Origin of the sequence: Nakamurella aerolata (genome assembly GCF_013002705.1) — a bacterium.
GTDB lineage: Bacteria > Actinomycetota > Actinomycetes > Mycobacteriales > Nakamurellaceae > Nakamurella > Nakamurella aerolata.
In genome coordinates this window covers 171,544-286,886 of sequence record NZ_JABEND010000002.1, presented here as the reverse complement: position 1 = coordinate 286,886, position 115,343 = coordinate 171,544, and the positions used below count along the sequence as shown (strand labels likewise).

The 115,343-nt window shown below is 69.0% G+C and carries 89 protein-coding genes, 5 tRNA genes, 2 pseudogenes and 2 riboswitches (2 of these 98 only partly in view); of the genes and pseudogenes, 40 read left to right on the top strand and 56 right to left on the bottom strand.

The window, feature by feature from the left end; all coding sequences use genetic code 11:
• Window positions 1-859, bottom strand: a pseudogene (locus HKD39_RS04515) (ATP-dependent Clp protease ATP-binding subunit) (its annotated part extends 1,619 nt beyond the left edge of the window); the annotation flags it as partial.
• A 377-nt stretch (window positions 860-1,236) separates the two neighbouring features.
• Window positions 1,237-1,578 carry an Lsr2 dimerization domain-containing protein gene (locus HKD39_RS04510; RefSeq protein ID WP_171198636.1) on the bottom strand — a complete coding sequence of 114 codons (342 nt, stop codon included), beginning with the start codon at window positions 1,576-1,578 and terminating at the stop codon, window positions 1,237-1,239.
• Between the two features lie 93 nt (window positions 1,579-1,671).
• Between HKD39_RS04510 and HKD39_RS19955 the strand changes: the two genes are divergently transcribed.
• Window positions 1,672-1,794 (top strand): hypothetical protein, encoded by a 123-nt coding sequence (locus HKD39_RS19955; RefSeq protein WP_281361783.1) that lies wholly within the window; start codon window positions 1,672-1,674, stop codon window positions 1,792-1,794.
• A 22-nt stretch (window positions 1,795-1,816) separates the two neighbouring features.
• On the opposite strand, the gene HKD39_RS20290 is transcribed toward HKD39_RS19955, so the two are convergent.
• Window positions 1,817-5,812, bottom strand: a complete 3,996-nt coding sequence (locus HKD39_RS20290; protein WP_343074592.1) for a C40 family peptidase — start codon at window positions 5,810-5,812, stop codon at window positions 1,817-1,819.
• A gap of 272 nt (window positions 5,813-6,084) precedes the next feature.
• Between HKD39_RS20290 and HKD39_RS04490 the strand changes: the two genes are divergently transcribed.
• Both HKD39_RS04490 and HKD39_RS04485 read left to right on the top strand, forming a co-directional pair.
• Window positions 6,085-7,011, top strand: coding sequence for a class I SAM-dependent methyltransferase (locus HKD39_RS04490; protein ID WP_171198633.1), 927 nt, complete (start codon window positions 6,085-6,087; stop codon window positions 7,009-7,011).
• The gene (locus HKD39_RS04485) at window positions 7,008-7,919 is read left to right on the top strand and encodes a 3-methyladenine DNA glycosylase (protein ID WP_212753955.1); all 912 of its coding nucleotides are present in this window, start codon (window positions 7,008-7,010) and stop codon (window positions 7,917-7,919) included. Before HKD39_RS04490 ends, HKD39_RS04485 begins: the two co-directional genes overlap by 4 nt.
• A gap of 61 nt (window positions 7,920-7,980) precedes the next feature.
• Here HKD39_RS04485 and HKD39_RS04480 read toward each other — a convergent pair whose 3' ends face one another.
• The 11 genes from HKD39_RS04480 to dacB all read right to left on the bottom strand — a co-directional run bounded on the left by HKD39_RS04480 (window position 7,981) and on the right by dacB (window position 20,913).
• On the bottom strand, window positions 7,981-9,789 hold the full coding sequence (locus HKD39_RS04480; protein ID WP_171198632.1) for a DUF6779 domain-containing protein: 1,809 nt from the start codon (window positions 9,787-9,789) through the stop codon (window positions 7,981-7,983).
• A gap of 36 nt (window positions 9,790-9,825) precedes the next feature.
• Window positions 9,826-10,371 carry a DUF3180 domain-containing protein gene (locus tag HKD39_RS04475; protein WP_212753953.1) on the bottom strand — a complete coding sequence of 182 codons (546 nt, stop codon included), beginning with the start codon at window positions 10,369-10,371 and terminating at the stop codon, window positions 9,826-9,828.
• A complete protein-coding gene (gene folK, locus HKD39_RS04470; protein ID WP_171198631.1) occupies window positions 10,368-11,057 on the bottom strand; it encodes a 2-amino-4-hydroxy-6-hydroxymethyldihydropteridine diphosphokinase in 690 nt (229 codons plus the stop codon). The genes HKD39_RS04475 and folK overlap by 4 nt, the downstream gene beginning before the upstream one ends.
• A complete protein-coding gene (gene folB, locus HKD39_RS04465) occupies window positions 11,050-11,565 on the bottom strand; it encodes a dihydroneopterin aldolase (protein WP_171198630.1) in 516 nt (171 codons plus the stop codon). The genes folK and folB overlap by 8 nt, the downstream gene beginning before the upstream one ends.
• Window positions 11,558-12,523, bottom strand: coding sequence for a dihydropteroate synthase (folP, locus tag HKD39_RS04460; protein WP_246232043.1), 966 nt, complete (start codon window positions 12,521-12,523; stop codon window positions 11,558-11,560). The genes folB and folP overlap by 8 nt, the downstream gene beginning before the upstream one ends.
• Entirely contained in the window at window positions 12,520-13,116 is a 597-nt protein-coding gene (folE, locus tag HKD39_RS04455; RefSeq protein WP_343074591.1) for a GTP cyclohydrolase I FolE, read from the bottom strand. Before folE ends, folP begins: the two co-directional genes overlap by 4 nt.
• Before the next feature lie 176 nt (window positions 13,117-13,292).
• Complete coding sequence (ftsH, locus tag HKD39_RS04450; protein ID WP_281361782.1) at window positions 13,293-16,031, bottom strand: ATP-dependent zinc metalloprotease FtsH; 2,739 nt, start codon at window positions 16,029-16,031, stop codon at window positions 13,293-13,295.
• A gap of 391 nt (window positions 16,032-16,422) precedes the next feature.
• On the bottom strand, window positions 16,423-17,013 hold the full coding sequence (gene hpt / locus HKD39_RS04445; RefSeq protein WP_171198951.1) for a hypoxanthine phosphoribosyltransferase: 591 nt from the start codon (window positions 17,011-17,013) through the stop codon (window positions 16,423-16,425).
• Window positions 17,014-17,172: 159 nt separating this feature from the next.
• Window positions 17,173-18,384: a tRNA lysidine(34) synthetase TilS gene (gene tilS / locus HKD39_RS04440; protein ID WP_171198628.1), complete on the bottom strand. Its 1,212-nt coding sequence runs from the start codon at window positions 18,382-18,384 to the stop codon at window positions 17,173-17,175.
• Window positions 18,385-18,404: 20 nt separating this feature from the next.
• Complete coding sequence (locus HKD39_RS04435) at window positions 18,405-19,502, bottom strand: zinc-dependent metalloprotease (protein ID WP_343074590.1); 1,098 nt, start codon at window positions 19,500-19,502, stop codon at window positions 18,405-18,407.
• Complete coding sequence (gene dacB / locus HKD39_RS04430; RefSeq protein WP_171198627.1) at window positions 19,495-20,913, bottom strand: D-alanyl-D-alanine carboxypeptidase/D-alanyl-D-alanine endopeptidase; 1,419 nt, start codon at window positions 20,911-20,913, stop codon at window positions 19,495-19,497. Before dacB ends, HKD39_RS04435 begins: the two co-directional genes overlap by 8 nt.
• Window positions 20,914-21,300: 387 nt before the next feature.
• Between dacB and HKD39_RS04425 the strand changes: the two genes are divergently transcribed.
• Window positions 21,301-21,837 (top strand): inorganic diphosphatase, encoded by a 537-nt coding sequence (locus tag HKD39_RS04425; protein WP_171198626.1) that lies wholly within the window; start codon window positions 21,301-21,303, stop codon window positions 21,835-21,837.
• 165 nt (window positions 21,838-22,002) lie between these two features.
• Here the strand turns inward: HKD39_RS04425 and HKD39_RS04420 are convergent, their stop codons facing one another.
• From HKD39_RS04420 to HKD39_RS04405, 4 genes are all read right to left on the bottom strand, one after another.
• Window positions 22,003-22,320: a DUF2516 family protein gene (locus tag HKD39_RS04420; protein ID WP_212753951.1), complete on the bottom strand. Its 318-nt coding sequence runs from the start codon at window positions 22,318-22,320 to the stop codon at window positions 22,003-22,005.
• A 55-nt stretch (window positions 22,321-22,375) separates the two neighbouring features.
• Window positions 22,376-23,296 carry a hypothetical protein gene (locus HKD39_RS04415; protein ID WP_171198625.1) on the bottom strand — a complete coding sequence of 307 codons (921 nt, stop codon included), beginning with the start codon at window positions 23,294-23,296 and terminating at the stop codon, window positions 22,376-22,378.
• Window positions 23,297-23,391: 95 nt separating this feature from the next.
• Window positions 23,392-23,910: a helix-turn-helix domain-containing protein gene (locus tag HKD39_RS19950; protein ID WP_171198624.1), complete on the bottom strand. Its 519-nt coding sequence runs from the start codon at window positions 23,908-23,910 to the stop codon at window positions 23,392-23,394.
• Window positions 23,911-24,174: 264 nt separating this feature from the next.
• Window positions 24,175-25,461, bottom strand: a complete 1,287-nt coding sequence (locus tag HKD39_RS04405; protein ID WP_246232042.1) for a DUF445 domain-containing protein — start codon at window positions 25,459-25,461, stop codon at window positions 24,175-24,177.
• Between the two features lie 82 nt (window positions 25,462-25,543).
• Between HKD39_RS04405 and HKD39_RS04400 the strand changes: the two genes are divergently transcribed.
• A complete protein-coding gene (locus tag HKD39_RS04400; RefSeq protein ID WP_171198622.1) occupies window positions 25,544-26,743 on the top strand; it encodes a pyridoxal phosphate-dependent aminotransferase in 1,200 nt (399 codons plus the stop codon).
• 45 nt (window positions 26,744-26,788) lie between these two features.
• Here the strand turns inward: HKD39_RS04400 and HKD39_RS04395 are convergent, their stop codons facing one another.
• The gene (locus tag HKD39_RS04395) at window positions 26,789-27,379 is read right to left on the bottom strand and encodes a dihydrofolate reductase family protein (protein ID WP_171198621.1); all 591 of its coding nucleotides are present in this window, start codon (window positions 27,377-27,379) and stop codon (window positions 26,789-26,791) included.
• A 142-nt stretch (window positions 27,380-27,521) separates the two neighbouring features.
• Here HKD39_RS04395 and HKD39_RS04390 point away from each other — a divergent pair, with 142 nt between their 5' ends.
• The 4 genes from HKD39_RS04390 to HKD39_RS04375 all read left to right on the top strand — a co-directional run bounded on the left by HKD39_RS04390 (window position 27,522) and on the right by HKD39_RS04375 (window position 33,327).
• The gene (locus HKD39_RS04390; RefSeq protein WP_171198620.1) at window positions 27,522-28,874 is read left to right on the top strand and encodes a dipeptidase; all 1,353 of its coding nucleotides are present in this window, start codon (window positions 27,522-27,524) and stop codon (window positions 28,872-28,874) included.
• A gap of 185 nt (window positions 28,875-29,059) precedes the next feature.
• Window positions 29,060-30,616: a neutral zinc metallopeptidase gene (locus tag HKD39_RS04385; RefSeq protein ID WP_171198619.1), complete on the top strand. Its 1,557-nt coding sequence runs from the start codon at window positions 29,060-29,062 to the stop codon at window positions 30,614-30,616.
• Window position 30,617: 1 nt separating this feature from the next.
• The gene (locus HKD39_RS20285) at window positions 30,618-32,084 is read left to right on the top strand and encodes a tetratricopeptide repeat protein (protein ID WP_171198618.1); all 1,467 of its coding nucleotides are present in this window, start codon (window positions 30,618-30,620) and stop codon (window positions 32,082-32,084) included.
• A gap of 13 nt (window positions 32,085-32,097) precedes the next feature.
• On the top strand, window positions 32,098-33,327 hold the full coding sequence (locus HKD39_RS04375) for a tetratricopeptide repeat protein (protein WP_171198617.1): 1,230 nt from the start codon (window positions 32,098-32,100) through the stop codon (window positions 33,325-33,327).
• Window positions 33,328-33,343: 16 nt separating this feature from the next.
• Here the strand turns inward: HKD39_RS04375 and HKD39_RS04370 are convergent, their stop codons facing one another.
• Window positions 33,344-34,567 (bottom strand): MFS transporter, encoded by a 1,224-nt coding sequence (locus HKD39_RS04370; RefSeq protein WP_212753949.1) that lies wholly within the window; start codon window positions 34,565-34,567, stop codon window positions 33,344-33,346.
• A 322-nt stretch (window positions 34,568-34,889) separates the two neighbouring features.
• Between HKD39_RS04370 and HKD39_RS19935 the strand changes: the two genes are divergently transcribed.
• Window positions 34,890-35,024 carry a hypothetical protein gene (locus HKD39_RS19935; protein ID WP_281361781.1) on the top strand — a complete coding sequence of 45 codons (135 nt, stop codon included), beginning with the start codon at window positions 34,890-34,892 and terminating at the stop codon, window positions 35,022-35,024.
• A 55-nt stretch (window positions 35,025-35,079) separates the two neighbouring features.
• On the opposite strand, the gene HKD39_RS04365 is transcribed toward HKD39_RS19935, so the two are convergent.
• The 6 genes from HKD39_RS04365 to HKD39_RS04340 form a co-directional block, all read right to left on the bottom strand.
• Window positions 35,080-36,900 (bottom strand): amidohydrolase, encoded by a 1,821-nt coding sequence (locus tag HKD39_RS04365; protein WP_171198615.1) that lies wholly within the window; start codon window positions 36,898-36,900, stop codon window positions 35,080-35,082.
• Window positions 36,897-37,871 carry a DNA-formamidopyrimidine glycosylase family protein gene (locus HKD39_RS04360; protein WP_171198614.1) on the bottom strand — a complete coding sequence of 325 codons (975 nt, stop codon included), beginning with the start codon at window positions 37,869-37,871 and terminating at the stop codon, window positions 36,897-36,899. The genes HKD39_RS04365 and HKD39_RS04360 overlap by 4 nt, the downstream gene beginning before the upstream one ends.
• The gene (locus HKD39_RS04355) at window positions 37,872-42,926 is read right to left on the bottom strand and encodes an ATP-dependent helicase (protein WP_343074589.1); all 5,055 of its coding nucleotides are present in this window, start codon (window positions 42,924-42,926) and stop codon (window positions 37,872-37,874) included.
• A gap of 85 nt (window positions 42,927-43,011) precedes the next feature.
• On the bottom strand, window positions 43,012-47,430 hold the full coding sequence (locus HKD39_RS04350; RefSeq protein ID WP_171198613.1) for an alpha-L-fucosidase: 4,419 nt from the start codon (window positions 47,428-47,430) through the stop codon (window positions 43,012-43,014).
• A gap of 184 nt (window positions 47,431-47,614) precedes the next feature.
• Complete coding sequence (gene rfbB, locus HKD39_RS04345; protein ID WP_171198612.1) at window positions 47,615-48,610, bottom strand: dTDP-glucose 4,6-dehydratase; 996 nt, start codon at window positions 48,608-48,610, stop codon at window positions 47,615-47,617.
• Between the two features lie 68 nt (window positions 48,611-48,678).
• Window positions 48,679-49,458, bottom strand: coding sequence for a GntR family transcriptional regulator (locus HKD39_RS04340; protein WP_171198611.1), 780 nt, complete (start codon window positions 49,456-49,458; stop codon window positions 48,679-48,681).
• Window positions 49,459-49,596: 138 nt separating this feature from the next.
• On the opposite strand from HKD39_RS04340, the gene HKD39_RS18630 reads away from it, so the two are divergent.
• The 3 genes from HKD39_RS18630 to HKD39_RS04325 all read left to right on the top strand — a co-directional run bounded on the left by HKD39_RS18630 (window position 49,597) and on the right by HKD39_RS04325 (window position 54,863).
• Window positions 49,597-50,454, top strand: coding sequence for a TetR/AcrR family transcriptional regulator (locus HKD39_RS18630; RefSeq protein WP_212753945.1), 858 nt, complete (start codon window positions 49,597-49,599; stop codon window positions 50,452-50,454).
• 321 nt (window positions 50,455-50,775) lie between these two features.
• On the top strand, window positions 50,776-52,509 hold the full coding sequence (locus HKD39_RS04330) for an ABC transporter ATP-binding protein (protein WP_171198610.1): 1,734 nt from the start codon (window positions 50,776-50,778) through the stop codon (window positions 52,507-52,509).
• Entirely contained in the window at window positions 52,506-54,863 is a 2,358-nt protein-coding gene (locus HKD39_RS04325) for an ABC transporter ATP-binding protein (RefSeq protein ID WP_171198609.1), read from the top strand. Before HKD39_RS04330 ends, HKD39_RS04325 begins: the two co-directional genes overlap by 4 nt.
• Window positions 54,864-55,015: 152 nt before the next feature.
• On the opposite strand, the gene HKD39_RS20280 is transcribed toward HKD39_RS04325, so the two are convergent.
• From HKD39_RS20280 to HKD39_RS04310, 3 genes are all read right to left on the bottom strand, one after another.
• Window positions 55,016-57,262, bottom strand: a complete 2,247-nt coding sequence (locus tag HKD39_RS20280) for an HNH endonuclease (RefSeq protein ID WP_171198608.1) — start codon at window positions 57,260-57,262, stop codon at window positions 55,016-55,018.
• Between the two features lie 1,132 nt (window positions 57,263-58,394).
• A complete protein-coding gene (locus HKD39_RS04315) occupies window positions 58,395-59,057 on the bottom strand; it encodes a DUF421 domain-containing protein (protein WP_212753943.1) in 663 nt (220 codons plus the stop codon).
• Window positions 59,058-59,200: 143 nt separating this feature from the next.
• Window positions 59,201-60,322: a 3-hydroxyisobutyryl-CoA hydrolase gene (locus HKD39_RS04310; RefSeq protein WP_171198607.1), complete on the bottom strand. Its 1,122-nt coding sequence runs from the start codon at window positions 60,320-60,322 to the stop codon at window positions 59,201-59,203.
• 188 nt (window positions 60,323-60,510) lie between these two features.
• Here HKD39_RS04310 and HKD39_RS04305 point away from each other — a divergent pair, with 188 nt between their 5' ends.
• Window positions 60,511-62,535, top strand: coding sequence for a C40 family peptidase (locus HKD39_RS04305; RefSeq protein WP_171198606.1), 2,025 nt, complete (start codon window positions 60,511-60,513; stop codon window positions 62,533-62,535).
• Between the two features lie 26 nt (window positions 62,536-62,561).
• On the opposite strand, the gene HKD39_RS18625 is transcribed toward HKD39_RS04305, so the two are convergent.
• Window positions 62,562-63,578, bottom strand: coding sequence for a L,D-transpeptidase family protein (locus HKD39_RS18625; RefSeq protein ID WP_212753941.1), 1,017 nt, complete (start codon window positions 63,576-63,578; stop codon window positions 62,562-62,564).
• Between the two features lie 278 nt (window positions 63,579-63,856).
• Between HKD39_RS18625 and HKD39_RS04295 the strand changes: the two genes are divergently transcribed.
• From HKD39_RS04295 to HKD39_RS04270, 6 genes are all read left to right on the top strand, one after another.
• Window positions 63,857-64,447, top strand: coding sequence for a MarR family winged helix-turn-helix transcriptional regulator (locus HKD39_RS04295; protein WP_212753939.1), 591 nt, complete (start codon window positions 63,857-63,859; stop codon window positions 64,445-64,447).
• Window positions 64,448-64,463: 16 nt separating this feature from the next.
• Complete coding sequence (locus HKD39_RS04290; protein ID WP_212753937.1) at window positions 64,464-66,425, top strand: MDR family MFS transporter; 1,962 nt, start codon at window positions 64,464-64,466, stop codon at window positions 66,423-66,425.
• A 117-nt stretch (window positions 66,426-66,542) separates the two neighbouring features.
• Window positions 66,543-66,615, top strand: a tRNA-Glu gene (locus tag HKD39_RS04285).
• Window positions 66,616-66,663: 48 nt separating this feature from the next.
• A tRNA-Asp gene (locus HKD39_RS04280) sits at window positions 66,664-66,737 on the top strand.
• A gap of 49 nt (window positions 66,738-66,786) precedes the next feature.
• Window positions 66,787-66,863: transfer RNA gene (locus HKD39_RS04275), tRNA-Phe, on the top strand.
• A 67-nt stretch (window positions 66,864-66,930) separates the two neighbouring features.
• Window positions 66,931-67,003, top strand: a tRNA-Lys gene (locus tag HKD39_RS04270).
• An 80-nt stretch (window positions 67,004-67,083) separates the two neighbouring features.
• Here the strand turns inward: HKD39_RS04270 and HKD39_RS04265 are convergent.
• Window positions 67,084-67,560, bottom strand: coding sequence for an NUDIX domain-containing protein (locus tag HKD39_RS04265; protein WP_171198605.1), 477 nt, complete (start codon window positions 67,558-67,560; stop codon window positions 67,084-67,086).
• A gap of 247 nt (window positions 67,561-67,807) precedes the next feature.
• Here HKD39_RS04265 and HKD39_RS04260 point away from each other — a divergent pair, with 247 nt between their 5' ends.
• The gene (locus HKD39_RS04260) at window positions 67,808-68,308 is read left to right on the top strand and encodes a MarR family winged helix-turn-helix transcriptional regulator (RefSeq protein WP_343074587.1); all 501 of its coding nucleotides are present in this window, start codon (window positions 67,808-67,810) and stop codon (window positions 68,306-68,308) included.
• 85 nt (window positions 68,309-68,393) lie between these two features.
• Here HKD39_RS04260 and HKD39_RS04255 read toward each other — a convergent pair whose 3' ends face one another.
• Together HKD39_RS04255 and HKD39_RS04250 are read right to left on the bottom strand one after the other, a co-directional pair.
• Entirely contained in the window at window positions 68,394-69,410 is a 1,017-nt protein-coding gene (locus HKD39_RS04255) for a glutathione S-transferase family protein (RefSeq protein WP_171198604.1), read from the bottom strand.
• A gap of 42 nt (window positions 69,411-69,452) precedes the next feature.
• Window positions 69,453-70,718, bottom strand: coding sequence for a reverse transcriptase domain-containing protein (locus HKD39_RS04250; RefSeq protein ID WP_171198603.1), 1,266 nt, complete (start codon window positions 70,716-70,718; stop codon window positions 69,453-69,455).
• A 278-nt stretch (window positions 70,719-70,996) separates the two neighbouring features.
• Window positions 70,997-71,091: riboswitch (TPP riboswitch) on the top strand.
• Between HKD39_RS04250 and thiM the strand changes: the two genes are divergently transcribed.
• The 3 genes from thiM (at window position 71,081) to thiD (ending at window position 73,514) form a co-directional block, all read left to right on the top strand.
• Window positions 71,081-71,980 (top strand): hydroxyethylthiazole kinase, encoded by a 900-nt coding sequence (thiM, locus tag HKD39_RS04245; RefSeq protein WP_171198602.1) that lies wholly within the window; start codon window positions 71,081-71,083, stop codon window positions 71,978-71,980. It overlaps the preceding riboswitch by 11 nt.
• Window positions 71,977-72,636, top strand: a complete 660-nt coding sequence (thiE, locus tag HKD39_RS04240; RefSeq protein ID WP_343074586.1) for a thiamine phosphate synthase — start codon at window positions 71,977-71,979, stop codon at window positions 72,634-72,636. The genes thiM and thiE overlap by 4 nt, the downstream gene beginning before the upstream one ends.
• Entirely contained in the window at window positions 72,633-73,514 is an 882-nt protein-coding gene (thiD, locus tag HKD39_RS04235; protein WP_171198601.1) for a bifunctional hydroxymethylpyrimidine kinase/phosphomethylpyrimidine kinase, read from the top strand. Before thiE ends, thiD begins: the two co-directional genes overlap by 4 nt.
• Here the strand turns inward: thiD and tenA are convergent.
• The 7 genes from tenA to HKD39_RS04200 form a co-directional block, all read right to left on the bottom strand.
• Window positions 73,507-74,211, bottom strand: coding sequence for a thiaminase II (tenA, locus tag HKD39_RS04230; RefSeq protein WP_212753935.1), 705 nt, complete (start codon window positions 74,209-74,211; stop codon window positions 73,507-73,509). The genes thiD and tenA overlap by 8 nt on opposite strands.
• 30 nt (window positions 74,212-74,241) lie before the next feature.
• A riboswitch (TPP riboswitch) is annotated at window positions 74,242-74,345 on the bottom strand.
• Between the two features lie 55 nt (window positions 74,346-74,400).
• A complete protein-coding gene (locus HKD39_RS04225; protein WP_171198599.1) occupies window positions 74,401-75,477 on the bottom strand; it encodes an alpha/beta hydrolase in 1,077 nt (358 codons plus the stop codon).
• Window positions 75,474-76,559, bottom strand: coding sequence for an NlpC/P60 family protein (locus HKD39_RS04220; RefSeq protein ID WP_171198598.1), 1,086 nt, complete (start codon window positions 76,557-76,559; stop codon window positions 75,474-75,476). Before HKD39_RS04220 ends, HKD39_RS04225 begins: the two co-directional genes overlap by 4 nt.
• The gene (locus HKD39_RS04215) at window positions 76,560-77,648 is read right to left on the bottom strand and encodes an LGFP repeat-containing protein (protein WP_171198597.1); all 1,089 of its coding nucleotides are present in this window, start codon (window positions 77,646-77,648) and stop codon (window positions 76,560-76,562) included.
• A gap of 527 nt (window positions 77,649-78,175) precedes the next feature.
• Window positions 78,176-78,541, bottom strand: coding sequence for an HIT family protein (locus HKD39_RS04210; RefSeq protein ID WP_171198596.1), 366 nt, complete (start codon window positions 78,539-78,541; stop codon window positions 78,176-78,178).
• A gap of 95 nt (window positions 78,542-78,636) precedes the next feature.
• Complete coding sequence (locus HKD39_RS04205) at window positions 78,637-79,359, bottom strand: hypothetical protein (protein WP_171198595.1); 723 nt, start codon at window positions 79,357-79,359, stop codon at window positions 78,637-78,639.
• The gene (locus HKD39_RS04200; protein ID WP_171198594.1) at window positions 79,356-79,682 is read right to left on the bottom strand and encodes a PadR family transcriptional regulator; all 327 of its coding nucleotides are present in this window, start codon (window positions 79,680-79,682) and stop codon (window positions 79,356-79,358) included. Before HKD39_RS04200 ends, HKD39_RS04205 begins: the two co-directional genes overlap by 4 nt.
• Window positions 79,683-79,805: 123 nt before the next feature.
• Between HKD39_RS04200 and HKD39_RS04195 the strand changes: the two genes are divergently transcribed.
• From HKD39_RS04195 to HKD39_RS04180, 4 genes are all read left to right on the top strand, one after another.
• Window positions 79,806-80,252, top strand: coding sequence for a hypothetical protein (locus HKD39_RS04195; RefSeq protein ID WP_171198593.1), 447 nt, complete (start codon window positions 79,806-79,808; stop codon window positions 80,250-80,252).
• On the top strand, window positions 80,249-81,802 hold the full coding sequence (locus HKD39_RS04190) for a multicopper oxidase family protein (RefSeq protein WP_171198592.1): 1,554 nt from the start codon (window positions 80,249-80,251) through the stop codon (window positions 81,800-81,802). Before HKD39_RS04195 ends, HKD39_RS04190 begins: the two co-directional genes overlap by 4 nt.
• Before the next feature lie 100 nt (window positions 81,803-81,902).
• Window positions 81,903-82,583 carry a DUF433 domain-containing protein gene (locus HKD39_RS04185; RefSeq protein WP_171198591.1) on the top strand — a complete coding sequence of 227 codons (681 nt, stop codon included), beginning with the start codon at window positions 81,903-81,905 and terminating at the stop codon, window positions 82,581-82,583.
• Window positions 82,584-82,603: 20 nt separating this feature from the next.
• Window positions 82,604-83,023 (top strand): PIN-like domain-containing protein, encoded by a 420-nt coding sequence (locus HKD39_RS04180; protein ID WP_171198590.1) that lies wholly within the window; start codon window positions 82,604-82,606, stop codon window positions 83,021-83,023.
• A gap of 339 nt (window positions 83,024-83,362) precedes the next feature.
• Here the strand turns inward: HKD39_RS04180 and HKD39_RS04175 are convergent, their stop codons facing one another.
• Window positions 83,363-83,611: a hypothetical protein gene (locus tag HKD39_RS04175; RefSeq protein WP_171198589.1), complete on the bottom strand. Its 249-nt coding sequence runs from the start codon at window positions 83,609-83,611 to the stop codon at window positions 83,363-83,365.
• Between the two features lie 514 nt (window positions 83,612-84,125).
• On the bottom strand, window positions 84,126-84,683 hold the full coding sequence (locus HKD39_RS04170; RefSeq protein ID WP_171198588.1) for a hypothetical protein: 558 nt from the start codon (window positions 84,681-84,683) through the stop codon (window positions 84,126-84,128).
• Between the two features lie 523 nt (window positions 84,684-85,206).
• Here HKD39_RS04170 and HKD39_RS04165 point away from each other — a divergent pair.
• Entirely contained in the window at window positions 85,207-85,434 is a 228-nt protein-coding gene (locus HKD39_RS04165) for a type II toxin-antitoxin system HicB family antitoxin (RefSeq protein WP_171198587.1), read from the top strand.
• 587 nt (window positions 85,435-86,021) lie between these two features.
• Here the strand turns inward: HKD39_RS04165 and HKD39_RS04160 are convergent.
• The 5 genes from HKD39_RS04160 to HKD39_RS04140 all read right to left on the bottom strand — a co-directional run bounded on the left by HKD39_RS04160 (window position 86,022) and on the right by HKD39_RS04140 (window position 90,884).
• Window positions 86,022-86,690: a hypothetical protein gene (locus HKD39_RS04160; protein WP_171198586.1), complete on the bottom strand. Its 669-nt coding sequence runs from the start codon at window positions 86,688-86,690 to the stop codon at window positions 86,022-86,024.
• Between the two features lie 515 nt (window positions 86,691-87,205).
• Window positions 87,206-88,216: a DUF6414 family protein gene (locus HKD39_RS04155; RefSeq protein ID WP_171198585.1), complete on the bottom strand. Its 1,011-nt coding sequence runs from the start codon at window positions 88,214-88,216 to the stop codon at window positions 87,206-87,208.
• 32 nt (window positions 88,217-88,248) lie between these two features.
• Entirely contained in the window at window positions 88,249-89,109 is an 861-nt protein-coding gene (locus HKD39_RS04150; RefSeq protein ID WP_171198584.1) for a hypothetical protein, read from the bottom strand.
• A gap of 33 nt (window positions 89,110-89,142) precedes the next feature.
• The gene (locus HKD39_RS04145; RefSeq protein ID WP_171198583.1) at window positions 89,143-89,691 is read right to left on the bottom strand and encodes a flavoprotein; all 549 of its coding nucleotides are present in this window, start codon (window positions 89,689-89,691) and stop codon (window positions 89,143-89,145) included.
• Window positions 89,691-90,884, bottom strand: coding sequence for a helix-turn-helix domain-containing protein (locus tag HKD39_RS04140; protein ID WP_212753930.1), 1,194 nt, complete (start codon window positions 90,882-90,884; stop codon window positions 89,691-89,693). Before HKD39_RS04140 ends, HKD39_RS04145 begins: the two co-directional genes overlap by 1 nt.
• A 154-nt stretch (window positions 90,885-91,038) precedes the next feature.
• Between HKD39_RS04140 and HKD39_RS04135 the strand changes: the two genes are divergently transcribed.
• From HKD39_RS04135 to HKD39_RS04110, 6 genes are all read left to right on the top strand, one after another.
• Window positions 91,039-91,374 (top strand): hypothetical protein, encoded by a 336-nt coding sequence (locus tag HKD39_RS04135; protein ID WP_171198581.1) that lies wholly within the window; start codon window positions 91,039-91,041, stop codon window positions 91,372-91,374.
• The gene (locus HKD39_RS04130; protein ID WP_171198580.1) at window positions 91,371-92,738 is read left to right on the top strand and encodes an FtsK/SpoIIIE domain-containing protein; all 1,368 of its coding nucleotides are present in this window, start codon (window positions 91,371-91,373) and stop codon (window positions 92,736-92,738) included. The genes HKD39_RS04135 and HKD39_RS04130 overlap by 4 nt, the downstream gene beginning before the upstream one ends.
• Complete coding sequence (locus tag HKD39_RS04125; RefSeq protein ID WP_343074585.1) at window positions 92,735-94,225, top strand: replication initiator; 1,491 nt, start codon at window positions 92,735-92,737, stop codon at window positions 94,223-94,225. The genes HKD39_RS04130 and HKD39_RS04125 overlap by 4 nt, the downstream gene beginning before the upstream one ends.
• 63 nt (window positions 94,226-94,288) lie before the next feature.
• The gene (locus tag HKD39_RS04120) at window positions 94,289-94,480 is read left to right on the top strand and encodes a helix-turn-helix domain-containing protein (RefSeq protein WP_171198578.1); all 192 of its coding nucleotides are present in this window, start codon (window positions 94,289-94,291) and stop codon (window positions 94,478-94,480) included.
• Window positions 94,468-95,628 (top strand): tyrosine-type recombinase/integrase, encoded by a 1,161-nt coding sequence (locus HKD39_RS04115; protein ID WP_171198577.1) that lies wholly within the window; start codon window positions 94,468-94,470, stop codon window positions 95,626-95,628. Before HKD39_RS04120 ends, HKD39_RS04115 begins: the two co-directional genes overlap by 13 nt.
• A gap of 53 nt (window positions 95,629-95,681) precedes the next feature.
• Window positions 95,682-96,053 (top strand): hypothetical protein, encoded by a 372-nt coding sequence (locus tag HKD39_RS04110; RefSeq protein ID WP_171198576.1) that lies wholly within the window; start codon window positions 95,682-95,684, stop codon window positions 96,051-96,053.
• Between the two features lie 104 nt (window positions 96,054-96,157).
• Here HKD39_RS04110 and HKD39_RS04105 read toward each other — a convergent pair.
• From HKD39_RS04105 to HKD39_RS04085, 5 genes are all read right to left on the bottom strand, one after another.
• Window positions 96,158-96,233: transfer RNA gene (locus tag HKD39_RS04105), tRNA-Thr, on the bottom strand.
• A gap of 204 nt (window positions 96,234-96,437) precedes the next feature.
• Window positions 96,438-97,889 (bottom strand): L,D-transpeptidase, encoded by a 1,452-nt coding sequence (locus tag HKD39_RS04100; RefSeq protein WP_171198575.1) that lies wholly within the window; start codon window positions 97,887-97,889, stop codon window positions 96,438-96,440.
• Window positions 97,890-98,117: 228 nt separating this feature from the next.
• Complete coding sequence (locus HKD39_RS04095; protein WP_171198574.1) at window positions 98,118-98,942, bottom strand: PSP1 domain-containing protein; 825 nt, start codon at window positions 98,940-98,942, stop codon at window positions 98,118-98,120.
• Between the two features lie 22 nt (window positions 98,943-98,964).
• Entirely contained in the window at window positions 98,965-100,518 is a 1,554-nt protein-coding gene (locus HKD39_RS04090) for a CehA/McbA family metallohydrolase (RefSeq protein WP_171198942.1), read from the bottom strand.
• A gap of 125 nt (window positions 100,519-100,643) precedes the next feature.
• A complete protein-coding gene (locus tag HKD39_RS04085) occupies window positions 100,644-101,867 on the bottom strand; it encodes a DNA polymerase III subunit delta' (protein ID WP_171198573.1) in 1,224 nt (407 codons plus the stop codon).
• 305 nt (window positions 101,868-102,172) lie between these two features.
• On the opposite strand from HKD39_RS04085, the gene HKD39_RS04080 reads away from it, so the two are divergent.
• Complete coding sequence (locus HKD39_RS04080; RefSeq protein WP_171198572.1) at window positions 102,173-103,807, top strand: polysaccharide deacetylase family protein; 1,635 nt, start codon at window positions 102,173-102,175, stop codon at window positions 103,805-103,807.
• A gap of 9 nt (window positions 103,808-103,816) precedes the next feature.
• Here HKD39_RS04080 and dgoD read toward each other — a convergent pair whose 3' ends face one another.
• Together dgoD and phoA are read right to left on the bottom strand one after the other, a co-directional pair.
• Window positions 103,817-104,962 (bottom strand): galactonate dehydratase, encoded by a 1,146-nt coding sequence (gene dgoD, locus HKD39_RS04075; RefSeq protein ID WP_171198571.1) that lies wholly within the window; start codon window positions 104,960-104,962, stop codon window positions 103,817-103,819.
• Between the two features lie 492 nt (window positions 104,963-105,454).
• Window positions 105,455-106,873, bottom strand: a pseudogene (gene phoA / locus HKD39_RS04070) (alkaline phosphatase); the annotation flags it as partial.
• A gap of 252 nt (window positions 106,874-107,125) precedes the next feature.
• Here phoA and HKD39_RS04065 point away from each other — a divergent pair.
• On the top strand, window positions 107,126-110,977 hold the full coding sequence (locus tag HKD39_RS04065; protein WP_171198569.1) for an ABC transporter ATP-binding protein: 3,852 nt from the start codon (window positions 107,126-107,128) through the stop codon (window positions 110,975-110,977).
• Window positions 110,978-111,028: 51 nt separating this feature from the next.
• On the opposite strand, the gene HKD39_RS19930 is transcribed toward HKD39_RS04065, so the two are convergent.
• The gene (locus tag HKD39_RS19930; RefSeq protein ID WP_171198568.1) at window positions 111,029-111,355 is read right to left on the bottom strand and encodes a helix-turn-helix domain-containing protein; all 327 of its coding nucleotides are present in this window, start codon (window positions 111,353-111,355) and stop codon (window positions 111,029-111,031) included.
• An 89-nt stretch (window positions 111,356-111,444) separates the two neighbouring features.
• On the opposite strand from HKD39_RS19930, the gene HKD39_RS04055 reads away from it, so the two are divergent.
• From HKD39_RS04055 to HKD39_RS04045, 3 genes are all read left to right on the top strand, one after another.
• Window positions 111,445-111,663 carry a type II toxin-antitoxin system CcdA family antitoxin gene (locus HKD39_RS04055; RefSeq protein WP_171198567.1) on the top strand — a complete coding sequence of 73 codons (219 nt, stop codon included), beginning with the start codon at window positions 111,445-111,447 and terminating at the stop codon, window positions 111,661-111,663.
• Window positions 111,660-112,049, top strand: coding sequence for a PIN domain-containing protein (locus HKD39_RS04050; protein WP_171198566.1), 390 nt, complete (start codon window positions 111,660-111,662; stop codon window positions 112,047-112,049). The genes HKD39_RS04055 and HKD39_RS04050 overlap by 4 nt, the downstream gene beginning before the upstream one ends.
• 156 nt (window positions 112,050-112,205) lie before the next feature.
• A complete protein-coding gene (locus HKD39_RS04045; protein WP_171198565.1) occupies window positions 112,206-113,189 on the top strand; it encodes a quinone oxidoreductase family protein in 984 nt (327 codons plus the stop codon).
• A 1-nt stretch (window position 113,190) separates the two neighbouring features.
• Here the strand turns inward: HKD39_RS04045 and HKD39_RS04040 are convergent, their stop codons facing one another.
• Window positions 113,191-115,343: the 3' portion of an MFS transporter gene (locus HKD39_RS04040; RefSeq protein ID WP_171198564.1), read on the bottom strand. It continues 52 nt past the right edge of the window; only the last 2,153 of its 2,205 coding nucleotides appear in the window; the start codon falls outside the window, past its right edge — the gene reads right to left on this strand; the stop codon is at window positions 113,191-113,193.

Genomic DNA, 115,343 nt, shown 5'->3' with positions numbered 1-115,343 from the left:
GGATCTCGTCGATGAACATGATGATGTCGCCGCGGGTGCGGATCTCCTTGAGCACCTTCTTCAGCCGCTCTTCGAAGTCGCCGCGGTAGCGGGAGCCGGCCACCAGCGAGCCGAGATCCAGCGTGTAGAGGTGCTTGTCCTTCAGCGTGGTCGGCACGTCGCCGCGGACGATGGCCTGTGCCAGCCCCTCGACGACGGCGGTTTTGCCGACCCCGGGCTCGCCGATCAGCACCGGGTTGTTCTTGGTACGACGGGACAGCACCTGCATGACCCGCTCGATCTCGGACTCGCGGTTGATGACCGGGTCGAGCTTGCCCTCGCGGGCGGACTGGGTCAGGTTGCGCCCGAACTGGTCGAGCACCAGCGACGTTGACGGGCTGCCCTCGCTGCGGCCCCCCTCGGCGGCAGCGGACTCCTTGCCCTGGAAACCGGACAGCAGCTGCAGCACCTGCTGGCGCACCCGCGACAGGTCGGCACCCAGCTTGACCAGCACCTGGGCGGCGACGCCCTCGCCCTCGCGGATCAGGCCGAGCAGGATGTGCTCGGTGCCGATGTAGTTGTGGCCGAGCTGCAGCGCCTCGCGCAGGCTCAGCTCCAGCACCTTCTTGGCCCGCGGGGTGAACGGGATGTGCCCGCTGGGGGCCTGGGCGCCCTGGCCGATGATCTCCTCGACCTGTTGACGGACACCCTCGAGCGCGATGCCAAGACTCTCCAGAGCCTTGGCGGCGACGCCCTCGCCCTCGTGGATCAGCCCGAGCAGGATGTGCTCGGTGCCGATGTAGTTGTGGTTGAGCATCCGGGCCTCTTCTTGGGCCAGGACGACAACCCGGCGGGCCCGGTCGGTGAACCGTTCAAACATCTAACGCTCCTTCTCGCTGATGCCCCACTGTAGTGCGGCACTGCGGCGCAATTTCGCTGCTGGGCCCGGCGCCAACTCACGTTTGTCCGTTTGCGACGGCATTGCCGTCATCGAACGGCACAACTGTTGCCGTGCTGTTACCGGTTGCGTGCTGATCGGTGCAGGTCCGTCCAGTGGTGACGTTCATGCTCAACGCTGCCGGTGCCGGTCTCGTTCCACCAGGGCAGCGGCCTACGCCGAGGGCGAACAGTGCACAAGACCGTGACAAACAGAACCGTGCACAAACGGAACCGTGCACAAACAACGGCCCGCCGGGCCGAGCGGATGCTCGGGCGGCGGGCCGTTGTGTCGGGTGCTGTGCACCCTGCTCAGTGCACTCAGTGGGCTGCCTCGAAGGCTTCGACGATGTTCGCCGCGATGCGTCCACGGTCGGACACCTCGTAGCCCTGGCGGCGGGCCCAGTCGCGAATCGCCTGCAGCTGTTCGCGGCTGTTGCGGGTGGCGGCGGCCTTGGCGCCGCGGCGGCGGACACCGGTGTTGGCGCGGGAGACGTGCCGGCCGTGTGCCACGTAGTTGGCAACGGCGTCGCGGAGCTTCTTGGCGTTCTTGTCGTTCAGGTCGATCTCGTACGCAGCACCGTCGATGGCGAACTCGACGGTTTCCGCGGCTTCCGAGCCGTCGATGTCGTCGATCAGCGTGACAGTGGTCTGGGTGGCCACCGGTTTCCTCCATAGTGGGTCGTTGACAGGGGCCGAACGTCGGCGAGCATTCCGAATGTGCGGAATTGCCTGGCCGCTACTCTAGAACATTCTTTGGCCGGCATCGACGACCGCCACCCGAATGCGGATATTCAGGTGGTGATTGCTGTCTATTTGGGTGCTGAGTCGCGCTATTGGGGTGCCGAGCCGGGCGAGCGGGCCGATCGGCCCGATTAGCCCGGGCTCGGGCTTCGCAGCGTCATCGCCAGTAGCGGTGCACCACCGGGTCGATGTTGCCGGTGTGTACGGAACGAATCTGCACTTGTTTGCCGACTCCTGGCGCTTCCAACAGGTATGGATTCCCGTCGATCCAGCCGAGGAAGATCGCGACGTGACCGGGGTAGCCGATCATGTCGCCTGGCTGCGCCTGGCTCCATGGGATCGACTGGCCGCCGGCCCGCTGGCTCGACGAATCGGTGCCGGTGACGAATCCGGCCTGCCGCAAGACATATCCGGTGAGGCCGGAGCAGTCGAAGCCGACAATGCCTTTGCACGAGTTCTTGTCGCCGCCGGCGCGTTCACAGCCTTGGTCGGGGCCGCCGCCGTTGGTGCCGCCGCCCCAGACATAGGGCAGGCCGACCGCGGCGAAGCCGGCGGCAAGGCCCTTGGCGACGTTGGCGTTGGGGGCGACGATCTGCTTGCCGGCGACGGCCGGATCCACTGCCGCGCCAACGGGAATGCTGACGCTGGTGCCGGTGACAGCGGTGGTCGGCGCGATGCTGGCGCCGGTACCGCCGAAGTACTTGCCGAACAGCACGAAGAAGTTCCGGTTGCCGTACGCCGAACACCGGTCGCCCTCACCCGGGTACGCCGCCAGTGCCGCGGCATTCGGTTGGTACGGCGTGTAGTTGTACAGCGACGCGGTGGCCTGATTCCGAATGAACACCGGGGCAGCACCGCAGCCGGACTCGGCGACGTTCCACATGATCTGCTCGACCCGGCCGGCCTGATAGTTGTACTTGCCGGGGTCAAGGCGATACCGCGACCACTGCGACGCCATGCCGTACAGCTGGTTCACAAATCCCGCATACTGCGGATCACAATTGGCCGTCCCGCCGGGGCCGGTATCGGGGCAGTGCCAGCCCCAGGCGGCCGCCCAGGAGGCCTGGGTGGCGTCCGACCTGGTCAACAGGCCGGATTCTTTCTGCAGGGTGGTGAGCATGACCTGCGGGTTGATGCCGCAGGCGGCAGAAATGCGCGCCAATGCCTCGCTCGCGGCGAGTCGCCCACCCGGGACCGCCGTGCAATACCGCGTCGCCGAATACGCCGGCACATCGACGACGAGATTGCGCAGGCACCACGCCCCGGTGCAGGCCGCGCCCACCTGGTCGGCGAAGGCCTGCACCTGTCCGCCGTTCATCGCCGTGGTGTTGTAGAACACCTCGTCGGAAATGATGTAGCCGGGGTCGAACGAACTCGACGACCCGCCGACGGGCAGGCAGTTCTGGGCCTGGCCGGCCGGTGCCGGGGTGGGTGCCGGTACAACTGTCGGGTCTTTGGCGACCGGGTCGGAACCGTTCGAGTCGATGGTCGGGTTCTCGTCGAAGTTGGGCTGCTGCTCGCTCGGGTCGGGCTGCGCCGGGTCACGCTCGCTGTCCCGCTGAGCCCTGTCCCGTTGAGCCCTGTCCTGCTGATCCCGGTCCTGCTGGTCCCGGGCGGCCGGCTGGTCGCTCGGGACGGCGGCTGTGGTCGGGGCAACGGTGCTGGCGTTGGTGACCGGCCCGACGTTGGTCGCCGCCGGTTTGCTGGTGGGCGCTTGTGTGCTGGTCGGCGCTGCACTGGTGGGTGCTGCCGTGCCGGCCGGCGTCGGCCTGGTGGTCGGCGCGATGTTCGTCGCCTTGGTGGTGGGTGCCGGCGCAACCGTCGGAGTCGCCGTGGTGGCCGGCGCCGACGGTGAAGCCTTCGTGGTCGGCGCAGCCGTCGGGGTCGCCTTGGTCGTCGGCGCAGCCGTTGAAGACTTGGTAGTGGCCGTCGGCGCAGCCGTTGAAGACTTGGTGGTCGCCGTCGGGGTGGCCTTGGTGGTCGGCGCCGGTGTCGTGGTCGCGGTCTCGGTGGGGGTGGCGGCGCTGGACGTCGTCGCCGAACCGCTGCTGGACGCCGTGGTACTGGAAGCCGTGGTGCTGGAAGCTGCTGGACTGCTGGACGCTGCAGTACTCGAAGCCGCGGTGCTGGATGCTGCCGTACTGGAGGCGGCCGTTGAGCCGCTCGACGATGCCGCCGAGGTGGCCGTCCCTGATCCGGTGGCCGAGCTGGTCGCAGCCGGCGAGTCGGACGAAGACTCGGACGTCGATCCGGAGGTCGACCCAGAAGACGACCCGGAAGACGACGCAGACGACGACCCGGAGGCGGTCTCCCCCGTCGATTCGGCCGTCGACTCAACTGTCGATTCAGCCGGGGCAGAGCCGCTGGTGCTGGCGGCGCTGCTGCTGGACGTTCCGGTGCCATCGGAGGTCCCAGTGGCATCGGACGTTCCGGTGGCATCGGAACCGGTTGTCCCGGTGGCCGTCGCGTCGGTGACGGGGACCGTAGTGGTGTAGGTGGTCGGCGTCCCGCTGATGGTCGTGGTCACCGTGGTGACGGTGGTGTCGGTCGAGCTCGGCGTGGCCGCGTCGCCGGTCCCGGCCTCGGCGCGGGCGGGTTCCAGCGCGGGGGTCGCGTCACGGAACTTCAACGGTCCCATGGCAACCGGCCGGGGAACCACCGGCGCCTGCGACACCGGCGTGCCGACCACGGCGCCGACGAAGGTCCGCAGCGCCGGGCTGAACAACACCGGGAACGCGGCCAGCGCCTGCTGCTGATCGGCCACCCGGGCCGGGCTGACGCCGGACAGCTGCCGCGCGAGATCGGACAGCTCACCGGCGGCGACCGCGGCGCCGATCTTGGCCGAAGCCGGCGCGGCTGCCGCCCGCTGGGCCGAATCCTGTTGTGCCGGAAGCGCTTTCGCGGCGGCCGACTGGTTCTTCGGGGCCGGCTGAGCGGACTTCGCGGCGGCGGCCTTGCCCTTGGCAGCCTTGGCGGCTGTGTCTTTGGCCGCTTTGGCGGCTGTGTCTTTGGCCGCTTTGTCTTTGGCCGCTTTGTCTTTGGCGGCTCTGTCTTTGGCGGCTTTGGCGGCCTTGTCCGCGCGCTCCTTGGCGGCCTTCGCCACCTTGGCCGCACGTTCCTTGGCCAGCCGCTGCTGCTCGGCGGTGTAGTCGTTGGCGGCGCGCACCAGCTGGTCGGTCAACGACGAGAGCCGCTCCGCCGCGCTCGCCGCTGCGGCGCTGGCGGGTGCGGCACCGGCGGGTGCGGCACCGGCGGCGGGGGCCCCGGCCACTGCCCCGGCTGCTGGTGCCCCGGCAACCGGCGCGGGCGCCTGGGCTGCGGCGCCGACTCCGGGCGCCGCCGGCTGAACTGCCGGTGCTGGTGCCGGCGATGCGGAGCCGACTGCGCTTCCCGGCGCTGCGCCGCCGGAAGGAACGGGAGCAGGCCCGGCGGGAGCGGTGCCGGCCGGAGCCGACGCCCCGGACGCCGCTGCACCGGCAGACCCCGCGGTCGCCGACGCGGTCTGGCTGTTCACCCGCTGGCTCAGCTCGGTGGCGAACGCCGAGAGTTTGGTGACGCCGGCCCGTTGCGGGGCGCCCAACACCAGCGCCGCGATATCGGCATCGCTGCGCTTGTCGGTCTGGTAGCCGGGAACCTGCACGGTGAGGTCGCCGAAGAAGCGCAGCGCCGCCGCGGCCGGATCGCTGGCGTCGGCGAGCGCCGGACGGGCGGCCGCTTGGGCGGCCGGCAGCGCCTGCTGTCCGAACAACCCAACGGCCTCGCCGTTGCGGTACTTCGCGTTCAGCTTGCTCACGTTCATCGCGGCGGCGACGGCGATGCGGGTCGCGCGGTCGGTCAGCCCGCGGCCGGCGGCGACGTCGGCGATGGTTTGGGCGGCAGCGATCTGGGTGGCCGTCAACCTGGTCCCGGCGAAGACGAACGGATCCTGCGCCGCGAACGCCGACCCCGGCGTCCAGCAGGTGGTGCCGGGAGCGTTGGGCACCACCGCCGGCGGCGCCACCGGAATCGGGCTGGTGGCGGCCTGCGCCGATCCAGGGATCAGGCCGACCACCAATGCCGTGGTCGCGGCCGCGCACGCCAGATACCTGGGCACCCGGCGGCCGAGTCGGCGTTGAGCGGTGCCGGCGGCACCGGCCGACCTTCCCCCGAGCACGCCAGTAGAGGACTTTGAACTCGGTCGAATCGACCCGGAAAAACGCATCGAACGCAACTCGCCTATCCGCTCGCGGACCCGAACCCACCCCGGGCATCGTGTGCTGCTGTTATTCAACCGCAATCGAGCGTGCGAGGGCAGGCCGAAACGATCATGTTCACTCGGACGTGGCCTGCCGGACACGCAGCGCCGACGCCGCGAGCGGGAGTCACTGTCCGCAGTCGCGGCCGGCCGGTCGGCGCAGCGGCACCGAACAGGGGGAACATGGCGGTATGGCTGCATCGTCGCGCGCGCTGTCGTTCGGGCAGCGCGCCGCCACCTACGCCCAGTTCCGTCCCGGCTATCCGGACGCGGCCGTGCAGGCCGGCCTGTCCGCGGTCGACGCGACCTCGGCCGTCGGCGTTGGGCCCGACCAGGACGGGCCCGACCCGAACGCTGGGGCCGACCCGAACGCTGGGCTCGGCCAGGACGCCGGGCGACACCCCTGGCGCGTCGTCGACCTGGCCGCCGGCACCGGGAAGCTGACCCGGTCGCTGGTCGGCCACGGCGCCGGCGTGATCGGGGTGGAGCCCGACCCGCAGATGCTCGCCGAGTTGCGGCGGACGCTGCCCGGCGTGGACGCCAGGATCGGCACCGCCGAGCACATCCCGGTGGATCCGGTCGCCGACGGACCGGTGCGGCTGGTCGCCGTCGGGCAGGCCATGCATTGGTTCGACATGGACACCGCCCTGCCCGAGATCGCCAGGGTGCTGGCGCCGGGCGGGGTGTTGGCCGGATTCTGGAACCGCAACGACTCCGCCGACGAGTTCACCTCCGGCTACCAGCGCCTGCTGGACCGCTGGGTGCGGCCACCCGGCGGCAGCACGGCCAGCGGTAGCGCCGACGACGGTGCGCCGTTCCGTGGCCGCACCGAGTTCACCGACCCGCGGCTGGTGCGCACCCACTGGAGCCAGCGCCTGTCCAGAGCCGACCTGCACGGCCTGGTGGACACGCTGTCGTACGTGATCGCCGCCGCGCCGGAGCAGGTACGCGGCCTGCACGCCGGCCTTGACGACCTGGCCGGCACCCAGCCCGACCCTGATGCACTGACCCTTGCGCAGATCTGTGACACCTGGATCGCCCGCCGCCGATCCGCTGAGGAACCTGCGACTGAGGAACCTGCGACCCCGACCGCAGACGCGCAGGCACCCGGCTCATGACCAACGGCAGCACCCGATCACCGGCCGGCAACGCGCGCGAACGGATCCGCTGGGGCGCCGACGAGTGGCGGCCGCGGCAGCAGCAGCACCAGCGTCGGGTGGACGAGTTGACCGCCGGGCGCCGGGTCCGCGCCGCCGCCGGACGCCGACACCCGGTGGACGACTTCCTGTTCACCTATTACTCGCTGCGGCCCGGTCAGCTGCGGCGCTGGTACCCAGGCGCCCACGTCGAACTGGAGGACGCCGACGAACGGCTCGACTGGGGTCTGCACCAGCGCGGTCCCGGAGGCGGGGTGCGGGTCGACCTGCCCGCCTTCGTCGCCGCCCGCGGCGAACAGGTCGAGTTCATCGGGCGACTGCTCACCGCGACGGCAAAGCGGCCGGCACAACTCGGCTGCCTCGGCCTGCACGAGTGGGCCATGGTGTATGGACAGGGCCGGGATCTGCTGCGGCACAACGGTTACCCGCTGCGCCTGGGCAGCGACGGCACCGATGAGGTGGTGCGCGGCCACCGGATCCGGTGCTCGCACTACGACGCTTTTCGCTTCTTCACCCCGGCCGCCCGCGGGTTGAACCAGCTGCAGCCGGACCTGGAGTCGCGGGTGAGCAACGAGCAGCCAGGGTGTCTGCATGTCGGGATGGATCTCTACAAGTGGGCCTACAAGCTGATCCCGGCGGTGCCGAGCGAGCTGCTGATCGACTGCTTCGTACTGGCCAGACAGATCCGCACCGTCGACATGCGCGCCTCACCGTACGATCTGCAGGCCCTCGGCTATCGACCCATTGCGATCGAGACGCCGGCGGGAAAGGCCGAATACGTTGCCCTGCAACGGGAATTCGCGGAGCGGGCACGGCCGCTCCGGGCCGAGTTGATCGAGCTGTGCGCCGCCCTGCTGGCTGACACCTGAGAGCTGAGGCGCACGTCCTGGGGCCGCAGGATCAGCTTTGCTGCACTCCGCGTCCTTGGTCTCAGTGCTCTACCGACTCAGCGCTCTCAGTGGGCTCTGTGACCTCAGGGGCACGGCGTCGGCGACGCTGCGACGAGTTCTGAGAACCGAAGGCGGCCAACAGATCTGCCACCGACACCCGGCCGGAGTCGGCGGAGTCGTCGATCTCGTGGCCACCGTGCTCGTGGCCACCGCGTGCGTCGTCACCGCGTGCGTCAGCACCGTGTTCATCAGCACCGTGCGGGGCATCCTGCGCACCTCCCGGTGACGGGTCCGCCACCGGGCCCGGTTCGACTGCCGCCTCGGCAGCCTGCCCGGGCCGTGGCTGCGCCTCGGTCGGCTGCTGCGAGGCTGTGCCCGTCCCGGTGACCGCGGACGCCTGCGGATCGAGCGGGCCGCGCGCCGCGATGGAGAACGCCCCTATGGACCGGAACGTCGAGGGACCAGCCGATGGGGCCGGCTGGTCTTCTTGCCTGGCCGCCTCTTGCCGGCGGGCGGGTTGCTGAGCTGTCCCGGGCCGGGTTGCCGCACGCTGGGCCGAGTCCCGCGGTGTCGACTGACGGTGCGCCAGTTCGCGTTGGGCGGCTTCACGCTGCGCGTCACGGTGCATTGCTTCGCGTTCCGCCGCCTCACGCTGCGTTGCTTCGCGTTGCGCTGCTTCCCGCTGCGGTGCTTCCCGCTGGGATGCTTCGCGTTCCGCCGCTTGACGCTGTGCGGCTTCCCGTTGGGCTGCTTCCCGTTGCGCGGCTTCTCGTTGGGCGGCTTCGCGTTGCGCGGCTTCTCGTTGGGCGGCTTCGCGTTCCGCCGCTTGACGCTGTGCCGCTTCACGTTGCACCGCTTCCCGTTGCGCTGCTTCACGTTGCGCGGCTTCGGCTCTGCCGGCCAGTTCGGCGGCGGCGCGCTCAGCGTCTGCGCGTTCTGCCTGCTCCTTGGCCCGTGCTGCGCGGGTCGCCGCCACCTGGGCGGTCTGGTGGCGCAGATCGTTTCGGTGCCGACGCGCCCACGCGGCGGCCGGGGCGTCCGGCCGCGGGTCGGACCGGGCGTCCGGCACACCGGCACGGCCTTCGCTGTCGAAGCTGTCGGTCACGAAGCTGCCGTCCAGGAAGCTGTCGCTCACGAAGCCGTCGTCCGCGAAGCCGTCGTCCACCAGTTCGGCGTCGACCGCGTCGAGATCGGCGGTCACCTCGACCGCGGTGACGTCATCGTCGACACCGGCAATACCCACAGCACCGGCAGTGCCCCCAGCACCGGCAGCGCCCACACCGTCGGTGGGCGTCGGCGCGTCCACCTCGGCAGGGCCGCGTCCAGCAAGCTCCCCGCGGGCCAGGCTGGTGAGCCGGCCGCTCTGCCGGCCACCGGGGATACCGCGCAGCCTGGTGGCCTCCGCCGAGAGCGTCAGCCGCTCCACCAACACGTCGCCGTCCATCAGCTGCGACAGCGAGTCGGACAGCCGCGCCAACTGCGCCCGAACCTCGGCCAGCTCCTGCGCTTCGCGCTGCGCGACCTCGTCGCGGATCCGGTCGCTCAACGCGGTCTCGTACTCGCGGCGCGCAGACACCTCACGTTGCAAGTGCAGTTGATAGGTGCGGGTGATCTCGTCCTCCCTGGCGACCACCTGCTGCGCCTCGCGCCGGGAGCGGGCGACCGCGAACGCGGCGAACAGCGCCGCCCACAAAGCCAGCAGCACCGCGATCCGCAACCAGCGGACCTGATCGGCGAACAGCACCACCAGCACCGTTGCGGCGGCACCGAAAACAAAGCCGCCGAGCAACAGCAGCTGCAAAGACCAAGGGGTTGAGCCGCGGCGTCGCGGGGGCGCGGTCGAGCTCATGGCTGCAAACTCTACCGGGGCGCAGGTGCCCCGATCTCACGCGCGGCTCGGGCCCTGCCCCTGATCAGGAGGTGTCCGGCAAGAGCGCTCCAGCCACAGCGCGCCGGCCAACATCACCGCGGCGCCGAGCAGGCCGATGAGGGCGGTGGCGCGGTCACCGGCGGCGGCTGCGACGTCTCCGGCGCGCGGCCAGACATAGCAAAGGGTGCCTATCCACAAGCCGCCGAAGGCCGCTGCGGCCAGCGCGGAGGCCTTGGCGATGGTGACGGCTCGTGCCACCGTCAACGGATCGACCTCGTCCGGGCCGGATTGCCCTGCGACGCCGATGCGCGGTTGCTCGGATCCGCCGGGACCTGGCGCGGCGCCGCTGTTGGCGCGGATCCTGCGGTACAGCCCCCAGCCGAAGATGGCTTCGCCGATGCCGATCAGCGCGGCGGGCAGACCAGCCAGCCGCGGCAGCGCCGGCAGCCGGTTGTAGTTCCACAACAGCAGGCCGAACGCCAGGATCGCGGCGATCAACGCCACCACCGCCAGGTCGCGCCAGCGGGTGAGGCCGATCTCGGTGTCCGGCTCGCGGTTCACAGCGCACCGACCTTCCGGATGCCTTCCAGTTCGCCGGCGGCCTCGAGGCCGGCGATGAGGTCAGCGATGGGCCCCGCACCGGGCAGCTCGGCACCGGGGTCGAGTTCGGCCCACGGCACCAGCACGAACCCGCGCTCGCCGGCATGCGGGTGCGGCACCGTCAGCTCGGGCAGGTCAAGTTCCAGCTGCCCGATCGCCACCACGTCGACGTCGAGGGTGCGCGGCCCCCAGCGGACGCCGCGTTCCCGGCCGGCCGCCGTCTCCAACTGCCGGCACACCCGCAGCCAGTCCATCGGTTCGCTGACGCCGCCGGCGGCACCGTTGGCGGGAGTGCCGGCGGGAACGGCATCGGCCAGCACCACGATGTTCAGGTAGTCGTCCTGCTCGATATCGGCGCTGCCGGCCCACGGCGGGGTGGAGTACACCGACGACACCGCGCGGACCGCAGGCCCGAGCGCGGCGACCGCGTCGGCAAGGTACCGGCGGCGGTCACCGAGGTTGGAGCCCATCGACAACACCGCGGACGAAACATCAACGGCGGCAGCCGATTCGGCGCCAGCGCCAGCCGATTCGGCCCCAGCGCCAGCCGGTTCGGGGCCGCCGCCGGCCATGCTGCCGGCGTGTTCCGCCGCACCCGGGCCACCCACGGCACCCGCGGCACCGGCGTGCGGCGTCCGCTCAACCATCGCGCGCCCCTTCGTCCGAGCCGGGTTTGCCGGCCCGACGCAGTTTGGCCGGGCCGGTCTTGGTCGATCGACGGGCGGTCACCGCGACATCGGCGAAGCTGAGCGGGATCGGCGCCTCGGGCTTGTGCACGGTCACCTCTACGGCGTGCAGCTCGGGGCCGGCAGCTCGGCCGTTCACGGCGCTGCCGTTGACGCTGCCGTCGTTGACGCTGCCGTCGGCAGCACCGCCGGCGGGGCTGCGGCCGAAGCGGTCAACCACCGCGTCGGCGATCTCGGCCGCGACGGTCTCGATCAGATCGCGGGGCGGCCCGGCGACGATGTCCGCTGCCAGTTGCGCCAGCTCGGCGTAGTTGACGGTCTCGGTGAGATCGTCGGTGGCCGCGGCCCTGGCCAGGTCGGTCCACAGCACGATGTCGACCACAAACGTTTGACCGTCCCGCTTCTCATGGTCGAAGACGCCGTGGTGGCCGGTCACCGCCAGCCCGGTCAGCTGGATGCGGTCAGCCACGCGGCACCGCCAGTGCACCGAAGCGGTAGTCGCCGGTGGCCGGTTGCAGCGGCGCCGGGGCCGGTGGCCAGCCGGCCGGCGACCTGGCCGGATCGGCGGCAAGGGTCGCGGTGAGCACCGCCAACACATCGGCGGTGGACTGCGGGTCGTGCACCCGCACCCCCCAGACGCCCGCCTGCGCGGCCAGCAAAGACGTTGCGGCGGTGGCGATGTCGCGGCTGCCGACCGGGCGGGGGGCGCCGTCCGGACCGGCCAGCAGTTGGCCGAGGAAGCGTTTGCGTGAGGTGCCGAGCAGCACCGGCAGCCCGAGCTCGACCAGCTCACGCTGGCCGGCCAGCAGCTCCCAGTTGTGCTCGGCGTTCTTGGCGAAACCGATGCCGGCGTCAAGGATCAGCGCCCGCTCGTCGACGCCGGCGGCGATCGCCGCGTCCACCCTGGCGAGCAGTTCGGCGCGTACCTCGGCGAGCGTGTCGGCGTACTCGGCGCGCTGCTGCATGGCGTCGCTGTGGCCGCGCCAGTGCATCAACACCCAGGGCACACCGAGATCGGCGACGGTGGCGGCCATCTGCGCATCGGCAAGGCCGGCCGAGACGTCGTTGACGATCACCGCGCCGGCGCGTACCGCGGCGGCGGCCACGGCGGCACGGGTGGTGTCGACCGAGCACGGCACCCCGTCGGCGGCGAGCGCGGCGATCACGTCGATCACCCGGTCAAGCTCGACGTCTTGCGGCACCCGGTGCGCGCCCGGTCTGGTGGATTCCCCGCCGACGTCGACGATGTCGGCGCCGGCGGCCACCAGCGCCTGCCCGTGGGCGATGGCGGCGTCGGTGGAGTCCCACAGCCCGCCGTCGGAGAAGGAGTCGGGGGTGACGTTGAGAATGCCCATCACCCATGGTCTTTCGCCCATGGCTGGCACCAGCGGTGGCTGTCCCCCGGCCGCCCCGACGGGTGCCGTCATCGGCCGGTGATCAGGCTCATGGCCTCCGACCGGGTGGCGGCCTGCGACCGGATGATGCCGCGCACCGCGGACGTGGTGGTGGTGGCGCCTGGCTTGCGAACGCCGCGCATCGACATGCACAGGTGCTCGGCCTCGATCACCACGATGGCTCCGGCGGGGCGCAGCTTGCGGACAAGGGCGTCGGCGATCTGCGAGGTGAGCCGCTCCTGCACCTGCGGCCGGTGGGCGTAGCCGTCGACCAGCCTGGCCAGCTTGGACAGCCCGGTCACCCGGCCGTCGCGGCCGGGGATGTACCCGACGTGCGCCTTGCCGAAGAACGGCACGAGGTGGTGCTCGCACATCGAGTACAGCTCGATGTCGCGCATCAGAATCAGCTCGGCGTGCCCCTCGTCGAACTGGGTGGAGAGCACGTCGTCCGGGTCGGCGTACAGCCCGGAGAAGGCCTCGGCGTAGGCCCTCGCCACCCGCATCGGGGTCTGCCGCAGGCCCTCCCGGTCCGGGTCCTCACCGGCTGCCAGCAGCAGCTCGCGCACGGCGGCCGCGGCCCGGTCGAGATCGAACTGAGGCACCTGAGCGGTTGGGTCTGCCGTCACGGAACTATTGGACACCGCGTGCGTGGACGCCACTCGAGCCGGCCCCGCGTCAGCGGGCCCGGCATCATCTGCCACCGGGCTGCCAGACGCAGTGCTGTCAGACACGGTGCCGTCAGACACGGTGCTGTCAGACGCAGTGCTGCCTGGCACCGCGGCGCCGACCGTCGAGGCCGAGCTCACTGCCGGTCCGGGGGTGCCCACGGGTCGATGGGCGGCTGCTGCTGCCCTTGCTGGCCGGCGTCGCCGGTGCGACCGGCCGGGTCGGCGGAATCATCCGGGGACGCATCGCCGTGCTCCGGGCGGCCGTGCCGGCCGGTGACTTCCGGATCGCCGCGATACCCGGCTTGGTGCGAGAACGGGCCACCGCTGGGCGCGCCGAACGAGCGGGGCGAGCCGTCCGCGGTGTCGCTGCCGGCCTCACCGGCCGGTTGCTGGCCGTGGGGCGGCTGACCCGCGGCGGGCTGGTGACCGTTAACACCCTGCGGGAAACCGCCGGCGCCGTAACCGTTCTGCCCACCCGGCGCGGCGCCGCCGTTGGCGGCCGGTGTCGCCGGAGCGCCCCGGCCGTACGGCACCGCACCACCCGGCATCTGCCCGTGCGGCATCTGACCGTTGGCTGCCTGACCGTTGGCTGCCTGCCCGTTGGGTGCCTGCCCGTTGGGCGCCTGGCCATTCCAGGACGGCGGTCCGAGCGGCCCGGACAGCACCCCGCCGGTCCAGTTGGACGGCTGGCCGTGCTGGCCGTTCTGGCCCCCGGCCGGTCCTGGGCCGCCGTGCTGGCCCGGCCAGGTCTGCTGCCCGTTCGGCGGAGCCGGACGTTCCCAGCCGCCCGGCGACCCAGCGGCCCCCGGCGCGCCCTGAGCGCCGCCGGGCCCGGCAGCACCGGGCCCGGCCGCACCGGGTCCGGCAGCACCGGGTCCGGCAGCACCGGCGGGCACCGGTTGCTTGTCGAGCATCGGACGCTTCACCGGTTCGTCCTCCCACGGCTCGCCGCGCTCGATGGCGAGCTCCTTGGGGGTCTTGATCGGCGGGCGGTCGGACGGCAGCCGGTCGCCCCACTCGTCGAAGGCGGTGATCCGCGGCCGCTTCTCGACGCCGGCGAAGATCGCCTCGAGGTCCTTGCGCTCGAGGGTCTCCTTCTCCAGCAGCCGGGCGGCCAGGTCGTCCAGCACGTCGCGGTAGGTGTTGAGCACTTCGTAGGCCTCGGTGTGGGCGGCCTCGATCAGCGCGCGCACCGCGTGGTCGATCTCGCCGCCGACCTCGGTGGAGTAGTCGGGGTTGTGGCCGTAGGTGCGGCCGAGGAACGGCTCGTCGTCGCCGGAGCCGTACTTGACCGCGCCGAGCTTGGCGCTCATGCCGTACTCGGTGACCATCGCCCTGGCGATCTTGGTGGCCTGCGCGATGTCGGAGGAGGCGCCGGTGGTCGGTTCGGCGAACACCAGTTCCTCGGCGGCCCTGCCGCCCATCGCCATCACCAGCCGGTTGATCATCTCGCTGCGGGTCATCAGCTGCTTGTCGTCCTCGGGGACGACAAGCGCGTGCCCGCCGGTGCGGCCGCGCGGCAGGATCGTCACCTTGTAGACCGGTTCAAGACCGGGCATCGCCCAGGCGGCCAGCGCGTGCCCACCCTCGTGGTAGGCGGTGATCTTCTTCTCCGTCTCGGAGATCACCCTGCCCTTGCGCGCCGGCCCGCCGACCACCCGGTCGACGGACTCTTCCAGCGCGGCGTTGGTGATCAGGGTGCCGCCGGTGCGGGCGGTCAGCAGCGCCGCCTCGTTGATGACGTTGGCCAGGTCGGCACCGGACATGCCGACGGTGCGCTTGGCCAGCTCGGGGAAGTTGACGTCATCGGCAAACGGCTTGCCCTTGGAGTGCACCGCAAGAATGGCCTCACGGCCGCGCAGATCCGGTGCGCCGACAGGGATCTGCCGGTCGAACCGACCCGGCCGCAGCAGCGCCGGGTCGAGGATGTCCGGCCGGTTGGTGGCGGCGATCAAGATGATGCCGCCCTTGGACTCGAAGCCGTCCATCTCGACCAGCAGCTGGTTCAGCGTCTGCTCGCGCTCGTCGTGGCCGCCGCCCATGCCGGCGCCGCGGTGCCGGCCAACCGCATCGATCTCGTCGATGAAGATGATCGCCGGCGCGTTCGCCTTGGCCTGCTCGAACAGGTCGCGCACCCGGGAGGCGCCGACGCCGACGAACATCTCGACAAAGTCGGAGCCGGAGATGGTGTAGAACGGCACCCCGGCCTCGCCGGCGACGGCGCGGGCCAGCAGCGTCTTGCCGGTGCCGGGCGGGCCGTACAGCAGCACGCCCTTGGGGATCTTGGCGCCCAGTGCCTGGTAGCGCACCGGGTTGGCCAGGAAGTCGCGGATCTCGTCGAGCTCTTCGACGGCCTCGTCGGCACCGGCCACGTCGGAGAACTTGGTGGTCGGCATGTCCTTGGACAGCATCTTGGCCTTGGACTTGCCGAACGAGAGCACCTTGTTGCCGCCGCCCTGGGCGTTGTTCATCATCCACAGGAAGAACAGCAGGATCAGCGCAACCGGGATCAGGTACAGCAGGATCGAGAACAGCGCGGATTCGCTGGTGACGGTGGTGTCGTACTTGTCGGCCTTGGCCGCCTGCACCGCGCTGAAGACCTCGTCGGTGGCGCCGGCCGGGTACTGCGAGACGATCTTGGTGGCACCGTCGGCGGCGGCGTCGGGCGTCTTGAGCGTCAGCCGCAGCCGCTGCTCCTTGTCGTCGACCAGCGCCTCGCTGACGTTGTTGCTCTGCAGTTGCGCCAGCGCCTGCGAGGTGGGGACGGTGGTGTAGCCACGGGTCTCGTCGGTGAAGAAGCTGTACGCCAGATACAGCAACACTGCCACCAAGATCCACAGCAGTGGCGAACGGATCAGCTTCTTACGGTCCATGTGGCTTCCGGTCGATGTCGACCTCGACCCTTCCTGTGTCGATGCGAGTGTGACCGGCGGCCGCTGCTCGGGCGGCGCCGGGTGCTGGCGGTGCGATGGGCCTCGGTGATCCGAGCGATCGTCCTGCAGGCCGGGCCGGCATCGATCCAGCATCACCGCAAGCTCCCAGCCTACCGCGCACCAGCGCGGCGACCTGCGGAGATTGCTGTGGTGACGCTTGGCATCGGCGCCTGAGCGGTGCCTGAGCCGTTGTCGGCCACACCACCAGCGACAACGTCAGGTACAACGCCGCCGGTGGCCGGGGAAGTTCCGTTGCCGGCCCACCCCCGCTGCGCCGTGGGCGAACGCGAGGCAGGGCGGCACAAGCGGTCCAGCGCTCAGCCGCGCACGCTCAGGCGTACATGTGGGCGCCGAGCAGCCCGACGAACGGCAGGTCGCGGTACCGCTCGGCGTAGTCGAGGCCGTAGCCGACAACGAATTCTGTCGGGATGTCGAAGCCGACGTAGCGCGGCTCCAGCGGCACTTTCACCGCCTCGGGCTTGCGCAGCAGCGTCACCACGTCGATGGCCGCCGGTCCGCGCGACTGCAGGTTCTTGAGCAACCAGGACAGCGTGAGCCCCGAGTCGATGATGTCTTCGACGATCACCACCCTGCGGTCGGTGATGTCGGAGTTCAAGTCTTTCAGGATGCGCACCACCCCGGACGAGGTGGTCGCCGAGCCGTACGACGAGATCGCCATGAAGTCCATCTCGGACGGGATCGGCATCGCCCTGGCGAAATCGGTGGTGAACATGACGGCGCCCTTGAGCACGCAGACCAGCAGCGGCGGGGTGTCCAGGGTGTGGTCGGCGGCTACCGCGGCGGCCAGCTCGCGGACCTTGGCCTGCACCGTCTCCTGGTCGATCAACACCGACACCAGTTCGCCCGGGTAACCGTGCGGGGCGCCAGGGTCCTGCTCGGCAGGGGGCGGGGCCGCCTCGATGACGGTGGTCAGCCCTGGCCGGGAGGCGGCGCCCGCGGCCGGCGGTTCGGCGGCGGTGGCCGGCTGGCTGGACGAACTCTGCGAGGGTTCCGTCGCGGTCACCGCATCATCTTGGCACGCCCGGAGTACGCACAGTGGTCCCGGTTCAGTGCCGTCGGTTCAATGCCGACGGTTGGGTGCCAGCAGCACGGCCGCGCCGACGCGGGTGGCATCGACGCCACCCGGCAGTCGCACCGCCGCCGGCGGGGTGCGCGGTGGCCTCCGCACCAGTTGCTGCATGCGGAACAGGTGATCGGCGGTCAGGCCGGTCACGCCGGCGTCGGTGAGCCAGCGCCGCAGCACCCGCCGCAGGACAGCGTCGGGCAACCCGGCCAGGGCGGCAACGGCCAGCTGTGTCGGGTCCGGTTCGGCGGGCGTTCGGTGGTCGGCCGACCCGGTCGCCGCTTCGGTCCTGGCGGCGGCCAGCGCGGCCGCGGCCCAGCCGTCGAGGGCGGCGAGGTCGTCGGCCAGCAGCTCGGCGGTGCGGGCCAGCGCCGGCGTCACCCCACCGGCGAGCACGTCGTCCAGCAGCGGCAGCACCTCCCGGCGCAACCGCACCCTGGTGTACCGGGCGTCGCTGTTGTGCGGGTCGCTCCACCACGGCACAGCCATTGCCGCGCAGGCACTTTCGGTGTCGGCGCGGCGCACTTCGAGCAACGGTCGCCCCCAGCTCAGCCGCACCCCGTCCCGACCGCTCGCCGGGGCCGCAGCGTCCGGCAATAGCGCCCGCATCCCGGCGATGGACCGCGGCCCGCTGCCGCGGCCAAGGCCAAGGAGCACCGTCTCGGCCTGGTCGTCCATGGTGTGCCCGAGCAGTACCTGCACCCGCTCGGGTTCGCCGCCGGACGCGGCAAGCTCGCGCAGCGCCGCGTAGCGGGCGGTGCGGGCCGCGGCCTCCAGCCCACCGTCGGCGCCGACCGCGACCCTGCGCACCGTGACATCGGCAAAACCCCAGCGGCGCAAGGCTTCCGCGGTCGCGGCGCTCTGTGCAGCCGAACCTTCCTGCAGGCCGTGGTCGATCACCGCGGCGGCGAGCGCCGGCCCCGCTGCCGGTGTCGGCACCGCGTCCCCACCCAGTGCCGGCGCATTCCCCGGTGCCGCGTCCGTGGCCCGACCTGCCGCCCGGCCGGGGCCGCCCACCTCGGCCAGTACCGCGGCGGCCAACGCCAGCGAGTCGGCCCCACCGGACACCGCCACCAGCAGTCGGTCGGCGGGATGCGCACGCAGATGCCACCGCACCGCCCGGCGCACCGGGTGATCAGCGGGCAACGCGGCCGGCCCCGGTCCCCCACCGGCTGGCCCGGCCACCGGCGGCCGGGGCGCATCCGTCATCGGAACATCGCAGGGCAGCGTCAGCCGACCCGGCGCAGCCAGCCGGCCGGATCGGCGATCTCGGCCCTGGTCGGCAACGTCTCCGGCGAGTCCCAGACCGTGTTGAACCGTTGCATGCCAACAGCTTTCACCACGTGCGAGACGAACTTCTCGCCCTTGACGTACTGGCTCAGCTTCATGTCCATACCCAGCAGCGAACGCAACATCCGGTCGATCGGACCCGACCCCTTGCGGCGCCGCTCGGAGAAGGCCTTGCGGATGCCGGCGACGCTGGGCACCACCGCGGGACCGACGGCGTCCATCACGTAGTCGGCGTGGCCCTCCAGCAGGCTCATCAGCGCCATCATCCGGTCGAAGATCGCGCGCTGCTCCGGTGTCTGCATCGCCTCGACCCAGCTCAGCTTCCCGGTCTCGGCGGTGCTGGAATCCGCCCCGCGCCTGCCGGATCCGGCCCTGATGGCCCGCACCATCCGCCCCAGCACCTCGCGCGAGTCGACATCGGCCACCGCGCCGAACTCCGCCGTCTGCGCAACGAAGTAGTCGCGCAACCACGGCACCGCGGTGAACTGCAACCGGTGGGTGCTCTCGTGCAGACAGACCCAGCGGCGGAAGTCGACCGGGTCGAGCCGCAACTCCCGCTCCACCTTGATGATGTTGGGCGCCACCAGCAGCAGCTGCCCGTCCTGCCCGTCGGGACCGGACGTCAGCGGATCGAACTGGCCGAGCACCTTGCCGGACAGGAACCCGAGCACCACCCCCAGCTGCCGGCCGGCCATCGCCCGGCTGCGCGGGGTGGCCTTGTCCGCCAGCCGGGCCGTCAGCGGTGCGGTGAGCTTGGCCATGCCCTGGCTGGTGGCGGCGATCCAGCCGGGCCGGTCAACCACAACGGCTTCGGCGACCGGCAGGCCCTCCCCCAGCTCAGCGGTGTCGCGCACCGTCAGCTCCGATTCGCGGGAGAACCGCAGCAGCGCAGCCACGGCGTCGGCGGCCTGCTGCGGCGTCACCACAGGGCCGGTGGGCGCGAGTTTTGTCGCGGCCCGCACCGCGGCGGCGAAGTCGATGGTCGGGTCGGGGGCCGGCTGCGCACCGGCCCGCACCACGCTGCCCCGCTCAGCCACGGCAGCCACAGTTGCGCAGCACGGTCGCGAACGCGTCCTGCGCCGCCCGGGTGCCCGGGTTGCCCGGCGAGTCGGGGATCACCCCGTTGTTGAACAACGAGAACACCAGCATCCTGCCGTCCTGAGTGGGAACGTAGCCGGACAGCACATAGGTGGAGTTGATCGAGCCGGTCTTGGCCCTGACCCAGCCGGCGCCGGCCTTGGAATCCGGGGTGGTGAACCGGTTGTGCTGCTGGTCGCTGTCCAGCGTGCCGCTGACCCCGCCGACCGGGAGACCGGACAGCAGATACCGCAGGTTCTCGGTCTTGCCCTGCACCGCCAGCCGCAGCACCTGGGCCTCCAGTTCCGGCGTCACCCGGTCTTGCACCGACATGCCGGATGCATCGGCGATGGTCAGCTGCGAGGTGTCCAGCTTGAGGTCGTTCAGGGCCAGCACGGTGGCGCTGGACGCGCCGTCGAACGAGCGCGGCGCCCCGAAGTTGCCCGCCATCTCCCTGGCCAGCGACTCGGCGAGAATGTTGTCAGAGTTGGTGAGCGCCTCGGCGAGCAGTTCGGGCAGCGGCTGCGAGTACACCCTGGCCAGCAGCCTGCCGTCGGCCGGCGCCTTGGATCCGTCGTCGATCACCGGCAGGTCGGCGTTGCCCAATGCCCTGGCGAGCGCCTTGCCCGCGGTCAGCGCCGGGGTGCCGGTGCGCGGCGAGTTCTGGTTGGACGGATCCTGACGGTCGGCGTCCACCATCAGCGGTTGCATCTTGGTGATGTAGCCACCCTTGATGTCCGCCGGGTCCCAGCCCGGGGCCAGCGGCTCGCCGGTCCAGTACGAGGTGTCCAGGATGATCCGCTTCACCTGCACCCCGGACGAGCGCACCTGGGCCGCCAACTCGGCCACCGTCGGCGGATCGTTGTAGACGGTCTCGGTGCCGGTTTGCCGGGCCGACAAGGTCACGTCGCCGCCGCCGACGAAGTAGACGTCGCCGGGGGTGGTGCCCTCCACCACTGTTGTCGCCATCCGCTGGTCTGTGCTCTTGAGCGAGCTCAGCAGCGCCGTCCCCATCAGCAGCTTGATCGATGACGCCGGTAGCTGCGGCGTGGCTTGATCCTGTTGCCACAGCACCTTTCCGGTGGCGGCATCCATCACCACGCCGGCGAAGTTGCCGCCCATCGCTGGGCTCTTCAGGATCGACTGCAGGGCCTTGCTGACGCCGGCCGGGGTCGGGGCGGTCTTGCCGTTGGGGGCAGGCGCCAACGCCAGCTGCACCTTGCCCAGCTGCGGATCCGGCGCTGTCTGCCCGGTCGAGCTGGTGGCGGTGCTGCTGCCGCCTGCGGTGTTCTGACCCGAATCTGAGCGGTTGCCGAAGAAGTAGATGCCGCCGACCGCGATGGCCGCGAGCGCCACGACGCACACCGTCACGATCACGACGATGCGCCCGGTCCGGCGCGGGCGGGGTGCTCTGCGGGTACCTGGCACGGTGGGTGGTCCTCTCGGGCGGGGCAGGTTGGTGCGGGTTGGTGCGGGCGGTTCCGGCCGGTGGGGCCCTGACTGCACCCGGGCCGAACCCGAGCGCGGACGACGGGCGCTGTGTGTGACGCCTGCCTCTCCCGCCGCTCAGGATGCGATCCGGACGCTGCCAACAGACTAAAGTCTTGCCAACAGCGGCTTGGCCATATATATGGCCGCGGCAGCCGCCGCCGGCGGGTGAACGCCGACGCGGCCGGTGCCCATCGCCGCCGTCAAGCCAGCACCACCGCCCCCTGGCCCACCGATGAGTCAGGCGGCCGCACCCGGAAGGAAGGTCCCGTGGAGTTCGACGTCCTCATCGAGATCCCCAAAGGCTCGCGCAACAAGTACGAGGTCGATCACCACTCGGGTCGAATCCGGTTGGACCGCACCCTGTTCACCGCCACCCAGTACCCGGCCGACTACGGCTACATCGAGAACACTCTCGGGCAAGATGGCGACCCGCTGGACGCGCTCGTGCTGCTGGCCGAGCCCACTTTCCCCGGCTGCCTGGTGCGTTCACGGGCCATCGGCATGTTCCGGATGACGGACGAGAAGGGCCCTGACGACAAGGTGCTGTGCGTGGCCTCCAACGACCCGCGCCGGGACAACCTGCAGGACATCGGCGACCTGCCGATCTTCGAGAAGCTGGAGATCCAGCATTTCTTCGAGGTCTACAAGGATCTGGAACCTGGCAAGAGCGTCGAGGGTGCGAACTGGGTCGGCCGCGGCGACGCCGAGACCGAGATCCGGATCTCGTTCGACCGCGAGCAGAAGCGGTTGGCGCAGGTGGCCGAGGGCGTTTCGCCCGAGCAGGCCGCCGAGAACGCCAAGTAGCGAAGCGTCTTTCCGCCCCGCCACGGTCTTTACGGGTGTGGTCTTGCGGGGTGCGGTTCTTGCCGGGAGCGGTTCTTGCCGGGAGCGGTCTTGCCGGGAGCGGTTCTTGCCGAGCGCGGTCTTGCCGGGAGCGGTCGGTCCCTCGTGGGCGAACCCGGGCCCCGGTTACCAGCTGGACGAGCCGCCGGAGACTTCCCGCAACCTGGGTCGCACGTCGCACAGGTAGACGAGCACCCCGACCAGGCCGGCCAGCCAGAGCAGGCTGGGCGCCCGCAGCAGCGAGCCGGGGATCATTCCGAGCACCAGCACCACCCCTGAGATGCCGGTGATGGCCAGCCAGGTGGTCTTGGTCTGCTTGTCGGCAGCCGGATAGGCGTCGGTGCGCCGGGTGACGGCATCGGCAAAGGCGACAACGCCGACGATGCCACCGACGACGCCGATGGCGATCGTCAGGTAGTCCATGATCGGCAGCACGAAGGTCACCCGGCCAGGGTAGCAACGCTGCTGCTACACCTGGCCGGGCAAACCCAGGGTCGGTTCAGCTCTCGGTCTTCTTGCCGGTGCCGCTGCGCTTCGGCTTGGCGGTGCCCGCCGCCGGGCCCGCCGCGTCGGCGCCGCTGTTCCTGTCGGTGGTCGCGGTGCCGGCCTTGTCGGTGCCTGCGGTGCCGGCCTTGTCGGTGCCTGCGGTGCCGGCTGCGGCGCCCTCACCGTTCGGGCCGGTGTCCGGCTTCGGGGTCGGACGGCGGCGGGCCGGGCGCTTGGCGGCCGGCGTCCCCACCGGTGCCTCGCTGCGGGCACCGCGCTTGGCGGCCAGGTCGGAGACGACGGCCTCGCCGGTCTCCTCGTGGTCCATGGCGTTCTTCGGGCTGCGGCGACCGTCCACCACGGTGCCGGGCACCGGTCCGGTGTTGCGGAGCTCTTCCCAGGCCTTGCCGCCGCGCTCGGTGAGTGTCGCGTAGACCGAGGCGAGCAGCTCCCGGTAGGCGTCGGCGGACTGCCGCAACTGGTCGGGCTGCAGCTGCTCGCCGACCTCGCGGGCCTTGTCCGGCAGTTCGTCCGCCAGCCGCTGCACCTTGCCCGGCAGCGCGGTGGCGAACTGCTCGAGCTGGTCGGCCAGCGCGCGGGCCTTCTCCGGCACCTCGCGGGCGGCGTCCTGCAGCTTCTCCGGGGCGTCCTCGGCCAGGTGCTGCAGGCGCGACGGCAGGTCCTGCGCCACCGAGCGCAGCTCGTCCACCACCTCGCCGCGCTCCGGCATCTTCGGCATCTGCGGCTTGACCGGCTTGACCGGCGATTTGTCCGCCAGTGAGTTCACCAGCTCGACGAGCTGGCGCCCGGCCACATCAGCGGCGCCGATCGCGGCCAGTACCGGGCCGGGCAGGTTGGGCATCCGGTCGGCCAGCTTGGTCAGCGCGGCCTGGGCGCGCTCGGTGAAGTCTTCGGTGAAATCGCGGTCTGCCATGGGCTTCTCCTTTTACTCGGTTGCTCTGGACTGCTTGGTTGCTCGGGACTGTTCAGTTGCTCGGATCAGTTGCTCGGACTACTCGAATCTCGGGACTACTCGGTGGCAGCGGTTGATGGTGTGCTGTGGGTTTCCCCGGCAGGCGGGCCGGCGCTCGGTGCGGCCGGTTCGCTGGTGGCGACGAATGCCAGGTAGGTCTGCCGCAGCGCCGACCGTTGCTCTGACGTCAGCCGCGGGTCGGCGGCGATCGCTGCCAGCACCGACGGCCCGGCGGTACCCGGGCGCGATGCTTCGGCGGCCGCGTCGTGCGCTTCCGCGGAAGCACCAAGACCGCTCGACCCGGCGCCGGCCGTCACCTCGTCGGCGGCCTCACGATCGAGCACACCGGCCTGGGCCAGCAGCGTCTCCGCCGAGATCGACAGGCCGTGTGCGATCTGGGCCAGAATGTGCGCGCTGGGCCGGCGGACGCCGCGCTCCACCTGCGACAGATACGGGTTGCTGACGCCGGTCTTCGCGGCCAGCGCCCTGATGGAGAGATTGGCGGCCTCGCGCTGATCGCGGATGAACGACCCGAGGTCGCGCACCGGGCGCAGCATCGGATCGAGATCGACCATCGCTACTCACCCCTCGCCGCTGTGCCGGCGGCGCCGGCCGCCGACGTGCTGATTCACCACGCTAACCGTCCGTGCTTGCAGTTGCAAGCAGTGCTTGCTAGCGGGCCGCTGCGCACCAGCGGAACAATCGGTGGTTCGAAACGCGTTTGCCCAGGTCAGTTTTCGCCATGCGGCGTCGAGCAGCCGATTTTTCGCGCCAAGCCCGTCAAGCCCGTCAAGCCGCCGCGCCCGTCTAGCCCGTCAAGCCGCCCGAGGCCGTCAAGCTCAGCCCAGCACCACCTCGGCGACGGTGTAGATCGCCAGCCCGGCCAGGGCACCGACCACGGTGCCGTTGATCCGGATGAACTGCAGGTCGCGGCCGATCTGCAGCTCGATCTTGCGGCTGGTGGCCGGGCCGTCCCAGCGCGCAATGGTCTCGTCGATGATCCCGGTGATGGCCCTGGCGTGGTTGGCGGCCAGGTAGCCGGCGGCGTCGGCGACCCAGGTGTCCACCCGCTGCGCGGTCTCGCCGCCGGCGGCCAACCGCTCCCCGAAGCGGATCACCGCCTGCTGCGCCGACCGGCGCAGCGACGAGTCCGGGTTCGACAGTTCTTGCAGCAGAGCGGATTTCGCCGATTGCCACACCTCGCCGGCCAGCTCGCCAAGCTCGGTGTTGTTGAGGATGCGCATCTTGATGGCCTCGGCCCGCGCCATGGTCTTCTCGTCGTGCTGCAGGTCGTCGGCGAACTCGATCAGGAACCGGTCGATGGCCTTGCGCAGATCGTGGTCAGGGTCGTCGCGAACGGCCCTGGCGAAAGTTTCCACCTCCGAGTAGATCCGGTCGGTGACGATGTCGTCGAGAAACCGCGGGGTCCAGCTCGGCGCCCGGTCGGTGACGACCCTGGCCACCAGGTCGTAGTTGTCGCGCACCCACAGGTAGCACCGGTCGACCAAGAAGTCGACCAGCGCGTGATGCTCGCCGCGGGTGAAGATGTCGGCGGCGATCCGCCCCAGCGGCGGCCCCACCTGCAGCTCCTCCAGCTTCCGCCTTGCCATGCCGCTGAGCAGTTCCACCACTTGTTGGTCGGCCAGCACGTCGGAGAGTTTCTCGGCGGCGGCCGCGCCCTCGGCCACCAACCGCTTGGCCGATTCCGGTCGCTGCAGCCAGGCACCGACGCGTTGGGCCACCCCGAAACCGGCAATCTTCTCGCGCACCAACTGTTCCGACAGGAAGTTGGTGGCGACGAACTCCGACAGCGACGACCCGATCACGTCCTTGCGGCGCGGGATGATCGCGGTGTGCGGGATCTTCAATCCGAGCGGGTGCCGGAACAGCGCCGTCACCGCGAACCAGTCGGCGAGGCCGCCGACCATGCCGGCCTCGGCGGCCGCCCGCACATAACCGGCCCAGGCGAACCTGTCCTGCAACAGCCATGCGGCCACGAAGATCACCGCCATCACCACCAGCAGCCCGGTGGCGAACAGCTTCATCTTGATCAGGGCCTGCCGGCGCACCTGGTCCATCGGCGTCAGGTCGGTGACCGACGGCGGCGCCGCGTTGACAACGCTCATGCTGGGCATTGTGCCTGGGCGGCAGCGGTGTCCCGGCCCACCACGCGGCCGTGCACCACAAGCCGTGCACCACAATGGGCCGATGCTCAAGAGCAACCCGACGGTGAGCCGGCTGCAGCCGTTCACCTCGACCATCTTCGCCGAGATGAGCGCGCTCGCCGCCAGCACCGGTTCGATCAACCTCGGTCAGGGCTTCCCGGACACCGACGGCCCGCCCGCCATGCTCGCCGCCGCCCAGCAGGCCATTGCCGACGGCGTCAACCAGTACCCGCCCGGCCCTGGCATCGCCGAACTGCGCCAGGCGATTGCCGGCCAACGCGCCGCCGAGTACCGGCAGCCGTTCGACCCGGACTCCGAGGTGCTGGTGACGGTGGGCGCCACCGAGGCGATCGCCGCCGCCATGCTCGGCCTGGTCGAATCCGGCGACGAGGTGATCGCCCTCGAGCCGTTCTACGACTCCTACGCCGCTGTGATCGCCATGGCCGGTGCCCGGCTGGTTCCGGTCCGGTTGCGTCCGGACTCGTCCGGGCGGTTCGCCCTCGACCCTGACGAGCTGGCCGCCGCCGTCACCGACCGCACCACGGTGATCCTGCTCAACACCCCGCACAATCCCACCGGCACCGTGCTGACCGCACAGGAGCTGGAAGCCGTTGCGGCGCTGGCGATCTCCCGGGATCTGCTGGTGGTCACCGACGAGGTGTACGAGTACCTGACGTTCGACGCAGCGGCGCACCTGCCGATCGGCACCCTGCCCGGCATGGCCGAGCGCACGGTCAGCATCTCCAGCGCCGGCAAGAGCTTCAACGTCACCGGTTGGAAGATCGGCTGGGCCTGCGGGCCGGCACCGCTGATCGGCGCGGTGCGCGCGGCCAAACAGTTCCTCACCTTCGTCGGCGGCGCACCGTTCCAGCCGGCGGTGGCGCTGGCCCTGCGGGACGAGCTGGACTGGGTGCGCGGCATGGCAAAAGGCTTGCAGAGCAAGCGGGATCGGCTCTGCAGCGGCCTGCGGGACGCCGGTTTCGAGGTGACGGTGCCGCAGGGCACCTACTTCGCGGTGGCCGGTATCGATCGCCTGGCCGCTCCCGGCGAGGACGGTGCCGCGTTCTGCCGGTCGATGCCGGAGCGCTGCGGCGTTGTGGCTGTGCCGCAACAGGTCTTCTACGCCGACGCCGGCCCGGACGGCCCCGGCGCCAGGTACATCCGGTTCGCGTTCTGTAAGCGGGACCAGGTGATCGACGAGGCCACCGACCGACTGGCGAGCGCCGACCGGCGCCGGCGCTGAGCCACCCCTTGCCGGGCCTTGCCAGAAGCAGCGCTCGACTCGGCGTCAGACCCAGCGCCGGAGGTGCGGCGCGTAGGTCAACTCGACGGTCCGCCCGTCGAAGACCTGGCTGTCGACCAGGTCAAGGTCGAAATCGCCGATCTTATCCCAGATCGGCACGTTGCCGGTGGCCCCGGACAACACCGGAAACACCGTCACCTGAACCAGATCGACCTCACCGGCGGCCAACAACGCTCGGTTCACCGCCAGGCTTCCGTGCGAGCGGATCGGCGCGTCCGACTGCTGCTTCAGCTCGCGGACGACATCGACGGCATCACCGGCGACCACCCGCGCGTCCGGCCAGTCCAGCGGGCCGCGCAGCGTCGACGACACCACGGTCGCGGGCAGCCGACGCATCCGGCTCACCCATGCATCGCGCACCTCGGACGTGTCGTCGGCATCGGCAAGCATGCCGACGAATTGGCGAAAGGTGTTGGCGCCGAACACCATCCGTTGCCCGGCGCGGTAGCAGCCGGCGCGGTGGTGCAGCAGCTCGGGGCCCTGTTTGCCCCAGTAGCCGCCCCAATCGGCCGGCGGTGCGTACGAGCCGTAGCCGTCGAGGCTGGAGAAAATGTCGAAGGTGTAGCTGGCTGCCATCGGGAGCTCCTGGGGTCGGCCGGTCGCTGTGGTCATCATCAGACCGCCGCGGCGCCGCGAACTCATCGGCCGGAAGTCTGAGACCCCGGCACCGCTGACAGGCCTGCGCGACCCGGGGCGCGGGCTGGAAAGATGTCCGGCCATGACCAATCCCGCTGCGCCGAATACGCATTCACCCGCCGCTTCCGCCGCTGACGCCGACACCGCGCCGGTGGAGCCGAGCGTCGGCCCCAACGTCACCTCCGATCCCGAGCACGTGGCCGAACCCGCTGCGCCCGCTGAGGGTTTGGCCACGCCGGACGACACCCCGGCGCCGTCCGGCGAGATTGCCGAGCGGGTGGCCGAGGTGCTCGCCGGCGCACCGGTGTTCGACGGTCACAACGATCTGCCCTATGCCCTGCGCAAGCGCGGCTACGACCTGGACGCCACCGACATCGCGCTGAACCAGCCGGAGCTGCACACCGACATCGAGCGGCTGCGCGACGGCGGGGTCGGCGCCCAGTTCTGGAGCGTGTTCGTCGCCGGCGACCAGGACGGCGGCACCGCCCTGACCCAGGTGCTCGAGCAGATCGACTGCGTGCAGCGGATCATCGACAAGTACCCGGACACCTTCGCCTTCGCCCGCACCGCGGACGACGTACGCGCCGCCTGGGCGCAGGGCAAGATCGCCTCGCTGATGGGCGCAGAGGGCGGCCATTCGATCAACGAATCGCTCGGGGTGCTGCGGGTGCTGCGCCGGCTGGGGGTGGCGTACATGACGCTGACCCACAACCAGAACGTGCCGTGGGCGGACTCGGCCACCGACACACCAAAGGTGGGCGGCCTCAACGACTTCGGCCGCGAGGTGGTCGCCGAGATGAACCGCATCGGGATGCTGGTGGACATCTCGCACGTCGCCGAGACCACCATGCGCGATGCCATCGCGGCGTCGACGGCGCCGGTGATCTTCTCGCACTCGTCCTGCCGCGCCCTGTGCGACCACGTCAGGGACGCCCCGGACGACGTGCTGCGCAGCCTGGCCGACGGCGGCGGGGTCATCATGATCACCTTCGTGCCCAGCTTCGTCAGCCAGCAGACCGCCGATCACCGCGCCGCGGAACGGGAGCAACAGCAGCGTCTCGGTCTTGCCGACTGGCTGGACGACACCGCGCCGCCGCCAGACCCCGCGGCCAAGGCCGAGTTCGACGCCTGGCTGGCCGCGAACCCCGAACCGGTGGCGACGCTGGCGCAGGTGGCCGACCACGTCGAGCACGCCCGCGAGGTGGCCGGCGTCTCCAGCATCGGTCTCGGCGGCGACTACGACGGGGTGCCGAGCACCCCGCGCGGGCTCGAGGACGTCAGCAAGTACCCGGCGCTGCTCGCCGAGTTGGCCGAACGCGGCTGGTCGGACGCCGATCTGGCGGCGCTGACCAGCGGCAACATCATGCGGGTGCTGAGCGAGGCCGAGCGCATCGCCGATCCTGGCTTCGGCGGTCCGGCGCCGAGCATGGGCTGAACTCTCCAGATCGCCGCGCCGACTCAGCATCGCCGGGTAGGTTCGGCCCCGTACCCACCCAGCCGGAACCAGCCGGAACCAGCCGGAAACCCGCAAGACCCGGAGTCCGGCAACCGACCGCACCACCCGCGGGCCGCTGCGCGGCACGCCGACCACCCACCCGACGACCGGAAGACGACCCGAAGATGAGCCGCGCAGCCCGAGCCCGCCGCGCCGTCGGCGGCGCCAGCCGCAGGCCGGGCCGCACCGCACCGCACCGGCTCGGATGGCAACCGGGTGCGTCCCGCCGGCCGGTGCTGGCGCTGGTGCTGGTGGTGGCGGCGCTGGCCCTCGCCGGGTGCTCGGTCACCGTTCCCGGGCAACCGATCAGCGCGGGAGGTTTGCGTCCCGACGGCCCGAGCGGGCTGCGCACCGACGCACCCGAATCACCGTTGCGCGCCGAGGGTAAGGAACAGGGCAACCGGTTCGACGAGTTGGCGCTCGACACCATGGACGATCAGTACACCTACTACGCGCAGATCTTCGGCAAGGACTTCGGCAAGGAGTTCAGCCCGGCCAAGGGTTTGCTGTCGTACGACTCCAGGTCGGCCACCGGCTCCGCCTGCGGGCAGAAGCTGAACGGTCTGGTCAATGCCATGTACCTGCCAAGGTGCGACACCATCGGGTGGGACCGTGGGGTGCTGATGCCGAGCATGCAGGAGCAGGTCGGCGAGCTGTCGGCGCCGACCATCCTGGCGCACGAAACCGGGCACCTGGTGCAGAGCCGGCTCGGCGCCACCCGCAGTTCGGTGTTGCTGCTGGAGCAGCAGGCCGACTGCTATGCCGGCGCGTACTGGGGATGGGTGTCCAAGGGCAACTCCAAGTACTTCCAGCTCTCCGGCGATGGTGGGATGCGCCAGATCCTCGGCGCCATGCTGCAGGTCGGCGACCCGGTTGGGCTGTCGGCCTCCAACGACAAGGCGCACGGCACCGCGTTCGACCGCGCCTTCGCCGCCTCACTCGGCTTCGCCAGCGGAGCGGCCAGGTGCAACCAGATCACCCAGGCCGAGGTCGACAAACGTGTCCAGGCCTCAGGTTTCGCCTCGGACAAGCTGCCCCAGAAGTACGCGAACATGCCGATCACCCCCGAGCTGCTCGGCGAGGTGGCCGGAACCCTCGACGAGTATTTCGGCAAGACCGTTCCGGACTACCGCAAGCCGAAGCTTGAGCAGTTCCAGGGCGGCAAGCCGCCGTCCTGCCCGGACAGCAGCAACAACGACAGCCCGGTGCTGTACTGCCCGGCCACCAACACCGTCTCCTACGATCTGGCGCAGCTGCAGGAGATCGGCAAGGCACCGGAATCATGGCAGGACAACGTCGGCGACTTCTCGGCCATCATCCTGCTGGCCAGCCGCTACGGGCTCGCCGCGCAGGCCAGCGGCGGCGGCACCGCCGCCGGCGACAATGCCGGGTTGCGCGGGCTCTGCTATGCCGGTACCTGGGCCAGTTGGATGCGGCAACCGCAGGGCGAGAAGGGACTCCGCTTGTCCCCCAACGACTTGAACAAGGCCATCTACCAAGTGGTGCACTCGCCGATGGCCGCCTACGACGATTCCGGCAAGACCGGCACCTCGGTGCTGAATCAGGTGCAGGCGTTCAATATCGGTGTGCTGTACGACATCCGGCAGTGCTTCGACTACTACTCGCCAGGTGCGTCAACCCCCACCGGCCTGCCCAATCCGGCCACGACCCCGGGAGGCTGAGGTGACAAGCTCCGCGCCCCAGGACGATCCGGCGCTGGCGGCGGTGCGCCGCGCGGTCGAAACGCTGCCGGACGACCCAGCGCTGCGGCTGCATCTTGCCCAGCTGCTGCTGGCCGCCGGGCGGAACGACGAGGCGGTCACCCAGGCCGGTCAGGTGCTGGCGCAGCAGCCGGCACATCCCGGTGCCCGCGAGCTGATGATGACGGCACTGTCCGGCGCGGACCAGGCCGCGCCCCCCTCAGCTCGCCCGGCCGACGGTGCTGCCGACGCGCAGGCCGACGCCGCACCCCAGCCACCCCAGCAACCGCCGTCACCCCAGCAACCGCGAGCCGAACCGCAAGCGGGGCAAGCCGAACCGCCACTCCCACAGGCAAGGCAACCTGAGTCCGAGCCCACTGATCGGCAGCCCACCGACGGATTCGACTGGCAGGCAGCCGAATCCCAGCTCGGCGACATCGCCCGGCCGATGTTCTTGTCCAACACCGACTCCGGTACTGATTCCGCCGCCGACCATGGCCCGGCCGACACCGAGCAGGGCGGCCGGCCGGCCGGCCAGGACCGCGCCGGGCCGTCCGGTGAGCCCTCCGCCGCGTTCGTCACCGAGCGACCGACGGTGACGCTGGCCGATGTCGGCGGCATGCAGGGTGTGAAAGACCGCCTGCAGGCGGCGTTCCTGGCACCGTTGCGCAATCCGGAGTTGCAGAAGCTGTACGGCAAGAGCTTGCGCGGCGGGTTGCTGCTGTACGGCCCGCCCGGCTGCGGCAAGACCTTCCTGGCCAGGGCGCTGGCCGGTGAGCTCGGCGCCTCGTTCGTCTCCGCCGGACTCGCCGAGATCCTTGACATGTGGCTGGGTTCGTCCGAACGGAACCTGCACGAGCTGTTCGCCTCGGTGCGGCGCAACGCGCCCTGCGTGCTGTTCCTGGACGAGATAGATGCCCTCGGGCACAAGCGATCTCAGGCTGCGGCCGGTGCGATGCGGGGCACCGTCAACCAATTGCTGACCGAGCTGGACGGGGTGACCGCCGACAACGACGGGGTGTTCGTGCTGGCCGCGACCAACCAGCCGTGGGACGTCGACCCGGCGCTGCGGCGGCCCGGCCGGCTGGACCGCACCCTGCTGGTGCTGCCACCCGACGCGGCGGCGCGCGAGGCGATCTTCCGGTACCACCTCGCGCACCGGCCGGTCGAGGGCATCGACCTGTCCGCCCTGGCCGGCGCCAGCGCCGGGTTCTCCGGCGCCGATATCGCCTTCGTCTGCGAGCAGGCCACCGAGCACGCGCTGCTGGACGGCGCCCGTACCGGAACCGCCCGGCTGATCGGCATGGCCGACCTGACCGCCGCGTTGCAGCACACTCGTCCTTCCACCGGGCCGTGGCTGCAGACCGCCCGCACCGTGGTGCAGTACGGCCAGGACGACGGCACCTTCGCAGAACTCAAGCAGTACCTCAAGAACGCCAAGCGCTGGTAAGGGGCTCGCAAGGGTGTCAGAAGGACTGTGGCCCGGCTGGTTCGACCAGCACCGTGCGTCGGGGCCGAACCCGTCGGCGGGCGCTCCGGCCGACGCCGGCGAGTCGGTGATCCAGCGCGCCTCGATGCTGGACGACGCCGGCCGGCCGGCCGAGGCGATCGCGGTGCTGGCGCCCTATCTGGCCGAGCACCCCGACGACCCGCGGGCGCTGCTGGTGCTGGGCTGGGCCCAGCTGCACGCCGACGACGGCTTCGGCGCCGCCGACACCAGCCACCGGTTGTTGGCAAGGGCGCCGGACGCGCTGAACCCAATGTTGTTGGCTGCCACCGTTTTCGCGCACAACCGCGATCACCGCGCCGCCGCCGCGGTGGCCGACAGGGCCATCGCGCTGGCACCGCATGCCGCGGTGGCGTACCGGGTGCGCGCCCAGGTCGACCTGGCGACCGGCGTCACCGGACCTGCCACCCGTGCCTTCGCCGATCAGGCGGTGCGGTTGGACCCGCAGTCGTCCGCGGCGTTGCTCACCGCCGGTACGGCCGCGCTCGAGGCAAGGGACCGCGCGGCGGCCCGAAACCTGCTGGAACGGGCCGCGGCGATGGACCCCGACAATCTCGCGGTACGCAACGAGCTGGCCAGGCTGGACATGGGACGAGGTGGAAGCCTGCGCGCCGCAGGCGATTTCGCGTCCATCGTCCGGGACGACCCGACCCAGCGAGTGGCCCTGCACAACCTGCGGGTCGCCGTGTGGAAGGCCTTCGGTACCGCGCACCTGGTGCTGTGGGCGGCGATGTTTGTGGTCGGGCGGATCCACTGGCTGGCCGGCAACGACGGCGGCAGGGACGGCCGGCCCGGCTGGCTGCCCATCCTGGCCGCGGTGGCCGTGCTCGCCACCGGCGCTGCCTGGGCGATCCAGCTGCAGCGCGCCGGCAACGGGCTGACGGCCGGGCTGGCCGCGGGCCGGACGGTGCTGGCCTCGGATCGGCTGCTGCAGATCGGTTTTCCGGCGCACGTCGGGTGCCTGCTGGCGCTGCTCCTGTCCGCGCTGCTGCCCGGTAACGCCGGCCAGGTGGCGTTCTTCGTCGCGTTGGCGCTGCTGGTACTCGCCTCGATCACCACCTGGATCGCCGGCCGGCGGTGGCCCGCAGCAGCCGCGCGTTGGGCTGACCAGCCGCCAGACGGGGCCTGCTTGCGCGGCCAGCCGGTGCCGGACCGGTGCCGGCCGCTGATCAGCGCCGGCCGCTAATCAGCGCCGTCGCCGATCAGCGCCGCAGTGCGGCCACCCCGAACCCACCGCACAGCGCCGCGAGCACGGCGGTGCCCAGCAGCACGCTGGTGATCGAGAAATGGTGTCGCAGCAGCGATACCACGGTCGGCACCGCGAATCCGAGATACGTCAGGCAGTAGAAGACGGCGTTGCTCATCGCCAGCTCACCCGGCCGCGAGAGCTGCTCGACCCTGGTCAGCCCGCCGACCAGCACCCAGCCGTAGGCGCAGCCCAGCACCACCCCGGCGAGCACCACCCAACCGGGGGTGCCGGTGCGGGCCGCCGGGATCAGCAGCAGCGTGCCGAGCACGGCTGCGACCATCCCGGCAACACTGACCACACCCGGTCGCCTGGCCTCGGCGTGCCGGGCGGGCTGCTGCACCGCCACCCCGACGCCGAGGGTGATCCCGGCCATCAGTCCGGAGAAGGCCACCGTGAAGCCGCCGGTGTTGGCCAGCACCAGGCTCGGGCCAACCACCAGGCTCAGCGTTGCGCAGCTGAACACCCATGGGGCCATCGGCGCGATCCCCCACCAGAACCGTCCGGACCAGGCGAAGTGCCGCCCGGCGACCGCTGCCGCACCGGCGGCAGGTGACTGGGTGTCCAGTGGCTCCGCCGGTTCACCGGCAGCCACCACGTGTTCGGGTTCCGACGGTGCCGGTTGCGGAGCATTCCAGGCGATCGCCGCCACCACGCCCATCAACGCGATGTGCACCAGGTAGGGCAGCACCGTCGGCGCCGGCAGGTACTCGGCGATGAAACCGGCGATCAGCGGGCCACCGGCAAAACCGGCCGACAACGACATCGCCGCCCGGCGTGCGCCGGTGCCGGCCGGCGCTCCCGCCGACAGCTCCTTGATCCAGGTGGTGCCGGGAGCCATAGCGGCGCCGGTCGCCAGCCCGTAGAGCACCCGGCCCAGGTACAACAACCACGGCGTGGAGTGGCCAACGGCAAGCACCACAGAGCCGACGATCGCCAGCACCATCACCGGGCGCAGCACCGCGCGGTGACCCCACCGCCCGGCGAGCAGGGCCGCACCCAGCAGCGCCGGGATCAACCCGAGCGCATAGGCGCCGAACATAGCCGTGACAACGGTCTCGGTGAGGTGGTCGGTGCGGCGATACACCAGCAGCAGCGGCGCGAACTGGTTGGCGCCGTAGCCGACCGCGAACAACGCAAGACCAACCCGCAACCACGGCGACCGCCCGAGCAACGTCACCGACTCAGCCTGCCGCACCGAGGCCGGATCGGATCCCACCGGCGGCGGGACGATCGTCACAGCTCGGCAACAGCGCCGCGCTTCGGCGCCAATCGTCCCCGCGCGGCCCGGGTTGAGTGTTGAATCAGGTAACAGCAGTGCAGTTCGGGTGAACCGCCAGGAGGGGGCGTGACATGCACAGACAGCAGTCCATCGGTTATCTGATCTCGGTGATCGCCGGAATCGTGGTTCTCACCACCGCCTTTACTTCACCCCGCGCTCCTGGTGGGTCTACCTGATCTGCGCCGCCGCCGTCGCCGGCTACTGGACGGTCGGCCGCAAGTTGATCCCGGCGGACTCCCGTCCGCCGATCGACACCACGCGCGTGATCGACGGCCGCAAGTACAACGAGGCCGCGTCCGGCGCCATCGACAACCACCGCCGCCAGCGGGATATGTGGAGCTCGGGCGGCAGCTGACCCGCGCGCGGCGCGGCCGACGCTCGGGCAGGCCGGCGCCGCCAGGAGCGCTTCATCAGCCGCGCCGATGCACCACATCGCCCGCCACCACGGTGACGTCGGCCCGGCAGCTGCCGATGGCCGCCGGCGGCAACGCGAACGGGTTGCCGTCCAGCAGCACCAGATCGGCATCGGCACCGACGGCCAACTCGGCGTCGCGGCCGTTGAGGTACGCCGACCCCGCGGTGGCAGCGGTCAATGCCTGGGCCAGGCTGAGCCGCTGCTGCGGCAGGAACGGCGCCCGCTCCGGCTCGTCGATGGGCACCCTGGTGACGGCGGTGGCGACGATCTGCATCGGGTCGGGCGTCGTCACCGGCCAGTCCGATCCCATCGCCAGCCGACCCCCGGCGTCCGCGATACCGGCGAACGGGTACTGCCAGCCGGTACGTTCCGGCCCGAGGTAGGGCGCGGTGAGCTCGCGCATCGCCAGGTCGTCGCAGGCCCACAGGGCCTGGCAGTTCGCGGTGACGCCGAGCGCGGCGAAGCGTGGCACATCGCGTGGATGCACCACCTGCAGGTGTGCAAGGTGGTGCCGCGGCTGCGGCCCAGGTTCCCCGGTAGCGCCCGCCGTTCCCGCCTTTTGCTGGTTCAACGCCTCGGCGACTGCATCAAGGGCCATCCGCACCGCCCGGTCGCCCAGCGCGTGAAAGTGCACCTGTAACCCGGCGCAGTGCAGCGTGCTCACCACCTGGTTGAGCAGATCCGTTGCCAGGAAGGCGATCCCGGTCTCGGAGGCGTGCCTGCCCCGCGGGCTGCCAGCACCGGCGGCCGACGAACGGTCCGCCTGCAGATACGGGGTCAACAGCGCGGCGGTGTGCGCTTCGCAGACGCCGTCCAGCATCAACTTGACCGATCCGGCCTGAAAGCGCCGCCCCGGTACCGCATCTCGCCGCCGCAGGATCACCGCGAGAGCCGCCGGGACGTCTTCGGCATCGATGTACCTGTCCCACCACTGGGCGCCGACCACTCGTGCCGTCAGCTCACCTTCGGCGTCGGCGTCGCAGTAGGTCTGGTAGAAGTCCGGCAGCAACGGGCTGCGGCCCACCAGCGCGTCCTGCCAGCCGACAATCCCATAGCTGTGCAAGGTGTCTTGCGCAAACAGCAAGGCACTGCGCAACGTTGCAGCATCCGGTTCCGGCCGTACCGGAAGCAGCAGGTCCATCGCGCCCTCGTGCAACACCCCGGTGAGCGCGCCGTCAGCGGTGCGCGAGATGCGGCCGTCCGGCGGGTCGGGGGTGTCGGCGTCGATCCCCGCCAGCGCGAGCGCGGCGCTGCTGGCCCAGACCGAATGATGGTCGGCGTTCAGCAGGTAGACCGGCCGGCCCGGTGCGGCCCGGTCAAGGGCGCCGGGTTCCGGCGCACCCCCGCGGAACGACTCCTCCACCCAGCCGCCACCGTAGATCCAGCCGTCCGGGTGTTCGTCGGCGAATGCGGAAACGGCGGCGAGATACTGCTCGGGGCCGCGCAGCCCCACCAGGTTGCAGCCGAACTGCTCGAGCGCCGCCGCCCCTGAATGCACGTGCGCATCGGTGAACCCCGGCAGCAACAGCCGCCGGGAGGCGTCGATCACCTCGGTGCGGTTCCCGATCAACCCGCGCAGCGTGCCTGCCGGCCCGATCGCGGTGATCCGGCCGCCGGCGACGGCGACGTCGGCCGGCTGCGGCGCCGCCGAGCCCGGTCGATAGATCTGACCGCCGGTGAACAGCAGCTGGGCGCCGCCGTGCGGGTCGGCCGGCGGATGGGCGACGCCGCTCGCGCCGGGCGCCGCTGCCGGCGAAGTACCGGGCCCGGCACTGCCGGTTCCGCCGGTGGGTGCGCTGCCCCCAGCGCGTCTCATCGGCGGTATCCGCGACCCGGTTCCGCTCGCCAGCGGGGTGGCCCAAGACCGACGTTGCGCAGTGACCCCGGCCGGGTCGGCGCCGCGCCCAGCGGGGCCTGCGGGCGACCGTTGTCGGTGGGTGCCGGCCCGGGCTGACAGTTCGGGCAGTAGAACGCCGGGCGTTCGTGCGGCGCGGTACCGACGCCGGCCACTCGTACTCCGCCGCCGCAGCGCCGGCAGGGCCGGCCGGACCGCGCGTGCACGTAGGAGGTTTCTTTGCGGCGGGTGTCGCCGGTGGTGTTCGGGACGGGTTGTTCGGCGCCGGCCAGCAACAACCGGCGAGCGGTATCGAGCAACTCGCCCGCCGCATCCGCATCCAGCTCCGACGCCGGCCTCCACGGCGAGAGCCGCCGGGCGAACAGCGCTTCGGCCATGTAGAAGGTGCCGATACCGGCGACGACGCGCTGGTCGAGCAGCACCTCGCCGAGCGGTCGGTCGGCCGCGGTTGACCACCGCCTGAGCGCTTCGCTCCGCCCGGTGTCCGGCCACTGCTCGGCCATGATGTCCGGCCCGAGGGCGCCGACCAGTTCGGACTCGCGTTCGGTGGGCACCAGGTCGATCATGCCGAGCAGGATTCCGACGCAGGTCCAGTCGCTGCCGGCCACCACGGCCCGGATCTGCGGGTCGTCGGTACGCGGCCAGTCGCGGCTGCCGGTGCGGTGCAACCGCCAGCTGCCGTCCATCCGCAGGTGGGTGTGCAGGGTGAGCGGGACCTCGGCGGCCGAACGGTGCGGGCCGGCGCTACCGCGTCCGCCGGCGATCCTGGTGAGCAGATGCTTGCCGTAGGCAACCGTCTCGATCACCTGCCGTCCGGCCAGGTCGATCTCGCCGAGCGCGCCCCAGCGAAACTCGGTGCGCGTCAAGGGCTTTCCGCTCAACGCCCGGTGCAGGGTGCGCGCCGTCCGCAAGACGGTGTCGCCTTCCGGCATTCACCGCACCCCCGTTCGGAGCCGTAGTCCACGTGGGGTGACAGTAAACCCGTTGCGTTGCAGCGCGTCCAGTACGGCCCCGCGAGATTGCGGACCGACGGCATCGACGCCATCCACTCGGGTGATAGTCATCGTTGCGACATGTCCGGACAGCACAGCCGAAGCCAACGCTGTCGCCGCGGCGTCCAATTCGTCCTGATCGTCGGTGAAGCTGAGCAGCGAGCGACCACCGCGCTCGGCATACAGCAGCAGCCGGCCCTGGCGCAGCACCACCAGTGCGCCGGCGCGACGGGCCGGTCGGTGGCTGTCCGGCGCGGCATCGGCCGATGTGCCGGCGCCGGTTGCCCCAGCACTTGCTTGCCCGGTGCCCACCGCTGCGGCGCCGGCGGTGCCGGCACCCCCAGTACCCACAGCACTCGCAGTCTCGGCGCCCGCCGGCGCGCTCGCCGGGTCGCCCTGCGCTGACGCCGGAGCCGATGCGCCGGTGCGTTCCGGCCACGGCAAGGCGGCACCGTAGGGATTGGCCGGGTCGGCGGCGGCCAGCACCACGACCGGCGCATCGGTCTGGCCGCGCCGGCCGGTGGAGTCGTCGACCGGGCCGGCGCGCAGCCGATCGACGGCACCGGCGGTGGCGAACTGCGCCGCGCCCAACCCTTCGACGAAGTAGCCGCGCCGCACTCTGCCGGATTCTTCGAACGCCGACAGCACCCGGTAGAGGGCGCCGAAACCGCCCGGGGTTTCCTCCGCCACCGCGGCACCCCTGGTCACCACGCCGTGCCGCTCCAGCAGCAATTCGGCGTTGGCGTGCGCGCGCACCGTCGGGTCGGTCTCCACCGGCGGCAGCAGCGACCAGCGTCCGGCCAGGTGCGGCGGCAGCCGCGGTGCTCGTGGGACGGCGGCCAGCCGGCCGCGGCTGGGCAACCGGAGTCGCTGCTGCCCACGGCTGCGTCCACCGGGGCGGTGCGCGGTGCGACCGCCGGCCAGCCTGGCCCGGAGCGGTGCGATGGTGTCGCCGCTCACCAGCCCGGCGAACACCAGGTCCCACAGCGCCGAGCCGAGTGCCTCGTCGCCGACCACCGAACCACCGGCACCGGCCACCGTGTCGGTAACCGGCCCCGTACCGCGCGCTGCCCCGGCGCCAGCCCCGGCCCCGCTGCCGACACCGGCCACCGAGTTGTTCCCGGCCGGGTCGGCACCGGGGAAACCGTTGCGGGCCACCGCATCTGCCAGTTCCCGGAAGAAGTAGCCACCGCCGTTGCCGAGCACTCGCAGCAGCGCCTGATGCAGGGGTGTCTGCACGCTGTCGGGAAGGTCGGCCGGCGGTTCGGGCAGAGTGAGCGACGCGGTGTCGGCGGGGTGCAGGCTGACCCAGCCGTCGTCGGTACCCAGTGCCCCGTGCCCGGCCCACACCACTTCTCCACTGGTCATCAGCTCGTCGAGCATGGCCGGTGAATAGCCAGGGACCCTGGCCGGCAGAATCAGCGACTCCAGCGCCGAGGCCGGAACTCTGGCTCCGGCAAGCTGTTCCACCGCGCGCAGCACCCCGTCGACGCCGCGCAGCGGTTGCTGGCCGCGGCCGGCGCCGATGCCGTTCCAGGCCGGCAGGAACGCGGCGAACGCGGACGAGGTGGCCGGTTCCACCTCCGACCGCAGGCTCGCCAGCGAGCGCCGGCGCAGCAGCCGCAGCACCTCGGCATCGACGAACTCCCGGCTACCGCCGGCCCCGGTGGCGTGTTCGGCGGCGGCCGCGTCCAACGGGTCGACCGGGGCGCTGCCGGCCGGGCGCAAGTCGCCCTCGGCAATGCGTCCGGCTGATTGCAAGCGCCGCAACGCATCCAGCGCCACCGCCACCCCGATGCCGAACCGGGCAGCAGGGGCGGCCGCCACGAACGGCCCGCGGGTGCGGGCGTAGCGACCGATCAACCGGTCGATCGGCTCGTCCACCGTTGTGTCCAACAGCGACGCCGCGATGCCCTGCGGCAGCGCCACCCCCAACCCGTCGCGCAGCAGCGGGGCGTCGGCCGGGTCGGCCAGCACCTCGCGGCCGCCGACCCTGACGTCGATCACCCTGCGGGTGGCCCGCAATCCGTTAAGTACCGCGGGCACGTCCAGCTCATCGACGCTGCGCTCGGCGATCTCGGCCGCGGTCAACGGGCCGAGAATCCTTAGCAGATCGGCAATGTCGTCGTCGGAGCGGGCCTTGCGCTCCGGGGTGAGCCGCTGCAGCCCGCGCTCGGTCTCGGTAACGGTGTCGGCGTCGAGCAGGTCGGACAGCACCGGGGCATCGGCGCCGCCGAGCAGTTCGGCGAGCAGGTCGGGGTCGAGGGTGAGCGCGGCGGCCCGGCGCTCGGCCAGCGGCGAGTCGCCGTCGTAGATGAACTGCGCGACGTAGCCGAACAGCAGCGACGACGCGAACGGGCTCGGCGCCGGGGTCTGCACCGGCACCAGCCGCACCGACCGGTCGGCCAGGCCGCGCTGCACTGCCACCAGCGCCGGCACATCGAAAACGTCCTGCAGGCATTCCCGCACCGCCTCGGCGACGATCGGGAAGCTCGGGTACCTGCTGGCCACCTCGAGCAGCGCCGTGGCCCGCAGCCGCTGCTGCCACAGCGGCTGCCGCGCCCCGATCTGGCGGCGCGGCAACAACAATGCCCGTGCGGCGCACTCCCGGAAGCGGGCCGCGAATACCGCGCTGCCGCCGATCTGCTCGGTGACCTCTGCGGTGACGGTGCCGGGGTCGAGGGTGATCAGCTCAGGCAGCTCGGCGAGTGGGTCGGCGTCGTCGTCGCCGCCGAGATCGGGCAGCCGCAGCACAATGCCGTCGTCGGCGTGCATGGCGGAGACGTCCACCCCGAAGCGTTCCCGCAGCCTGGCCGCCAGCACCAGCGCCCACGGCGCATGCACGGCAGCGCCGTACGGCGAGTGCAGAACGACCCGCCAATCGCCCAGCTCGTCCCGAAACCGTTCCAGCACAATGGTTTTCTCGTCCGGCAGCACACCGGTGGCTTCGGTCTGGGCGCTCAGGTACTCGAGCAGGTTGGCGCTGGCGTTGCCGTCAAGGCCGATACCGGAAAGCCGTTGCTGCGCCTGCGTTTGCGATGCCGTCGCCAGCTCCCGGACGAACGCCCCGTGCGCCGTACCGAGTTCGGCGGGCCGGCCCAGCGTGTCGCCCTTCCAGAACGGCAGCCGGCCGGGCAGACCGCTGGCCGGCAGCACCAGCACCCTGTCGTGGGTGATCTCGACAATCCGCCAGCTCGAGCTGCCGAGCGCGAACACGTCGCCGACCCGCGACTCGTAGACCATTTCCTCGTCCAGCTCGCCGACCCGGCGGCCGGCTCCCCCGCTGCCCTGACCCTCGGTCGCCAAGAACACCCCGAAAAGGCCGCGATCGGGAATGGTCCCGCCGGAGGTGACGGCCAGCGTCTGCGCGTTGCGCCTGGCGGTGAGCCGGTCGGTGGCCCTGTCCCAGACCAGCCGGGGTCGCAGCTCGCCGAACTCCTCGCTGGGGTAGCGGCCGGACAGCATGTCCAGCACCGCGTCCAGCGCGCCGCGGCCGAGGGTGGCGTACGGCGCCGACCGGCGCAGCAGGGCCTGCAGTTCGGGCACCGTCAGCGAGTCCATCGCGATGATCGCGACGATCTGCTGGGCCAGTACGTCCAGTGGCAGCGAGGGGATGCGCAGCTGCTCGATCTCTCCGCCCAGCATCCGTTCGGCAACCACCGCGCTGGCCAGCAGATCGCCTCGGAACTTGGGGAACAGCACACCGTGGCTGGGGGCGCCGACCTGATGCCCGGCCCGGCCGATGCGCTGCAGGCCGCCGGCAACGCTCGGCGGGGCTTCCACCTGGATGACGAGGTCGACCGCACCCATGTCGATGCCGAGTTCCAGCGACGAGGTGGCCACCACCGCGGGCAGCACGCCCTGCTTGAGCTCGTCCTCGATGACGGCGCGCTGCTGGTGCGACACCGACCCGTGATGAGCCTTGGCGAGCACCGCGGCGGTGCCGTGGCTGCGGTCGGACTGGGCCATCAGCTGCGCGGGTGGCTTGGCGTCGCGGGCGGCCTGCGGATCGAACTCGCCGGTGCGCTCTGCGTGGATCTCGTTGATCCTTGCGGTGAGCCGCTCCGCCAGCCGCCGGGAGTTGGCGAACACGATGGTCGACCGGTGCGCGGTGATCAGGTCGACCACCTGCTCCTCGACGTGCGGCCAGATGCTGCTGCGGCGCGGGTCGCCGGCAGCGGCGCCGGACAGGTCAGGATCGGTGGCGCTGACCTGGCCGAGCGCCGTCATGTCCTCCACCGGGACGGTGACGTCGAGGTTGATCACCTTGCGGGCCGGCGGGGCGACGGTGGTGACCGGCCGGCCGCCGGCCAGGAACCGCGCCGCTTCTTCCACCGGGCGCACCGTCGCGGACAGGCCGATCCGCTGCGCCGGCCGCTCCAGCAGCGCATCCAACCGGTCGAGCGAGACAGCAAGGTGCGCACCGCGTTTGCTGCCGGCGATGGAATGCACCTCGTCGACGATCACCGTGTGCACGCCGGCGAACATCTCCCGCGCCTGGCTGGTCAGCAGCAGGAACAGCGACTCAGGGGTGGTGATGAGGATGTCGGCGCCGTTGCGCGCGAAGTCGCGGCGGTCGGCCGCCGGAGTGTCGCCGGACCGCACCGCGACGGTGACGTCCGGCACGCTGCCGCCCTGCGCCCTGGCCAGGCCGGCGAGCCCGGCCAGCGGCGAGCGCAGGTTGCGTTCCACATCGACCGCGAGCGCCTTGATCGGCGAAAGGTAGATGACGCCGCAGCGATGGTGCGGATCGCTGGGCGGCTCCGGCCGGGTGACGATCCGGTCGATCGCCGACAGGAAGGCGGCCAGGGTCTTGCCGGAGCCGGTGGGAGCCACCACCAGGGTGTGCTCGCCCTTGCCGATCGCGTCCCAGGCGCCGGCCTGCGCCGCGGTCGGCTCGGCGAACGCCTGCCCGAACCACTGCCGCACCAGCGGCGAGAACCGCGCCAACGGGTCGGCCGAGCCCGCGCTCGTCCGGTTGGCGCGTTTGCTCACCGAACCATTGTGCGCGCCGACACCGACAGCGGGCTGGTCTGCGATCGGCAGGCCCACCCGATCGCCCGGGCGGCCACGCCGGGGGTCAGCCCCCGCTGGTGCCGAACACCTCCACCTCGGCCAGCGACAGCGGGTTGCTGCCGGACTCCAGCTGGATCCGCAGGTAGCGGCCGCTGGTCCCCTTCGGCAGCGCGACGGTGGACGGCGTGCCGGCCTGCGCCGTGACCTTGACGGCGGTGACGCCGGCTGCGGTGCGGGTCTGCTCGAGCGAGTCGCTGGTGAACGGCTGGTCGGAGGTCATCACCCAATAGTTGCTGAGCCGCTCGGAGCAGCAGTCGGTGCGGTTGTAGACGTCCACCGAGCCGATGGGCTGGCTCTTGCCGAGGTCCACCTGCCACCAGGCCTGCGACTCCGGCTCGGCGGTGTGCGTCACCGAGCCGGCGCCGAACGCCCCGTTGGTGTTGCCGTCCACCGCGCGGGCGGCCGGCGCGCCCCACGCGGTGCTCTTCTGGGTTGCCGGCTTGTTCAACGCGAGGTTCGGCAGCTTCACCGCAAGCGGAACGTCAACCGCCGCGCTGGACCGGCCGGAGACCAGCTTGACTCCCAAGGTCGCCGGGGTGACGGCGTCGGCGGTGGCGGTCAGCGTCACCCGGAAGCTGCGGCTCTGCCCACCGGCCAGCGCCGGCACCTGAATGCTGGTGGTCGACGCCTGCCAGCCGGCCGGAACGTCGAGGGTGATCCGCGCCGCTGCCAGCGGTGCGGTCTGGCTGGTGTTGGTGACGGTGATGGTTGCGGTGGTGCTGCCGCCGGGTTCGGCCGGCGTCACCGGGTCCACCCACACCCGCGGCAGGCTGCGCACGCCGCTGGTGCTGATCTTGAAGGCGAAGGCGTTGCGGCTGGTGGTGGCCTTCTCGCCGGCAGCGGGCATGGTGATCACCATGCGCCCGTTGGCATCTCGCTTCCACGGCAGCGCCGTCCCATCGCTGCCGAGCAGGGTGACCTTGGAGTCGCGCTGGATCGGCAGGTCGGAGCCCAAGGTCAAGGTGCGGCCCGGCCAGTCCAGTGCAATCGCATACAGGTCACCGTCTTTGACGGTGTACCGCACCGGCACGTCCGACGCCGGCTCCTCGGCCCTGTTGAAGTAGGTGGTGCCGTAGATGGCTTCGCCGTTGATGTTCAGCCACTGACCGATCTCGCGCAGCCGCTGCTGCTGCAGCTCGGGGATGGTGCCGTCGGCGCGAGGACCGATGTCCAGCAACAGGTTTCCGTTCTTGGACACGATGTCGGCCAGCGAGTCGACAAGTTCGTCGGTGGTGAGGTAATCCTCCTCCGGCTCATTCTGGTTGTACCCGTAGGAGTGTGCGATTCCGCGGCTGGCTTCCCACTTGTTCGGGTCGATGTCGTCCTTGACGGTGTACTCGGGCGTCTGGAAGTCCAGCTCCTTGGAGTCGAGCTCGCCGGTCTGGATCTTGCAGCGGTTGGCGACCGCCACCTTCTTGGGCTCGGGACGGTTCTTAGCCTGGTTGTAGAAGTCGGCGATGACCGGCGCGGTGTCCCAGTACGAGGCCGGCTTGTCCCACTGCCCGTCGCACCACAGGATGTCCGGGTCGTATTGCTTGATCAGCTCTTCCATCTGCGGCTTCATGTAGTCCTGCACGTAGTCGCCGCTGGTCTGGCCGCCGGTGTACGGAACCGGTTGCCCGGTATAGGGATTGGTGGCCGGCTTACCGGTGTACTGCGGGTTGAACCACTCGTAGAGCGAGTAGTAGAAGCCGGCCTTGAGATCGCTCTCGGCGCGCGCCGCGTCGAACAGTTCCTTCGCCAGGTCACGCCCCGGCCCCATCGCGACGGTGTCGCGCTCACTCACCTTGGAGTCGAAAAGGGCAACGCCCTCATGGTGTTTGCTGGTCAACACGAAGTATTTGGCGCCGGCGTCCTTGAAAAGCTGAACCCAGGCAGACGGGTCGAACTTGCTCGGATCCCACTCCTGGGCGAAGCGGTCGTACGGGAAGTCAACGCCGTAGGTCTGCTTGTGGTAGGTGTTGGTCGGACTGCCGGGGTTGTTCAAGTAGTTCCAATACCACTCGGCGTAGGAGCCGCGCGGTCCCCAGGCCGGCACCGAGTAGGCGCCCCAGTGGATGAAGATGCCGAACTTGTCGTTGTTGAACCAGTCCGGTGTCGGGTGGCTGTTCAGCGAGGCCACCGTCGGCTGATAGTCCTTGCCCGCCTGGGAGTCCTTGTCGTACAGCTTCTTGATCATGTTGCCGGGCAGTGCCGCGTCGTAGATGGTCAGGTTGTCGAGGTCACCCCTGATGCCGGGAGCGCCCTTGCGGCCGATCGAACCGCGCGGCAGCGGCATGCTCTGCCGCACCTCGGCCGACTCCACACCGTTGACGTATACCGTTGTGCTGGTGCGGTCGGCGACGATGCTCAAGAAGTTCCACCGGCTGGCGGTGAGCTTCGCCGGCACGCTGAACGTGCTGACCGCCTCGGGGTCGGTCCGGTCGGTGAAGGTGACACCGCCGGCGTCGACGGCGATCGAGCGGGCCTCGGAGTTGTAGAGCACGGCGCCCTCGCGGAGCTGGCTGGGCGCGAACCACACCGACGCGGTCCATGACTGGGCCAGATCCACGTGCCCGAAACCGACTCCGTCGCCGTCGTTGTCGAAGCGCCAGGCCTTGCCGGTGAGGCCGTCGACGCTTTCCGGCACGTTGATGATGTAGCTGGAGCCGTTGGCCCGACCGGTGGCGTCCAGCAGCGGCGCGACAATCCCGTCCGGCGCGCCCTGGTGCCAACCCTGCGGGGACTCGGCGGGCTCGAAGTCGTAGCTGCTCAACGGCTTTGCCGGGCCCACCCGTTGCTGCGGCGGGAAACCGGTCAGTCCCGGCGCCGGTGGGAGCTGGTCCGCCAGCGCCTGCACGGCCGCGGCGCCGCCCGGTGCCGGGGTGTTGCGCCAGGTCCGGTCGGCCATCACCGTGCGGCCAGGTGCCAGCAGGTTCTCGAAGAACTCGTCGGAGGCCCACATGTTGTAGTCGGCCCACGCCGACACCCCTGAGCCAAGGTAGCGCGGGTCGTCGACCGGAGGTTGCCAGGTCTCGGCGATCTTCTTGGTGTCGGGAATCAGGTGGTGGTACTGGTTCGGCGTCAGGTAGGCGAAGCTTGGCGTGTCGATGATCTGGTGGCCGTTGAAAGCCGGGTTGTTGATGGGGTTCTCGCCGGTCCAGTTCATCACCACCACGTTCTTGTCGAGCTGCACCCGCGGGGCCGGGTCGTTCTCGAAGCCGTTGTAGATGATGGAGGTCTTGCCGAGATCGTTGACGGTGCCGTTGAGACCGTTGAGGTAGTCCAGCACCAGGTCGCCGAAGGTGTCCAGCTTGGGATCGTTGGCCACATAGTCCTTGATCCGCGGGCAGTTCCCGACGCTGGGCGGCAGCTCGTCGCCACCGAGGTGCACGTACTTGCTCGGGAACCACGATGCGAAGGTGCGGATCACCTCGTCGCTGACCTGCCTGGCCTTCGGCGAGGTCATGTCGATGGCGAAGTTCGGTGTCACCCAGCCGTAGATGTACTGCTGGCCACAGGCATTGGGGCCATCGGCGATGCCGACCTTGAAGTAGTCGGAGATCGCGGTGGCGTGCCCGGGGAACTCGAATCCCGGGATGATGTCGACCCCACGCAGCCTGGCGAACTCCACCAGGTCGGTGATGGTCTTCTTGTCGTAGGAGTACTTCGGGTCGGCCAGACCCGGGTACTTCGGGTCGTAGAGCCGAAAGCCCTCTGGCTCGGCGATGTGCAGCTGCAGGGCGTTCATCTTCTGGTATGCCATCCGCCGGATCAGGTCCTTCAGAGCCGTTGGCTCCCAGTACTTCCGGGCGGCGTCGATGTGCACCATCCGGATCCGCTGGTCCGGCTGGTCGGTGATCACGCCGGCCGGGATGGGCGCCCCTGAGCCCTTCATCAGCTGCAGCAGGCTGCGGGTGGCGTAGTACAGGTCGGTGCCGGTCGGGGCGGTGACGGTGATGCCGCTGCCGGTGGTGTCGATGCGGTATCCCTCGCGACCCAGCTCGGCCGGGTCGGCTGACAGCTTCAGCAGCACCGCACCCTCGGCGTCCGCGGTCGCGACCGGTTGCGGCTTGAGCGTCAGCCGATCGGCATCCTTGGCGTCGGCGGCCAACTGCCCGGCCACCTCGGCGACCCGTTGCTGCACGCCGCCGGTGTCGCCGTCGGCCGGAACACCGGGCGCCGCGACGGACTGCGCCTGGCTGCTCAGGTAGCGCACCGGCATCCCCGATTTCAGCGGGAAGCTGCCGTCGGCCGGCTGCCACGAGCTGGGCCGCGGCAGCAGCTCCAGCGTCGGCGTCGCGGCGGCCTCCGCAGGCTCGGCCGGAGCGGCCGCGGACCGCGCGGGCAGGGCCGAGAGCCCGGCGGCGACCAACACCACGGCGGAGGTGGCGGCCAGTAGTGCGCGGGACAGGGAGCGGGTCGGGCGGGCAGCGAAGCGCATGTCGTCACCACTTTGGATCGTCGGGACCCGGCGGTCGTCGGTGACCGTCGGGTGGCCCGATCGTCTGGCACGTAGACCTCCGACGTCAAGACCCGAATGCGCAATTCCGCTCCATCGGGCGAGCTACAGCGCAGATATGGTCACGCTCAGACATCGGAGGTGAGCGACCGTGGCGGCGGCGCCGTTAGCGCCCGATCCGTGCGTAGTTCTGCTCGGTGGCCTGCTTGGACTGCTGCCACCAATCGGTGTTGGCCGCGTACCAGTCGATGGTGTTGGCCAGCCCCGCCCTGATGTCGGAGTACTGCGGCTGCCAGCCGGTCTCGGCACGCAGCTTCGACGAGTCGATGGCGTAGCGCATGTCGTGACCCGGCCTGTCGTTGACGTGCTCGAACCAGTCGGCCGGCTTGTCCATCAATTCAAGCAGCAGGGCGATGATCTCGCGGTTGTTCTTCTCGCCGTCGGCACCGATCAGATAGGTCTGGCCGAGCTTGCCCTTCTCGATGATCGCCACCACCGCGTCGTTGTGGTCGTCGACGTGGATCCAGTCGCGCACGTTCTCGCCGGTGCCGTACAGCTTGGGCTTGACGCCGGTGAGGATGCCGGTGATCTGCCTCGGGATGAACTTCTCCACGTGCTGCCGCGGGCCATAGTTGTTGCTGCAGTTGGAGATCGTGGCCTGTACGCCAAAGCTGCGGATCCAGGCGCGGACCAGCAGATCGGCGCTGGCCTTGGTCGACGAGTACGGGCTGGACGGGTTCACCGGAGTCTGCTCGGTGAACCGGTTCGGATCGTCGAGCTCAAGGTCGCCGTAGACCTCGTCGGTGGAGATGTGGTGCAGCCGCTTGCCGTGCTTGCGCACCGCTTCCAGAATCTGGTAGGTGCCGATGACGTTCGACTCCAGGAACGGCCACGGGTTGTCGAGCGAGTTGTCGTTGTGCGACTCGGCGGCGAAGTGGATCACGATGTCGTTGTCCGCCACCAACTTGTCCATCAGTTCGGCATCGGCGATGTTGCCCTCGACAAAGGTGATGTCGTCCTTCACCGGGTCGAGGGTGTTTTTGTTGCCGGCGTAGCTGAGTGAGTCGATCACCGTCAGCTCCCAGTCCGGCCGGGTCTGCCGTGTCCGCAGCACGAAGTTAGAGCCGATGAAGCCGGCACCGCCGGTGACGAGCGCTTTCACTGTGATTCTCCTTGTGGGTGAGGGGTTTTCGGGTTCGGGTGGACGGGCGGGTCTTCGGGCCGGAGGGTTCAACCGGGAGCGGTGGTGGAGCGCAGCCCCGGTGGATCGGCGCCGCTCCAGCCGTTGAACTCGACCTCGAGGCTGAACCGGTGTGCCAGGTAGCGATGATCGGAAACGGCGATGGGCTTGCCGTCCGCACCGACGGCGACCCTGCGGATCAGCAGCAGCGGCGCGCCGAGGGGCGCGGTGAGAAGTTCATGGTCGAGTTCGCCGGCCACGCCGGCTGTCATGCTCTGCCGGACCGTCGCGATCGCAGACCCGCTGCGCTGCAAGCTGTTCCAGATGCCGGGGTCGGCGGCGCCGGCCCGTGACAGGGGTTCGGCCAGGGCCGCGGGCACCCACTCGGTCGCTCGCTCCAGCGGTTCGGCGGCGGCCGGGTCGTCGGCGTCGGTACGACGCACGCTGCGCACCCGCAGCACTTCGGCATCCGGCGGCAGGCCGAGCAGCTGGGCCATGTGGGCGGGAGCCGGGACGTAGTCGAAGCCGGTCACCGTCCGGCGCAGCTGGGCACCGGCGGTGGTGACCGCCGATTCGGCGTGCCGGAAGGTGCCGAGCGCGAGCCGCTGCGCGAACGAGCGGCCGGCGACGAACCAGCCGGCGCCCTGCCGGGAGTCGACCAAGCCCTCGTCCCGCAGCGATTCCAGCGCCCGGCGTACCGTCATCCGGCTGGCGCCGTAACGGCGCCCCAGTTCGGCCTCCGACTCAAGGGTGCCGCCGGCGCCGACGTCGCCCAGCGCGATGCGTTCGCGCAGGTCGTCGGCCAGTTGGCGATACCGAGCACTTGTCATTGATTTGTATAGTACAGGTTGCCGGGCGGCCTCGTAACGGCGGAATGAGCGGTTCGGGCTGCTCGGCGGATTCCGCGGCATTTCCGCAGCTCATGGCCTTGCTTGTGAGTGAGTGCTCACTTACTTACGCTGGTCCTCATGTCCCCTCGCGCCACTCCGATGAAGCCGGATGACCGCCGGCGTCAGCTCGCGCGGGCGACCGAGCCGCTGCTGCGGCGGCACGGGCTTGCGGTCACCACCAAACAGATCGCCGCGGCCGCCGACGTCTCCGAGGGCACCATCTTCAAGGTCTTCGGCAGCAAGAGCGAACTGATCGAGTTCACGGTGCGCTGGGCGACCGACATCGCCCCGTACGCCGAGGCGCTGCGCGAGGTAGGGCAGGAGACTGAGTTGGCCGACATGGTGCGCCGGCTGGTGGAGATCACCAGCGAGCGGGTGCGCAGTGTTGTCGAGTTGGTGATTGCCGCCCACTGGATGCCGCCGGAGTGGACCGGTTCGGCGGCAGCCGATCCCACCGGCGCGGCCATCAGGGACCTGTTCGGTGAGTTCGCCGATGAGCTGGCGGTGCCGCCGGAAAGCGCTGCGCACATCACCTATCTGCTGACGTTCGCCGGCACGCACCCGCTGATCAACGAGGGCCAGACGCTCGGCTCCGACGAGATCATTGCCACGCTGCTGCACGGCATCGCGCGGAATCCTGGGTGCGCCGGGCCGGCGCACAACCCGGGCCGCACCAAGCCGGCGCGGAAGTCTGGGCGCTCCGAGCCGGCACGGAAGTCAGCGCGCTCCGAGCCGGCGCAGCACTCTCGGCGCGCCGAATCGGCGCGGAACCGTGGGCGCGCCGGGCCGGCGCGGAAGGCGGCTGAGCAGTCGGACAGCGATCCCCCACCGGGCCGATTGGGACCGCCGGGCCAGCCGGACCAGCCGGTCCGGCCGACAGCGAAATCCGGGAGCGGGTCCCGGCCGCGGCGCTCGCGCCCAGCGAAATCGCCTTGACCTTTCCGCACCGGCAGGCGGCAGGCTGACTGCCGCACCCAGCCAACCCAGCCGAACTTGCCCGGCCGTCCCGCCCGACCCAGCCGTCCTGGCCCGCACTGACCGACCCAGCCAATCCGCCCGACCCAGCCGCCCTGACCCGCACTTAGCCGCCCGACCCAGCCGTCCTGACCCGCCCCACCCAGCGATTCCACCCGACTCAGCCGTCCCCGCCCGGCCCGGCCGCCCCGCCCGGCCCGGCCGCCCCGGCCGTCCTGCCAGACCACCTGCCGGCCCGAGCGGCAAGCTCGACCCGCACCCCACACCGAAAGGCCAGACGAGATGTTGTTGCGACTACTGCGCAGTCACCTTGGTCCCTATCGCGGCAAGATCTGCGCGATCTTGTTGCTGCAGTTGGTGGCGACCATCGCCTCGCTGTACCTGCCCAGCCTGAACGCCGACATCATCGACAAGGGTGTGGCCCGCGGCGATGTCGGCAAGATCTGGAGCCTCGGGGGGCTGATGCTGCTGGTCACCCTTGTGCAGATCCTGTGCAGCATTGCCGCGGTGTACTACGGCGCTCAGGTGGCGATGGGCTTCGGCCGCGACGTGCGGCAGTCGGTGTTCAACAAGGTCGGTACCTTCGCCGACCGTGAGGTGGGCCGATTCACCCCGGCCAGCCTGATCACCAGGAACACCAACGACGTCACCCAGGTGCAGACCGTCGTGCTGATGACGTTCACGCTGCTGGTGATGGCGCCGATCATGTGCATCGGCGGCATTGTGATGGCGCTGCGCGAGGACGCCGGCCTTTCCTGGCTGCTGCTGGTGGCGGTGCCGGTCCTGCTCGGCGCGCTGTCGTTGATCGTGATCAACATGGTGCCGAGCTTCCGCAAGATGCAGGAGCGGCTGGACAACGTCAACCGGGTGCTGCGCGAGCAGATCACCGGTATCAGGGTGGTGCGGGCGTTTGTCCGCGAACCCCAAGAGACGCAACGCTTTGCGGTGGCCAACGACGAGCTGACCCAGGTGTCGCTGCGGGTCGGGCGGCTGATGGCGTTGATGTTCCCGGTGGTGATGCTGATCCTGAACGCCTCGTCGGTGGCGGTGCTGTGGTTCGGCGGGCACCGGGTCGACTCCGGCGCAATCGAGGTCGGCTCGCTGACCGCTTTCCTTTCCTATCTGATTCAGATTCTGATGGCCGTGATGATGGCGACGTTCATGTCGACGATGATCCCGCGGGCCGCGGTCTCCGCCGAGCGCATCCAAGAGGTGCTGGACACCGAGAGCTCGGTCCGGCCGCCGGCCAACCCACAGCCGGCGCCGCCGGCGCGCGGCGTTGTGCAGCTGCAGGACGTGGAGTTCACCTACCCGGGTGCCGACGATCCGGTGTTGTCGGACATCAACCTGACTGCTCGCCCCGGCGGGATGACGGCGATCGTCGGGTCCACCGGTGCCGGTAAGACCACGTTGTTGTCGCTGATTCCGCGGCTGTTCGACGTGACTGGCGGTCGAGTGTTGTTGGACGGCTTGGACATCCGCGAGTACGACCCGGCGCAGCTGTGGGAACGCATCGGGCTGATCCCGCAGAAGGCGTTCCTGTTCACCGGGACGGTGGCCAGTAATCTGCGCTACGGAAACCCGGACGCCACCGATGAAGAACTGTGGCGGGCACTGGAGATCGCGCAGGCCAAGGACTTCGTTGCCGAGATGCCTGAGGGACTGAACGCCCCGGTCGCCCAGGGCGGGTCGAATGTCTCCGGCGGGCAGCGGCAGCGGCTGGCGATCGCCAGAGCGTTGGTGAAGCAGGCGCCGGTGTACCTGTTCGACGATTCGTTCTCGGCGTTGGACGTGGCGACCGATGCCAGGCTGCGCCGGGCGTTGCGGCCGATCTCGGCGCACGCGACCGTGATTGTGGTGGCGCAACGGGTCTCGACCATCGTCGATGCCGACCAGATCATCGTGCTGGAGAACGGCAGGGTCGTGGGCACCGGCACTCACGACGAGCTGCTGGCCGGCTGCGCCACCTACGTCGAGATCGTGCAGTCCCAGCTCACCGCGGAGGAGGCAGCATGAACACGCCCCTGGGTCCCGGTGCTGGTGAGAACAAGGGCGGCCCGACCGAGCCGGGCGTCCCGGCCGATCGAGCGAGTGTCGCGGCCGATCGAGCGGGCGTCCCGGCCGATCGCGCGAGTGTCGCGGCCGATCGAGCGGGCGTCCCTGCCGATCAGGCGCGGGATGCAGCAGCCGAATCCCCGGCGCCAAGTACCGAATCCAGCGCGGCCGACGATGCCGCGACGGTGCGGGAGGTGACGCGCAAGGGTGGCAACCGTGGCGGCGGCTGGGGCGGCAACGCCGGCCCGGTGGAGAAGTCGCAGAACTTCTCCGCGTCGGCGAAGCGCTTGATCGGACTGCTTGCGCCGCAACGGGTGTTGGCGATGGTGGTGATCGGCCTGGCCGTCGCGAGCGTCGTGCTGAGCGTGATCGGTCCGAAGGTTCTCGGGCATGCCACCGATGTGATCTTCGAGGGCTGGACCAGCCGGACGATCTTCCAGGACTTCCCGCCGGGCACCAGTCAGGATCAGGTGGTGGCTGCGCTGCGCGCGGCCGGGCAGAACGACCAGGCCACCATGTTGTCGACGCTGACGCTGACACCCGGTGCCGGCATCGACTTCCCGCGGCTGGCAACGATTCTGCTGTGGGTGCTGGTGATCTATGTGGCCAGTTCGCTGCTCGGTTGGTTGCAGGGCTATTTGTTGACCGGCATGGTGAACCGCACCATGCGCAAGCTGCGGTCCGATGTTGAGGACAAGCTGAACCGGTTGCCGCTCAGCTACTTCGACAAGCAGACCCGTGGCGAGGTGCTATCGCGGGTGACCAACGACATCGACAACGTGTCGCAGTCGATCAATCAGACCATGTCTCAGCTGCTCACCAGCCTGCTGACGGTGATCGGCACCTTGGTGATGATGGTGATCGTCTCGTTCTGGCTGACGCTGATCGCACTCATTTCGATTCCGATCATGTTGGTGATCACGGCGCAGGTGGCCAAGCGCAGCCAGAAGCAGTTCATCACGCAGTGGCGGTCAACCGGCGAGCTGAACTCGCAGATCGAGGAGTACTACACCGGGCATTCGCTGGTGAAGGTGTTCGGGCGGCAGCGGCAGGCGCAGCAGCGGTTCGCCGACAAGAACGCCGAACTGTACGAGTCGAGTTTCAAGGCGCAGTTCATCTCCGGGATCATCATGCCGTCGATGATGTTCATCGGGAACCTGACGTATGTGTTGGTCGCGGTGGTCGGCGGGCTGCGGGTGACCAGCGGCGCGATGACCATCGGCAGCGTGCAGGCGTTCATCCAGTACTCGCGGCAGTTCACCCAGCCGTTGAGCCAGGTGGCGTCGATGGCGAACGTGCTGCAGTCCGGGGTGGCGTCGGCGGAGCGGGTGTTCGAGTTGCTGGACGAGCCGGAGCAGTCGCCGGACCCGTTGCAGCCGGCCACTATTCCGGCGGGCGATACCAAGGGCGAGGTGCGGTTCGAGAACGTGGACTTCTCGTATTCGCCGGATCAGCCGCTGATCACGGATCTGTCGCTGGTGGCCGACCCGGGGCACACGGTGGCGATTGTCGGACCGACCGGTGCCGGCAAGACCACGTTGGTCAACTTGATCATGCGGTTCTACGAGTTGAACGGTGGCCGGATCACGCTGGACGGGGTGGATGTGTCGACGATGCGGCGGGACGACCTGCGGTCGCGGATCGGCATGGTGCTGCAGGACACCTGGCTGTTCGGCGGGACCATCCGGGACAATATCGCTTACGGCCGGCCCGACGCCACCGAGGACGAGATTATCGAGGCGGCGACGGCGACGTATGTCGACCGGTTCGTGCGGTCGCTGCCGGACGGTTACGACACGGTGATCGATTCCGAGGGCAGCAATGTGTCGGTCGGTGAGAAGCAGCTGATCACGATTGCCAGGGCGTTCCTGGCCAATCCGTCGCTGCTGATCCTGGATGAGGCGACCAGTTCGGTGGACACTCGCACCGAGGTGCTGGTGCAGCAGGCGATGGCAGCGCTGCGCAGCGATCGGACGAGTTTTGTTATCGCGCACCGGTTGTCGACCATCCGCGATGCGGATCTGATCTTGGTGATGGAGCACGGCAGCATCGTTGAGCAGGGCACGCATGCCGAGCTGATCGCGGCGGAGGGCGCCTACTACCGGCTCTACCAGTCGCAGTTCGAGGCCGCGCTGGACGACGAGGAGGTTGCGCCGGACGCTGCTGATCTGGCGGGCGTGGTGGTCGGTGCGGGTGCCGGTGCTGGTGCCGGTGTGCCGGGCAGCGGGGTGTCGGGCAGCGGGGTCGGCGGGGCTGACCAGTCCGGCGCCGGGGCCGGGCCCACCGAGAGCGGATCGGGCGGGCGCGTCGGCTGAGCGAGCGGCAGGAAGGCAGGATGGGTGAGTCCACCCTGCCGGCGGGCGGATGAGCTGACCCGGCCGCGCGGCGGGATCGGTGATGCCGGGCATCGAGATGCTTTGTCCTGCATGGCGTTCCGTCACCGGCCCGGCGGGCCGGTTGGAGCGGATCAGAACGGCGGTGGATCGTCGGCGTGGCTGTCTCGGTCGGCGTTGTCGATACGGGCAGCGTTGTCGGCACGGTCAGCGCTGTCGGCACGGTCAGCGCTGTCGCTTGGCTCGGCGCTCGTGTCGTCCGATGGCCGGTTGCCGAGTAGCGGCTCCTCGCGCCGCTCACCGTTGTCGCCGTTAGCTGGCTTGCCCGCGACGGGCATCCCCGTGGTGGACCGAGCTGCCGTGCGTTCGCCCACCGCCTGTTCGCCCACCGCCTGTTCGCCTCCCATCTGTCCGCCGGTCGACTCGCTGCTTTCCGCCTGGCCGCCGGTCGACTCGCTGCCGTCCGCTTGGTCGCCGGTCGGCGTCGCGTCCGACTCGGTATGGCCTGCTGCGGGCGCTTCGGTTGGCTGCCACCAGGTTTCGGGTTCTCTGGTGTGGGTGCGGCCCAGGGGTGAGGTCCAGTGGTAGCTACCGTCGGCGGTGCGGGTGAGGGTCCAGCCGCCGCCGTCTTTGGCGCGGTGGTGATGTTTGCACAGCAGGTTCAGGTTGTCCGCGCTGGTCGCCCCACCGGCCTGGTACGGGACGCGGTGGTCGATCTCGGTGCGGGCGGCGGGTTGCCGGCAGCCCGGTGCCACGCAGGTGCGGTCCCGGGTCCGGATCTGTTCGGCGAGCCATTCCGGCGGCACATACCCCGCGATCCGGGTGGCATCCAACAACGACCCGTCCAACGGATCACACACCAAACGCTGCACAAGCAGGTCACAGCCAGGATCGGACCTACTGCCCGTCGCGCTGCCCTTCGGTTGGTGTGGTCTTCGGTCGCTGCCGCCAGGAGCGGCGGGCCTGCTGCCTGCTCCCCCTGTTCCCTGGGGAGTGTCTGGTCGTCGACTCGTCCCACTCGACACACCCGATCTTCGACCGGCCCGATCGGAGGCGCCTGGTCTGCGGCCGGCTGGATGGTCAGCGTCGGATCGCTGACCGGGTCCAGTGTTGTTGGCGTGGTTCACCTCTCGCCCACCCATATCAGCGCCGGCTGCGAAGGCATCGGCGATGGATGCTCCGGTTGCGTCTGCATCGCTTGCGGATGCGCCGGTTGGGGTGCCGGTGGGGGTGCGGGCGAGGATGGCGCGGGCTTGGGCGGCGGTGATCGGCCCGTACCCGTCCAACTCACACACCTCGGCACCGCCGGTCAGCACGGTGTACGGCATGGTCACCTGCAACCGAACCCTGGACCGCTGCTTCGGTGTGAACACCCCGCCGCCGGGGAGGCCGTGCTCGACCACGTGGTGGAACAGGTCGACCAGACAGTCCGCGCGGCGCGCATCGATCCCGCGGGAGTCGTCGGGGGTTTTCGCGGTGTCGGCCATCACGGTCAACACCCGCCACACCACCTCCACGTCCTGCGCCGGGCCGTAGTACACCAGCTGCGCCATCCCATCCTCACCCGGCACACACGACACATTCCGCTGCGCGACGGCCTCCTCATGGGATTCCTGGGCGTGGTCGGGGTTCAGCCCGAGCAACACTCTGCGGACCTGGCGGCGGAACAACGCCATCGGTTTATCCACGGCGGAGGGATAGATCCGCTCCTCCAACAGTCGCGCTGTCGCCTCGTCCAACTGCTCCACTTGTTCGGCGAGGTAGCGGACTTTCGGTAGATCAATCTCCCCGGCGTTCCACGCCGCCCAGGTGACCGGAATTTTCCGCAGCTGCTCGGCGATCGTGATCTGGGTGGCGGCGGCACGCTCAGAAATCGTCAACGCACCGGCGACTTCGGTGTCCAGGAACTCCCGCACCCCCACATAGCTCCGGGCCAGCTCGCCAAGGTCGGCAGCGTTCTGCGCCTGCAAATGCCGAATCACCCGCTCCCGAGCCACCACCGAATCCAGCAGCACATTCCCGTGCAACACCACCCCCGCAACACCGGCATCAGCGGCACCGTCGGCATCATCGGCGCCGGACCCGGCAGCGTCAGGGTTATCGGCCTCACCACTCGCCGGATCAGCGTTGCGCGTGGCAGCGCGCGGGCTATCCACCTCGGGATTCCCCGAGTCGCCGCCGCTGCGGGCGCCGGTGCCGGCACTGGCGGATGGAGCACGATCGGCGCGATGGGCGGCAGCGGGCGGTGAATCGACGCCGGGGTTCCCCGAGTTGATATCGCCCTTGTTGGCCTCTTCCTTGTTGACCTCGCCCGCGGCGCCGCTGGCACGAGTAGACGGAGCGGCATCAGTGGCGCCGGCGCGAGTGGAGGGCCCGGGCACCGTAGGCGACCCAGCCCGCGCGACCAGCAAAGCCGCCGTGGGCGGGCGGGATTCCAGATGCGCAACCAAACCCGACCCCGGCTGCAGCACCCCCAATGCCGTACGCCACCGCTGGAACACCGCCTGCGAAACCCGCGCAGCACCAACCCGAACCGGCTTCCGGTTGAGCATCAACATCACCCCCTTGTGACACACCCAGACTACCTCTTCTGGTACGCCTGTTCGATCCGCCAATCGGATGAATTCGCCAGTCTCCGGCTTGTCGATCCGACAATGCGCCACGCGCGCTGGCGCAAGAGCCTGGCCGACGAGGCCGAAATCTCAGCGGCAGCGGCATGCCGGCAACAGTTCAGCGGCAGCGGCATGCGGGCAGCGGCCAGCGGCAGCGGGGGCGCGGGTCGGGATCCGCGCCGCAGAAGAGCGGAAGCAATGCAGCGGCAGCGGATACCGGCACCAGTTCAGCGGCAGCGGCCCACCGGCAGCGGGGGCGCGGGTCGAGATCCGCGCCGCAGAAGAGAGCGGAGCAAGGCAACGGAAGCGTCTCACCCGCGCCTACAGTCCTCGACGCGGCCTCGCCCAGCCCGCGCCGCGATTCATCTACTCGCCTCAGAATCGAGCAGCGCGACCCCACGAGCCGCGTCACAACAGCGCACGCTGCAGAAAGAAGGCCGTCGAAAGCCATGCGCCGCAGCAATTCTCACGTGATTCAACGGCGTACCCGCGAATCAACAGCACTCCCAGCCGAGCAGCCACATTCCGGTCTCTGCCGATCTCCCGCTGCAGAGATCCGGCGGCCGCAAGCATGAAACCAAGTTCATGCCCCGCCACCTTGTACCTGAGCTGCCTCCAGCGCCCCGAAAATCGTTTCACGGCGCCTGTTTCGCCCACTGGAGGCAGCTCAGGTCGAAACGTCACCGCCCATTGTCGCCGCAGACGCTCACCGCGCCGGCACACCTGCGCACACGCGCACCGAGCCACGCGCTGCAAGACCGCACCCACCGCCCTCGGCCGCAGCGGCTAACAGGCCCTACTGCTAACGCTGCCAACAAGTCTCACTGTGCATCGGCAGCCCCTGCCCCATCACCGGCCGCACCGCCAGGCGCAGCTGCCGCACCACTGCCGGCACCTCCACCTACCGCACCCCACCAACGGCACCTTCACCACTAGCAGCTGCCCCGCCAGCGGCGCCTGCACCAGGAAGCCCAGCGAGAACGTCAGACTTGCCAGCACCAGCGCCCATCTGCGCGGTCAGCAGCTGCTCAATACGAGCCAGCCGGGCTTCCAACTGGTCGATGTCGTTGGCTGTCGCACCTTGAAATCGCCTACGCAGCTTGATCTCCAGGTGCCCGTCGGGATCCATCCGGCCGTGCGCCACCTCGTCAACACTGTTTCCGTTCTGAATGCGCACCATGCGGTTCAGATCGCTCTCCCGCAACCCCAACCGGCGCAACTCCGGTTCGATGGGCGAACCGTGCCGGATCACCTCAACCGTGCGGCCCTGCAACAACTTTCGCAGCGCCGGTCGCCGATAGCAGAGATAGTCGATCAGCTCGTTGCCGGCCACCAGCACCACTGCTCCGAGGGCACCGCCGACGAGCGAGTTGTCATTGCCGATGATGGCGTTCTGCACCACATTCGACAGCAGAAACATCACGGTCAAATCCATCGTCGACAGCTGCGCCATCGACCGCCGCCCTGACACCCGCAACAACACCAGAATCAGTAGGTACACCAGCACCGTGCGGATGATCTTCTCAGCCGCGGGGATCTGGAAGGTGAACATGTCGTGCCACATGGCGCTTCTCCCTGGATGTGCGAGCCGCAGCGCCGAACCCACGACGCTGCACTGATCTTGCGCCATCATCCGGCAGGCTCGAACCGGCCACCAACCATCCAGGGCCAAGCTCCCAGCCCGACCACATCCAGCCGAAAGAAACCTCAGTCGAAGAAGCGAGAAACGTCGGCGTCGGACACCTCGTCAAGCGAGGCCGGATCCCACCGCGGATTGCGGTCCTTGTCGATCACCTGGGCCCTGATTCCCTCCCGCAGATCCGGCACCGTCAGAAAGCGGTGCACAAGGGAAAGGTCTTGCGCCAGCACCTCATCCACCGTCATCGACGCCGCATCGCGCAGTGCCCGCAGCGTCACCTTGACCGACGTCGGTGACATCGCCCTGATGGTGGCGGCGGCCTGCCGCGCGGCGTCCTCGGGACGGGCGTCCAGCCGAGCCAACATCTCGTCGACGTCGTCGCCGCGATAACAGGCGTCGATCCACTCGCGCGCGCCCGCCGCGAAACCGGTGTCGGCCGGGGCCTCGTCCCACTCGAAGTCCCACTCGAAGTCCCACTCGAAGTCCCACTCGAAGTCCCGCTCGAAGTCCCGCTCTAAGTCCCGCTCGAAACCGTCCAGCACGGACCGCCCGTCCCGCGCTAGCCGGGCCACCAGCTCTGGCACCCGCCGGCGCGTCAGGAAGTGATCGGCCAGCCCCGCCTCGATGGCAGCCGCCGCCCCCAGCCGGGCACCGCTGAGCGCCATGTGGGTGCCGATCTCCCCCGGTGCACGCGCCAACAGGTACAGCGCGCCGACGTCGGGGAACAGCCCGATCGCGGTCTCCGGCATCGCCAACTGCGACGTCTCGGTGACCACCCGGACGCTGCCGTGGCCGGCTATGCCGATGCCGCCGCCCATGGTGATGCCGTCCATGATCGCCACGTACGGCTTCGGATAGTGCGCGATCGCGGCGTTCATCGCGTACTCGTCGCTGAAGAAGCTGCCGGGCCCCTCGCCGGAGACGATGCCTGCATATAGCGCCTTGATGTCGCCGCCGGCGCACAGCCCGCGTTCGCCCGCGCCGTCCACCAGGACCGCCTGCACGGCGTCGTCGCCGGCCCACGCATCCAGCTGCGCACTGAACTGTTGGATCAGCGGGATCGACAGCGCGTTGATCTGCCGTGGCCGGTTCAGGGTGAGGTGCCCGAGCGCGCCGTCGATGGTGCTGAGTACCGGCGGCGCGTCGCCCTCAGCCGGACTGTCGGTGGCCTTGGGTTTGCTCGAACTCATGGCCGGAACACTATCGAGCGAGCCGGGGGACTTCTCCCCATGTCGGGTACCCGCGCGCGGACCGTAACCTATCGGCGGGCAGAAAAGGCGGCTCGTCGTGCACCGACGCAGGGTGGGGAACCTGAATGCGCACGGCAGCGTCGTATCGCCCGGAGAACGCCGGGACGTGGGGGGAAGGAGCAGGGCACATGCAGCAGTGGCAGCCGCCCACCCCTCCTGCCCGCCGCAAGCTCCGCCCGTTGCTGGCCGCCGCGCTGTCACTCGCTGTGGGTACCGGCGCGGTCGTCCTGAGCTTGAACGCCACGTCGGACAAACCCAGCAATGCCGCGGCGACGGCTGCCGTTGCCGACACCGCAGGTCCGGTGCCGGCCGGCTACGGGGTGCTGGGCGACGGCGACACCGCCTACCTGACTGCCCCGCCGACCGGCGGCGACGGCTGCAGCACCACCACCGATGAGATCCCTGGCACCGCCGCCACCGGCGGCATGTTCGGGCGGACCAAGCTCGGCGATGCCCAGGTGCAGACCGCCAGCACCGTCATCTCGGTCGGCAAGGCGATGGGCATCTCGCAGCGCGGCATCAAGGTCGGACTGCTCGCCGCGATGACGGACTCGGCGCTCAACCCGAACTTCCGCGAGGGCGACAGCATCGGCCTGTTCGCCCAGCCTAAGAAGGGCTACACCTTCGACGACCGCACCGATCCGATCGGCGCCAGCCGGATGTTCTTCAACGCCCTGCAGGCCAAGGTGCCCGGCTACCAGAAGGGCGCGCAGCCGGACTGGGCCGTCGCCGAGGCGGTGCAACGCAAGCAGCAAGGGGTGAAGTACAACGGCTGGCGCACCACCGCCGCCGCACTGGTCAAGAAGCTGTACCAGCCGACGCCCGCCTACAACTGGCACCCCAAGCAGGACACCTGCCCGCAGGACGGCGAGACGCCCACCGGCGCACCGTCCACCTTCGACCCCGGTTTCATCGTCTCGGACGCGGTCTTCTACAACACGCAGGCGATGAGCACCGACCAGATCCGCACCTTCATCGACGCCAAAGGCAAAGACTGCCAAGGGGATTGGTGCCTGAAGAACCTCAAGGTGGAGCTGCCGGACACCCCGCAGGACGAGTACTGCAAGGCGATTGCCGGCAACCCCGAAGCCGACGCCGCCGAGGTGATCCAGAAGGTGTCGGTGGCCTGCGGCGTCAATCCGCAGGTGATGCTGGTGACGCTGGAGAAGGAATCGGGTCTGCTCACCGACTCGTCGGTGAGCGAGAAGTCTTATGCCGCAGCGTACGGCTGGCACTGCCCCGACACCGGACCGGGCGGCGGCGCCAACTGCGACCCCGAGTACGCCGGTTTCGTCAAGCAGGCCAGCGGCATGGCCAAGCAGTGGGCGCGCTACGTCGTCAACCCTGACAAGTACAACTACCGCGCCGGCCAAACCGTCGAGATCCTTTGGAACGTCAAAGAATCCGGTTGTGGCGGCAGCTCGGTGACCATCAAGAACAAGGCCACCGCGTCGCTGTACAACTACACGCCCTACCAGCCGAACCAGGCCTCGCTCGAGGCCTACCCCGGCGTCGGCGACTCGTGCAGCAGCTACGGCAACCGCAACTTCTACTTCCTGTTCGCCAAGTACTTCGGCACCAGCGACGCCGCCCAGAACGGCCAGCAGAGCCAGGGCGAGCAGGGCCAGGGCGAGCAGCAGGCGGGTTCGGTCCGCACCGACGGGATGATGGTGCAGATCCCGGACAACCCGAACGTGCCGGAACAGTTGCGCGGCAAGATGATCAAGGCGCCGAACGACAAGGTGGCGCGCGGCCTGGCGTCCGGGCTCGCCTTCTTGGGCACCCCGTACGTCTGGGGCGGCGGCACCGACGGCCGCGGTCCGGACGACGGCTGCTCCCGCGGCGGCGGCGAGAAGAACTCCTGCCAAGGGGTCACCGGCTTCGACTGCTCGGGGCTGACCGGATATGTGTTGAAGCAGGCCGGTTTCAGCACCGGCACCGACTCGGCCAGCCAGCGCTCCGGCGGCACCGACGTCAAGTGGGAGGACGCGAAGCCGGGCGACATCGTCGGTTTCGAAGGTCACGTCGCGATCTATCTCGGCATCGCCAACGACGTTCCCTACATGCTCGAGGCGCCGAACGTCGGCAAGCAGGTGCGCATCCGCGACGTGCGCGCCGGCGCCGACGACGTGCTGCACCGCTACTGGTCCTGACCGCTACTGGTCCGGTCCGCAAGCGGTCAATGCGTCACCAGCAGGATGGTGCGGGACGTACTGCCCAGCCACGAACCGCCACCGGGCCAACGCACCTGGTAGTAGCGGCTCTTCGGCGGCCGCACCGTCACCGCGTAGCTGCCGTCCGCCTTGGTGGTCGCGGTGGTTTGCCTGGCCCAACCGGGCACCCCGCGGTCCTCGCCCCACACCTGAATCACCATGCCGCCCAGGCGTTGTCCGGTCCCCGCCTGCAGCACTCCCTTGATCGTCACCGGGGCGCCCACCGGGACGGTTTGGGTGGCCGTGTCCAAGCTGATCGACGAGTACACCGACTGGGTCGGCGGCACCCACGGGTTGCCGGTGCGCATGTCGATGGTCGGGTGCTGTGCCGGGTCGAGCCACCGCATGATCGCCTGCAGGCTGGTCTGGGCGATGGCAACGCAGCCGGCGGTGGGGCCGCCGGTGGACACATGCAGGAAGAAGGCGGAGCCGGCGCCGGGCACCCGCTGCAGGTTGTAGCCGATGTTGACCGCGTAGTTGTAGGCGGTGCCGACGTTGTAGAGGTTCTCGGAAGCGCCGCCTGGGCTGGTGGCGCGGCGCACGTGGGTGTTGTAGGTGGGTGATGCGACGTTGCTGTCCCACCAGTCGTTGGTGTCGGTCGTGAAGTACGGCAGCCTGGTGCCGGGGTTGGCCAGCCGGCCGAACGCCAGGTTGAGCGGATAGCTGCCGGCTGGGGTGCGTTTGCTGCCCTCCCGCGCCGCTCCGATCCCGGCCGAGCCGACCCTGGCCGGCATCGGCCCGAACGCCCGTCTCCACTGCCCAGTCGATTGCCGCTGCCAGGCCGACAGGGTAGCGGTGGACGCGCCCGCTGCCGCGGCGACGGTGATCACCTGCGTCGAGTTGCTCGGCACCGCGGCCGCGGCCGGCGCGGCGGACAGTGCGGGCAGCACGAGCGTCGTGGTCGCCGCCACCGGCACGGCGAGGCCGGTGGTCAGCAGCCGGCGGCGGGACCACAGCTGGTGCGGTGAGGTTGGTGTCGTCATCGGCGGGCTCCTTCTCACCACGGGGGCGGCTTCACGCCGAAGGCACGGGCAGGACGGGTACGGGCTGCCCAGCGCGCCCCGACCCTCCGACCTTAGGCAGCAAGCCGGCGGGCGCCGCCGTGTCGATCGGGCGTATTTATCCCCACTGTTGATCACCTTGCGTAGCCAACCGGGCCGGCGATACTCCTGGCCTTCCCCGGACGCATAGCTTTTCGATTCGACCGAGGGCCGCCGCGGGTGCATACTTGCCGACGGCAACTAGTTGGTAAGGGCAACAAATGGCTGATCAGCAGCGGCAGGACGGCAGCGGTCCGGTGGATGAGGTGCCCGCCGGGGCCGACGGCACCGTCATCTCCGGTCTGATGACCCGGCTGATGCGGCAGTACGGCGCGATCAGGAACCGGATCACCGCGACCGGCAGGGTGTCGGCCGCCCCGACGTTCCTGTTGTTCAAGTTCGCCGACGGGCAGCGTCGCCGGGCCGCCGATCTGGCCGAGGAGCTGTGCGCCGATCCGTCGACGGTGTCCCGGCAGGTGGCGCAGCTGGTCAAGGAGGGCTTCCTGGAACGGCAGGCCGACCCGGACGACGGTCGGGCCTCACTGCTGGTGCTCACCGACCTCGGGCGGCAGCGGCGAGATGCGTTGCGGCGGGACAGCATTGCCCTGTTCGCCGGGGTCACCGCAGCCTGGTCCGATCACGACCGGCGCACCCTCGCGGAGTTGCTGCACCGCTACGTCGAAGACATGGAGTCGCAACGGGAATCCATCACCGAGGCCGTGCTGGCCTCGCACACCGGGGAGCCCGACCCGGCCGCCGCCGCTCGCCGAGCGCCGGATCGGCAGCGGACCAACACTGAGCGCACTACCTGAGAAAGGCACCACAACAATGTCGAATCGGAGCGCGGTTGCCGCGGCCCCGCCGGGGTCGGCCGACGGGTCGATGACGCACCGGGAGATCCTCACCATCCTCTCCGGGCTGATGGCGGGCATGTTCCTCGCCGCGCTCGACCAGACCGTCGTGTCGACCGCGATTCGGACCATTTCCGATGACCTGAACGGCATTTCGCTGCAGGCCTGGGTCACCACCGCTTACCTGATCACCAGCACCATCGCCACGCCGCTGTACGGAAAACTGTCGGACATCTACGGCCGCCGACCGTTCTACCTGCTGGCCATCTCGCTGTTCGTGATCGGGTCGCTGGCCTGTACCTTCGCCACCTCGATGTACATGCTGGCCGCGTTCCGGGCGTTCCAGGGGCTGGGCGCCGGCGGCCTGATGTCGTTGTCGCTGGCGATCATGGCGGACATCCTGCCGCCGCGGGAGCGCGCCAAGTACCAGGGCTACTTCATGGCGGTGTTCGGCACCAGCTCGGTGCTCGGGCCGCTGATCGGCGGGTTGTTCGCCGGTGCCAACTCGATTCTCGGAATCGCCGGCTGGCGCTGGGTTTTCCTGATCAACGTCCCGATCGGCCTGATCGCGCTGTGCGTCGTGGCAAAGGTGCTGCACATCCCGCACACCCCGCGACCACACAAGATCGACTACTGGGGCGCGGCCGCGCTGGTGATCGGCCTGGTGCCGCTGCTCACCATCGCCGAACAGGGCCAGGGTTGGGGCTGGGGGTCGCCGGTCGTGATCGTGCTAGCGATCATCGGCGTCGTCGGTCTGATCGCGTTTGTCGTCATCGAGTCGAAGATGGGCGACGACGCACTGATCCCGCTGCGGTTGTTCAAAAGCCGCAACTTCTCGCTGATGCAGGGCGCAGGGCTGCTGGTCGGCATGGCCATGTTCGGCGCCATCTTGACGCTGCCGCTGTTCTTGCAGATCGTCCGCGGTGCCACCCCAACCGAGTCCGGTCTGCAGATGCTGGCGATGACCATCGGCATGATGAGCGCCTCGGTGATCTCCGGTCAGCTCACCGCAAAGACCGGGCGCTACAAGATCTTTCCGCAGATCGGCATGGCGCTGGTGTTTGTCGGCGCGGTGCTGCTCGCGCTGAACCTGAAGATCGATACCCCCAACATCTGGCTCTGGGGGATGATCTTCATCATCGGCTTCGGGGTCGGCAACTGCATGCAGTCCCTCACCATCGCGACGCAGAACTCGGTCGAGGCCAAGGACATGGGAGTGGCCACCTCGGCCGCCACCTTCTTCCGCCAGGTCGGCGGCACCCTCGGCGTCGCGGTGTTCCTGTCGATGCTGTTCAGCGCGATGCCGAAGAACATCGGCAAAGAGCTCACCGCCGCGAACAGCGACCCGGCCTTCCAGCAGGCGGCCGCGGCGAACGCGCACTCGTCCGATCCGGCGGTGGTGCAGCGCTCCATCGAACAGATGGGTGCCCAGATGCAGGACGACACCTCGTTCCTGCAGCGGATCCCGAGCGTGCTCGCGCATCCGTTCCAGCAGGGCTTTGTTGACTCCATGCACCCGGTGTTCTGGGCCGCCGCTGCGGTGGCGGTGGTGGCGTTCATCCTGCTGCTGTTCTTCAAGGAGACGCCGCTGCGCACCGTCTCCGCGCTGCAGGAGCAGACCAGGGCCGCGTCCGAGGCGGCCAGGCAGCAGCGCGAGCGCACCGGCGACACCGTCGCGGCAGCGTCGGACATCGGGGACGGCCCCACCGTCGGCGCCATGGCGGCGAGCACCGCCGCGGTGGGCGCGGGCGGGCAGGTGGTCGAGCACGCGGTCGCCCCGGACGACGGGCAGGACGGCTCAGCCGGGTCGCCCGGTCGCCGCGGTGAGCACCAGCTCGACGATTCCAGTGTCCCCGTGCAAGACCGGCTGGCCGGCCTGCGCCCGGACCAGGTGAACCGGGCCGACCTGCCGCACGGCCGTCATCGCAGCAACGACTGAGCGCCGGCACCGAACCGGCCGACCCGGCGCTGACCAGCCGTTTTGTTAGTCGCTGGAGCGGTGCCGTATGCTGATTGCGCTCCCAACGGCAAGCCGTTGGAGGCGGACTTTGGTCCAGCCCCCATCGTCTAGCGGCCTAGGACCCCGCCCTTTCACGGCGGTAGCACGGGTTCGAATCCCGTTGGGGGTACTCCGGTTGTTTGCAACCGGAGCCAGCAGTACAAGGCAGCAACAGTAAGGCCCTGTGGCGCAGTTGGTTAGCGCGCCGCCCTGTCACGGCGGAGGTCGCGGGTTCAAGTCCCGTCAGGGTCGCGTACGCGGTGGGGCCGGTTCGATCAATCGGACCGGCCCCGCGGCGTAGGGCCAGGTAGCTCAGTTGGTACGAGCGTTCGCCTGAAAAGTGAAAGGTCGCCGGTTCGATCCCGGCCCTGGCCACCAGCACCGGCCGGTAAGCCGGCCCACCGCGATTCGGTACGCTCAACGTGCCCGCACGATTCCGGGCCACGGGCCTCTAGCTCAGTTGGTAGAGCATCGGACTTTTAATCCGCTGGTCCAGGGTTCGAGCCCCTGGGGGCCCACTGTTTCAGCAGCCACTCGGCACCGACCGCTTCCGGATCGGCCGCTCAGCTCGGCTTTACCCGTTCCGCCTCGCCGCCGTTCACCTCCGGGTGACGGCCGCGATGGCCTTGCGCATGGTGGCGGTCAGGTTCGGCGAGGTCCCGCTGCCGTCGGCCGCCAGCTCATCCGGACTCCACCATCGCGCCTGGTCGATGCTGTTCTGCTCGGCGCGGTCCATCCCGTCGAAGTCGGCGGTGAAATGCGCTGCCGCCCAAGCGAAATAGACCTCGTGCTGCCACAGCGTCTTGCCGGCCCAGGAGAACTGGTGGCGCAGCTCCCCCACCGGTTCGCCGAGGTCAGCCGGGTCGACGACGGCACCAACCTCTTCCCTGAGCTCGCGCGCCGCGGCCTGCGCCAACGACTCATCCGGTTCGGCGCCGCCGCCGATGGTGAACCAGAACGGCTGCTCCGGCCGGTGCGGATCCCAACCGTGCAGCAACAGCACCCGGCCCTCGCTATCGACGGGCAGCACCCGGGCCGCGCGGCGCCAGCCGTGCGGGGCTTCGTCCTCGATCACCCGTGATCCCCTCCGTGCTCTGTGCTCTGTTGCTCTGTGCTCCGCGCACTGCGCCCAGTGCTCTGTGCTCTGTGTTCGCTGCCCGGCGTCCCGTCTTGCTCGGTCCCGGTTGGCGCCTCGGTCACCAGCGGACCACATGGCCGGCTGACCCGGCACAACGGCGTGCCGTTCGGCACGTCGAGTGACCGCCCGTAGGCTGGACCGCTGACAGGCGAGTGCGGGGACTCGTCGGGCAGGCAGGTGAAGCGTGGAGGCGAACAACAGGCCAGGGCCGTGGCTCACCGCTGAACAACAACAGATCTGGCGCAGCTACCTGGCCATGCAGCGGCTGCTCGACGAGAGTATCGAGCGCGACATGCAGCTGACCGGCCACATGCCCCACGCGTACTACCTGATTCTTGCCATGCTGTCCGAGGCGCCGGAACATCGGTTACGAATGAATCGTCTCGCCGAGGTGACCGGCTCGTCGCAGTCGCGGCTGTCGCATGCGGTCACCCGGCTGGAGGCACTTGGCTGGGTGACGCGGGAGCAGGACAGCACCGATCGCCGGGGTCAGGTGGCGGCGTTGACACCCGCGGGCTACGAGCGGCTGGTACGCACCGCGCCGCTGCACGCCGAGACCGTGCGGTCGGTGCTCTTCGACCCGCTCACCCCCGAGCAGCAGGCCGCACTCGGCGACATCTGCCGAACGATTCTCAGCGCCGGTGACGGCGAAAAGCAGGTGCGGCAGATGGATCCCACCGCCTGAGGCAGGCAAGCCCACCGGCGCAACCAGTCCCGCCTCAGCCCGCGCCGCCGCCTCAGCCCTGCCGCGGCTCAGCCCGCGCAGCGCCTCAGCCCGCGCCGTGGCCGGGCGTCACTCGCTCGTTCTGGGGAACCGGTCCTGGCGGGGTACCGTCGCCGAACGGCTTGCCGCCCAAGGCTTCCCGGCCGTGCGGGGTGAGCCAGTTGGCCAGATCTGGCCCCTTCGGCACGATCTGGGTGGGGTTCACATCTTTGTGCACGATGTAGTAGTGCTGCTTGATCTGCTCGAAGTCGACGGTGTCGCCAAAGCCGGGAGTCTGGAACAGGTCTCGCGCGTAACCCCAAAGCGCGTCGAACTCGTCGAGCTTCTGCCGGTTGCACTTGAAGTGCCCGTGGTAGACAGGGTCGAATCGGGCCAGTGTGGTGAACAGCCGCACATCGGCCTCGGTGATGGTGTCCCCCACCAGGAATCGCTGCTTCGACAGCCGCTCCTCCAGCCAGTCAAGGGCGGTGAAGAGCCTGTCGTAAGCGGCGTCGTACGCCTCTTGCGAGCCGGCGAACCCGGCGCGGTACACACCGTTGTTCACCTCGGTGAAGACCCGCTTGTTCACTGCGTCGATCTCCTCCCGCAGGGCCTGCGGGTACAGATCCGGGGCACCATCGCGGTGGTAATCGACCCATTCGGACTCGAAGTCGAGAGTGATCTGGGCGAAGTCGTTGGTGACCACCTTGCCGGTGGGAACGTCGACGATCGCCGGAACGGTGATGCCGCGCGGGTACTCGGGGTCGCGGGCGAAGTAGGCCTGCTGCAGGCGTTCGATGCCGAGCACCGGATCTTTCCCGTCCGGGTCGAGATCGAAGGTCCATGAACGCTGGTCGTGCGTCGGGCCCGGCATGCCGAGCGAGATGGCGTCTTCCAGGCCGAGCAGCCGGCGAACGATGATGGTCCGGTTGGCCCATGGGCAGGCGCGCGCCGCGATCAACCGGTAGCGGCCCGGCTCCACCGGATAGCCGTCGGCACCGTCGCGGGTGATCCTGGTGGTGATGTAGTTGGTGTCGCGCTTGAATTCTTTGCCCTTGTCGACGTAGGCCGCATCTTCGCTCATGTATCCATGGTGCCACCGGCGCGATCCGGCCCGCCGCCCGCGCTACCAGGCGATCCGATCGAACAGCTCCGCGAGTGCCCGTCGCCTGGTCGCGCTGCCGGACGCCACCCACTGCATCCGCCCGAGCAGGTGGCCGCGGAAGTCGGCGAGGTCGTCCCGGTTCTGGCTTTCCGGGCCGAACCGGGCGCAGTTGTACAGAATCGCTCGCAGGGTGTCGAACTCCGCTCGCGGTGGCTGCGGGGTGCGATTCACCACCAGCCCGGTCAGCTGCTGCCGCTGCTGGGCCCGCCGAACCAACACCTTACGCGGATGCAACCGATGTCCCGCTGCGGCAACAACTTTCCGGGTGACAGCGAGCACGGCGCTCACCGCAATCGCAGGTTCGCCCAGGCCGGTGGAGAAGGCCAGATCGTCGGCGTAGCGGGTGTAACTGAGCCCGTGCCGCCCAGCGAACGCGGCGAGTCTGCGGTCCACCTCGAACATCGCGAGATTCGACAACGCGGGTGAGGTGGGAGCACCCTGCGGCAGGTGCGGTCGGCGCAGTCGAGCCGCTGTCGCCGAATCGATGCCCGCGAAAGCGGCCGGAGCGGTGGCCGTGGTGCACAGCGCCGCCAGCACCTCACCCACCGCGGGTGGATAGCCAACCGTATGAAACGTCGCCTCGATCTGCGGGCGGGCGACAGTGAGGAAGAAGTCACGCAGGTCGACCCTGATCACCACCCGACTGCCGGTGTGCGGCTCCGCGAAGGTGTGCACCGAGCGGCCCGGCACAAAGCCGTGCGCTGCCGGATGCGGCGGGATCGGAGCGACGCAGTGTCGCAGCACCCGCCGCTGCAGTTCCCGCAGCCTCGGCTTGGGGATCTCCAGCACTCGCAGCCCGGACTGCTTGGGTAGGGTGCGGTAACGATAGTGTTGCAGTGCAGTAGGTTTCGTCCGGAGCCAGCCGCGGCGATCGGCGAAGAACTCCAGCTCGCCGACGGTGATGTCGAGCAGTCGCGCCAGCGCGGCCGGGTCCGCCAGCGGCGTCAAACCGGCCCAGAGTTCTGCGGTGCGAACCTCGAACGCGATCGTCGCCGGGGCGTCCTGCCGGCGCAGACCAGCCAGATAGCCGGTGACGGCCGGACCGACGTCAACGGGTGGACTTGGCATGGCGGCCAGCATTCTGGCGGCCAGCTCCTCGGCCTGTTCCGGAGGCAGCAACTGCGTCAGCGCCTCGGCCACGTCGGCGGCGCGCCAGCTCGTCCGGCTTTCGACGACGACCCTGGCCAACCGCGCCGCGGTGCCGGAGTCGAACGCCCAGTCAGCCACGGCCCTGCCGGGCGGCGTGTGACCGGGTGGGTCGACCAGTTCCTGCTGTTCGCGGCGCCCCTTCGCCCGCGGAGCGGGCCGCGGCGGCGCCGGATGCGTGGTGCAACTGTCTCGCCTCGCCAGGGGTTTCCCCTGACCAGGGCACAGCGATGCCGTACCCGTTCTCGCCCCACCCGGCCATTGGCCCATCCTGCCAGGTGCGGCCGCCGGGACGAAAGCCGGCAAACGGACCGCCCGCATCGCACCCGCTCGACGGCGCGCCGGCGGGCGCTACCCTTGACCGTGACGCGGGGTGCCGCCAAGCGCGGCTGAGATCACACCCGTCGAACCTGCACTAGTTCGTACTAGCGAAGGGACGTCACATGGCTGACGCCGCACCATCTGCATCTGCACTCCCACCCGAAGGCCCCGCCGCGCTGTCGGAACCGCCGGCGCCGGCTGAGTTGTCCGCGCCGACTGAGTTGTCCGCGCCGGCTGCGGCCGAGCTCGCTGACTGTTGGGACCGACTGCGCACCGACAGCCCGCTGGTGCAGTGCCTCACCAACATCGTGGTGGCGCCGTTCACCGCGAACCTGTTGCTGGCGGCCGGGGCAGCGCCCGCCATGGTCGACAATCCGCACGAGGCAGCGGGTTTCACTGCCGTCGCCTCTGGCGTGCTGGTCAATCTGGGTACTCCGTACGACGACACGGTGGCCGGGATGCGCGCAGCCGTACCGGCAGCGGCGGCTGCGGGAACGCCGTGGGTGCTCGACCCGGTGGCCGTCGGCGGCCTGCCGTGGCGCACCACGACCGCGGCCGAACTGCTGGCGCTGGCCGCACCGGCGGTGATCCGCGGTAACGCCTCCGAGATCCTGGCGCTCGGCGGCGGTGAGGGCGGCCGCGGGGTCGACGCGGCGCACGCCCCGGACGCCGCGCTGCAAGCAGCCGGCGACCTTGCCGGACGATATGCGACAACTGTCGCGGTGAGCGGTCCGGTCGACCTGATCACCGACGGCCAGAGGTTGCTCAGGCTGGCCCACGGGCACCCATGGATGACGAAGGTGACCGGGGTGGGCTGTGCGCTCGGCGCCTTGATGGCCGGGTGCTGCGCGGTCTCCGACGACGCCATGATTGCTGCCGGCACTGCGACAGCCGCGTTGACCCTGGCAGCCGAGACCGCGGCGGATTCCGCTTCGGGGCCAGGCTCTTTCGCGGTCGAGCTGCTGGATCAGCTGTTCCTGCTGGAGCCGGCTGAGCTGGCTGATCGGGTGGATCCGCAGTGACCAGCGCGCGGCCGCGTCCGGCGCTGGATCCCAGCCTGTACCTGGTGACGGACACCGCGATGTGCGGCGACCGCGGGGTGCCGGCGACTGCCGCGGCGGCGGTGCAGGGCGGCGTCACCGTGGTCCAGCTGCGCGATCGGAAAGCCGAGGACGCCGCGTTCGTCCGGTTGGGGCGAGAGCTGCGAGACGCTCTGCGGCCGGCGGGGATTCCGCTGCTGGTGAACGATCGGGTTCACCTGGTCGAGGCGATCGGTGCCGACGGAGCCCACGTCGGCCAGAGCGATCTGGATCCGGTTGCCGCCCGAGAATTGTTGGGGCCCAGCCGTCTGCTCGGCCTGTCGGTGCGCAAGGCCGTCGAGTTGGCAGCGGCTTCGGCGCTACCGCCCGGCACCGTCGACTATTTCGGCATCGGGCCGGTGTGGGCAACGGCCAGCAAGCCGGACCATGCCCGGCCGTTGGGTCCGGACGATGCCGGCCGGCTGGCATCCGCTGCCGGCCTGCCGGGCGTGGCGATCGGCGGGATCACCGCCGAACGAGCGTCCCTGTTGCGGGGCAAAGGTTTCGCCGGCATCGCGGTGGTCAGCGCGATCTGCGCCGCCGACGAACCCGCCGCTGCGGCTGCGCAGTTGCGGCAATGCTGGCAGGCCGCGGCATGACACCGCCGGTCGCGCTCAGCATCGCCGGGTCCGACCCGTCCGGCGGCGCGGGCATTCAGGCCGACCTCAAGACGTTCAGCGCGCTCGGCGTCTACGGGTGCGCCGCGATGACGGCACTGACCGCGCAGAGCACCAGAGGCGTCACCGGAATCCATGTGGTCCCAGCCGATTTCGTCGTCGAACAGGCGCGGACGCTCGCCGCCGACGTGCACATCGACGCGATCAAGATCGGCATGCTGGCCACCGCGGAGATCTGCGACACCGTCGGGGAGTTGATCGGTGACGTGCTGCGCTGCCCTGTGGTGCTCGACCCTGTGATGATCTCGACGGCTGGGTCGGGGCTGCTGGATGCCGATGCCATGGCGGCGATGAGCCAACTGGTCGGCAAGGCCGACGCGATCACCCCGAACCTGCACGAGGCGGCTGCCCTGCTCGGCACCGAGCCGGCCGGCACCGTGGCCGAGATGCGCATCCAGGCAAGGGCTCTGATCGATCGCGGTGTCCGCCGGGTGCTGCTCAAGGGCGGGCACCTGGCCGCCGTGCCCGGCGGCGCTGCCGCTGCTGATGACCGAGCCGCCCACGCCGGCAGCGACACCGCGGCCCCCGACACCGAAACCGCAGCCGCGGTTGATGTGTGGGCAGACGAGCACGGCGTCACCGAGTTGACGGCGCCGGTGGTGCCGACCCGCAACACCCACGGGACGGGTTGCTCGTTGTCGTCGGCGATTGCCGCGCTGCTGCCGCAGCGCGCGAGCTGGCTGGAAGCGGTGACCGGTGCCAAAAACTGGCTGACCGACGCCCTGGGCGGTGCCGACAGCCTGCACATCGGCGCCGGACCCGGCCCGGTGCACCACTTCCACCGTTGGTGGGTCAGTTGAGCGCCAGTTCCTTGTGTTGCCAGCGCTGCTGGGTGAAGGCCATCTCCCAGAAGGCGACCTCGTACTCGCAGCTGGCTTCGAACGCCGCGGCCATCCGAGCGCGTTCGGCAGGGCCGGCCTGCTCGGCCAGGGCGTCGACCCTGGCAATGAACTGGGCAAGCAGCTCGTCACACTCGACGTTGGCATAGAACTCCCACCAGCCGGCGAACGGATTGTCCTGCGCCGCAGGCGCCTTGGCCTGTTGCCGTTGCGCTGCCCAGATGTACGTCCACGGGCACGGCAACAGTGCCGCCATCAGTACCCCGAGGCTGTCGTATCCGCTGACCATCATGTGATTGATGTATGCCTGCGCGGTGGGCGCCATGGTGTCGAGCTGGGCATCGGCGTAGTCGACGCCGAAAGCCTGGCACAGCACGTGATGCGGGTGGGTCTCGTCGGCCAACAGGAAGGTGACGTTGTCCCTGAACCACGCCATCCATTGCCGGTCAGGGCTTTTGGCCAGGCCCAACCCGTAGCAGCGGATGAACGCGGTCAGGTATTGATTGTCCTGGCCGACGTAGTGCAGCACGCTCTCCCTTGAGGCGGTGCCATCCGCCAGCCCCCGCAGGAACGGGTGCGCGTAGAACGTCTCGAAGAGCTCGTCGCAGCGACGGCGCTGCTCTGCCGAGAATCCGGATGAGGCTGAAACACTGCTCATGGCAACAACTCCCACGAGGCAAAGGGGCGCCTGTCGACGCGGCCACGATCCCTCCGCTCGCATGATCGAGGTCAGGTTCGACGGGTGTGATCTCAGCCGGCAAACATCGGTTGCCGGCACCCCGCGTGGCTACGCCCATGTTACCCGGCCGCGACCATCCGAGCGGAGTGGCCTCTCACGGCCCCACCGTCATTGATGAGGCAGCGCAGCGAGAATGCCGTTGATGTCCTGTCCGAAGAAGTAGTTCCAGTTCGGCCAGACGTGCCCGCCGCCGCGCATGAAGCGGTAGTCGACGCCGATGCCCCTGGCTCGCAGGTCACCGACAAAGGCATCGTTGGTACGGCGTGCCGTCGACTCCTGGATCCAGGAAGCGGGGTTGCCGTCGTTACCGTCGCCGCTGGAGACGAACAGCCGCAGGCCGCGCAGGTTGCCCGCCAGTGCCCGCGGGTTCCACTGCTGCATCATGCCGGTGTCCGCCTGGAAGATGGAACCGGGCAGTTGCCCGTCCGACACCGGTGAGCCCGTCATCACCGCGATCTGGTTGATGTCGAACACATCCAGCGCACCCGAGTAGGCGCTGGCGGAGCTGAACACCTGCGGGTTGCGGGCGGCGTAGACCATGGCGCCGTAGCCACCCATGGAAAGCCCCGCCACCGCTTTGGTTTTCCAGCCGACGATGGTCCGCAGTCGTTGGTCGGCCCAGTTCAACAGCTGCGGAATGTGGAACTCCTCCCAGTTCACCTTGGCGCCCTGCGGGCCCTTCCAGTTGACGTAGAAGCCGCCGTTGCCACCGTCGGGGCACAGGATGATGACGTCCTTGCCGACGGTCTGCCGGTCGGCGATGCCGCCGTGCTCGGTCCAGTCCTTGTACGCGCCGGGGAACCGCTGCGCCGGGTTGACGCCCTCGGCGTGCCCGCCGTGCAGCAGCAACAGCACGGGATACCGGCGCCCGGGGTTCTGGTCGTACCCGTCCGGCAGGATCACCCGGACCGACGGCGGGAAGAGCGTCATGGCGGTGGTGTTGAACCGGAAGTCCCACCAGCGGGCATTGACCCTCACGTTGAAGATCTCGGTGAGGCCGGGCACCGCGGCCCTGGCTTGGGTGGTGGCGCCGCCGATGGTGACGGCGGACGCGGCCAGCGCCAACGCACCTGCCTTGAGCGTGTTGCGGCGGTTCAGCACCGTCGGTTTCGCGGCCGTTGCCGTTCCGGCGGTGTCGGTGGTGTCGGCGCTGGTGGTGGGATCGATGGGGTTCGAAACGGTCATGCTTTTGCCTCCCAGGTTGCGCCACTGGTCGGATTCCAGTGGATGGTGCCGAGTTCGAAGGTCTGCTTGAAGCCGCTGCCCTCGGGGATCTCATCGGATGTCGGGTAGCCGAAACGCTTTTCGTAGTCGTTGTTCTCGAAGTACTTACGAATCTCTCCGTGCAGCAGGTGCACGTCGGTCTGTGCCGACCACAAGATCAATGCGTTCTCAAACTTCTGGAAGCGGCCCTTACTGCCGGTGGGCGAGGCCGAGGCATCGAATTCGTCCTGCGTCGGGAAGCCCCAGGCTTGCTCCGACCCGGTGTCGCGGTACTTGGTGAGGATGGCGCCGTACACCATCCAGGCCTGGTTGTTGGCGCGGTTCCAGATGATCATGCCGTTCTGGAACTGCTGGAACCGCCCGCCCCGCTTGGCATCCAGCTCCGGCAGCGTCGGGTTGCCGACCGGTGACGACGCACCGCCGGTGGCCAGCCACTTCACCCTGATGGTGCCGTACGGGTCGAGTTCATTGACCTTGTTGTAACGGGCAGGGTAGTAGCCGGCCCGGATTGCCGAGTACGTGTTGAACTCCGGCGGTTCCACCCCGCTGTTGCCGCCACCGTGTTCCAAGACCTGGAAGCGGCTCCGCGCCGCGTCGGTCCACCCCAGGAAGAGTTGAACGTGGCCGGTTTGCTCCGCCTGGTTGCCCACCCACAGCAGGATGTCGCCGGCGCGCAGCTCAGCGGCGCTGATACGGTGGGTGATCTGCGGCAGCGAGTAGGTCGTCCAACCATTGTTGCCCTGCGGCAACGTGTTCCAGGCGTACGAGACGAACCCCGAGCAGTCGTTGCGGAAGCCCTCGGTCTGGCTGGTCCACGAGTAGCGGGGCCGCTGGTGGTACCGGCGCCAGCCACGGTCGATGATCTCTTGCCGGCCGATGACGCCGTTCAGGCTCGACGCCTGAGCTGCCGGTGCGGCCAGCAGACCCGGCAAGCTGGTGGCCAGCACTCCGCCGGTAACAGCAAGACCGAGGGTGCCCGCCCGGCCGAACAGCGACCGTCTGCCGAACCGGCCACTGCCGGGTGAGAGTGGTTGCGCTGTCATCTACTTCGCCTCCCAGCGAACGCCGTCGGTCTGGTTCCAGAACATGGTGCCGAGCTCGAAGGTCTGCTTGACGCCGGCACCGTCGGCGATCTCGTCGGAGGTTGGATAGCCGAACTTCGTTTCGTATTGATTGTTCTCGAAGTACTTGCGGATGTCGCCCTTGACGATGTGCGCGTTGGTGGCCGTCGACCACAACACGAGTGCCTTCTCGAACTTCTGGAAGCGGCCCTTGCTGCCGGTGGGCGAGGCGGAAGCGTCACCCTCGTCCTGAGTGGGAAAGCCCCAGACCTGTTCGGAGCCGGTGCTGCGGTACTTGGCCAGAATCGCGCCGTACACCATCCAGGCCTGGTTGTTCGCAGGATTCCAGATGATCATGCCCTTCTGGAACTCCTGGAAGCGGGCGCCGATCTTGCCGGATTCTTCTGCCCTGACAGGGTTTCCGACCGGGGAGCCGCTCCCGCCGGCGGCGCGCCATTTGGCACCGATGGTGCCGTACGGCGCCCGCGCCTCGGTGATCATCGCTTCGGCCTTGGACCTGGCCGCGTCGTAGCGGTCGGGGAAGGCCGAGATCTGCACAGACTGGGCCAGCTGGCCTGGCGTGTAGTTCGGATACTTGCGGTCGTTGACGATGGCGCGGCTGAAGTACTGGGTGGCCGCATAGTCGACGTTCTGCACCTGCGCCGCCGTGCCCCAGCCCATCGACGGACGCTGCTGGAAGACGCCGAGCGAGTCGCGGTCGCCGCAGGGCAGGTTGTTCATACGTGATTCCACCCAACCGGTTTCGAAGCCGGAGAGCATCACCTTGCCGTTAACGTTCATCCGCTGCCCGACCTCGTACACCTTGCGGGTGACGTTGATGTCGCGGTCCGGCGGGATGTACGAACAAGCTGCCTGGGTCGCCGGTGCGGCCGCCACCGACAGCAGCGGGGCGACGACCAGCCCGGCGAGTACGCCGAGTCCGGCACGGCGGAACCTGCTGGTACCGCGGGGATGTCGGCGATGGTCAGTGACGATGGCCGCGACGGAGCCGGCGTCGCGGTGGGGCGCAGCGGGAGCATGCGGGTAGGCGGTACGGAAGACACGCGTCATAGCGGGACCTCTCAGCGTCGAGCAATGTCGGGGGAAGGGGTAGCCAGTGCTCCGGAGTTCGCTGACGAACGTGACAGACGCTAAGCGCTTCGCCGTGGCCCGGCAATGGCGCGCTGGCGCCGTCCCCTGACCGGCTGAGCGGGGGTTGGCCGGCTCGACGTAGTGTGACCTGTCCGATTGGACACCCGCTGACCTGCGGTAACACCGCTCAGCGAGTTGTTCACCCCGCCGTCCGACATGTTTGTGAATGATTCACCTGGCCCGCGGCACGGGCCGAATTCACCCGGTCGGATGATGAAACCCCTGCAAGGTAACGATTTCTCACCCGTTCGGAGGGAAACATCGTTTCAGCTGGCGATGCGCCTGCACGGCGCCGGCGCCGCCCTGATGGGGATGACCCCGCTGATCGGCAGTCTCCGCGTCGCAGGCTGGCTTCACCGCCGGCAGCAATCCGCCCGTCGCGCAACGGTTATGCCCACTGAATGCCCGCAGCACCGCTCTCACGCCGCCAGTCCGTACCGACTCGGCTACCGCCACCGATCGAGCTGAGGGCGGCGGGCACCGGAGTGGACGTGAACGTGGAGATGCTTCGAGTCCTGGTACCGGCCGAGGTTGGTGAGCACCGCAGCCGCCCCATACTCGGCCTCCACCACGCCGGCCACCGACCGAACCGCCGCGAACAGCGCACGCAGGTCGGCCTCGTCGGCGTCCGTCGTCGCCGTCAGCGAGGGGATGTGCCGCTTGGGCACCACCACCACGTGCACGTCCCAGAAGGGCTTGGTGTGCTGGAAGGCCAACACCCGAGCGTCGTCGTGGACCACCCGCAAAGCCTCTGGATGCGGAATCGCCACATCGCAGTAGAAGTCGTCACCGTGGTACTCGGGAAGCTGCATGGATGCATCATCGCCGACGTGGTGCCGATTCAGGGCGGCGCGACCGCGCCGACATCGGTCAGGCCTGCACTGGGCACCGGCAGTGCGACTGCGCGTCAGGCACTGCGCACCGGCGTCGCTCCGGGCATCGGAGCGGGCGTCCGGTGGACGTCCTGCCGCGGCGCCGTACCGCGCCCGAGGCGATGGACGACGAAGGCGACGTAACCGGCCGCCGCCAACAACGCGATCGCCGCCCAGTCCGACGCGACGCCGAGAACGGCATCGCCCGGCTGTGGCGCGATCTGGGCCACACCACTCTTGAGGCGGGTGGCGCCGTGGGTCAGCGCCATGCCCAGCAGGACGCCGGCCACCACCCCGCGACCCCATCGGCGCACCACCTCAGGTGCCAGCGTCACGGCGCCCAGCCTGCGACGAGCGAGCAGGCCGAGCAGAACAGTGGGAAGCGTGCCGGCAACGAAGGCCAGGCACATCCACCCCCAGTCCGGGGCTGCGCGTTCGGCGCCCTTGGTAGCGAGTCCAACAGCCATCCAGCTGACGAACATCAGCACGGCAACGGCAGCTTGCGCCGCGCCGATCCAGCGCACCACCCTGGCACCGAACTCTGTGGTCAGCTCGGCCACCACCACGCCCGGATCGCCGAAGTCCGCGACCGCCCTGGACGCAGTGCTCGCGGCCGACGAGCCGGCGGCCAGGTAGGCCGCCTGCGCATCACGCAGATCGGCCTCGATCTCATGGAGCAGCGAGCGGCGTGCGCGCCAGGAGAGAGTCGGCAGCGATCGCCGCAGGTCGATGACGAGGGAGTCGATGGCGTCGCTCATGCCCTGGCACCGCCCAACAGCGTGCCGATGGTGCCACTGAACCGGATCCACTCCGCCCGACTCACGCCCAGTTGGGCGGCGCCATCTCGAGTGAGCGCGTAAGTGCGGCGTTTGCGCCCACCGACAACATCCCACGAACTGCTGACAAACCCCGCACGTTCCAATCGCTGCAGCGCCGGATACACAGTGCCGGTCGGCAACGCGAGCTCGCCGCCGCTACGCGCCGCGAGAGCCTCGATCACGCCGTAGCCATGCAGCGGCGCACCTTCCAGCACCGCCAGGATCAGGCTGTCCAGGTGCCCGCGTACGGCATCCGCTTTCATGCCGCCAGGCTACATCCTGGCCACTATCCCCGGCCCGACGAGTAGGTAGGACCCGCAGCGAGAGAATCGGATTCAGGGAAGACCCTCATGTACGTGCAGCCTGTCTACATATAGGCTGTCTTCATGCAGAGACCCCTACTCATGCTGTTGCGCATCGTTGCCGTCGCGCACGCAGCGCTGGCGATCGCCCAACCACTGTCCATCGGCCAATACCTGGACGGCGTGATCGGCGCGCTCGCCTGGCACGGCGGCACCGGCGAGATACTGGCGGGCACAGCGCTGTTGATGAGCGTGCTTGCGCTGCTGGTGGTGCTGCGCCGGGGCCCGCGGTGGCTGGTGGTCCCCCCGCTGACCCTCGCGCTTGCCGAGGGACTGCAGATCGGTCTGGGTTTCTCCCGCTCCCTGGGCGTGCACATTCCGTTGGGAGTGGGCATCGTGGCTACGGCGATCGGCTACGCCATCGCCGTCCTGCGGCCTAGCGCGGCCACGCAGCGGTCCAGGCGCGCCGATCGCCGACCAGAACGGCCCGCCGCAGATCGTCATCCGGACACGGAGGCCGCGGCGGGATGAGCGAGTTCACCCGTCGCGAGTTCGGCAGGTTCGTGCTGGCCGCCGCGGTCACCGGCGCGGCCGGGGCAACCCTTGGCGGCTGCGCCGCCGACGTTGCTGGTACCAGCGCCACGCTCGTTCCCAGCCGACTTCCGCTGCCAAAGCCGTTTTCCGTGCCACTGCCGAAGGCTTCGGTACTGCGCCCGGACCGGGCCGGACGAATCCTCATCACCCAGCGCGTGGCCGATCTCCAGATCCTGCCGGGGGTGCGCACGCCGGTGTGGGGTTACGACGGCACGTTCCCCGGCCCGACAATCGAGACCCGATCCGGTTCTCCGGTAACAATCACCCACACCAACGCGCTGCCCGTCCCCACCGTCACCCATCTGCACGGTGGGCACACCCCGGCCGACAGCGATGGCTGGCCGACCGATCTGCTTCTCCCCCAACGGATGTCCGACGGAAACGGCGGCACACATGCCGGGCACACCGGCATGACCGGCATGGCCGACCCCGAGGCTCGGCTCCGAACCAGCACCCGTGAATATCGATACCCCATGGATCAACCGGCGGCCACCCTGTGGTACCACGACCACCGCATGGACTTCACCGGCCCGGCGGTGTGGCGGGGCCTGGCCGGCATGCACCTGGTTCGGGACGATCACGAGGACTCGTTGTCGCTGCCTCGCGATGAACGAGAGTTGCCGCTGCTGATCGCAGATCGGTCGTTCGATGCCGACGGCTCGTTCCGGTACCCGTCGGTGGACCCCACACTGCAACGCCCGGGCGTCGCCGACGAGTGGATGTCGGGAGTGCTCGGCGACGTGATGCTGGTCAACGGAGCACCGTGGCCGGTTGCCGAGGTGGACGCGGCTCGATACCGACTGCGGATCCTCAACGCCGGCAACGCTCGTCGCCTGTCACTGACGCTGGACGCCGACGGCACCCGGCTGCCGTTCGTGCAGATCGGGTCGGACGGCGGCCTGCTCGCGGCCCCCCGTGAGCGCGGCGAGATCACCTTGGCGCCCGGCGAACGCATCGATGCCGTCGTCGACTTCGCAGCGCTGCCACCCGGACGTCAGGTGACCATGCGCAACGGCATCGGCGGTGGCGGCACCGCGCTCGTCATGCGATTCGCCGTCGCGCGTCGCGGGCGTGACGACAGCCGGGTGCCGGCCCGGCTCGCCGAACGCCCGCCGGCGCGGGACATTCCGGCCGGGGCACCGCGGCGCAACTTCCTTTTCGCCCGCGGCTCGGACGGTCGGACAGCGATGTGGACCATCAACGGCGAACCTTTCCGCCCGCAACGGGCGGTGGCGACCATCCAGCGGGACCGGACCGAAATCTGGCGGCTGACCTCCAACGTGCATCATCCGGTGCACGTGCATCTCGATCCATTCCTGGTTCTCGGCCGGGAGGACGATGGCTTAAAGGACACCGTCGACATGCTGCCGGGCGAGACGCTGGAGATCGCCGTCAGGTTCAGCGACTACGTCGGCCGGTATGTGCTCCACTGCCACAACCTTGAACACGAGGACATGGCGATGATGGCGCGCTTCGACGTCAGGTGAGCCGTGCTGGGCGGCACTGTGTCGATCGGTACTACCGCAGAAGGCCCATCCGCGGCGGGCCGACCACCCGGTGACGGTCCCTGGTGACAGTATGGGTTCCATGGCTGGGTCCCTGCTCGATCGAGCGATCTACTCCTACCCGGACGTCGATCGCCTCGTCGGCCTGCACTCCGGCACTGCAAAGCGCTGGCTCGAGGGCTACGTCCGCGATCGAAGGTTCTATGAGCCGGTGCTCCGCCAAGAACCAACCGGATCCGATTCGGTGACCTGGGGCGAAATGGTCGAGGCGCGCCTGTTGGCCGAGTTCCGCAGCCGGGAGGTACCGGTCCAGCGCCTGCGGCCGGCGATCGTTCAGCTCCGCGAAGAGTTCGGCCGCTATCCGCTCGCTCATGCGCGGCCGCTCCTTGACGTTTCCGGCCGCGAACTGGTTCGAGCCGTGCAGGAACGGGTCGGGGTGGATCCGTCACTCCAGCTCGTCGTCGTCCGCAGCGGTCAGCTGGTTCTTGCGGACGCCGCCGAACGGTTCCACTCGGCGGTCGAGTACGACGATGACGAAGTGGCACGTTTGAAGCCAGAGGCCCGCACCCCCGGTGTGGTGATGGACCCTCGCCGAGCGTTCGGTCAACCTGCGATCCGTAGCGTCAAGACCGAGGCACTTGCTGAGGACTACCGAGCCGGCACGGGCCGGGACGACCTGGCAGATCTGTACGACTTGACGATCGAGCAGGTCGACGAGGCTCTCCGGTTCGAGTTGATTGCCGCTAGCGAACGCGCCGCCTGATGGCGGCGAGGGTCACGCCGGTGTATTTCACCGACGAGAACACCCTCGGACTTGGCAAGCTACTGCAGCGGCGTGGACGCCTGGACGTCGTCTATCCCGGACACAGTGACCTGCCGGAGATTCCGCGCGGTACCGCCGACCTGGAATGGCTTCCGATCGTCGGAGACCGCCAGTACATCGTCGTGAGCCGCGAGCGCCGCATCAGATCACGTCCCGCTGAGCTACGCGCATACCACGAGCACGGTGTCCGCTCAGTATGGATCGGGGCTAAGCAGGACATGGGGCCGCAGCAGCAGCTGGAGTTGTTCCTACGACACGAGGATCGTCTGCGACGTGAGATCGTCAAGCGCGGGCCGGGGCCTTGGGCACTCGCTATGACCCCGACCGGTCTTCGACCGTTGAAGTTGCGCCCGAACCCGGGCAGTCGGTCGATGGGCTGATGGGGGTGCGCGGAGGGCCGCCAGTCCCGGAGCGCGAGGGTCCCTGTCGGGCCAACGAACGACAGCCCGGGTTGCGCGGCAAAGCCGCGCCCTTGATTGGATAGCTTCGGTGGGACCGTTGCTGAATCGAAATGTGGTAACTCCAATTCTTTCACATTGGCCGACCGATGCCCTTACGCCACGCCGGCCAGTTCAACGAATTCGCGTTCAGTGAATAAGCTTCGGAGTAGCAAAAGGAAGGCGCCCGATTGCCCGCCAGAGTTGTTCGAAGTAGCCGATCTCGAATCCAGGACCGAGTCCAGCGACCCGCTCGTCAGTGTATTGATTCGTCGTCGTGCGTCACATACTCTGAGGCGGATCTATCCGCATCATAGATACAACCGCAACGCCCGCCGCACCTTCCATCTTGATACCAACTTCAAATCTCCTGCCGTCCGGAGGGTCGACAATGACCTCAGCGTTGACGCTTCCGTCTGCCGCCCAGCTAAGGCGAGCAACGTGCAATTGATCCAGACTCAACTGCTGATATCTCGACCGCACCGCATTCATGGCTTTCATCTCGAACTCCGCGTCGGTAATGTTCGCCATTATGTCAAGTGTTTGAGATTCCTTCTTGCGAACAAATCTTGCAGTAAGGTAGGCAGTCAACGCCGGTATAGCGATATCTTTGATTGTTCCATATCGGCCGACAAGTCCGGAAACCGAAAGTCTCCAGTGACTCGAACGACGATCGAAACTTGGTCAGCGTAGACCGCTCCATCGATTTGCGACATCAGCCGCTCCTTGATCCAGTAGAGAAAGTTCTCACGAGGGCCTCCCGGCGACAGCCTCCACGGCGGCGATGATGGCGGGTCACGACGGAACCCGCGAACCGGCGGCTCGGGGTTCGGTGAGCGGCCACCCATCGTCCTCATAGACGACCGGAACCAGCGATCACTCTACGGGTCTACGCCCGCGTACTCAAGGAGCCGAGAACAAGGCAGCCGACATCTTCGCTGCCGCCCCCGACAGGTAAAGAAGGTGCAGCCTCGCGAAACCGGACGCTGCTTGGCCGGCGATTGTCGGAATCGACTCACGGCACTGCAGGCGATCATGCATGCAGCTACTGAGGACCCCGCGTGGCCTCGAGCGATTCGGCCGACTTTTGCAAGAGCGCCACCATGTCGGCGCGCTTCGCAGGATGAGCCACCCATTCCTGAACAGTCGCAATAATCGCGCCGAAGGCGTCTGTCAACTTGTCGCGCCGAACCGCAACGGGCCGGACAGCTTTGGCATCAGCTGGAGACGCCGCCATAACGCTGAACTGCCACATGACGTCGTCAATACGCCGAAGCAGCTTTCCTATCTCATCCTCGTCCTCGCCGAGCGCAACCTCGAACAGAAGGATTCCGCCGAGAGCCCTGGAGTGCGCAGCGCGGACTGCCAACGGCCCATGTTCGATCGCGTCGTTCATCCCAAAGGTTCCATCGACAAACTTGCCCAGTGAATCGAACAGCATGGATCGTCGCTGGGCGTCGAGCTGCTCCTTCGACTGCCGGGCTGCCGCGGCGTGTTGCTCCGAAATGGTTTTTCTCAGCACGAAATACGCGACCAAGAAGGCAATCAGGCCGCCAACCGCTGCACCGACCAACGCGCCAAGCCAGCCGCTCCATGGGTCCACACCCAGAACCTAGACGAGCCTCAGGTGGGACGCTCCACGCCCCACCGAGGTTGCGCATGCAGGATCGCTGCGCCTGTTAGCAACGCCGTCAGCAAGCCGGCCCGCGCCCAAAGTCAGGGTCGAACGAGCTGAGGCCCTGCCCAACGTTTCCGCTGGTCAGGGCCTTGTCCACATTGGAGCCGCCTTGGGGAATCGAACCCCAGACCTTCTCATTACGAGTGCCGCGCCGGGCGTCTGCCGGTGTTCACCCAGTGCTCTGACGTGCGGCGATGCTCGATCGTTGATTCCCGGATCGTCCAGTGTTGACCATGTCGAGCACTGCTGCTGTTAGCAAATCTGTTAGCAGCCATACGGCGCGAAGTGGTGGCGCGGACGGCGGGCGCGAGGTGCACAGGGTTCCAGACCGCCGGCTGTGAAGGCTACGCTCGACCGCTCCGACTACTGTCACCGGACGGCGCGACCAGTGGTCAGGGCGGGCAGGTCAACGACCAGACCGACCTTCTCAGGTGAGGAGCCCAACGCGATGACGACCTACACGGTGCGGGCAACGCGGTCTCAGGGCTGGTGGACGCTCCAATGCGTCGAGGTGCCAGGCGCGATCTCCCAGGTCCGAGACATTGCAGATGCCGAGGCGATGATACGAGAAGCGATCGAGTTCGTCCTCGGAGAGCAGGTACCGACGGCCAACGACACGTCCATCGTGATCGATAAGCATTTCGAGCCCACGACATCGGATGATGGCCTACAGTAGGCAGCACGGGATCGCAGGTGTCCGCCGCTACTGGCAGAACGCCTTCAGTTGACGTCCATTTACGGCTGAGGAGCATCCCAGTGAAGAGACCAGACTTTCGGTTGACCTGTTGCCTGTGCGACCAGCCGATCCCCCGGAACGGGGACGCATACGCACTGGATTTTGAATGGCGGCGGCGGTTCGCGCGAATGAACGGAACGCTCGCGTGCTACCGATGCGCAATCGTGCGCCATCAATGGGAGTGTGGCAAGCATTCGCGCTGGAGGGCCTATGGAGATTGCATAGACGGCTGGAGCCACATCGAGAGCGAGGGCACCCAGGCCTCAATGTGCGTGATGTTCCCTGCTGCCGCGACAAAGCAGGGGGCGCGGGAGTATCTCGCATGGTGGATCGAGACACATCCTCGCGGCAATCATGAGACTGTCGAGGCTGTCAGGGACGCGTTGAGTCAGAAGGGCTAATCCAGTCGGGGCGGGCGAGCACCGCTGTCCGAAAGACCCGGCCTTGACGCTGGTCCCCCAGGGGGACGCGCCATGGTTCCCGCTTGGGCTACGTTCCGCCCGGGCGCTCCTGGTGTTCGGGTTTCTTCAAGGACCAGGAGACATCGGCCGTTCAGCGATCACTGTCGTCAGTCGTTCACGGGAACGCACCCAACTTTCGGCCGTTGCATCAACTGCCCCTACGAGTCTGAGCGCGCGACGCATATCGGCGGCGAGATCGCGTCGATGGATCGGCTCGTGATGCGCAGCCCGGTTGCGGAGGTACAAGATCTGCTGGGCATGAGATTCCATCTGGCGTCGCTTCGTTCGTTCATCCCCTGCGGCGAACGGGAACGCCCTACCCAGCGCAGGAATCCACAGGCTGGTCAAGTACTTGCTGGCCAGGAGGAACCGCCAGAAGCCCAGGCTCAACTCGGCGACCACGTGCCCGTGCTTGACCTGGCGTCCACCACGAGCAGCCCGAGCACGAGCTTTCACGATGTCCTCGCGCCCGCGCGGGTCGAGCGGTACAGCGGCTAGCCAGTCGCCGAGCTGGCGCTTGGCCGCCCAGGCGGTCAGCTCACGGTCCAGCGCGTTTCGGACGATGACCTCGACCATCGCCGCTACGGACAGCGCCGCCGCTGATGCTTCCATGTTCCACTCGTAGAGCTCGAACGCTCGATCGAGGTCACCGCCGGCCCACTTGAAGTACGAACTTAGACGCTCGGTCGTGATCAGATCTTGCAACAGCGTGTAGTCGACGCTGGGATCTAGCATCGGATGGCCTCCTACTGGTACTGTGACCATCGAAGACCCCGGAACGATCCCTGGCCCCGGCCACATCGCCGGGGTTTCGTCTTGCGTCCAGATGGCTAGGCTACCGGCCCTTCGGGCGCTTAGCGTGCTACGCACCGGTAGCCTAGCCATCTGGACGCCAAAAAAAGTCGCGACACGCGGGTAGAGGCCACGAGGTCCATTGTCACGGACACTACGTCCCACGTGTCCCACGTGTCCCACGCGAGACTCAGGACGCTGGCCGGCCGAGCGAAGCCTCTCGGAGCACCCTTAGCAGCCAGTTCGTTGGAAGGAGCGTTCTTCCCGTAGACCGCGCTCCATTCTGAATGAGCTTTCCGCGTGAAGTCCCGGCCACCCAGGCCTGGTGGCGCCTTTGCGGTCCAGGTGCGTATTCGATCGGTCTCCATCGAGCAGGGCATCAAGGAGCTGGCCCCAAAGCCAGTACGGCGTGACTTCACAGCTGTGGGGTTGTCCCAGCGCCGAAGCACGGAAGGCACTTATATCGACGCTCCCCCAATCTCGACCGATCGATAAACAGCAACTGGTACGATCGAAACTCCTGGATAGGATGCAGTACTGGAAAATCCAAGTGAGGCCATCGTCCCGATGAGGCCGTTGACCATAGCAACAAAGCTGGCTCGATCGACTGATTTGTCGTCGCGAACCAAGTCGGCCTGGGGACTAGCCATATCAGGGGGTCTGGAAGCAGCGAAGTGCCCTACTGTACCCAGCACCGTCCAAAGACTCTTTCCCGTACCGTACCGCGAAAACAAGATCTCCGGTTCCGCATCCAGGTACTTTCTGTCCTTTTGTAGTCGCGCGAGGGCCGACCACTTCCGACCGTTCTGGGAACTGAAAACCAGGTGCAGCCCAGCGGGAAATATGCCTCTCGTGGTCTTTACAATTGCCCGCACCGAATCCGTGTCGAGGCCTTCGAGAATGTCCAGGTTATCGATCATAGGTATGAGATCCTCCAGCTGTCCACCTTCTGGGACCCTTCGATCTCGTGATTGTTTCGCGCCGCCAGGTTTACCACTTCGCGCTCGGCTATCTCGGGGTCCCGCGATCGCCGATATTCCGGCGGCAGCCGTCATTATCGCAGCCAGCGATTCTGCGACATAAGTCGCGTCAAACATCTGCCCTAGAGCAGTCAGGCGAACAACCGAGCCCGGCAGGACCTCGCGTGCCAGTTTTTCAAGATTCAAGTCATCAGGATCGTCGATGCGCACCGAGATGTCCGACAATGCGCCGTTTACGTCGAGCGCCTCCTCCAGGTCCGAAACCAGTCCGTCCTCGACAGAGTGCTCCTCTTCAGAGCCTCGGGCATCTCCGCCACGTAGATACGTCGCGCGACCAACTCCAAGCGAACGATCTCGGGTCGAGCCATCGACCAATTTAAAGCCCTTACGGACACTGCCAGCGAGTTGACTAAGCAATACCCTTGCTCGGTCGACGTCTACGTAAATGAACTCTCGAATGAAGGGCGGAGTCAGTGCGCTTTCATTCATCTTGCGATCTCCTCCAATCAATGATCTTCTTCTCAGTCATCGGGGATGTCTCGCCGAATTCGGTCCCTAACATTCCGCATACTGTTTGGGTGCTCTTCTAGAGTGGCGTCGAGTGCGTCGTCGTGCTGTACGTGCGCTCGGAATTCTTCATATGCACTAGTCATTGCATCCCAGTCGCGATCAAGGTGCTCGAGACGCTCCCCAGTAACCTCCCGAGATAGGTCGGCCAGATCTCGGAGCCAAGCCGGATCAATCGCTGCCTCATCAACCGCGGCGATGCGAAACGCAAAACAAACAAACGCCGCCTCGATCGCGATTTCCTTCAACACACTCAGACAACTGCTCTCATCGAAGGCAGGACCCCAAGTGAGGTTAGGTTCGCCAGCAGCCGTCAACACAAAAGGAAGGGTTGAAATCGCGGCCGGGTGCGCGATCGTGCTTGCTCGCTTGTAGTACTCCCTGTACGTTTCACCTTCGCCGCCTGTCATGGCGTCAGCGTAGGAACGCGAGTTACGATCAGGAACCCAGTCACCCCGATGGAGCCACTTTTCAGCAAGTTCGGTGTCATGTGCGAGCATTCTGGCCAGCCCTGCAGACTCATAGACACTGCGAATCGCAATTCGAGCTTCTGTATAGAAACCATGAAGCGCGAGCCACGTGCTTGCCTGCAATCCTTGATACGCCCTGGAGAAGCACGCAACAGCGGCAATAGTGTTCGGGAACCATGCTTCTTTAGGAGGCATTGCGTACTCGATTGCCCAGCGCAGCAGACCCAGAAACCGGCCAATCTGGGCCATGATGTCGCCGACAACTGGGATTGAGGCCTCCACACATCGAAGTGGCGGACCTATCGTAATGTCATCTTCCGGTCTGGGCTCCTCGGGATTACTCACCTCGGAGACTCCTTGATCCAGTAGAGAAAGTCCTCACGAGCGCCCCGCCTCAAGGGTCTCCACAGCGGAGATGATGGCAGGCCACGGGAGCACACGTGGGCCGGCGGCCCGTGGTTCGGCGAGCGGCCACACATCGTCCCCGTAGATGAGCTGAACGCCGGCTGCTCTGAGGCGCGCGATGTGGTCCGGCCAGGCCGGTTGACGTGCATGCGCAGCGTTCACCCGTGGGAAGACGATCACTGGCACCGTCGCGATCGACTCACAGAGTGCGGTGAGTGCCTGATTGTCGGCGATCCCCAGCGAGAGCTTCGCCGTGCTGCTGGCTGTCCAGGGTGCTGCCACGTAGAGGTCAATCTGCGGATGGGGGGTATCTTCGTCCGGGAACCGGGGTTCTGAGCGGACAGGCAGACCAGTCAACTCAGCGAGCTTGGTCCTCTCGCCGGTACGGTCCAGCCATCCCCCGGCTGTTGGCGTCACAGTGAGCGCGACGACGTGGCCCCTTTCAATGAGTGGCTGCACCAAGCCCTCCCGCAGCTGCTCGACACCTCCGGCAGCGCTGGCCACAACCCCGATGGTGGCCATCAGACCGCCCGGCAGCGCACGGCGAGGTCGCCCAGCAGGCTGCCCTTGCCAGTCGAAGCGATGTTGCGGTGCAGCATCGACTTGACCGTTTCGCGAACGGCGGCGCTCTGGCGCACCAGATCGGGCGCCAGGTGCTCGGCGTCGATGAGGTACTCGACTGCGGTCTGGTCCTTTGCGTGGTAGCTGTTTGCGCGGGCCAGGTCGATCTTGTGCGCGACCGTCCGTTCGATCGGAAGTTGCGAGCTGTTGACCTCGGCGCCGTGCTCGATGACCCAGGCCACGTCTTCCAGATTGAGGTTGGCTGCGACTCGATGCAGGCGCACGTTCGTCGGTCCGAAGCTGGTCTGCCAAAGGTTCGCATCGCGGCCGAGTCGAGAGGCGAGCGCCTCGGCACGGTCAAGAAGTTCGTTCGTAGCGGCGCGATCCTGACGCTGGGACGCCGCGATCGCGGTCCGTAGGTGCAGCATTCCCAGCAGACTCAGCGCCGCAGGATCGTCCTTCCGCAACTGATCGTTCAACCAGTCGGCGGTGCGCTGACCAAGCTCAACGGCATGATCGAAGCGTCCCATTGCTAACAAGGCATGCGTGGTCGCCCTGGACGCGGACGCAATCGCCAACGGGTCGCCGGACCGCTCTGCCGCACGCATCGCCTGCTCGCCGGCCGTCCATGCCAGCTCGCTCTCGCCCAGCTTTGCCAGCGTCGTAGCTGCGAGGTGGTGAATCCGGGCTGACACTGCCCAAGGACGGCCGTCCGAGTCGCCGGACGCCTCGAGCGCCTGAGCATCCCTGATCAGCCGAGGCAATTCAGAGATGACCGCGCCCGTCTGACCGCGTTGGTACAGGTCCCAGACGTTGCGGGAGTACGCCGCTACCGCGTCCACATCGACGAATGATCGTTCGACTGCGAAGAGCGTCGCGGACAGCCGTCGATGGTCCAAGAGTGCTTCGCGAACAGCAGGAACATCGTCGTTCGCCGGACGATCAGCCTCAGCCAACACGGGCTGGCCCTTGATGTCTTCGGGCATGACACGCAGCGCCTGAGCTACGGCGGTCAAGGTCTGCTCGTTGAGCCGGCGTTGGTTGCGCTCGACCTTGCTGAGCCAGTCCTCGCTGCGTCCGATGAGTCCGGCGAGCACACCCTGGGTGAGGCCGCGGCGCCGACGGTAGAAGGCGACACGTTGCCCCGTGCTCATCTGATCACCGGCGCCCCGCATTTCGTCAGCGTAGCGGGGCCCTCCGACTTCGTCCCTTTGGTACCCGGACAGTTTGTCCGGGTCGCTTCTGCGAACCGGGTTTCCACTCGATGCAGAGGTCGCGAACCGCGCGACCCCAGGAAAGGAGCAGACCATGCGGATGAGGTTGCGCACCGAAGGAACCAAGTACGTAGTCGTCGTTGCACCGAGCGCCAAGCTCGATCAGTCCGGCAACCAGCGGGTGGACAAGTCCGGGGCGATGCTCTGGCAGCTCACCGTCGTGCCCATCGGCGACGAGTTCATGCGCGAGGCGCTGACCATCGTCGTTGACGCGGAGCCAAAAGTTTCGGCGGGAAGCTTTGTCGAGGTTCATGATCTGGTCGCCACGACGTGGGAGATCGAGGGCCGTTCCGGAGTTTCCTTCCGCGCGCAGCGGGTCGCCCCCGTGAGCGCTTCCGGCTCCGGCCCGGCCAAGGCGCCGGCAGCATGACCAGGTCAACAGCACCCGCGGACCCGACTGAGCTCGTCGGGTACCTCCTCGGGCGGCTGGTACTTGGTGCCCTCCGAGCTATCTGGTGGCTGGTCAGCCGGCCTTCCATCGCAGCGCCGATCGTGGTGGTTGTCCTCGCCGGCCAGCTGTTGGGTTGGGCCGTTGGACTCGTGATCCTTGGTGGCGTTGGCATCGCGTTGATCATGCTGCGCGTAATCAGCCCCAGCCTGTTCCGACGGCTGATCACGTCACCCCGGGCGCGCGCGAAAACCCGCCGCGCGTATCGGCGTCGGTGGCTGCCGATCACCGAGATGTGCGGCTTGACCAAACGCCTGGACGGCACGACGGTGGTGCCCCGACTTGCTGGCGTCGACATCGACGAGGGCGTGCATCACCTGACCGTCGCCATGGTGATCGGACAGCACACCGGTGTCTGGCAGGCGGCGTGCCCGCAGATCGCGGCGGCCTTCGCCGCACGAAGTGCACGGGTTTACGACGTGCAGCCAGGCGTGATTCAGATCGAACTCAGGTTTCACGATCTGCTGGCGGACCCACTGGGACGGCTGCCGTGGGCCGCGAGCAGTGATCTCCGGCAGGTCCCGGTTGGGATGACCTCGAACGGCACGCCATGGGTACTGCCCCTCTTGGGGTCCCACACCTTCATTGGCGGTGTCACCGGTTCCGGCAAGTCCTCGATCGTGTGGGCGATGTTGGCCGGCGTGTCCTCCGCCATTCGTACGGGCACGGTTTCTGCCTGGGCAGTCGATCCGAAGGGCGGAATGGAGCTGGGGATCGGCCAGGGCGTCTTCGACCGTTTCGCGTGTGAGTCAACGGTTGTGATGGTGGAGCTGCTCGAGTCTGCGGTGGCTCTGATGGATGAGCGATGCCGTCGGCTTGCCGGAATCGCGCGACAACACGTACCAACGGTCGATGACCCCATGCTGATCATCGTCGTCGACGAGCTGTCGACACTGACGGCCTATGAGCCAGATGCCAAACTGCGGAACCGTGCGACGGCGGCCGTTTCGGCGCTGCTGGCTCGCGGTCGTGCCGCAGCCGTAGTCGTAATCGGTTGCGCGCAGGATCCACGCAAAGAAGTGGTCTCGTTCCGGTCGCTGTTTCCGACGCGAATCGCGATGCGGCTCGACAGCGGCTCCCAGGTGGACATGGTGCTCGGCGACGGGATGCACGCGATGGGTGCACGTGCAGAGGACATTCCCGCCGCACAGCCAGGGGTCGGCTACATCGCGTCGGAGGGCGGCGGCGAACCGCAGATGGTTCGTGCTTCCTACATCAGAGACGAGGAAATCCGCTGCCTCAGCGACGATCTGGGTAGCCGGAAGCTCCGAGAGGATGTCGCATGACTCTGCCATTTGCAGACCCACAGGCGGTGAGAGTCGCGGCCGCCGCTGCTTCCCACGCCCAGCCCGAAGTGCCGAGCGAGTGCGTCGAGCAGGCTATTCGACGTCAATTGGAGCCTGGCTTCCCCCGCTGGCAGCGACTCATAGCATCATCCGGGTTCTGCCATCGGCCAGTCCGGCTCGACGGCAAAGTGGTCGCCTCGGGGGAATCATCGGCACGGACGATCTACGACAGCAAGGATGAGCCTGATGGCCAGCTGCTGGTGCGCTGCGGCAATCGAAGGGCGTCGGTCTGCCCGCCATGTAGTAGGACCTATGCCGGCGATGTGTGGCACTTGCTCCAAGCCGGCATCGCAGGTGGCACAAAGGGCGTACCTCGAGCGGTAGCCGGCAACCCGTCGTGGTTCGTGACGTTGACCGGGCCGTCGTTCGGTTCGGTACACGGGCAGGGTTGCGGGCGCGGAAGGGCCGGACGGAGCGCCAGCGGAGGCCGGCCAGGGAGCGCCAAGGTGACCTGCTCGCACGGCCGGACCACCCGCTGCCCTATCACCCATGACGACGACGATCCACGGCTCGGAACGCCGATCTGCCCCGATTGCTACGACTACACCGGTGCGGCAGCGTTCAATGCCAAGGCACCTGAGCTGTGGCGTCGATTCACCATCGCGTTGAGGCGTCGGTGTGCCGACGAGTTGGAGCTGCCTGAGCGACAACTTGGATCGATCATGCGCATCAGTTTCGCCAAGGTAGCGGAGTTCCAGGCTCGAGGAGTCGTTCACTTCCACGCGATCATCCGTCTCGATGGCCCGGAAGTGCCATACGCACCATGGCCGGCAAATCTGAGCAACCTGGACCTGCCTAATCTCATGCGGGAGTCGGCTGCTTCTGGCTTCCTCGCGGCGTCTACCGACGACGGCGTCCGGGCGCTCCGCTTCGGGGACCAGCTCGATATTCGGAGAGTCGTGGGCGACACCGACGACGACGGACATGTCACCCCGCAGAAAGTAGCGGCGTACATCGCCAAGTATTCAACCAAGGCGGCCGAAGACTTCGGCCTGATCAGTGGTGTCCGGACAGCGGAAGCGGCTGCACTGCACGGTCTTTCCCCGCATGTGGTGCGGATGCTGAGGGCCGTAGAGCGGCTCGCAACTCAGCCCGAGTTCGCCGGAATCGAACGCTGGGTCCACATGCTCGGGTTCCGTGGTCATTTCACCACCAAATCCCGAGCCTTCTCCGTGACCCTGGGTGAGCTGCGCGGAGCGCGAGCCGCTCACCGGCAAGCGGATGGTTTTCCGCTGGGCGACGGCATCGACCGTGCTGGCGTCGCGGGCCACAGCGAATCGACGCTAGTGGTCGGTTCCTGGAAGTTCCGCGGTCTGGGCCATCTCTCGCCCGGCGACCTCCTGCTGACCACGCGCGTCTATACCGAGCACCTCGAGGCACTAGACCACGCACGAGAGGAGCAGCAACTTGCCACGGACTACCCCTGAACCTGGGGTCTGCCCCCGACTAACCCCGTTCGGCCATAACCCATCGATCACTAGGAGGACGCTATGAGACGCATGCTGTACCGAGTCACTGAGGTCGCGCAGTTCCTCGGCATCAGCCGGGGCAAGGCCTACCAACTGATCAACGTCGGCGACTTGAAGTCGGTCAAGATCGGCGGCTGCCGCCGCGTTCGCGCCGATGACCTGCGGGACTACGTCGCGTCGCTCGGCACGGAGGAACTGCCGTGGCCGGCGTAAAGGACGGCATCCTTCAACGCGGAACGACCTGGTCCTACGTGGTGCGGGTTCGCGACCCGGAAACCGGCCGCAGCAGACCCCGATGGGTCGGCGGCTTCGCCACGGAACGCGAAGCCAAGACCGCCCGCGACGAAGCTCGCGTCGCTGCCAGCCGCTCGGAGTACGTCAACCGGACCACGATCACGGTCGGGCAGTTCCTCGACTCCTGGCTTGGCGTTCACGAGGTCGAAGTGAAGCCGCAAACCATCGCGTCCTACCGAGATCTCATCGACCGCTACGTGACGCCTCGGCTGGGCGACGTTCGGCTCCAGGCGGTACAGCCGGCCATGCTGACCAGGCTGTACACCGATCTACTCAAAGCCGGCGGTGCGAAGGGGCGTCCACTCGCCCGCAGCACCGTCGAGAAGGTCCACGCGATCCTGCGCAAGGCCTTCCACGACGCGGTGAACATAGACCAGCTGCTCAACGCCAGCCCTGTCGATCGCGCGAAACGTCCGCGCAAGCAGTCGGCCGCTGCTAAGCACATCTGGACTCCCGCTGACCTCCGCGTGTTCCTCGAGACCACCCGGCCGCATCGCCTGTTCCCCTTCTTCCACCTGGCGGCCTACACCGGCGCTCGGCGCGGAGAGCTCCTCAACCTGCGCTGGTCGAACGTCGACCTCGACGCCGGCAGCTTGGAGATTCAAGGGACCGTGGCCGTCATCAACGGCCAACGAGTGGAAGGCACCACCAAGGGCGGCCATGCTCGCACGGTCAGCCTCGACGACGCGACCGTTGCGGTACTCCGGAGCCACCAGCGCGACCAGCGCGACCAGCGCTTCGCCGCGGGCCCCGACTGGGCTGCCGGCGACTTCGTTTTCACGCGGGGTGCGGGGTTGCCGCTCTACCCAGACACGCCATCGCAGCTCATTCCGAAGCTCATCGAACAGCACAACAAGACCGCGAATCCTTCGCTCCCCCGGATCCGTCTGCACGACCTGCGGCACATCCACGCCACCGTGCTCCTCGAAGCCGGAGTGCCGGTGCACGTCGTCGCCGGCCGGCTCGGCCATGCCGACCCCGCGATCACGTTGCGGGTGTACGCGCACGTGCTGCGGGCTTCCGAGACCAAAGCAGCTGACATTTTCGCGTCCGCCGTCGGCGGATGAGCTGCCAGATCACCGTTCAACCAGAGCGGCCACCATCAGGAAGGAATCAAGAGATGAACCGCACCATCGAGGTCCCGATCGACATCTACAAGCGGATGCAGGCCGGGTACGTCGCGCGACTCGCAGACCAGATCATCGCCGACGGCGGCATCCGCAGGTTCGTCATCATCGATGACACCGGCGGCCACGTATTCGGCTGGCTCTGGCGAACCGAACCGAGTCGATGCATGCGGCTGCTGGTCGATCTGGTCATCGAGCTGAGGAACCACCACCCGCAAGCGCCACAACCACCGATTCGGTATTCGGACGTGGTCGACGCGCTGCGGATGGCGCTGCCCGGCGACATCGACACGGCGTCGCGGGATGCGTTCGCCGCCGACGCGCGAACCTACGGTGCAGCGCACTGGCCCAACCTCGATGAGTGAAGCTGTTAGCAAAACCGTTAGCAGGCCGCCCGGATCGACGACTGGCGCCGCAACGCAAACGAGGCCCCGACCAACGTATTCGCTGGTCAGGGCCTCGTCCATGCTGGAGCCGCCTTGGGGAATCGAACCCCAGACCTTCTCATTACGAGTGAGATGCTCTGCCGACTGAGCTAAGGCGGCGCACGCTGCTGCGCGGGATCAGTCTAACGGGTGGCGCAGCCTCGCCGAACGCTGCCGGTCCGCGCTCATGGGCAACGCCAGGCCGGGAGAAAAATGTGCGGTTCGATCAGCGTTTGCCCAGGTCGCGTCCCACAGACTCGCGGCGAGGCACCGATTTTTCCGCTGCCCGGTCCCAACGACCATGCCGACCGACACCGACCGGTCTCAGCCGGTGGTCGTCGGTACCGGCGTCCACTCGGCGAAGTCGATGGTCCAGTCGTAGATGTCGCCGTCGGCCTCGGACAGCGGCACGGAGGTGCCGGTGATGATCACCGGATCGCCGTACTCCGCCATGGCGAAGTACTCCTTGGCGTTCACATCGGACAGGTTCAGGCAGCCGTGCGACACGTTCTCCTTGCCCTGCTTGTCGAGCGAGGCCAGGTTCTGGTGGATGAACTCGCCGTTGTTGGAGATCCGCACCGACCACGGTTCCGGCAGATCCTTGTAGCCGAACTTCTCGTTGGTCATCTTCTTGTCGGCTTCTTTGCTCGTCACCACGTGGATGCCGGAGCGGGTCGTCATCCGCTTGTCGCCGACCCGGTCGCCGCGGCCCATCGACGTCGGATAGGTCGCGACCGTCTCGCCGTCGCGCTTCACCACGATCTGCTTGGTCTCGGCGTCGGCGTAGGTCACCAGTTTGCGGCCAACCGTGAAGCTGGTCTGCAGCGGCTCCCGCGCACCCCACACCGAGTCGGACAGTTGCACGCCGAGCAGATCCAGCGACACCGTCACCTTGGTGTTGGCCGGCCAAAAGTCCTTGGGGCGCAAGTCAAGTGACTTGCAGTCGTCGCCGTCGTGCCGCAGCCACTTGGCGCCCAGCTCCACCGGATTCGAGGTGGTCACCTTCAGGTGCTTGAGCACATCGGCACGACGCTCCTCCGACACGCAGGTGCCGAACCTGATCATGACGGGCGCCGCGACGCCCACCTCGGTGCCGGGTCCCGGCGAGATGCGGCCCTGCGAGGTGCTGGCCGAAAAGGTGCTCCAGGTGCCGTCGATGCTGGCATCGGCTCGACCCGCCGCCCCGGCGACGGTGCCGACGGCGCGGTACTTCGCGCCGTAGCGCAGCCGCTGGTCCGAGGTCCAGCTGGTGCGGTCGGCGGAGAACGAGCCGTCGATCGGGCTGCCGTCCTCGGCCAGCACCTTGAGCTCGGTGATGGTGCCGCCGCTCACCTTGATGGTGGCCGGTTCGATCGGGCTCAGCGTGTCGCTGCCGAAGGCCGGTGTCGCGGTGACGGTGGCCGGCACGGGCTGCGGCCTGCTCGGCGGCGGGCTCGACACTGCCGCGGCCGATGCCCTCCCGGAGGACGCCGCCGGCCCTGACCCGCTCGCCGGCGGTTCCCCGGTTCCGCTCGACGCGCTCGGGTTCGCCCCGGACGACGCGGCCGGCTGCTGCACGGTGACCGACCCGCCATCCGAGCCGGGCGCGGCCGTCGCCGTGGCGCCGCCGTCCTGGGTGGCCTTGCCGGTCTGGCCGGCCGTCGCCGCGGCGTTCTCGGCGGCGTTCTCGGCTGCCCCGGCACTGCCGGAGCAGCCGGCGACCAGCGCGGCCACCACGGCCAGCGCGGCGATGCCCGCTCCGTGCCGCCAGCGGCGTGAAAGATTGTTGACGCTCATGACGCTCCCCAAGCTGCGACCTGCTACCGACCAACCCCGACTCGACCCGGAAAGGGCCGGCCCAACGACTTCCCCGCTGCAGCTTGTCGGTGCTACCTAGCGATGGCGTCTACCCACTTCAGATGCGCGCCAGCACGACAACGTTGCCCCGCCGCCGGAAACACTTCCCCGGCCGCGCGGCCACCACCTCAGATTTCACCCGATCGGTCGTACTGGCCCCTACCGATCTTAACGGGAGTCGTAGGCCTTTCGTGACGCACAGACCGACGCCTTGGGGCAGATGTGACTGGATCCATCTGCCGCCAGCTTCACCACCACCGCGTCCCGTGGCACCGAATGGCCGACAACGGTGCCGGGCCCGGCCGGTGACTCGACGTCCTCGCCGACGGCCGGGGCGTCCTTGCGAAACTGCTGGTACAGCGGGTGTTCGTACTTCAAACAGCACATCAGCCGGCCGCACGCCCCTGATATCCGCAGCGGATTGGTCGGCAGATCCTGGTCCCTTGCCATCGCGAGGGTCACCGGCTCGTAGTCGGAGAGAAAGGTGGAACAGCAGGTGTCGCGACCGCACGAGCCGATCGCACCGGTGACGCGCACCGCGTCCCGATCGGGCAGCTGCACCAGCTCCACCCGGCTACCCAGGGTGGCCGACAGGTCGCGCAGCAGCGAGCGGAAGTCGACGGTGTGCGGTGCCGAGTAGTAGATGACGGTCTTGCCGGTATCGGCGCGCGGGTCCACCGAGAGCACCTTCATCGGCAGGCCGTGCTCGCGGATCAGCTTGCGGCTGGCCACCATGGTGCGGGCCTTGACCTTCCGCAGCCGCTGGGTCTGCGCCAGGTCGTCTTCGCTGGCAGGGCCGAGCAGTTCGGGGAAGCCGTCGAGTTCGTCGTCGGCGAAGGCGGTCTGCTCCGCCGCCCACATCACCTGGGCGGTGAGCGGGCCGTGCTCGGTCGGCAGCAGCACATGGTCGCCGACTTCCGGCCGGTGGTCGCCGGGCCGCGCATAGTGCAGTTGCCCGGTCGGTGAGAACGCGACGGCGCACAGCATGCCCATGCCGCGAGTGTAGGTCGGGCGGCTACTTCCCCACGAAGATCGGGTTGCTCAGCGCCAGCATCGCCCCCGCCGCGTCCCGCACCTCGAACCGCACCCAGCAGGTGTACCTGGCGTCGGTCACCCACTCCACCAGTTGATCGGGGCCGTCCACCGGGGTGTGCAGTTGCGGGCCGAGCTGGTCGAAGACGGTGGCGACGGCGCCGGCGGGGAACCCGCTGACCCGGCAGCGCACCGTCACCTCGACGCCCCAGTCGACCGCGAGCCGGCCACCGAGCCCGGCGACGCCGGGCTTGCCGGCAAGTTCGGCGGCGGTGCCGTCGCTGTTGCTCGCCGGAGCCGCGCCCGCGGCCCAGGCGCCGGCGGCCAGGCTCAGCCCGGCGCTCGCCACCAGGTACGAGCGGCCCTGCTTGAGCCGCTGCATCAGCGCCGTCCGCTCCAGCTTGTCGGCGTAGACCACCGTCTGCGGCAGCCCGACGGTGTCCGCCGGGGCGTGCGCGTCGGAGTCGCCGATCGCCGGCAGGAAGGTACCGGTGCGCAGCAAGCCGTCCCAGTGCGTGACGGCGGCGTCGTCCTCCGGGGTCCACGGGCCGTTCCAGACCTCGATCAGGTCGACCCCGGCGTCCAGCGGGAACTCGAAGGCGCAGGCAAAACAGTTGGCGAACGGGTGCGCCGCGGTGACGAGGCCGCCCGCGGCGTGCACCTGGTCGGTGAAGCGCCTGAACTCCTCGGGGGTGTCGGCGCGGTAGCGCCAGTCGATCCAGGTGTCGGCCGGCAGGCCGATCGCCGGCCAGTGCCCTGAACGGGTGGTCACCTCTTCGCCGTTGAGGATCAGCAGGTCGTCGGTGGCGTACCGGCCCCACACCAGCTGGGCGCTGGGGGTGTTGTGCTCAGTGGAGGTGATGAAGTCCAGCTTCGCGGCGGTGGCGGCGGCGACGAGCTGCTCGGGGGTGCGCTTGCCGTCGGAGTGCACGGTGTGCAGGTGGCAGTCGCCGCGATACCAGGCCCGGCCGCGTTCCCGCCGCGGTGCTCTGGTGGGCGCGGCGATCGCCCGGAACGGTGGCGTCGGGCGGCCGAAGGTGAGCGTCACCGTCACCGAGAAGTCCATGCCGGACGGGGCGATGGTGTACGCGCCCAGCACCACGTGCCAGGTGCCGGCGCCCACCGGGCCGGCCAGATAACCGGGCGTCGCCTCCGACGGGCTGATGAAGAACTCGGAGCGGGCACCCCCGGACCAGCCGCGGAAAGCCTTGCGGTTACCCAACTCAAGGCCCTCGGGCCCGAACATGCCGATGTCGCAGGCATTTCCACGCCGGCCCGGCGGCACGTCCGGCCGGTTGTAGCTGTAGGAGACGTCGATCCGGGACACCCCGGCCGGCACCTCGACGGGGACGTAGTAGTAATCGGGGTTGCCCGGCTCGAGGTGCCCCGTCACGGTTTTGGTCTGGGTCGGCGGCGCCGACGGGTTCGCGGTCGGTGCCGCCTCCGCCTGCGGTGCGAAAGCCAGGCCGGGCAGCAGGTTTGCCACGGTGGCGGCGGCTCCCGCCGCGCCGGCGGCGATGACGTTGCGTCGGGACATCACCCGGGGATTGTCGGCCATCCGGCGACGGTAACCAGCGGCGGCGCACCGGCGCAGCGACGCGAAGGTGAATCTCCGGTGACGAACAGTGCTCGGGCGCCGCCGGCCGGCAGCCGTGGCGGCGGCTAGGAGGCTGCCGGTTCGCCGATGCCGGCCAGCTGCACCATCAAGGTCTCGACCGCGATCTGCGGCTTGACGTTCAGCTCGATCGCCTCCCGGCAGGCCAGCACCGCGTCCAGCCGGCGCAGCGCGCCGTCGGCGCCGAACCGGCCGGCGGCGGTGCGCACGTCTTCCGCCAGATCCGGGTTGATCAGTGGCACGTCGGCGCCGAAGGCGGTGGCGATGACGTCCCGGTAGAAGCCGGACAGGTCGATCAGTGCGCGGTCGAGGACGTCGCGCTCGGTGCGGGTGGCCCGCGACTTCTGCCGCCGCTCCAGTTCTTTGACCGCGCCGGCGCTGCCGCGGGCGGCGGTCGCCGCACCCTTGCCGGTGCCTCCGGCGCCGAGCGCCGTTTTCAGCTCGGCGATCTCGGCGGCGTCGCGGGTCTCGGCGTACGAGCTGGCCTCACCCTTTGCGGTGGCCAGCAGCGCGCCGGATTCGGCGAACACGTCGGAGAAGCCGCGCAGCGCACCGGGAATCGCCAACACCCGTTCGCGGTGGGCGCGGGCCTCGTCGTCCCGAGCCAGCCGGCGCGCCCGCCCGACGTGGCCGCCGGACACCGATGCCGCCCAGCCGGCCATGTCGGTGTCGATACCGTCGCGGCGGACCAACACCTCGGCGATGTCGGCGGCGGCCGGGGTGCGCAGGTTCAGCACCCGGCAGCGCGATCGGATGGTGACGGAGACGTCTTCGGGATGGGTGGAAGGGGCGCACAGCAGGAACACCGTGTACGGCGGCGGCTCCTCGATGGCTTTCAGCAGTGCGTTCGCCGCCGATTCGGTGAGCCGGTCGGCGTCTTCGATCAGCACGATCTGGCGGCGCGCGGTGGCCGGCCGGCGAGCCGCCAGCTGCACCACCTGGCGCATCTCCTTCACCGAGATGGTGAGGCCCTCCGGCACCACCGAGCGCACGTCGGCGTGGGTCCCGGCCAGCACCGTGCGGCAGTGCGTGCACTGCCCGCAGCCGCGATCAGCGCACTGCAGGGCCGCCGCGAACGCCCTGGCCGCGGTGGAGCGGCCGGATCCCGGCGGCCCGGTGAACAGCCAGGCGTGCGTCATCGCGGCCGCCGGGACCGTCGGGTCGTCGTGGGTGGCCGCCACCGCTGCCCGCAGCTCGGCCACCGCGGCGTGCTGACCCACCACGTCGGTCCAGACGGTCTGGTCGGCTCCGGTGACCGTCGCTGTGCTCACGACGCCACGTTAGCGGGCGGGTGCGACGTCCGGCTGCGACCGCCGGGGTGCACCGTCGGGTGCACCCCTGTCGCTGCGCCGCCGCCCGGGCACCCAGGCGCGCCCGGTAGCGTTGCGGGACGTGTCCAGCAGCGGAGTCCCGTCGTCGGCCAGGCCGGCACGTCCGCCGGGGCCGCAGCACGCTGCTCACCGCCGGTGTCGCGGCCGTTGTCGCGCTCGCGGGCTGCACCAACGGCGGCACCGGTGCCGGAACCGCGCCCGCAACCCCCGCAGATATCTCGACCGGAGTCTCCGGGGTGTCGTCGATGCCTCCCACACCGCCGACGGTGGTGCTGCCGCCGGCGAGTTCGGTGTCCGTCGTCATCCCGCCGGCCTCCTCAAGCGGCCCCGCCACCTCGGCCGCCGAAACGACCTCGTCCGCCCCACCGACGTCCGGCACCGGAACCGCTGTCGACCCGGGCCAGGACGCCGATCTGGACGAGCTGGTGCCGGGGCTGTACCCGGAACGCGTGGTGGAGAACTACAAGCGCACGGCGATCTCGGTGAGCCGACCGGTCGCCGATGGCGCTCCGGCGCTGACCGCGGCGGCGGCGCGCTGGGTTCAGCGGCAGTACGACGATTTCGTCACCGACACCCCGCCGGGCGAGGCGCCGACCGAGCTCAACATCGGCTGGCGGGTGAGCGCGGTGGCCGGCCCGCTGATCGCCGTCAGATTCACCATGTATCTGTTTCCGGGTGCGTCGGGCGTCAATGTCTTCCACACCATCTACAGCGACGAAGCCACCGGGGTGGCAACCACCGGCGCCGGTCTGATCCGGCCGGAGCAACGCGCCGACGCCGTCCAACTGATCACTTCGGCGTTGCGGGCCAAGGGATTCGACCCCGACGTCGAGACGCTGGCTGACGACGACGTGACCACCCTGTTGGACGGGCTGACGTTCGCGCCGGACGGCAGCGTCAGCATCGTGGTGCCGCAGGGCCTGATCCTGCCGCTGTCGGACGGGTCGCCGGTGGTGCCGCTGAGCCAGCAGCAGGCGTCGGCATACCTGACCGCGGCCGGCCAGCGATTCCGGCAGGCCACCCGCTCCCCCAGCGAGTTCCGGCCCGGCTCCCGGCCGGCGACCTCACCCGCCGCGGCAAGCAGCAGCCCAGCATCAACCGGCTCCACCTCCACCGGCTCCACTTCAACCAGCCCGACCTCCCCTGGCAGCCGCTCGTCTGCTACCCGTTCGTCGGGGGTCGGGACCCGGACGCAGCAGCCCAGCACCACGCGCCCACCCACCCCGACAGCAACACCCACACCGACAGCGGTGCAGCCGCCGGGCACATCGGTGAACTGCGCCGAGAAGCGTTGCGTCGCACTGACTTTCGATGACGGACCCGGCAGGTACACCGACCAGCTGATCGATGAGCTGACTGCGGCCGGCGCCCCAGCGACGTTCTTCCTGCTGGGGCCGCAGGCGGACGCTTATCCGGCCACCGTCCGGCGGCTGCGCAGCGCCGGGATGGTGATCGGCAACCACACCATGGATCACCGCAACCTGGTGAACATGGACGCCGCCGGTCAGCGCGCCGAGGTGACCGAGGCGGCAGCTGCGATCGAGGCGGCGGGCGGCGGCCGCCCCACCCTGCTGCGTCCGCCGTACGGCTCGTACAACGCCACCACCCGAACGCTGGGCGACCCGATGGTGATGTGGGACGTCGACACCGAGGACTGGAGGAACAAGGACGCAACGGTGACCGCGCGGCGCGCCGTCGACGGCGCGTCGAACGGGTCGATCATCCTGATGCACGACCTTCACCGCAGCACCGTTCAAGCGGTGCCGCAGATCGTTTCGCAGTTGCGCGCCAAGGGTTTCACCCTGGTGACGGTGCCGCAGTTGTACGGCGCGCCGCTGCAGCCGGGCCAGTTGTACTTCTCCCGCAACCGGGTTCGCTGACCCGAGCCGTCACCACTCGGCGTGCGAACCGTCGGCGTGCCGCCACACCGGCGGCACCCAGTTGTGGCCGATCTGGTCGGCGGCACGCACCGCGGCCTCGTCGATCTCGATGCCGAGTCCAGGGCCGGTGGGTCGGCGCACACAGCCGTCGACCATCTCGAAAACGGTCGGGTCCACCAGGTAGTCGAGCAGGTCGTTACCGGTGTTGTAGTGGATACCAAGGCTTTGTTCCTGGATCAGGAAGTTGGGCGTCGCGAAATCCACCTGCAGGCAGGCCGCGAACGCGATCGGGCCAAGCGGACAGTGTGGCGCCAGCTGAGCGCCGAACGTCTCGCCGAGGGTGGCGATGCGGCGCACCTCGGAGATACCGCCGGCATGGGACAGGTCGGGTTGCATCACCGCAACCCCTTGCTGCACAACGGGAAGGAACTGCTCGCGCCCGGTCAGCCGCTCGCCGGTGGCGATCGGGATGTTGGACGCCTCGACGAGGGATCCGAAGAACTGCCCATACTCCGGCAGCACCGGTTCCTCGACGAACAGCGGGGCCGCAGGGGCCAGCAGCGGCAGCAGCCGCCTGGCGTTGGCCGGGGTGGCCCTGCCGTGGAAGTCGACGGCGAAATCCCTGCCGGGGCCGAGCGTTTCACGGGCAAGGTGGGCCCGCCGCACGGCCGCGTCGATCTCGGCGTTGGTGGAGATCGGCTCCATGGCGCCGGCCACGTTCATCTTGATGGCGGTGTAGCCCACCTCGAGCTTCTCGCCGATGGCCTGCTCAAGATCGTGCGGGTCGTCGCCGCCGACCCAGCAGTAGATGCGCGCCTTGTCGCGCACCGGGCCGCCCAGCAGCTCGTGCACCGGGCAGCCGCGCACCTTGCCGGCGATGTCCCACAGCGCCTGATCGATCCCGGCGATCGCCGACTGCATCACCAGACCGCCGCGGTAGAACCGGCTCTTGGTGAGCACCTGCCAGTGGTCTTCGATGCGCAGCGGGTCCTTGCCGATCAGGTACTCGGCGCACTGCTGCACCTCGGTGCGCACGCTCGCCGCTCGTCCTTCCAGCACCGGCTCGCCCCAGCCGACGATGCCCTCGTCGGTGGAGATCTTGCAGAACAGCCAGCGCGGCGGCACCAGGAAGGTCTCCACCGAGGTGATCTTCATTGCGTTCCAACGCCTTTCGTGGGCAACCGTGATGGGCAACGGCCGGCGTCGACAGGTCGGCGCACCGGCGCGGCATGCGTGCCGAGCCTAGTTCGCTGCCGAACGGTTATCACCATGCGCACCGCCAGCACGCGGCGGCGCCCGCCGGACGCAGGGTCCGGCGGGCGCCGCTCGATGCTGACCTGCTCAGGCAGGTGCTACCGGGGCAACGGCTCAGCGCACCTGGACGGTGAGCGTCACCTTCTTGCCCGACTGCTCACCGGTGACCTCCAGCTGGTACTTACCCGGCTTGCTGGGGGCGGTGCCGTAACCGGTGGCGGCACCGTTGTTCAGCTCGGTGACGCCCAGATCGACGGTGTTGCCGCCGCCGACCATGGTGCTGCGCACCGAGGTGTCGCCGTAGAACTTGCTGGCCTCTACCACCACACCGGCACCGGCCTTGGGCGAGCGCGGGGCGACGGTGACCTTGGCGTTCTTGCTCAGCTCGGCCGGGTCGGACTGCAGGCCGAGGGCCCGGCTCATGATGAAGAACATGTCGGTCTGGTCGATCAGGCCGACGACGTTCGCGGCCTGCGGGCCGTAGCCGACCACCGGCAGTTCGGCGCCGGTGTGCTGCTGCGAACCACCCTTGGCTGCGGTGGCGTAGTTGATCGTCATCGGGCTGCCCTCGTTGGTGAGCAGGTTGGCGGTCAGGCCCGGGGTGACGGAGCCGGCCTCGACGATCTGGCTGGTGTGGCTGTGATCAGCGGTCACCAGCACAGTGGTGTTGCCGTCCCTCTTGGCGAAGTCCATCGCTGCCTGCACGGCCTCGTCGAGGTCGATGGTCTCGCCGATCTGACCGCAGGCGTTGGCGGCGTGGTCCTGCTTGTCGATGCTGGCGCCCTCCACCTGCAGGAAGAAGCCCTTGCCCTGCTTGGCCTGCAGCAGCTCGATGGCCTTGCTGGTCATGTCGGCCAGCGACGGCTGGGTGTCAGGACGGGCGGGGTTCGGCTGGCAGCGGGCCGGGTCCTTCTTGCCGCCGTCGGTGGTGGACTCGGGGCCGACCCAGCGCACCGGCATGTTGCCGGAGGAGAACAGGCCGAGCAGCGGCTGGTCCTGGTTGGCCGCAGTCACGGCGTCAAGACCGGCCTTGTTGTTGACCACCTGGTAGCCGCGGCTGGTGGCCTGGTCGAGCAGGGTCTGGCCGGCGTACTTGCCTGCGGTGGCCTTCTCGTTGAAGGTGGCGGCGCCGCCGCCGAGGGTGACGTCGGCGCGGGTGTTGATGATCTGCTCGGTGATCGAGCCGGCGCCGCCGTTCTCGATCGCGTTGCTCGAGCAGGTCTTCAGGGTGGCGGACGGCCCGTAGCAGGAGCGGGCGGTGACGTGAGCCATCTGCACGGCCGGGGTGGCGTCCTGGATCTCGGCGGTCGAGACGTTGCCGGTGCGCAAGCCGTTGGCCTTGGCGATCTCCAGCATCGACTTCTGCGGCGCACCCTTGATGTCGACCGAGATGGCACCGTCGTAGGTCTTGGTGCCGGTGGCCCAGGCGCTGCCGGTGGAGGCGGAGTCGGGGTCGTAGTCGGGCTTGCCGGCCTTGGTCAGCGAGTAGGTGGTGTACTGCCCGCTCAGCGGCAGCGAGTCGAGGCCGGGGAGCCGGCCGGCGGCGCCGTACTCGTAGTTGCGGGCGATGGTGAGCTCGCTCGAGCCCATCCCGTCGCCGATCAGCAGGATGACGTTGCGGGCCTTGCCGCCCTTGATGGCCTGCCGGACGTTGTTGGTGTTGTCGCCGTCGAGGCGGGTGGCGCCGCCGTGGTCGGCCAGGCTGTCGCTGCGGGCGGCGAGCACCGGGGTCGCGACGGCCGCTGCGGCCATCGCGGTGGCCACGCCGACGACGACGGTGCGCCGCCGGACGCTTGTGGCTTTGATCGACATGCGGGATTTCCTTCCAGCTTCAGGGACTGTCGGGGCCGCGCAGGGTCCGGCAACGCCGAGGACGCGGCCGCCCGTTGCGGGCCATCAGAGCCCACCAGCGCGGAACGAACTCGAGGGATGCGGCAGGTGGCCGCAGGGTGAACCGCGGGTGACCGCGTCACCGACCGTGCCGGCCTGCCACCCGTTCGGTGGCTGGACAGCCGGCGGCACCACCTGGAGGGGTGAGTCGGTCGCACTGGTTAGGCTGTCTAAATGGCCGCGCCGGTGCTGGAGTCCCCTCCCCGCAGCGACCCGGCGCATCCGGCCGCTGCCGCTGGACGCGGCTGGTTGCGGCGGCTGCTGGCGTACTGCTGGCGTTATCGGCTGACGTCGCTGCTGGCGCTGGGCGGATCATTGGCGCTGTCGCTCAATGCCGTGACGCCACTGCTCACCCGCACCGTGGTCGACGACATCTCCGCCGGCCGGTCCGCCGCCACCGGCTGGGCCATCGCCGGCCTCGTCGCCGTCGCGATCGCCCTGTTCGCCAGCACCTTCCTGCGCCGGTGGTCGGCCGGCCGGCTGAGCCTGTGGGTGCAGCACGACCTGCGGCAGGACGTGTTCGCCGCGATCTCGCGGCTGGACGGCGCCGGCCAGGATCAGCTGCGCACCGGCCAGGTGGTGTCGAGGGCCAATTCCGACCTGCAGATGGTGCAGGGCCTGATGGCGATGGCACCCATGGTGATCGGGCAGCTCACCATGACGGCGGTGTCGCTGGTGCTGATGCTGTGGCTGTCGCCGCTGCTCACGGTGTCGGCGCTGATCGTGGTGCCGGTGGTGGTGTACCTGGTGCGGCAGCTGCGCCGGCAGTTGTTCCCGGCCACCTGGGTGGCGCAGCAGTCGGCGGCCGACATCGCCGAAATCGTGGAAGAAGACGTCACCGGCGTCCGGGTGGTGAAGGGGTTCGGGCAGGAGCAGCGGGAGGTCGGCCGGCTGCGGAAGGCCGCGACCCGGCTGTATGCCGACCGGTTGCGGTCGGCCCGGCTGGCGGCCCGCACCAACCTGTTGCCGTCGGTGATAGCGCTCGGGCAGGTGTTCGTGCTGCTGCTCGGCGGCTGGCTGACCCTGCGGGGAAACATCAGCCTCGGCACCTTTGTGGCGTTCTCGCTCTACCTGGCCTCGCTGATGGGGCCGGCCAGATCGATCACCATGATGTTCGCGATGGGCCAGCAGGCCGGGGCCGCGACGGACCGGGTACTCGAGCTGGTCGATCTGGACGCCGGCATCACCGATCCGGAGCAACCGGTGCAGCTGCCGGCCGGTGGGCTGGACGTGCGCTTCGACGACGTGCACTTCGGCTACGGCGCCGAACAGTCGGTGCTGCAGGGCTTTTCGCTGCGGGTGCCGACCGGCTCGACGGTGGCGGTTGTCGGCCCCTCCGGATCGGGCAAGTCCACGCTGTCGCTGCTGCTGCCCCGGTTCTACGACCCGTCGTCCGGCAGTGTCGCGGTGGGCGGGGTGGACGTGCGGGACGTGACGAGGGCGGAGTTGCGCAGCGCGGTCGGGGTGGTGTTCGAGGAGGCGTTCCTGTTCTCGGCGTCGATCGCCGACAACATCGGCTACGGCCGGCCCGACGCGACGCCGGAGCAGATCCGGGCGGCCGCCGTTGCCGCCGAGGCCGACGAGTTCATCAGCCGGCTCCCGGACGGGTACGACACCGAGATCGGCGAACGCGGGCTCACCCTGTCCGGTGGGCAGCGGCAGCGGCTGGCGCTGGCCAGGGCGATGCTCACCGACCCGCGGGTGCTGGTGCTGGACGACGCCACCAGCGCGGTCGACCCGGCCACCGAGGCCGCCATTCTGGCGACGCTGCGCCGGGTGACGGCCGACCGCACCACGGTGCTGATCGCGCACCGCCGCTCCACCCTTGAGCTGGCCGACACCATCGCGGTGATGGACGCCGGCCGGCTGGTGGACCACGGCACCCACGACGAGCTGCTGCAGCGCTGCCCGCTCTACCGACAGTTGCTCGGCAGCTCGCTGACCGAAGATCTCGGCGGCCGGGTGCCGCCGGCGGGGCCGGACGGGCTGACCCCGGCGCTGTGGCCGCCCGAGCGGGACGGCCGGGACGGCCGGGACGCCGGCGACGCCGGGGACACAGGGGACGCCGGCGAGGACGCTGGGGACGCCGGACCCGAAGCGGCGCAGCGTCTCCCGGATTCGCCCAGGACGATGGGTGGCGGCGCCGGCCGCGGTGGCGGCGGCATGATGTCGGGCATCGCCGCGATGCCGCTGACCGACGAGTTGCGCAAGCGGATCGAAGAGCTGCCGCCGGCCACCGACCGGCCCGATCCCACGGTGGTGGCCGCCGGTTCCGACAGCGGTTCCGACAGCGGATCCGGTCGGTCGCAACGGTTCTCGCTCGGCCAGGTGCTGCGCGGCGTCCGCGGGCTGCTGGCGGTGGCCGCCGTGCTGGTGGCGTTGGACGCGGTGGCGCAGATCCTGCTGCCGGCGCTGCTGCGCTCCACCGTCGACCACGGCGTCGCGCAGGGCCGGATGTCGCTGATCTGGGTGCTCGCCATCACCGCCGCGATCATCGTGGTGGCCGACTACCTGGTGCAGCGGGCGCAGGCCGTCACCATGGCCAAGGCCGGCGAGTCGGTGCTGTTCTCGTTGCGGATCAGGGAGTTCGCGCATCTGCAGCGGCTCGGCCTCGACTACTACGAGCGCGAGCTGGCCGGTCGCATCATGACCAGGATGACCTCGGACGTCGATGCGCTGTCGTCGTTCCTGCAGACCGGCCTTGTAACGGCGGTGGTCAGCCTGAGCACGTTCCTGGCGATCGCGGTGGCGCTGCTGGTGATGAGCGCCGGCCTTGCCATGGTGGCGTTCGCGGCGCTGCCGATTCTGTTGGTGGCCACCGTGATCTTCCGGCGGTACGCGGTACGGCAGTACACCCTGGCCCGCGAGCAGGTGGCGATCGTGAACGCCGACCTGCAGGAAAATGTTGCCGGCCTTCGGGTTTCGCAAGCCCTCGGCCGGCAGGACAGCAACGCCGCGGCGTTCGCCGAGAAGTCCGACAGCTACCGGCGCATCCGGATGCGCGCGCAGACGGCCATCGCGCTGTACTTCCCGTTCGTGGCGCTGCTGGGCGATCTGGCGGCGGCCGCGGTGCTGGCCGTCGGCGCGCACCGGGTCGGTAGCGGCGCGCTGACCGCTGGCACGTTGCTGGCATTCGTGTTGTACCTCAACAACTTCTTCACGCCGATCCAGCAACTGTCGCAGGTGTTCGACGGCTTCCAGCAGGCCAGCGTCTCGCTCACCAGGATCGGCGAACTGCTGTCCACCCCGACAACGGTGCCGCCGCCGGCGCACCCGATTCCGCTGGGCCGACTGGACGGCAAGGTCGACATGGACAAGGTCGGCTTCCGCTACTCCGAGGACGCCGACCCGGCGCTGCTCGACGTCGACCTGGCGTTCCGGCCGGGCGAGACCGTCGCGGTGGTCGGCGCCACCGGCGCCGGAAAGTCCACGCTGGTCAAGCTGATCGCCCGGTTCTACGACGTCAGCACTGGGCGGGTGCTGGTGGATGGGCACGACGTGCGGCAGGTCGATCTGGTCGACTACCGCCGGCAGCTGGCGGTGGTGCCGCAGGAGGCGCACCTGTTCGTCGGGACGGTGCGCGACAACATCGCCTACGGCCGTCCGGATGCTTCGGACGCCGAGGTGGAGGCCGCCGCGCGGGCGGTCGGGGCGATCGAGGCGATTGCCGGACTGTCACACGGGTTTGCCCACCGGATCGACGAGCGCGGGCGCAATCTGTCCGCCGGGCAGCGCCAGTTGATCTCGCTGGCGCGGGCAGAGCTGGTGCAGCCCAAGGTGTTGCTGCTGGACGAGGCCACCGCGGCGCTCGACCCGTCCGCCGAGCAGACCGTGCTGGACGCCACCGACCGGGTCGCCGCCGGGCGCACAACGGTGGTGGTGGCGCATCGGTTGACCACCGCCGCCCGCGCCGACCGCATCGTGGTGATGCAGCACGGGCGGGTGGCCGAAATCGGCCACCACGACGAGCTTTTGCGCCGCGGCGGGGCGTACGCGGAGTTGTACGCGCGCCGCGACGAGGGTTGAGTTGCACCGGTCGGCGCGGTGGTCATCGCCCCGCCCGCCCGAGCCGCGCTGCTAGCCGTCCACGCCGGCCAGGTCGGCCAGCAGCCCGGGGAAGTGCGCCCGTAGGAACGGGTGGATGGTGTTGAGCTTGCGGTACCCGTCGGCCCGCTGCTCGATGACGCGAGCCTCGCGAAGCACCTTGAAGTGATGGCTCAGCGTCGAGGCGGTGATGTCGACATCGAAGCTGCCGCAGGCCTTTTCGGCGTCCGCTAGCAACTGCCGCACGATGGCCAACCGGTTCGGGTCGCCGAGCGCATGGAAAACCGCGGCCGTCTCGGACGGCGCCGGCGCTACTGTCGCCGCCTTGCCCGCCCGGGTGCGGCTGCTAGTGGTAGGCACGATGGGCTCCTTCGATGAATGTCCAACCACAGCGTACGCAGCAATTCTTCGGCGCTGCCTCGTGGAGCCGTTGGGGGTACATTGTGGGTATGCCAAAGGTCAACGTCTACGTCCCCGACGAGATGTACGCCGAACTCCGGCGCCGCGACCTGCCCATTTCCCAGATCGCTCAGCGCGCCTTCAGCACCGAGCTTGCCAAGGCGAGCAACGCCGAATGGATCGCACGCGCCCGCAAACGTCCGTTGCGGCGCACCGCCATCACGACCGAAGACCTGATGAGCGCCGCGCGCGACGACTTCGGGTCGTGATCGTTCTCGATGCTTCTGCCCTCGTCGACGCGGTAGCCGATCGGCCGCATCGCGACGCCGTGCTTGCTCACCTCGATCAACGCATCGCCGCTCCTGCACATCAACTCGCCGAGGTGACGTCGGCAATCAGCCGGTTGCACCGAGCCGACGAGCTGAGCGCCGCAGCCGCCAGGCGGGCGCTCAAGGAGGCAGCCACGCTGACCCAGCAGGTGTTCCCGCTGGACGAGGCGCTGCTGCTGCGTGCCTTCGAGCTACGCGCTGCGATCCGGGTGCTCGACGGACTCTACGTCGCCCTGGCCGAGCGATTGGCGTGCCCGCTGCTCACCACCGACGCTCGGCTCGCCCGCGCGGAGCCACTGTGCGAGGTCATCCGCGCCGGCTCCTGACGGCACCCGACCGGCGCATTGGCGGGCTTCGCCCGCCCATCGATTTCTCCGTCGCCGCGCCGTGACACCGGGCACACTTCTTCGATGTTTGTCGAAATACCGGTTACGGTTCGGGACACGACTTCGATATTCATCGAACTACTTGAGGGAGTGCTCATGCGCGTTGTGCAGTTCACCGGACCGGCAGCAGATGCCAGCAACACCGAGATCGTCGAGCGGGCCGACCCGACCCCGGGCGAGGGCGAGGTCCTGATCGACGTCACCCACGCCGGGATCAACTTCAAGGACATCCTGATGCGCCGCGGCGACCGCGCGTACGTGCCGCAGTGGCCGATCGTCCCTGGTATTGAGGTGGTCGGCACCGTCACCGCGCTCGGCGCCGGCACCGCGGCGGAACTGCAGGGGCAGCGGGTGGCCGGCTTCCTCGCCTGCGGCGGTCTGGCCGAAAAGGTCTGCGTTCCGGCGGATCTGGTCACCGGGGTGCCGGAGTCGGTCGATTCAGCAGTGGCGGCGGCGGTACCAACGGCCTGGGCGACAGCGGAACTGCTGCTGCGTCACCTGCCCAGCGGCCTGGCCGGACCGGATGCACCCAGCAGGGTGCTGGTGCACTCCGCCGCCGGCGGCGTCGGCCAGGCGCTCGCGGCCCTGGCACCGTTGCACGGCGTCGACGAGCTGGTCGGCGTCGTGGGCTCCGCGAGCCGAGTGGACACCGCGGCAGCCTGGGGCTATCCGACGGTGCTGGTGCGTGACGACGGTTGGCAGCGCAAGCTGACCGGTCCCTTCGATCTGGTGTTGGATCCGTTGGGCAGCAAGGAACTTGGCGCCGACCTGGAACTGGCCGCCGGCGGCGGCACCGTGCTGCTGTTCGGCAACGCCGGCGGCGCGGCGCCGGCTCCGCTGCCCGATCCGGCCGGGCTGATGAGCAGCAATGTCAGCATCGGCGGGTTCAGCATCGCCACCACCTCGACCCAGCAGCCGCGGCTGGTGGCCGACGCCATGGACACGGTGTTCCGGGCCGTCGCAGCCGGTCGGGTGCGCCCCGAGGTGGTGCTGCGCAACGGGATCGATCAGGTGCCCGCAACGCACGACGCTCTGGCCGGCGGAACCGCACCGGGCAAGTACGTGGTCGCGTTCGGTTGAATCAGCCGCGGTGCGGCACCCCGTCCTGGCTGCCGGCCGGCGTCTCCGGACGCACCGACGACGCCGGGTCGGCGACCGCCTCGGCCGCCGGCTCGGCGACCGGCTCCAGCTCGCCGCTCTGTCCCGCCCCACCGACCGCCTGACCTGCCTCCGGCCGCAGCCGGTGCGGGCTGCGCACCCGGATCACCGAGTTGATCCGCTCGACCAGATCGTCCGGCAACGCCGCCGGCCCGGACACCGCGGCGGCCAACGGGGCCACCCGCAGATACCGCTCCGGCGCCGACGCCGCCCGCTCGCGGTAGGCATTGGTCGCCACCTGCGTCGGGTCGGTGGGATCGGCGGGCGCAGCGCCGGCCTCGATGGGCGCGGCCAGCGCCGCCGGATCGTCATCGGACAGTTCGGAGTCCACCACGATGGTGAGATCCGGCCACCCGCGCACCACCCACAGCCCCAACCGCACCAGGCGATCCTCGTCCGGCTCGCCGAGCGAGCCGAACCGGACGATCACCGAGTCGACGTACCGGTCGAACACCACGATGGCGCCGGCGTCCAGCGCCGGGTCCACCTCGCTGGTCAACCGGTCGGACAGTTGCGCCATGCCGCGCAGGGCCTGCCCGACGGTCGGCCTGGCCTCGCCGTCGCGCTCGGCGGCCGGCACCTCGGTGCGCTCGGCGCGCACGTCCCAGCCGTCGTCGGCCAGGTGCTCCCGGACCGCCGCCGCCATCGCCGTGACGGCCGCGTCGTCGGCGCCCTCAACGGCGATCATCAGCCCCGGTTGGTCGTGCCGTTCCGCCAGCAGCCGGCGCCGCCGCATCATCCTGGCGAACAGCGACATCTTCAACCCGCCGGCCTGCCGTCCGGCGATCAGTGACACCGCGATCGCCAGCAACCCGCCGACCCCGAGCACCAGCGCCGGGCCGGCCAGCGTCAGCTCGAACGCACCGATGGTGATCGTGTGCACGCCGAGCGCCCCGGCCAACACCGGGCCGACCGCGATGGCGCCCAGCAGGATCAGCCGCACCGAGCTCATCACGAAGCCGAACACCCGGCCGCGCAACTGGTCCGACACCTCGTGCCCGATCATGGTGAACCCGGTGATCCAGGCGATTCCCGCGGCCAGACCCATCGCCACCGCGGTGAACACCGCCCCGACGAAGTCCGGGATCAGCGCCATCAGCAGCAGCATCACCCCGGCGACGCCGATGGAGGCGGTGAACACGAGCCGCCGCGACATAGCAGGAAAAACCTTGGGGCCCACCAGCATGCCGAGGGCGAGGCCGGTGAAGACCGCCCCGAACAAGATGCCGTAGCCGGCGTTGCCGGCGCCCAGCAGCGCAACGTACGACTGCGCCACCCCCGCCACCAAGCCGCCGGCACCGAACGCCCCGAGGATGCCCAGGTAGAGCGCCCGCATCACCCGCGAGTTCTTGATGAACCTGAAGCCCTCGCGGATCAGCGAGAACACGCTCTGCGAGGTCGACCGCTCCCCGACGAACGCGGGGATCTGCCGGCGCGAGAAGTAGATGATCGCCGCCGAGATGAAGAAGGTGGCTGCGTTGAAGATCAGCGCGGTGGTGACGGCGAACCGTGACGCCGAGCCGGAGATCAGCGTGGTGGACGCCGTCACCTGCTCCTGGCTCGGCATGAAGAACTGCGCCGTGGTGGACAGCAGCGCGAACAGCACCGACGCCACCGGCACCATGCCGTAGATCGAGACGTAATTGATCTGGTTGGCAAGGGCCAGCCGTTCCCGCGGCACGATGTTGACCCACATCGCCTGCTTGGCCGGCGTCGAGAACAACCCGACAGCCTCCACCAGGAACTGGCCGACCAGCAGCACCGTGATGTTCGGCGAGAACGCGATCACCAGGTACAGCAGGCCGGCGAGCGAGTCGCAGATCACCGCCACCTTGCGCCGGTCCAGCCGGTCAACCAGGGAGCCGGCGACCGGGCCGAGAATCAGGTCGGGCAGCAACCGGGTGACCAGCACCCCGGAGATCGCCGCGCCCTGCGCGATCGATGAGGCGTCCCGCGTCAGGAACGCGGCCAGCGCCGTCGTTGCCAGCAGACCGAGCCAGTCGCCGAGGCTGGAGAAGGTGATGCCGGCCCAGACCCGGCGGAAGACCGGGATGCGCAGCAGCGAACCGAGGGCCG

Coding starts and splice junctions, on each gene's coding strand:
- HKD39_RS04490 (WP_171198633.1), top strand. CDS start 6,085: ATGGCTGCATCGTCGCGCGCGCTGTCGTTCGGGCAGCGCGCCGCCACC.
- HKD39_RS04195 (WP_171198593.1), top strand. CDS start 79,806: ATGCAGAGACCCCTACTCATGCTGTTGCGCATCGTTGCCGTCGCGCAC.
- HKD39_RS04185 (WP_171198591.1), top strand. CDS start 81,903: ATGGCTGGGTCCCTGCTCGATCGAGCGATCTACTCCTACCCGGACGTC.
- HKD39_RS04120 (WP_171198578.1), top strand. CDS start 94,289: ATGAGACGCATGCTGTACCGAGTCACTGAGGTCGCGCAGTTCCTCGGC.
- HKD39_RS04090 (WP_171198942.1), bottom strand. CDS start 100,518: ATGTCCCGACGCAACGTCATCGCCGCCGGCGCGGCGGGAGCCGCCGCC.
- HKD39_RS04415 (WP_171198625.1), bottom strand. CDS start 23,296: ATGGCAGACCGCGATTTCACCGAAGACTTCACCGAGCGCGCCCAGGCC.
- thiM (WP_171198602.1), top strand. CDS start 71,081: ATGGCTGACGCCGCACCATCTGCATCTGCACTCCCACCCGAAGGCCCC.
- HKD39_RS04225 (WP_171198599.1), bottom strand. CDS start 75,477: ATGACCGTTTCGAACCCCATCGATCCCACCACCAGCGCCGACACCACC.
- HKD39_RS04290 (WP_212753937.1), top strand. CDS start 64,464: ATGTCGAATCGGAGCGCGGTTGCCGCGGCCCCGCCGGGGTCGGCCGAC.
- HKD39_RS04360 (WP_171198614.1), bottom strand. CDS start 37,871: ATGCCGGAAGGCGACACCGTCTTGCGGACGGCGCGCACCCTGCACCGG.
- HKD39_RS04365 (WP_171198615.1), bottom strand. CDS start 36,900: ATGAGACGCGCTGGGGGCAGCGCACCCACCGGCGGAACCGGCAGTGCC.
- dgoD (WP_171198571.1), bottom strand. CDS start 104,962: ATGAAGATCACCTCGGTGGAGACCTTCCTGGTGCCGCCGCGCTGGCTG.
- HKD39_RS04305 (WP_171198606.1), top strand. CDS start 60,511: ATGCAGCAGTGGCAGCCGCCCACCCCTCCTGCCCGCCGCAAGCTCCGC.
- HKD39_RS04210 (WP_171198596.1), bottom strand. CDS start 78,541: ATGCAGCTTCCCGAGTACCACGGTGACGACTTCTACTGCGATGTGGCG.
- HKD39_RS18625 (WP_212753941.1), bottom strand. CDS start 63,578: ATGACGACACCAACCTCACCGCACCAGCTGTGGTCCCGCCGCCGGCTG.
- HKD39_RS04325 (WP_171198609.1), top strand. CDS start 52,506: ATGAACACGCCCCTGGGTCCCGGTGCTGGTGAGAACAAGGGCGGCCCG.
- HKD39_RS04295 (WP_212753939.1), top strand. CDS start 63,857: ATGGCTGATCAGCAGCGGCAGGACGGCAGCGGTCCGGTGGATGAGGTG.
- HKD39_RS04160 (WP_171198586.1), bottom strand. CDS start 86,690: ATGCTAGATCCCAGCGTCGACTACACGCTGTTGCAAGATCTGATCACG.
- HKD39_RS04145 (WP_171198583.1), bottom strand. CDS start 89,691: ATGGCCACCATCGGGGTTGTGGCCAGCGCTGCCGGAGGTGTCGAGCAG.
- HKD39_RS19950 (WP_171198624.1), bottom strand. CDS start 23,910: ATGGTCGATCTCGATCCGATGCTGCGCCCGGTGCGCGACCTCGGGTCG.
- HKD39_RS04385 (WP_171198619.1), top strand. CDS start 29,060: ATGAGCCGCGCAGCCCGAGCCCGCCGCGCCGTCGGCGGCGCCAGCCGC.
- HKD39_RS04155 (WP_171198585.1), bottom strand. CDS start 88,216: ATGAATGAAAGCGCACTGACTCCGCCCTTCATTCGAGAGTTCATTTAC.
- HKD39_RS04100 (WP_171198575.1), bottom strand. CDS start 97,889: ATGAGCGTCAACAATCTTTCACGCCGCTGGCGGCACGGAGCGGGCATC.
- HKD39_RS04200 (WP_171198594.1), bottom strand. CDS start 79,682: ATGAAAGCGGATGCCGTACGCGGGCACCTGGACAGCCTGATCCTGGCG.
- thiD (WP_171198601.1), top strand. CDS start 72,633: ATGACACCGCCGGTCGCGCTCAGCATCGCCGGGTCCGACCCGTCCGGC.
- HKD39_RS04110 (WP_171198576.1), top strand. CDS start 95,682: ATGAACCGCACCATCGAGGTCCCGATCGACATCTACAAGCGGATGCAG.
- HKD39_RS04205 (WP_171198595.1), bottom strand. CDS start 79,359: ATGAGCGACGCCATCGACTCCCTCGTCATCGACCTGCGGCGATCGCTG.
- tenA (WP_212753935.1), bottom strand. CDS start 74,211: ATGAGCAGTGTTTCAGCCTCATCCGGATTCTCGGCAGAGCAGCGCCGT.
- HKD39_RS04175 (WP_171198589.1), bottom strand. CDS start 83,611: ATGGCGAACATTACCGACGCGGAGTTCGAGATGAAAGCCATGAATGCG.
- HKD39_RS04080 (WP_171198572.1), top strand. CDS start 102,173: ATGCCTCCCACACCGCCGACGGTGGTGCTGCCGCCGGCGAGTTCGGTG.
- HKD39_RS04190 (WP_171198592.1), top strand. CDS start 80,249: ATGAGCGAGTTCACCCGTCGCGAGTTCGGCAGGTTCGTGCTGGCCGCC.
- HKD39_RS04125 (WP_343074585.1), top strand. CDS start 92,735: ATGACTCTGCCATTTGCAGACCCACAGGCGGTGAGAGTCGCGGCCGCC.
- folP (WP_246232043.1), bottom strand. CDS start 12,523: ATGACGGCACCCGTCGGGGCGGCCGGGGGACAGCCACCGCTGGTGCCA.
- ftsH (WP_281361782.1), bottom strand. CDS start 16,031: ATGGACCGTAAGAAGCTGATCCGTTCGCCACTGCTGTGGATCTTGGTG.
- HKD39_RS04255 (WP_171198604.1), bottom strand. CDS start 69,410: ATGAGCGAAGATGCGGCCTACGTCGACAAGGGCAAAGAATTCAAGCGC.
- HKD39_RS04215 (WP_171198597.1), bottom strand. CDS start 77,648: ATGACGCGTGTCTTCCGTACCGCCTACCCGCATGCTCCCGCTGCGCCC.
- HKD39_RS04310 (WP_171198607.1), bottom strand. CDS start 60,322: ATGAGTTCGAGCAAACCCAAGGCCACCGACAGTCCGGCTGAGGGCGAC.
- HKD39_RS04095 (WP_171198574.1), bottom strand. CDS start 98,942: ATGGGCATGCTGTGCGCCGTCGCGTTCTCACCGACCGGGCAACTGCAC.
- HKD39_RS04315 (WP_212753943.1), bottom strand. CDS start 59,057: ATGTGGCACGACATGTTCACCTTCCAGATCCCCGCGGCTGAGAAGATC.
- tilS (WP_171198628.1), bottom strand. CDS start 18,384: ATGACGGATGCGCCCCGGCCGCCGGTGGCCGGGCCAGCCGGTGGGGGA.
- HKD39_RS04140 (WP_212753930.1), bottom strand. CDS start 90,884: ATGAGCACGGGGCAACGTGTCGCCTTCTACCGTCGGCGCCGCGGCCTC.
- HKD39_RS04165 (WP_171198587.1), top strand. CDS start 85,207: ATGACGACCTACACGGTGCGGGCAACGCGGTCTCAGGGCTGGTGGACG.
- HKD39_RS04395 (WP_171198621.1), bottom strand. CDS start 27,379: ATGGCAGCCAGCTACACCTTCGACATTTTCTCCAGCCTCGACGGCTAC.
- HKD39_RS04480 (WP_171198632.1), bottom strand. CDS start 9,789: ATGAGCTCGACCGCGCCCCCGCGACGCCGCGGCTCAACCCCTTGGTCT.
- HKD39_RS04065 (WP_171198569.1), top strand. CDS start 107,126: ATGGCCGCGCCGGTGCTGGAGTCCCCTCCCCGCAGCGACCCGGCGCAT.
- HKD39_RS04485 (WP_212753955.1), top strand. CDS start 7,008: ATGACCAACGGCAGCACCCGATCACCGGCCGGCAACGCGCGCGAACGG.
- HKD39_RS04350 (WP_171198613.1), bottom strand. CDS start 47,430: ATGCGCTTCGCTGCCCGCCCGACCCGCTCCCTGTCCCGCGCACTACTG.
- HKD39_RS04400 (WP_171198622.1), top strand. CDS start 25,544: ATGCTCAAGAGCAACCCGACGGTGAGCCGGCTGCAGCCGTTCACCTCG.
- HKD39_RS04130 (WP_171198580.1), top strand. CDS start 91,371: ATGACCAGGTCAACAGCACCCGCGGACCCGACTGAGCTCGTCGGGTAC.
- HKD39_RS04390 (WP_171198620.1), top strand. CDS start 27,522: ATGACCAATCCCGCTGCGCCGAATACGCATTCACCCGCCGCTTCCGCC.
- HKD39_RS04340 (WP_171198611.1), bottom strand. CDS start 49,458: ATGACAAGTGCTCGGTATCGCCAACTGGCCGACGACCTGCGCGAACGC.
- HKD39_RS04135 (WP_171198581.1), top strand. CDS start 91,039: ATGCGGATGAGGTTGCGCACCGAAGGAACCAAGTACGTAGTCGTCGTT.
- folK (WP_171198631.1), bottom strand. CDS start 11,057: ATGGTTGAGCGGACGCCGCACGCCGGTGCCGCGGGTGCCGTGGGTGGC.
- HKD39_RS04330 (WP_171198610.1), top strand. CDS start 50,776: ATGTTGTTGCGACTACTGCGCAGTCACCTTGGTCCCTATCGCGGCAAG.
- HKD39_RS04045 (WP_171198565.1), top strand. CDS start 112,206: ATGCGCGTTGTGCAGTTCACCGGACCGGCAGCAGATGCCAGCAACACC.
- HKD39_RS04220 (WP_171198598.1), bottom strand. CDS start 76,559: ATGACAGCGCAACCACTCTCACCCGGCAGTGGCCGGTTCGGCAGACGG.
- HKD39_RS04405 (WP_246232042.1), bottom strand. CDS start 25,461: ATGAGCGTTGTCAACGCGGCGCCGCCGTCGGTCACCGACCTGACGCCG.
- HKD39_RS04055 (WP_171198567.1), top strand. CDS start 111,445: ATGCCAAAGGTCAACGTCTACGTCCCCGACGAGATGTACGCCGAACTC.
- HKD39_RS18630 (WP_212753945.1), top strand. CDS start 49,597: ATGTCCCCTCGCGCCACTCCGATGAAGCCGGATGACCGCCGGCGTCAG.